Below are 113,172 nucleotides of genomic sequence, written 5' to 3' on the forward strand. Positions count from 1 at the left end.
GGCCGCCGATCTGCTCGGCTGGCTGGCGGGCCGCCGGGACGGCGGCTCCCTGACGGTGAAGGGCGGCGACCTCCCGTCGCTTCCGCCGCTGTAGCACCTGTCCGGCGCGGGTTCCCGCTATAGGCTGACGGTCATGACGTACAGCGGTCGGGTGACGGTCGGCGGCCCAGCCGACGTGCACGAACTCAAGGACCTGATGATCACCAAGGTCGCGGTCGGCCCCATGGACAACAACGCCTATCTGCTGCGTTGCCGGGCCACCGACGAGCAGTTGCTGATCGACGCGGCCAACGACGCGGAGACCCTGCTGGGGACGATCGGTGACGACGGCATCGCGTCCGTCGTCACCACCCACCGGCACGGCGACCACTGGCAGGCGCTCGCCCAGGTCGTCGCGGCCACCGGCGCCCGCACCCACGCGGGCCGGGAGGACGCCGAGGGCATCCCGGTGCCGACGGACGTCCCGGTCGACGACGGCGACACCATCCGCGTGGGCCGGGTGGAACTCACCGCCCGCCATCTGGTCGGGCACACGCCCGGCTCGATCGCCCTCGTCTACGACGACCCCCATGGACACCCGCATGTGTTCACCGGGGACTGCCTGTTCCCGGGCGGTGTGGGCAACACCCACAAGGACCCGAAGGCGTTCGCCAGTCTGATCCATGACGTCGAGACCAAGATCTTCGACGTCCTGCCGGACGAGACATGGGTCTATCCCGGGCACGGCAACGACACCACCCTGGGCGCCGAACGCCCGCATCTGCCGGAGTGGCGCGCACGGGGCTGGTGAACGGGCCTACGCCTCGGCCAGCCCCGGGCCGGCCAGCGCGGCGATCCGCTCCACCGCGAACACATATCCCTGCACCCCGCATCCCGCGATGACCCCGTCGGCACGCAGGGAGACGTAGGAGTGGTGCCGGAAGGACTCGCGCCGGTGGATGTTGGAGATGTGGACCTCCACCACGGGCAGACCGTCACAGGTGTTGAGGGCATCCAGGATCGCCACGGAGGTGTGCGAGTAGGCACCGGGGTTGATGACGATCCCGCAGTGGTTCGACCGCGCCTCGTGGATCCAGTCCACCAACTGGCCCTCGTGGTTGGACTGACGCAGATCCACCGTGCCGTTGTGCGCGGCGGCCGCCTTGGCGCACATCGTCTCCACGTCGGCGAGCGTGTCGGAGCCGTAGATCTCCGGCTGGCGCTGCCCGAGCAGGTTCAGGTTGGGGCCGTTGAGGATCATGATGGGGGCGTTGGCCAGATTGCGGGGCACGGTTCCTCCGGTCCGTCGGGGTGGGGCGGTTCCCGCGGGAACCGCTGCTCGGACCCGGTCTATCACGGGTCCACCACACGGCCGTTCGGCCCCGGCCTCCCGGCAGGGGCCGCCCGAAGACCTGCTTCTTCGGGCGGCCCCACAGCCCCGAGGAGTACGCGGCCCGCCTGGTCACCCTCTACGGCGAACCGGTCCGCCTACGGGTTGATCGCCAGCTCCAGATAGGCCCCGAGCAACACCAGATGCACCCCTCCCTGGAGAGGCGTGGCCCGGCCGGGGACCACGGTCAGCGCGCCCACCACCATGGTCAGGGCGAGCAACACCATATGGGTGTTGCCGAGACCGAGGACGAGCGGGCCGGGGAGCCAGAGGGAGGCCAGCGCGACGGCGGGGATGGTCAGGCCGATGCTGGCCATCGCCGAGCCGAGGGCGAGGTTCATGCTGGTCTGCACCTGGTCGCGGCGCGAGGCGCGCACCGCGGCGATGGTCTCCGGCAGGAGGACCAGCATCGCGATGATCACACCGACGACGGAGTGGCCCAGCCCCGCCGCCTCCACTCCGGACTCGATCGTGGGCGAGACCCCCTTGGCGAGGCCGACCACGCCGATCAGAGCCAGGCCCAGCAGCCCGAGACTGATCAGGGCGGTGCGCGTGGTGGGCGCCTCGGCGTGCTCCTCCTTGACGGAGGCGGCCGTCTCGCCCTGCTTGACGATCGGCAGGAAGTAGTCGCGATGTCTCACCGTCTGGGTCGCGACGAACAAGCCGTAGAGGATCAGCGAGGAGACCGCCGCGAACGTGAGCTGCACGGTGGAGAACTCCGGCCCCGGCTTGCTCGTGGTGAACGTCGGCAGCACGAGGCTGAGGGTCGCCAGCGTCGCGACCGTGGCGAGGGCCGCGCCGGTTCCCTCCGAATTGAAGACCGCCGTGCCGTGGCGCAGTGAGCCCACGAGCAGACTCAGCCCGAGGATGCCGTTGACGGTGATCATCACAGCCGCGAACACGGTGTCCCTGGCGAGGGTCGCACTCTTGTCCCCGCCGTCGAGCATCAGCGTGACGATCAGTGCCACCTCGATGACGGTGACGGCCACCGCGAGGACCAGGGAGCCGAACGGCTCACCGACCCGGTGTGCGACCACCTCGGCATGGTGCACGGCCGCCAGCACGGACCCCGCGAGAACCAGCGTCACCACCACGACGACCCAGCCGGGCAGATCGCGGCCCCAGGTCAGAACCAGCAGAACTACGGCGAACACCGGCACCAGGGTGGTCCACTGCGCCGCCTGCCTGAGCCGAGCGGTCATGGGGTGATCGTCGCAGACGTGAAGGGGCGCCGCACCTCACCGCGGCCCCTCCGCGATCCTGATCGTCTCGGGGTCATCATGGTCACGCATGGCCTCCTCGTACGAGTTGAATTCGGGTCGGCGCGGACGGGCGGCGCCGGGGGCAAAAAAGGAACCGGGAGCAGTGGCCGGCGATGTGCTGACCACTGCTCCCGGTACCGGCGTTCCGGTGTCCGACGGGTCAGGCGTCGATGTCGTCCTTCGCGGTGCTCCCGCCCCCGTCCGCGGTCACCTCGGCCTGCGCCTGCTTGCGGGAGGCCCGGAGGCTGGTGATCGTGGTGACGATCAGGACCGAGCAGATCACGCCCAGCGAGACCGGGATGCTGATCTCGGGGACGTGCACCCCGGACTCGTGCAGTGCGTGCAGCACCAGCTTCACGCCGATGAAGCCGAGGATGATCGACAGGCCGTAGGACAGGTGGACCAGCTTCTTCAGCAGGCCGCCGATGAGGAAGTACAGCTGCCTGAGGCCCATCAGCGCGAACGCGTTCGCAGTGAACACGATGTACGGGTCCTGCGTCAGACCGAAGATCGCGGGGATCGAGTCGAGCGCGAACAGGACGTCCGTGGTGCCGATGGCGAGCATGACGACGAGCATCGGGGTCATGACCCGCTTGCCGTTCTGCTCGATCCACAGCTTGGTGCCGTGGTAGCGGTCCGCCACACCGAAGCGGCGCTCGGCGGCCTTGAGCAGCTTGTTCTCCTCGTACTCCTCGTCGGCCTCCTCGGCCCGGGCCTCCTGGATGAGCTTCCAGGCGGTCCAGATCAGGAAGGCACCGAAGATGTAGAACACCCACGAGAAGCTGGCGATGATCGCGGCGCCGGCGGCGATGAAGATCGCGCGCAGCACCAGGGCGATGAGCACACCGACCAGGAGTACCCGCTGCTGGTACTGCGACGGCACCGCGAACTTCGCCATGATCAGCACGAAGACGAAGAGGTTGTCGACGCTCAGCGACTTCTCGGTGATGTAGCCGGCGAAGAACTCGCCGGCGGGCTGGCCACCGCCGAAGACCAGCAGGCCGAGCCCGAAGAGCGCGGCCAGGACGATCCAGACGACGGTCCAGATCCCGGCTTCCTTGACGGACACGTCATGCGGTTTGCGGCCGATGAAGAAATCGACCGCGATGAGGGCGCACAGGCCCACGATCGTCAGGACCCATAGGGTCACGGAAACATCCACTGCGCCTCCGGCAGATACGTCACAGGGCAAATGTCAGCGTCGTCGCTGCCGGAGGTCTCTTCCACCCGGGCCTCCGGCGCTCGACTGCGCCCGGACGGTCCTTCGGGCCGACGCCCCGGGATCTGGCCTGATCCGTATTGACGGGGTCGCCGCACAGACAGGGAGTACTCCCCTCCGTGCGGTCAAGAGTACCCAATCACCAAGGATTGGTAAAGAGCCAAGTAAAGGAATAGGCAAAGCCTCAGGTCAGAGGCTTTACGATCGCTTGGTCAAAGGGATCGTGCGGTCACCTGTTCCACGCGCGACGGGCCGCCGCGACCTGGGTGAGCACCTGGTGAAGGACCTGGCTGCCCGGCGGCACGAGCGGCGGCTCGTACGTCCACGCGTGTCCGACCCACGGATCGGCCAGATGATCGTCGGGCACGGGCGTCAGTCGCAGCAGCGAACGCCACAGCGGGTCCAGCAGCGGCCCGTAACCCGAGGACTCCTCGCGGTCGGCGACCATCATCAGATGGACCCCGACGGACGGGCCCTCGTCGGCGAGATAGCGCAACTGGTTCACGGCCCGGTCGTCGAAGCCGTGCGGGAAGTCGTTGACGATCAGCAGCTGCTGGGAGGTGTCGAAGCCGGGCGGCAACGCGTCCGGGGCGCCTCCGCGCAGCGCCATCTGCACCAGGTCGACCCGCTGGGTGAGTCTGCCCAGCACGTCCGTCACCCCCGCGGCGCCCTGGGCGGGCGGGGCCGCCAGGACACCGGTCTGTGTCAGCGGTGCCAGTGCCTGCGCACCGGATCCGGCGGGGTCGATGACATGCACGGTGAACTCGCCCGCCGGGTAGACGGCGAGCAGCCGGGCCGCGTGCGCCACCGCCGTCTCCATGGCGAGACGCCTCATGTCGTGGGAGTCGGTGAACGACCCGTCGATGGAGTCGGCCCGCCCGCTGTCGATCCACAGTCCGCGCTCCAGCGGCAGCCGGAGCAGCATCGGAATGCGGATCGGGTCGGCCTCGGGCAGCCGGAGGTCGCCCAGGCGCAGCGCCATGGGGATCTCCATCGGCACCCGGTAGGCGTGCCAGGCGGGGTTGTCCCAGCGGGCGAAGGCCGGGGGCAGCGCGGGCTCGACGACCTCGGCCTCGGCGACGAGTTGGGCGAGGTCCCGATCGAGGACTTCCCGTGCCTGGGCGACGAGCAGGCCGTGGCGGGCCCGGGCGGCCTCGCGCACGGCGTCGCCCTGGCCTCCGATGCGGCTGCGCGGGTCGGACAGGGCCTGCTCCAGCTCCTTGTCCATCCGTGACTCGGCGAAGTCGACGGCGCTGCGGTAGGCGGCGGTCGTGCGGGCCAGGTCCTCGAACATGCCCCAGACCTGGTTGTACAGCCGCTCCTCCATGGACCAGCCGGTCGCGTCTCCCGCGACGGGCTGCGCGGGCTGTCCGGGCTGCGCCGCCGGCGCGGTGGGCGGGGGCGGCGGCGGGGCGGAGTTCTGCCGGCCGGGGTGGCTGTAGTTGATCGGGCCGCCGGTGGTCGCCGACGGGTCCGCGGCACCGGTCCCGCCGTACGCCGGCTGCGGCCCGGTCTGTCCCGGCCCGCCGGCCGGCTGCCCGCCGTACGACGGCGGTACGGGGCCGGGGGCGCCCTGTGGTGCGGCACCGCCCTGGTCGGGGCCGACCGCGGGGGCGGCCGCCTGACGGGAGCGGTCGCCGTCGGCCGGACGGGGCGGTGGCGCCTGCACGGAGCGGGCGAGGCCCCGCACGACCGCCTCGTGGATGCTGCCCGCGAGCTGCGCGGCCTCGGGCAGGCTCTGGTCGGTGAGGAGTTCGGCCAGGCCGCCCGCGTAGCCCTGACCGACGGCGCGCACCTTCCAGGCGCCCTGCCGCCGGTAGAGCTCCAGCGCGACGACGGCCGACTCGGCCTCCAGGCCGGTGATGGTGTAACTGGCGACCTCGCTGCCGTCGAGGCCGGTGACGGCGACGAAGGGGGCCGCCACGGCGCCGAACCGGGCGGGCCCCGGGCCGCCGCCCGGGGCGGGCAGGGCGAGCAGCACACTGACGCGGTGGACCGCGTCCGTCATGGCGTCCAGGTCCACCGCGAGACGGTGGTCGGCGGCCGCCTGCCGCGACACCTCCAGACCGGGCTGGGTGGGTGCGCCCGGGTGGGCCACCCACTCCACTCCGTGGATCCGGCCGTTCTCGTCGCCGAGCGCGGCCACGGCCACGACCGGCGTGCCGGCCGAGATCCGGATCTCCAGACGGGACTGGGAGAGCGGGTGGTTCTGTCCCCGCACCAGCTCGGCCGTCATCGCCTTCGTCCCCCTGCGTCGCGTGTGATGTGTCGTGTGCCGCCGACCGGCCCGCCGAGGAGCCGGTTCGCCTTCGGTGCCTAGAGGACCGGCAGGATCGCCGGCATCAGGTCCTGGAAGGTGCGGCCGTTGGCCGGGTTGCCGAGGGCCGTCATCGTCCAGCCCGCACCGGTGCGGTGCACCTTCGCCATGATCTGGGCCGTGTAGGCCCCACCGCCGGCCAGCGTGTAGCGGGCGAGCTCCTGGCCGTTGGTCTCGTCGACGAGGCGGCAGAACGCGTTCTGCACCTCCTGGAACGTCTGGCCCGTGAAGGAGTTCACGGTGAAGACGATCTGGTCGATGTGGACCGGGACGCGCGACAGGTCGACGAGGATGGCCTCGTCGTCGCCGCCCTGGCCGACACCGCCGACGAGGTTGTCGCCGGTGTGGCGCACGGAGCCGTCGTCGCTCACCAGGTGGCGGAAGAAGACGACGTCGACCGGCTGCTTGTCCGCGAACAGGACGGCGGAGGCGTCCAGGTCGATCTCCCGGGTGCGCGAGCCGAACAGGCCGCGACGGGGAGCCGCCTGCCAGCCGAGACCCATGCGCACCGCGGTCAGGCTGCCTCCGTCGTTCTTCTGCAGACTGATGGCCTGACCCTTGGTCATGTTGACGGTCACGCGCTGATTCCCCTCTCGAACTGTCCCCTGTTGCCGCGCATCGCGGTTGACCAGAACCCTACGCAGGGGCACTGACAGTGACGTACCCAGGTCCGCACTTTGTGTCGTTCTTGCAACACACCGTGCGGCCGTCAGGACAGTCCCGCCTCCTGCATCTGCCGCAGCTCCTTCTTCATCTCCGACACCTCGTCACGCAGCCGTGCCGCGATCTCGAACTGGAGATCGGCTGCGGCGGCCCGCATCCGCGCGGTGAGCTCCTCGATCTGCTCGGTGAGTTCGGCGGCGGGGCGGTCGGTCGGCACGGTCTCGGCGGCCTTGCCCCGGGCGCCCTTGGCGGCGCTCTTCGCGCCCTTGGCCGCCTTGGCGCCGAGGGAGGGCACGGGTGCCTTGGTACCGCCGCCGTCCTTCTTGGCCTGGCGGTAGCCCGAGCCGAGCAGCTGCTCGGTGTCGATGTCCTCGCGGGCGATCTGGGCGACGATGTCGTTGATCTTCTTGCGCAGGGGCTGGGGGTCGATGCCGTTCGCCTGGTTGTACGCGACCTGCTTCTCCCGGCGGCGGTTGGTCTCGTCGATGGCCTTCTCCATCGCCGGGGTGATCTTGTCCGCGTACATGTGGACCTGACCGGAGACGTTGCGCGCCGCGCGGCCGATGGTCTGGATCAGGGAGGTGCCCGAGCGCAGGAAGCCCTCCTTGTCGGCGTCGAGGATGGCCACCAGGGACACCTCGGGCAGGTCCAGGCCCTCACGCAGCAGGTTGATGCCGACGAGGACGTCGAACTCGCCGCTGCGCAGCTCCCGCAGCAGCTCCACCCGGCGCAGGGTGTCGACGTCGCTGTGCAGATAGCGCACCTGGATGCCGAGTTCCAGGAAGTAGTCGGTGAGGTCCTCGGCCATCTTCTTGGTGAGCGTGGTGACCAGGACGCGTTCGTCCTTCTCCACGCGGGTGCGGATCTCGTGCACCAGGTCGTCGATCTGGCCCTCGGTGGGCTTGACCACGACCTCGGGGTCGACGAGGCCGGTGGGGCGGATGATCTGCTCGACGACGCCGTCCGAGCGGGAGAGCTCGTACTGGCCGGGGGTGGCCGACAGATAGACGGTCTGGCCGACGCGCTCCTGGAACTCCTCCCACTTCAGCGGGCGGTTGTCCAGGGCGGAGGGGAGCCGGAAGCCGTGGTCGACGAGGGTGCGCTTGCGGGAGGCGTCGCCCTCGTACATGGCGCCGATCTGCGGGACGGTGACGTGGGACTCGTCGATGACGAGGAGGAAGTCGTCCGGGAAGTAGTCCAGCAGGGTGTTCGGCGGGGAGCCGGGCGAGCGGCCGTCGAAGTGCATCGAGTAGTTCTCCACGCCGGAGCAGGAGCCGATCTGGCGGAGCATCTCGATGTCGTACGTGGTCCGCATGCGCAGGCGCTGGGCCTCCAGCAGCTTGCCCTGCTTCTCCAGCTCGGTCAGGCGCTCGCCGAGCTCCTTCTCGATGTCGTTGACCGCGCGCTCCAGGCGCTCGGGGCCCGCGACGTAGTGGGAGGCGGGGAAGACGTACAGCTGCTGGTCGTCGCTGATGATCTCGCCGGTGAGCGGGTGGAGCGTGGACAGCGCCTCGATCTCGTCGCCGAACATCTCGATCCGGACGGCGAGCTCCTCGTAGACCGGGAAGATCTCGATGGTGTCGCCCCGGACCCGGAAGGTGCCGCGGGTGAACGCCATGTCGTTGCGCGTGTACTGGATGTCCACGAAGCGGCGCAGCAGCTCGTCCCGGTCGAACTCGTCGCCGACGCGGAGGGGGACCATGCGGTCCACGTACTCCTGCGGCGTGCCCAGGCCGTAGATGCAGGAGACGGAGGCGACCACGACGACGTCACGGCGGGTGAGGAGCGAGTTGGTCGCGGAGTGGCGCAGCCGCTCGACCTCCTCGTTGATCGAGGAGTCCTTCTCGATGTAGGTGTCCGACTGCGGGACGTACGCCTCGGGCTGGTAGTAGTCGTAGTACGAGACGAAGTACTCGACCGCGTTGTTCGGCAGCAGCTCGCGGAACTCGTTGGCCAGCTGGGCGGCCAGCGTCTTGTTCGGCGCCATGACCAGGGTGGGCCGCTGGAGCTTCTCGATCATCCACGCGGTGGTGGCGGACTTGCCGGTACCGGTCGCGCCGAGCAGGACGACGTCCTTCTCACCTGCTTCGATGCGCCGGGCGAGGTCGGCGATGGCCGTCGGCTGGTCGCCGTTGGGCTGGTAGGGGCTGACGACCTCGAAGGGCGCCACCGTGCGTTCGATCTGGGAAACGGGCCGCATGCCATCCACCGTACGACCCCCCACTGACAACCGGTCCTGATCAGCGGCGCTGCGGGGTCCGGGAGCGGTGTTCCACGGGGCCGCGGGCCCGCAGCCGTGGGCGGGCCGGGGAGTGGTGGGCCGCGGAGTGGGCGGGGACTCCGGGCCGGTGGTCGGCGGGGGGCGCGGCGGTTCCGCCCGCGACGATCAGCGGGTCGAAGATCACCACGATGCCCGCCAGGACGAGGAAGGCGAGGGGGCCGACCATCATCGGTCCGAGCAGGTCGGCCGCCGGCTCCCCGGCGCCGGGCTCGGCCGTGCCGTGGACGTGTACGTCGAGGGCGGCCATGCCGGTGTAGTGCATCCCGGTGACCGCGAGCCCCATGACGAGACTGGCGCCCACGCTCCACAGGAAGCCCCTCGCCCGGCCGGCCGCCCACAGGGCGGCGCTGGCGGCGGCCATGGCTATGGCCACGGACGCGGCGACGGTGAGGACGTTGTACTCCAGGCGCCCGTCGAGGCTCATTCCGGCCATGCCGAGATAGTGCATCGAGGCGATGCCGAGGCCGGTGACGGTACCGCCGGTGAACAGGGCCGGCCCGGTGGCGCCCTTGTAGCCGACTATGTAGATCCCCATGCCCACCATGAGGACGGCGACGGCCAGACTCGCGAACGTGGTCAGCCGGTCGTAGTGGATCGGCGTCCCCTCGATGGCGAAGCCCATCATCGCGACGAAGTGCATCGTCCATATGCCGGAGCCGATGGCCACGGAGCCCAGGGCGAGCCAGCCGGGGCGCCAGGAGCGGGAGGCCCGCATGGCTCTGGTGGTGCAGCGCAGGCCCAGGGCACCGCCGAGACAGGCCATGAGGAAGGCCACCAGCGGTGTGACCAGGCCGTAGCTGAATCCGTCGACCGTGCCCTGCATGCGCGGCTGCCCTTCCCGCCCTGTGCGTCCCACAACGTCCCGAAATACGCCCCCTCCCAGGGTCGCGACAGCGGCCCGGGTTGACGCAGAGAGTATGACCCCACCGGAATGGTCGAACGACTTTTCCGGCAAAGAAACACGTCCTTGCCCCAGGTGTGTGGCACCAGTGTGCGGAGTTCGGGCAACTCCGTTCAATCTGTGGCCATCCTGCACCCGTCTCGCGTTGACCGTCTGCTGTCACAGTGGTGCTGAATGTGATCGTCCGACGCGAGGAGTACGCATGCACGCACGCGCTGTCGCCGCATCGACCACCGCGCTCCTGGGAACCGCCGCCCTCCTGCTCCCGCTCTCCCCCGCGCGGGCCGCCGCCCAGGACTCCGCGCGGCCCCTGGTGATAGCCCACCGGGGCGCGTCCGCGTACGCGCCCGAGAACACCCTGGCGGCCGTCGACAAGGCGGCGGAGCTCGGCGTCGACTGGGTGGAGAACGACGTCCAGCGGACCAAGGACGGTGAGCTCGTCGTCCTGCACGACGACAGCCTCCAGCGCACCACGGACGTCGAGGAGCTCTTCCCCGACCGGGCTCCGTGGAAGGTGAAGGACTTCACCGCCGCGGAGATCGCCCGGCTGGACGCGGGCAGCTGGTTCGACCCCGCGTACGCGGGCGCGCGCGTGCCGACGCTGGAGCAGTATGTGCACCGCGTCGAGCGGCACGGCCAGAAGCTGCTGCTGGAGATCAAGAACCCTCAGCTGTATCCCGGCATCGAGGGCGAGATCATCAAGGTGCTGGGCAACGAGGGCTGGCTGGACCGCCGGCATGTGCGGCACCGGCTGGTCGTGCAGAGCTTCAGCGCGGACAGCGTGCGGACGGTCCACGATCTGAGGCCCGCGGTGAAGACCGGTTTCCTCGGGACGCCGCCGGTGGCGGACCTGCCCGCGTACGCGGCCTTCACCGATCAGATAAACCCGTCCTACGGCTCCCTCTCCTCCGGCTATGTCACGGCGGTGCACGCCTTCAAGGGGCCGCACGGCAAGCCGCTGGAGGTGTGCACCTGGACCGTGAACGACGCGGCCGCCGCCCGGCGGGTCGCCGGGTTCGGGGTGGACGGGATCATCACCAACACACCCGACGTGGTGCGGGACGCGGTGGGCGGCTGAGGCGTCCGTCCCGGCATTGTCAGTGGCCGGTCGTACGGTGGGGCGCATGGACAGCCATGGGCAGTACGAGCAGCGGGTCGTGTGGGCCGTCGTCGGCACCGGTATCGGCCCGCTGCTGCTGGCCGCGACCCACGAGGGCCTGGTCAACGTCGTCTTCCACGCCACGGACGAGGTGCGCGACAGCGCGCTGGAGCGGCTGGCGTCCCGGCTGGGCGCCGAGCCGGTCGAGGAGCCCGCCTCGCCACTGCTGGCGGAGGCGATACGTCAGGTCGAGGCGTACTTCGCGGGCGAGCGGCAGGACTTCGAGCTGCCGCTGGACTGGTCGCTGATCTCGGGCTTCAACCGCGAGGTGCTGCGGGAGCTGGCCTCCGGTGTGCCGTTCGGCTCGGTCGTCGGGTACGGCGATCTGGCCGGCCGGGTCGGCCAGCCCGGTGCCGCCCAGGCGGTGGGCATGGCGATGGGCGCCAATCCGCTGCCGGTCGTCGTACCGTGCCACCGGGTCGTGGAGAGCGACGGCGGCATCGGCGGCTTCGGCGGCGGCATCGAGACCAAACGCCGCCTACTGGCCCTGGAGGGCATACTCCCGGAACCCCTCTTCTAACCCACCCCGCCCGACTGCGGGCAGTCGCGCCTGCCCCTCCGCCCAGCTGCGGGCAGTCGTGCCGCTGGGGCGGCACGGGTGGGCGCAGGCGGCACCCCGCCAGCGCCGGGCAGCGCGACCCACCCCCGCCCGGCACCAGCACAGGTGGCACGGGGCCGCCGGTCAGTCGTAGTGCCGCGCCTCGAAAACATTGCCGTCCGGATCACGGAAATAGAAGCTGCGCTGCGCCAGCCCCCGCGCCCCGAACGAGTCGCGCGAGACCGCCGACACCGGCACGGCACTCTCCTCCAGACGCGCACGCAGAGCATCGAACTCCCCGGCCGGCAGCGACAGACACACGTGGTTGACGGGATGCCCCGAACTCTCCGCCGCACCGGGAACCATGCCCATCCGTTCCGCCTTGGCCCGCGGCATCAGATCGAGGATCGTCTCCTCGTTGACCCGTACCGAGGGGAAGGGCGCCTCACCGACGGAGTAATCGGTGAGCCTGACGGGCTCCAGGCCGACGGCCTTCTCGTAGAAACCGGCGGCGGCGATGGGGTCGCTCACCCACAGGACGATGTGGTCGAGGCGCGTCGTGTTGTCCGTCATGACTCCCAGCCTCCGTGACGTCGATGACGGCACGCAAGGGGTTTGGCCCGGTGCGCGGGCCGCCAGAGATGAGGGAGAACCGGCAGACAGGAGGCAGTCGCGTGGTGCTCATGGTGTCCGAAGAAGTACGCGAGGCGATCGCCGCGGGGCGGCCGGTGGTGGCCCTGGAGTCCACGATCATCGCCCACGGGCTGCCCCGGCCGCGCAATCTCCAGGTGGCGCTGGAACTGGAGGCGGTCGTACGGCAGGAGGGCGCGGTGCCGGCGACGATCGCCGTGCTGGACGGGCGGCCCCGGGTCGGCCTGGACAAGGAGCAGCTGGAGCGGGTGGCCAACGAGGACGGCATCCGCAAGCTGGGCCATCGTGATCTGCCGCTCGCGGTGGCCGCCGGGGCGAGCGGGGCGACCACGGTGTCGGCCACCGCCCTGCTGGCGGCGCTCTCGGGCGTACGGGTGTTCGCCACCGGAGGGCTCGGCGGGGTGCACCGGGAGTGGACGGTGACCCAGGACGAGTCCGCCGACCTCGGTCTGCTGGCGCGGACGCGGATCACCGTGGTGTGTGCGGGGGTGAAGTCGATCCTCGACGTGCCGGCGACCCTCCAGCGGCTGGAGACGCTGGGGGTGGCGGTCGCCGGGTACGGCACGGATCACTTCCCCGGCTTCTATCTGTCGGACTCGGGGCATCCCGTGGACTGGAGGCTGGACACCCCGGGGCAGGTCGCGCGGGTCATGCGGGCGCAGGACGCGCTCGGCGGGCCGGAGTCGGCGCTGATCGTGGCCAACCCGGTCGCCGAGGCCGAGCAGTTGGATCCCGGGCTGCACGCGCGGGTGCTCCGTGAGGCGCTGCACGCGTGCGAGGCGGAGGGAGTCACCGGTCAGGCCGTCACGCCCTTCCTGCTGGACTACCTGGTCCGCCACACCGACGGCGCCTCCCTCGCCGCGAACCTGGCGGCGGTCCGGGGCAACGTTCGCCTGGCGGCGCGCGTCGCGGCGGCCTGGGCCGTCGGGGAGTGACGGGAACCGTGCGCGGCGGGGCGCTGCTGGTCGTCGGTGACGTGATCACGGACGTGGTCGCCCGGCACCGGGGGCCGCTCGCCCCGGGGACGGACACGGTGGCGGCGATCCGGACGGTGCCGGGCGGCGCGGGTGCCAATGTGGCCTGCTGGGCGGCGCGCCGGGGCGGTGCGGAGGTGCGGCTCCTCGGCCGGGTGGGCGCGGACGCGGCGGCCTGGCACGAGCGGGAGCTGACCGCGTGCGGGGTCCGTCCGCTGCTGGTCGTGGACGGACAGGCGCCGACCGGGACGGTGATCTGCCTGGTCGACGAGGGCGCGGCGGCCGAGCGGACCTTCCTCACCGACAGCGGCGCGTCGCTGCGGCTCGAACCGGGTGACTGGTCGGACGCGTTGCTGGACGGGGTGGCGCGGCTGCATCTGTCGGGATACCTGCTGTTCGCCGAACCGAGCCGGGCCTTCGTCGCGGTGGCGTCGAAGGCGGCGCGGGCCCGTGGAGTGCCGGTCAGTCTGGATCCGGCGTCGGCGGGTTTCCTCGTGGAGCTGGGCGTCGACCGGTTCCTGTCGCTGGTCGGCGGCGTGGACGTGCTGCTGCCCAGCCGTGACGAGGCGTGCCTGCTCACGGGGGTGTCCGATGCGACGGAGGCCGCAGCGCGGCTGAGCCGGCACGTCCCGCTGGTGGTGGCCAAGCAGGGCGCCGAGGGCGCGTTGCTCGCGCGGTCCGGGGAGGTGTACGCCCGGGTACCGGCCGTGCCGGCGACGCCCCGGGACACCACGGGCGCCGGTGACGCCTTCACGGGTGCCTTTCTCGCGGCCCTGCTCGCGGGTGCCGGACCGGAGCAGGCGGCTGCGGAGGGCTGCCGGGCGGGCGCGCAGGCGGTGGAGCGGACCGGGGGCCGACCGCCCGCCCTCGCCTGACGGACGGGCGCCACAAGGGGCGAACTCCTGTTGTCCACAAGCGGGAACAAAGCGGAATGGGCCGTTTCCACAGGCCCGCACACGGTTCGCGCAGGACTGGCAGACTGACCGGCCAAGGCGCGGGAAGCAGCACGGCGCGGGGGAACCACGCGAGGAGAGCCGGATGTCCATGGCAGGGAATCTACGGAAGGTCACGAGTCTCGGCAGGGTAGGCGGGCTGCGCCGGGTGGCCCGGCTGGCCCGGCGGCGGCCCCGCGTGGATCTGAGTCACCCGGCCCGGTCCCCACTGGGCTCCTCGGTGGTCAACTGCGTGACGTACCGGGACGGTCACCGCACGGCCGGGCGCGGTGACCTGGTGGACGCGGTGCGGCAGGTGCGCAAGAGCGGGGAGGGTTTCGTCTGGCTCGGTCTGCACGAGCCGACCAACCAGGAGTTCGCCGGCATCGCCGAGCTGTTCGACCTGCACCCGCTGGCGGTCGAGGACGCCGTCGAGGCCCACCAGCGGCCCAAGCTGGAGCGGTACGGGGAGACGCTGTTCGCCGTGTTCAAAACGGTCTGCTACGTCGAGCACGAGGAGCTCACCTCGAACAGCGAGGTGGTGGACACCGGCGAGATCATGGTGTTCCTGGGCGAGGACTTCGTGATCACCGTCCGGCACGGACGGCACGGCTCGCTGGGGCCGCTGCGCGAGGGTCTGGAGGCCGATCCCGAGCAGCTCGCCAAGGGCCCGTCCACGGTGCTGCACGCCATCGCGGACCATGTGGTCGACGACTATCTGACCGTCATCGACTCGGTCCAGGAGGACATGGACCAGGTCGAGACTGCCGTGTTCGCGGAGCACGGCGAACGGGTCGATCCCGGCCGCATCTACCAGCTCAAGCGCGAACTCCTTGAGCTCAAGCGGGCGGTGGTGCCGCTCGGCCGGCCGCTGGAGGAGCTCGCCACCCGCCCGATACGGGTGGTCGCCCCGGAGACGCAGGCGTACTTCCGTGACGTCTCCGACCATCTGCTGCGGGCGAAGGAGCAGATAGCGGCATTCGACGAGCTGCTGAACTCCATTCTCCAGGCGCACCTGGCGCAGGTGACGGTGGCGCAGAACGAGGACATGCGCAAGATCACCGCGTGGGCGGCGATCATCGCGGTGCCGACGATGGTCTGCGGGATGTACGGCATGAACTTCGACCACATGCCGGAGCTGCACTGGCGGTACGGCTACGGCATGGTGATCGGAGTGATATCGGTGGCGTGTCTGCTGCTGTACCGGGCGTTCCGGCGCAGCCGCTGGCTCTGAGACCGCCTCGGGGGACGGGTCAGCCGGCCGGCGTCCTGGCGTAGACGTTCTCGGCCCAGGTGGCGATCTGTTGCTCCGTCAGGTGACGGGCGAGATCGGCCTCGCTGATCATGCCGACGAGTCGCTTGTCCTCGATGACGGGCAGCCGGCGGATGCGGTGGGTCTGCATCTCACGGAGGACGTCACTGACGTCGGCGTCCGCCTCGATCCAGCGCGGAGTGCCCTTGGCCATGTCGCCCGCGGTGACCCGTGCGGGGTCGTGGCCCATGGCGACACAGCCGACGACGATGTCGCGGTCGGTGAGGATGCCGCACAGCCGCTCGTTCTCGTCGCTGATGGGCAGCGCGCCGACGTTCAGTTCGCGCATCAACTGGGCGGCTCGGTCGAGGGTTTCGTGGGCGGGGATCCACTGGGCGCCGCGGTGCATGATGTCTCCGGCGGTGGTCATGAGGTACCTCCCAATGCCGGACGGCCGGCGCGGCGCGGGGGCGCGCCGCAGAGTCCCGGCGCCCTTCATTCTCGCCGTACCGCACGCGGACGGCACCCGGAGGGCGGCTCCCGCCGCGCCCCCGCCGGTGTCAGCCGCGCCAGGCCGGATGACGGGGATCGTCGGCCCGTACCAGGACGTCGGCCGTATCCGCCGGATCGGTCTCCTGCTCGTAGCGCTCGAAGGCGGGGAGGGTCCAGTGCTCGGCCTGGGGGGTGCGGCGTCGCAGGGCGCCCGGGGAGAGGAGGACGTGGACGCTCAGATCGAAGGGGAACCAGTGCCGAAGGAGGAGGGGACCGTGCAGCAACAGCACGCCACCGGGCGGGAGTCGGACGTAGGGGCTGCGGGTGGCGCGGTCGGTGACCGGGTCCCACAGGTCGGGCAGGACGCGTCCGTTCCCGCCGGGTTCGAGGGGGCCGAACACCTCGCGCCAGAGGGCCCCGGTGTCGTACCAGCCGCCGTAGTAGGACTCCACGTCCCGGTGGCCGTACTCGAGCCGGACCGAGGCGGGGCGCAGAAATCCCTCGGTGCCCACGACCAGGGAGGGACGGCCGCGTATCCGCAGCGCCTCGGCGACCCGCTCGGCGAGGTCTCCCGGACGGGCGGCCGGCGCTCCGTCGAGGGCGACCCGCGGCCAGGGACCGCCGTCGGCCGTCCGGAGCTCCAGCAGGCGCTCGGCGAGGAGGTCGCCGAGCCGGTCCCAGGTGATCGCTTCAAGTCGCACACGGCCATGATGCGCCGGTTCCGCCCGGGGGAAGGAATCACCCATGGCACCCCACGCGACTCCGCCCCCGTTCCCGGGGCTCGTGGTCCATCAGCCGCTCCGAGGACGGCACTGTGCCGGTTGCCGTCGGGGCCCGCTCCCCCTGGTCGTCATGGAGAACGGTGTGCCGCGCTGTCTCGACTGCGCCGATCTGGGCCACCTGGTCTTCCTGCCGCGCGGCGACACGGCGCTCACGCGCAGGTCGCGGGAGGAGAGCGGGCTGTCGGCGGTCGTGGTGCGGTTCGACCGGCGCAGGGGCCGGTACGAGCGGCGGGGCGTCCTGGTCGAGGAGGAGGCGCTGGCCCGGGCCGAGCGGCGCTGCCTGGCGGACGCGGAGGCACGCCGGCGGCGCCGGGCACGGGACGCACGGCGGCGGGCGGCGGAGGACGTGCGGTTCGCGGACGCGTTCGCGGCGGAGATACGGCGGCTGTTCCCCGGCTGCCCCGCCGAGCGCGCCCGGGCCGTCGCCACGCACGCCTCGGTGCGGGGCAGCGGGCGGGTGGGCCGGAGCGCGGCGGGGCGGGCACTGTCGGAGACCGCGGTGACCTCGGCGGTCGTGGCGTCCGTGCGGCATCTGGACACGCCGTACGACCGGCTGCTGATGAGCGGGGTGCCGCGCCCCGAGGCGCGGCGGCGGATCGCGCCCGCGGTGGAGACGGTGCTCAGGGGGTGGTCGGGGGCGGGACTGGGTTCCACCGGGTGATGGACGCTCGCGCATGCGCCCGCGCTCCTCGGGCATGGCCGGGCACGCCCGGGGTCGATGTACTTGTGGTGACGGTGCCGGACGGGGCTTTCCCGGCCGGCGGACGGGGGTGACGACATGATCGACGGGCCGTACTTCGTGCTGGTGGTGCTGGGCGTGCTCGGGACCGGGCTGACGGCCGGGGTCTTCCTCGCCTTCTCGACGTTCGTGATGAGAGGGCTCGCCGACCTGCCGCCGGCGCAGGGCGTGGCCGCGATGCAGGCGGTCAACGTGGCGGCGGTGCGTCCGGCCTTCATGCTGCTGTTCCTGGGCTCGACACTGCTGTGCGCGGTGATCACGGTGGTGACGTTCCTGCTGTGGCCGGACGAGGGGACGGCCGAGCTGCTGGTGGGCGGTGCGCTGTACCTGGTGGGGTCGTTCGGGCTGACCGCGGTGGCGAACATACCGCGCAACGAGGAACTGGCCCGGCTCGAACCGGGCGGTGCGGAGGCGGCGGCGTACTGGCCGGTGTATGTGCGCGAGTGGACGACGTGGAACCACGTCCGAGCGCTCGCCTCGGCCGGAGCGGCGGTGGCGTACCTCCTGGCCCTGGTCTGACGGGCCGAGAAAGCGCTGTCCGGCGCTCTGCGGGTGTGGGTGAGCGGACGTATCGTTGCCGGAGGAGTGCCGCCCGACGACGCACGGCCTGTCCCCCGCGCACGCAAGGAAGACGGCCATGGCCGATCCCAAGGGTTTCCTGACCACGCCCCGCCAGGAGTGGCCGCGCAGGCCCGTCGAGGAACGGGTCCGCGACTGGAACGAGGTCTACGTCCCAGGGGCGCTGCTGCCCATCGTCAGTCCGCAGGCGGACCGCTGCATGGACTGCGGTGTGCCCTTCTGCCACGAGGCCTGCCCGCTGGGCAATCTCATCCCCGAGTGGAACGACCTGGTCTCGCGGGAGGACTGGCGGGCGGCGGCGGAGCGGCTGCACGCGACCAACAACTTCCCCGAGTTCACCGGCCGGTTGTGCCCGGCGCCGTGCGAGGCGGGCTGTGTGCTGGCCATCAACCAGCCGGCGGTCACCATCAAGAACGTCGAGTGTGCCATCGCCGACCGGGCCTGGGAGGAGGGCTTCGCCCCGCCGGCGCCACCGGACCGGCTCTCCGGCCGGACGGTCGCGGTCATCGGCTCGGGCCCCACGGGACTGGCCGCCGCGCAGCAGTTGACCCGGGCGGGTCACACGGTCGCCGTGTACGAGCGGGACGACCGGATCGGCGGGCTGATGCGGTACGGCATCCCCGAGTTCAAGATGGAGAAGCACCATCTGGAGCGGCGGGTGGAGCAGATGCGGGCCGAGGGGACGAAGTTCCGTACGTCCACGACGGTCGGGCGGGACGTGGACGCGGCGGAGCTGCGGGCGCGTTACGACGCGGTGGTGATCGCCACGGGGGCGACGGCGTGGCGGGAGCTCCCCGTTCCGGGACGCGAACTCGGCGGAATCCACCAGGCGATGGAGTACCTGCCGCTGGCCAACCGGGTGTGCGAGGGGGATCTGGAGTCGTCGCCGTTGTCGGCCGCGGGCCGGCATGTCGTCATCGTCGGCGGCGGTGACACGGGTGCCGACTGTCTGGGGACGGCGGTACGGGAGGGGGCGGCGTCCGTCACCCAGCTCGACATCTACGGCCGGCCGGGGGCCGAGCGCGACGAGGACGCCGAGCCGTGGCCGACGTATCCGAAGCTGTACCGGCTGTCGGCGGCCCACGAGGAGGCCCGGGATCTGGGGACGGCTCCGGCGGCGGACGCGGACGCTCGGCTGTTCGCGGCGTCGACGCTGCGGTTCGACGGGGACGCGGAGGGGAGGGTGCGGGAGCTGCGTCTGGTCGAGGTGGACGCGGGGCGGCGGGCTGTGCCGGGGACCGAGCGGGCACTGCCGGCGGATCTGGTGCTGCTCGCGCTCGGGTTCTCCGGGCCGGGTCAGGAGGACGGGCTGCTCGGCCAGTTGGGGGTGGGGCTGGAGCCTCGCGGGACGATCGCCCGGGATGCCGGCTTCGCCACGAATGTGCCGGGGGTGTTCGCGGCGGGGGATGCCGCGCGGGGGCAGTCGTTGATCGTGTGGGCGATCGCGGAGGGGCGGGCGGTGGCGGCGGCGGTCGATCGGTATCTGACGGGGGCGCCGAGTCGGCTGCCGGCGCCGATTGGGCCGTATGACCGGCCCATGACGGCGTGATCCCTGCGGGTGCCTGCTGCGGGCCCGGGGGTGTTTTCGCGACGCCTTGTTGGTTGGTGCCCGGCGTTGGTGTGGGGCGGGGGGTGTTCGCGCTACCCGGCGCTTGCGGGGCGCCGTCGCGCCCACCCGTGCCGCCCCAGCGGCACGACTGCCCGCGGAGAGCGGAGAGCGAGAGCGGAGACGGACGGCGGCCCGGCGTGTGGGGACACGGCGGGCCGCCGGTTGCCGGAGTGGTGCCGGAACACAGGACCCCGGGAGGTCCCACCACTCCGGCGGGGGTTACGGCTTGCGGGCCACCGCGCCGTAGCCCGGGATCACGCCGTCGTCCTGGCCCGGCACCGGATCGCCGAGCTCCGGGTGCCACTGCTGGGGCACCTGGACGCCGGGGTCGACCAGTTCCAGCCCGTCGAAGAAGCGGGCGAACTCCTCTCGGGAGCGCAGGGCCAGCGTGACACCCGCGGCCTTGAGCTTGTCCGTCGCGGCCTTCGAGTCCTCGGGAGTGAAGTCGGACGTCGCGTGGGTGACGACCAGGTGGCTCCCGGACGGCAGCGCGTCCACCAGCCGCCCGACCAGCTCGTGCGCCCCGTCCTCGTCGGAGACGAAGTGCAGCAGCGCGATGAGCGACAGCGCGACCGGCTCGCCGAAGTCGAGGATCTTCCGCGCACCCTCCAGGATGACGTCCGGTTCCCGCACGTCGGCCTGGAGGTACTCGGTCACCCCCTCGTCCGTGCCCCGCAGCAGCGCCGCCGCGTGGGCCAGCACGATGGGGTCGTTGTCGCAGTACACGACACGGGCGTCGGGCGCGATCCCCTGCGCCACCTGGTGCAGATTGGGCTCGGTGGGGATGCCGGTCCCGATGTCGAGGAACTGGCGTATCCCCTGGCCCGCGAGCCACCGGGTGGCCCGCTGCATGAACGCGCGGTTCACCCGCGCCATCACCGGGACCCGCGGATCGAGGGCCAGCATCTGCCGGCCCATGGCCTCGTCGACCGGGTAGTTGTCCTTGCCTCCGAGGTACCAGTCGTACATCCGCGCGGGGTGCGGCCTGCTCGTGTCGATCTCGGGGTGCTGCCCGGTCATGACGGACTCCATAAGTCTCTGCAACTGTTAGTGATCAAGTTCAGTGCCAAGCCAGAAGGGATGAAGCAAACAAGTCGAAGCGGACAACAGAGGCAACAGACCTCAGGACAGAAGGAAATCCGCCTCTCCCGCCTTGGCCCCCTCGATGAAGGCCGTCATCTCGGCGGAGGTGTAGATCAACGCGGGCCCGTCCGGGTCGGTGGACTGACGCACCGCGATCCGTCCGTCGTCGAGCTTCATCGCCTCCAGGCAGTTCCCTCCGTTGCCGCCGCTCCACGGCTTGTGCCAGCCCTCGCTGCCCAGCTCCCGCGCGGGCATGCCGTTGTAGATCCGCCCGGTGTGGACCCGCCGCTGGGGCAGGGGCTTCAGGGCATTCATGAGTTCCATTCACAGCTCCTTGCGGAGATCCCGGAGGATCTCCTTCGTGCGATGTGCCGTAGCGGCCTGCGCCGCCATGCGGTCCATGACCTCGAGGTGGGTCGCCACCTCGGCACGCGCGTCCAGATAGACCGCGCCGGTCAGGTACTCGCTGTAGACCATGTCCGGCAGTTCGGGCATGGCGAATCGGAACAGCACGAACGGCCCGTACGTGCCGGGGTGCGGCCCGCCGTCGAACGTCGCGATCTGCAGGGTCACGTTGGGCAGCTTCGTGGCCTCGAGCAACTTGTCGATCTGTCCACGCATCACCTCCGGGCCGCCGACCCGGCGGCGGAGCGCTGTCTCGTCCATGACGACCCACATGCGGGGCGCGTCCTCACGGGTGAGCAGTTCCTGCCGTTGCATGCGCAGATCGACGTGGCGCTCGATGTCCTCGGGCCGGGTCTGCCCTATGGCACCGGAGCGCAGTACGCCGCGCGCGTAGTCCTCGGTCTGGAGCAGCCCGGGGACGAAGTGGGGTTCGTAGCTGCGGATGAGGGAGGCCGCGCCCTCCAGGCTGACGTACATGGAGAACCAGCCGGGCAGGATGTCGTGGAAGCGCTGCCACCATCCGGGGCGGTTGGCGTCCTCCGCCAGCTGGACGAAGGCGTCGGCCTCCTCGTCGGAGACGCCGTACGCCTTCAGCAGCATCTGGAGGTACGGGATCTTGAGCGCGACCTCGGCCATCTCCATGCGGCGGACGGTGGCGGGTGCGACGCGGAGTATGCGGGCCGCTTCCTCACGCTTGAGCCCCGCGCGTTCCCGCAGGTCCAGCAGGCGCCGGCCGAGGACGACCTGTCCGACCGTCGGCGCGGACCGGGGTTCGCTCACACTCCACCTCCCTCGAACAAATCCTGACAGCCCGGCGGCGCCATTCGAAGATCTTTTCGAAGACTCTTCATGTCCGAACGTGTATTCGAACAAATCTTCGGCGATCCCAACTGGCGCCGCGCGAGGTGCTGTTGCGAGCAGTGTGCCACGACCATCCAGACCGTCACACCGCACTCTGCATTTTTCAGAGTGACACTTGCCAAGTTGTTCACGGCGGGGCGATAGTGGCAAGCGTGATTCCGTCCGCGCCCTTAGGAACAGACGCCGCCGCAGGCTCCATCGGCCTCGGCGCCGCCTCGGCATCCGCCCCTTCGGGGGCCGCTGTCGAGCGCCGGTTCCGTTTCGAACTGGCCGCTCATCCGGGTTCCCCCGCTCAGGCAAGACGCCTGACGAGGGCACGGTTGACCGGCTGGTCGGTGTGCGAGGACACCTGCGACACGGCGGCCCTGGTCGTCTCCGAACTGGTCACCAACGCCATCGTGCACACCGCGAGCAGCCACATAGTCTGCGAGCTGCACGACGGTGGCGATCTGGTGCGCATAGCCGTGCGCGACGAGGGTTGCGCGCCCGGCCAGCCGCGGGCGAACACCCGGCAGCAGCCGGAGGAGGAGCACGGGAGGGGACTGCTCCTCGTCGACGCCCTGTGTCACTCGTGGGGCGCCCACGAGAACGGCCCCGGACTAATGGTCTGGGCGGATCTCCCCCGCACGGCGGATCTCCCCGGCACCACGCCCCCCGTGCACACCACCGCGGAACCCACCGGCGATCCCACCGACGACCTGGGCTGGGGCGCCCGCCCGAAGCCCGGCCCGACCGGCACCCCGGCCGACGACGACACCGACGAGGCCGAGCAGTCGCACCGGCCCACGGCGCCCTCGTCGCAGCACCCGGCGCCCCCGTCACAGCGCCTCCCGCTCCCCCCGAACCAGCGCGCCCCCCGCACAGCCTGGGGCCGGGCGTGACAGCCACCCCCGGCGCCCGTGTGCTGAGCCTGGACTCGCTGGTCCGGATCCAACGCGGCCGGCGCGCCCCCGGCACCCCCCGGCGGCTGCCCGTCCCCGACGGCATGACCGCGCCCATGGGCTGCGACGCGGTGGCGGTACCCGCCCGCTTCGGCCCGCTGGTGCTGCCCCGGCTGCCCCGCGTGGGCTGTGTCTACGCCGATGACGCGCACTGGTGGTGGCTGGTCCCGTCCGACTCCGACTACGCCCTGGAGTGGCCCGCCCCCGCGCGGTACGCCGCCGGCGCGGTCCTCCCCGACCTCCCGGACGCCTCCGGCGCCCCGGACCTCCCCGGGCTGATCCACCGCCCCGACGGCACGCTCCCCTATACGCCGCCGATACCGCTCTATCTGGCGCTGTGCCGCCTGACCGGCACCACCCCGACCTGGTCCCGTCCGGTCATCGCGTAGCCGACGGGCCGCCACGGCGTCATGCTGGGTCTGTTTCCCCCGTCGCCCGACGGGAGGCCCACGGCGAGGGCCGTGCCGCGAGGAGGACGCATGGGCAGGGTGGTCTGCGACATCACGATCTCGGCCGACGGGTACTCGGCCGGGCACCACCAGACCGAGGAACGCCCGTTCGGCGACGACGGCGGCGACGGCTCGGGTGACGCGCTGCACGCCTGGATGTTCGAGACGCCCGACGAGAACCGTGCCGAGATCGACCGGATGGCCGCCGCCCGGGCCTTCGTCATGGGGCGCAACATGTTCGGCCCCGTCCGCGGCCCGTGGGACCGCCAGTGGAACGGCTGGTGGGGCGACGAGCCGCCGTTCCACGCCCCGGTCTATGTGCTCACCCACCACGCCCGCGCCCCGCAGCCGATGGACGGCGGCACCACGTACTACTTCGTCACCGACGGAATCGAGTCGGCGCTGGCCCAGGCACGCGCGGCGGCGGGCGACGGCGACGTCGCGGTCCAGGGCGGGGCGAACACGATCAACCAGTACCTCACCGCCGGCCTGATCGACGAGCTGCGGCTGCACATCGTGCCGTTCACGCTCGGGTCCGGCACGCGACTGTTCGAGGGCGTTCCGCCGCTGAGGTTCGAGCAGGTGACGTCGCGGGCGGCCGGTCTGGTCACGCATGTGACCTACCGCGTGGTCTCCTGATCCGGACGGGACCCGGAGGTCATCAGGGCGGAACCGGGAGGGTCACGCCGTCGCGTCACCCCCGCCGCCGTCCCCGCGGACGATCACCAGGAACGTGTCGGTCGCGAGGTCCATGACAACCTCGGCGGGCAGGCCCTCCAGGCGTCGCGCGTGCGCGAACTCCTCCGCCGGCCAGGAACCGCGCGGTCCACCTGCGGGAAAGCGTTCGAGCACCGTTCGCCCGTTCACCCTGCCACCTCCATGCTGCGTTGTACTCGTAGAGTTAAACGCCAACCATGGGGCGAACGCCCTGTCCGGTGACGGTACTGAGACGTAGTTGACATCCGTTCACCGCCAAGTGTGAGCGGGCTCTCAGCTTTCCGGAGTAATCCGTCACCTTCCGTATTTAGTTGTCGCACTAATCGTATTGGCCCTGACGACGGACCCTCTCGTATTCCTGGATCCGCCGTCCGTGGCTCCGGTCGACGAGCGCGGGCAGCCGCTCCTCCAGTTCGCGCACCACTTCGGGCACGTCGATGGTGAGCAGTTCCCGGTCGCGCATGAGGATCCGGCCGTCGACGATCGTCGTGCGGACGTCGGCGGCGCGGGCGCTGTGCACCAGGGTCGCGGCGAGGTCGTGCACGGGCTGGGTGTGCGGGCCGGTGAGGTCGACGAGGACGATGTCGGCCCGCCGCCCGGGAGCGATGGTGCCGACGCTGTCGCCGAGGCCGACGGCGCGGGCGCTCTGCACGGTGGCGTGGTGCAGGGCCTGGCGGGAGGTCAGCAGGCGGGGGTCGCCCTCCGTCGACTTCTGGATCAGGGAGGTGAGTGCCATCGACTCCCACACGTCGAGGGAGTTGTTGGAGGCCGCGCCGTCCGTGGCGAGTCCGACCGGGACGCCGATGTCGCGCAGGGCGCGGACGGGTGTGGTGTCGGGCCAGGCGAACTTGAGGTAGCCGCGGGGCGCGGTGGCCACGGCGGTACGGCCGCCGGCGCGCTCCAGCAGTGGCAGATCGCTCTCGACGATGCCGGTGCCGTGGGCGATGAGGACGTCCGTGTCGAGGATGCCGGTGCGGTCCAGGATCCCGATGGGGGTGACGCCGTGCCGGGCGAGGGCGGCCTCGGTCTGGTCGCGGTTCTCGGCGGCGTGCAGGTGCACGGGCAGCCCGTGCTCGTGGGCCAGCCGCGCGGTGGCGGTGAGGTCGGCGTCGTCGACGGTGTAGGGGGCGTGCGGGGCGAGGGCGGTGGTAATGCGGCCGTCGGCGGATCCCCGGTGCCGCAGCGCGAACTCCAGCGACCGCTCCCGCCCCTCGGGCCCCTGCGAGGAGAAGAACGCCTCCCCGAGCAGCGCCCGCATCCCGCACTCGGCGACCACGGCGGCGACCGCGTCCATGGCGAAGTAGTGGTCGGCGAAGCAGGTGACCCCGCCCCGGATCATCTCGGCGCAGGCGAGCCGTGCCCCCAGTTCGACGTCCCGTGCGGTGAGGTTGGACTCGACCGGCCAGATGACGTCGTTGAACCACTCCTCGATCGGCAGGTCCTCGGCGAGGCCGCGCAGGGCGACCATCGGGGCGTGCGTGTGGCAGTTGATCAGGCCGGGCAGGGCGACCTGGCCCCGGGCGTCGATCCGCTCGGCGGCCGCCCGCCCCGCGACCGCCTCCGCGCTGGTCACCTCGGCGACGGCACCGTCGCGTACGACGATGGCCGCGTCCCGGGTGAACCCGATCCGTTCCCGGTCGTCGTGCGTGAGGACGGTGCATCCGGTGATCACGATGTCGGCGGGGCTCTCCGTGGCAGCGGGCGTCATCCCGTCAACGTACGACGTGTTCGCGGGCCGGGTTGAGCCGAACCGCGATATCCCCGCGCGCCCTCACCCGGTCCGCGAGTTCGGCCAGCCGCTGGAGGTGCCGCGGGTCGGGGCGGCCGGTGTCGTCGAGGTGGACGGCGCAGGCGGTGGTGGTGTCGACGAGGAGTTCGAGGGTGGCGGCGACGTCGTCGGTGCCGTCGGCGTGCCGGGCGAGCGGCGGGAGCTCCGCGGAGGCGAGGGCGATGGCGGCGCGGGCCTCGCCGAGGGTGCGGTAGGCCTCGCGGCGCAGCGCCCAGCGGGTCTCGCGGTCGGCGGACCCGCCGAGCACGTGGTCGAGGTAGGCCTGGGCGGCGCCGCCCGCTTCGGCGAGCCGGGCACGGATGGCGTCACCGCGTTGTCCGGGCAGCGGGAGGTGCCCGGCGATCAGGACGACGGCGCAGGCCAGCAGGGTCTCGGCGATCCGGCCGACGGAGGCCTGGGGTTCGCCGCCGGCCATCACCAGGGCGAGCACGAGCACGGTGACGACGGCGGTCTGCGCGGCGAAGTGCCGGGTGGCGACGGGGATCAGCGCACCGCTGACGGCGACCAGTGCGACGAGTCCTTCCGGACGGGGCAGTACGGCCGCGAACCCGGCGAACAGGAGCGCCCCGAGCACGGTTCCGGCGGCCCGGGACAGCACCCGGGAGGCGAGCGGCCCGAGGTCGGGCTTGACGAGGAAGACGGCCGTGGCGGGCAGCCAGTACCAGTGGGTGTGCGCCCCGTACCAGTGGGTGTGGTGCAGGGCCTGGGCGAGGGCGGCGCTCGCCCCGAAGCAGAGGGCGACCCGCATCCCGTACTCCCGGCCCCGCGCGCCGAGGAGGGTGCGCAGCCGGGCGGCGCGGGACCGCCTGCGGGCGTGCAGGTCGCCGCCGTCGGCCCGGTCGAAGGCCTCGGCGGCCCGCAGCAGCGCGTCGTCGAGGGCGCGCAGCGCGGGAACGGTCCGGGAGGGGGCGGGCAGCGGTCCGGTGGGGGTGGCGCCGCGTACGGCGGCGGCGAGACGCCGGGGCCCTTCGGAGGCACGGGCGGGTACCGCCTCCCCCGCCCAGGCCAGCGCGGTCGCGGCCTCCGCGAGCGGCAGGGCGGCGGCGTACTGGGCGTGCAGCCGGCGCTCGGCCGAGGAGGAGGCGTAGCGCCGCAGCCGGGGCCCGGCGAGGGCGTCCTGTGCCTGGTCCAGGGCGGCGGTGAGCGCGGCCCGTCGTACGGTGGCCGTCTTCGAGCCGGTGGCGTCGAGCAGCGCGGCGACGGCGTCGTACACCCCGGCGACGGCGTCCCGCTCCCCGTCGAACCGGAAGTCCCCGGCGAGCGATCCGGGCGTGGGCAGCGCGAGCCGCATCAGGAGCAGCCATCCGGCACCGGCGAGGAAGCCGAGCGCCCGCTGCCAGCCCGGCTCGGGCAGCGGCATCCCGGCCCCGACGGCGGCCCCGACCAGCAGCTGCGTGCCCACGGAGGATCCCACGGGCCCCAGCGCGCTGACGGCGCCGGCGACCAGACCGAGCCCGGTCAGCAGCAGGGTGAGCGGTACGGCCGGGAGGTGGTCACCGGCGTACGTCCCGACGACCAGCCCGGCCGCCCCCGCGAGCGCGGGCCCGCCGATCCGCCCGACGGAGGCACGCCTGCTGCCGGGTCGGTCGTTGATCCCCGCGAACATGGCACCGATCGCGGCGACGACACCGAGCGTGGGCCGCCCGGCGAGGACGGCCGCGAGCAGCAGCGGCCCGCCGCCCAGCGCACCCCGCACGACGGCGCTCCACGGCACCGGTCCGCGCTGGGCGCGCAGGGCATGGGCCAGCCACGGGGGTACGGCGGGGGCGGGGCGGGTCACAGGGCTCCAGTCGTCGCGTCGGGGCGGGCGTGCTCGCGGGCGACGGTGACCGGGCGAAAGGAAGGTGCCTCTCACGGTAATCGGTCTCGTGGGAGAGAAGCGAACGTCCGTGTTTCCGGTGGATGAAACCGGTGCCGTGCCGCCCCGCCCCGCCGGCCCCCGGCAGAACCGTCCGGGAGTTCCGGCGGCAACCTTTCCGGCGGCCGTGACGACCACCGGTCGGAAACGCGCGTTCTCCGAACCACGTAAGGACTCATCCGTGGCATCCCCCTCCCATCGCCGCCCCCGGGGCAAGCGGCGCGGCGTCCTGGTCCCGGCCGTCGCCGTGGCCGCCGCCGGGCTTCTCACCGCGCTGGTCGTCGTCCTCACGCCCGGCGACGGGTCCGACGCCGGACGGAACACGGCCGCGGCGGCGTCGGCCACCGGCGCCGACGTCCGGACGGGCGTCCCGCCCACGGCCACCGGGCGGACGCCGACGGCGAGGCCGTCCACGGCGTCGCCGACCGCCCCCGAGCCCTCCCCGACGACCGCCTCGGCCCGCCCGTCGCGCGAGAGCACCACCTCCGCCCCGCGCCCGGCCTCCGGCGGGGCACCGTCGGCCGGGCGGATCCGGCCCGGAGTGACCTACAGCGGAGTCGCCACCCACTACGACGCCGGGGACGGCGACGGCGCCTGTCTGTACGGTCCGAGCCCCGACGTCATGATCGCGGCGATGAACACCACCGACTACGAGACGTCGAAGGCGTGCGGCGCGTACGTCCTCGTCCGCGCGGCCGACGGTGCCTCCGTGACGGTCCGCATCACCAACGAGTGCCCCTCGCCCTGCGCGCCGGGCCAGCTCGATCTGAGCAAGGAGGCCTTCGCCGAGCTGGCCGGACTGTCCGCCGGGCGGATCCCCATCACCTGGAGCCTGCTCAGTCCCGACACGTCCGGCACCGTCTCGGTCCGCTACAAGACCGGATCCAGCAGTCACTGGTGCGGCGTCCAGGCCATCGGCCACCGCAACCCGCTGGCCCGGTTGGAGGTCCGCACCGGATCCCGATGGCGTGCGCTGACCCGGACCGAGTACAACTACTTCCTCTCCCCCGACGGCACCGGGTGCGGCGGCGCCCTCCGGCTGACCGACATCTATGGGGAGCGGCTCACCGTCGACGGCATCGCCGTACGGCCGGACGTCGTCCAGCCGACGCGCGTCCAGTTCGCCCGGCACTGACCGCCGTCAGCGCGCCACCGCCGCGAACAGCGCCTCGGCCTCGGTGACGGCGGCGGTGAGCGACTCCGGCGTGGCGCGTGTTCCGGCGATGATGTCGTCCACGCCCCGGAGGCCCGCGCGGTGCAGCAGCCCCTTCTCGTTGGTCACCCACTCCCCGCGGGCCGCCAGCACCGCGTGCGCGGTGCAGGTCGCGGCCACGGCCACGGCGCCGGCGACCTGGGTGAGGGCCCCCTTGGGGGCGTGGCCGGCCTTCGCGTAGGCGAGGGTGGCGGCGGCGACGCCGGACCAGCGGGGCGGGGCGCTCTCGCGGAGCGCCGGCGGGTAGGTGTCCGGGCGGGGGACCTCGCCCCGGAGTGCCCGGTTGACGGCGAGTTCGGCGACGATCAGGTAGGTCGGGATGCCGGCCAGGTGGAACATCAGCGGCTCGACGCGGAAGCGGCCCGCTTCCGCCTCCGCCAGTTCGTGCTCGGCGCTGTCGAGGTCGCGGTAGTGGACGTCGACCCGGCGCCCGTCGATGGTCAGCCACGCGCCGCCGTTGAAGACGCCGCCGCCCCAGCCGCCGATCTCGGAGACCTCGCCCTCCCAGCCGACCGCGCGCAGGTCGTCCGGGTCGAAGGAACCCCGGTAGTGAATCGCCAGGTCCCAGTCGCTGTCGGGCCGGTGCGTGCCCTGGGCGCGCGAGCCGCCGAGGGTGACGGCCCGGACACCGGGGAGGGCGGCGAGGCGGTCGGCCGTACGGTCGAGGAAGTCCTGGTCCGAGAGGGCGGACGGCACGGCGAACTCCTGGTGGTCGACGGTGGGCGGGGGCCATCGGGCAGGGTACGGAGCCGGCCGGGGAGGGTCGAGCGAAATATGGATGCGGTGGCTCGCCGTGTCGCGCAGGATCGGGACGTCGTACCCCTCCCCCGTGGAGCCCCCTCCCGTAGATCGGAGTCCGTGTGATCCGCCGCGTCACCGTCCCCAGTCTCTTCCCTCCGCCCACCTACTCCCACGCCTCCGTCGTCGAGGCGGGCACCAGGCTGGCGTTTCTCGCCGGGTCGGTTCCGCTGGACGCCGACGGGAAGCTGGTCGGCGAGGGGGACCCGGTGCGCCAGGCCCGGCAGGTGATCGCCAACCTGGAGGAACAACTGCGGGCGGTGGGCAGCGACTTGGGTCACGTCGTCGCGACGGACGTGTACGTCGTGAGTGGCGAGCCTCCGGTGCTCTCCGCCGTGTGGGACGTGGTCGAGGCGTCCGGGCTGAGCACGGGCCCTCACTCGTCGACCCTGATCGGTGTGGCCTGTCTGGGATACGCGGGGCAGCTCGTGGAGATCACGGCGACGGCGGTCGTACCGGACGCCGGGGACGCGTGATGACGGGCGACCGGGCGGTGAGTCTGCGCCGGGCCCTGCCCTCCGACGCCGAGGCCGCGGCCGATGTCTGGCTGCGGTCGTTCGCCGCCGCGCTGCCGGGCGTGGTCCGGCCCCGGTCCGACGACGAGGTCCGGGACTACTTCCGGCACGTGCTCGTCCCCGTGCGTGAGACCTGGGTGGCGGAAGCGGCGGGCGGAGGCCTGGTCGGTGTGATGGCGTTGGAGGGCGAGGAGCTGGAACAGCTGTATCTCGCCCCCGAGTGGCGCGGTCACGGGATCGGTGACCGGTTCGTCGCCCTGGCCAAGGAACGCAGCCCCGCGGGGCTCTCCCTGTGGACCTTCCAGGTCAACGCTCCCGCGCACCGCTTCTACGAGCGGCACGGCTTCACGGCCGTGCGGTGGACGGACGGCAGCGGGAACGAGGAGCGGGAGCCGGACGTCCGGTACGTGTGGCGGCCGTAGGTTCTGTGTGGCGGCCGTAGTGGCGGCCGGGCTACGGGTGGAGTACGACCTTGGTGTAGCCCTCGATCCGCTTGTCGAACTTGTCGTAGGCCGACGCCGCCTGGTCCAGGGGCAGTTCGTGGGAGACCACGAAGCTGGGCTTGGCCCTGCCCTCGATGATCATGTCGCGCAGCTGCCGGTTGTAGCGCTTCACGTTGCACTGCCCCGTCCCCACACGCAGGCCCTTCTCGAAGAGCTTGCCGATCGCGACGAGGAGCATGCCCTGCTTGGCCTGCTCGTCCGGGCCTCCGGGGTCGGAGGGGACGTAGAGACCGGGCACGCCGAGCGCTCCGGTGGCCCGGACCGTGCTGACGAGCGAGTTCAGGACCGTCGCCGGCTCCTCGCGGTCCGTGCCGCCCTTCGTCGCCTGGTAGCCGACGGCGTCGACGCCCTTGTCCGTGCCGACACCCTCGGTCTGCTCCTTGATCTGCTCGGCCGGGTCGCCCTCGGCGAAGTTGATCGGGATCGCGCCGATCTCCTCGGCCTTCTGGAGCCGCTCGGCCACCCGGTCCACGGAGAACACCTTCTTCGCGCCCCGCAGCAGGGCCGAGTAGGCGGCCATGAGGCCGACCGGCCCCGCGCCGTACACGGCGACGCTCTCGCCGGGGCGGACCTGGGCGAGTTCACAGCCGTGGTAGCCGGTGGGGAAGATGTCGGCGAGCAGGATGAAGTCGGTCTCGTGCTCCTGTCCCGGCGGCAGTTTCAGGCAGTTGAAGTCGGCGTAGGGGACACGCAGGTATTCCGCCTGGCCGCCCTTCCAGGGACCCATGGCGACATAGCCGTAGGCGCCGCCCGGAAAACCGGGATTGACGGTCAGACAGTAACCGGTGAATCCCTCGGCGCAGTTGCGGCAGAATCCGCAGGCGACGTTGAAGGGCATGACCACGCGGTCGCCCTTCTTCAGCGAGGTGACGCCCTGGCCGACCTCCTCGATGATTCCCATGTTCTCGTGACCGAAGACGATGCCGGGCTCGGCCGCGGTGCGCCCCTCGTACATATGCAGATCGGAGCCGCATATCGCGGTGGAACTGATCCGCACGATCACATCGTTCGGGTGCTGGATGTCGGGCTTCTCGACGTCTTCGACCGCGACACTGAACGGTCCCTTGTACACGACGGCCTTCATGACTGCGACCTCCGCTCGACGGCGCGACTTCGGGTGACTCATCTCTCATGGTTCCGCGCTCTCACTGGACGGGCAAACCGGTAATCTCCGGACCCAGGGGGCAAACCTGTCCGGTGTCGAACCGAGAGCGAGAAGAGGCGGGAAATGGCAGCACAGAGACTGGGCACTCTGCTGGTCCCGGTGCCGGGGCTTTCCGGCACCGTTTACCCGCCGGGAACGACCGTCACGGTCCGTGGTCGAGGCTCCTCCGTCGACGCCTTCGTCAACGGTGACTGGCTCGCCCTGTCGTGGTGGGAGTTCTCCGACGGTCTTCGCGAGGACATCGCCGACCGCTGAGGTACGGAGGTCCGAGGGCGGCTCAGGTGACCTTGACCCAGTCCAGGGTGCGTTCCACGGCACGCTTCCAGTCCTGGTAGCCGCCCTGGCGCCGCTCCTCGCTCCATTCCGGGTTCCAGCGCTTCGACTCCTGCCAGTGGGAGCGCAGCTCGTCGGTGTCGCGCCAGAAGCCGACGGCGAGCCCGGCGGCGTAGGCGGCGCCCAGCGCGGTGGTCTCGGCGACCACCGGACGGCTGACCGGGACGCCCAGCACATCGGCCTGGATCTGCATGCACAGATCGTTCGCGGTCACACCGCCGTCGACCTTGAGCACGTCCAGGTGCACACCCGAGTCCTGCTCCATGGCCTCGACCACGTCTCGGCTCTGGTAGCAGATGGCCTCCAGCGTGGCCCGTGCGATGTGGGCGCCGGTGTTGTAGCGGGCCAGCCCGACCATGGCGCCCCGCGCGTCGGAGCGCCAGTACGGGGCGAAGAGGCCGGAGAAGGCGGGGACGAAGTACATCCCGCCGTTGTCGTCCACCTGGCGGGCCAGCTGCTCGCTGTCCGGGGCGCTGCCGATGATCTTCAGCTGGTCGCGCAGCCACTGCACGGCCGCGCCGGTGACGGCGATCGACCCCTCCAGCGCGTACACCGCGGGGCCGCCGGCGAACTGGTAGGCCACCGTCGTCAGCAGCCCGTGCCGCGAACGCACCAGCTCCGTCCCGGTGTTGAGCACCAGGAAGTTGCCGGTGCCATAGGTGTTCTTGGCCTCGCCCGGGGAGAAGCAGACCTGGCCGACGGTCGCCGCGTGCTGGTCGCCGAGCACGCCGGTGATCGGGACGGCGGCGCTCAGCGGCCGGGACGTGCGGGCCGTCCCGTACGCCTCGGGGTCGGACGAGGGGTGGATGGACGGCAGCATCGCGCGGGGGATGCCGAAGATGTCCAGCAGCTCGTCGTCCCAGTCGAGGGTCTCCAGGTTCATCAACATGGTGCGGCTGGCGTTGGTCACATCGGTGGCGTGCACCCCGCCGTTGGGCCCGCCGGTGAGGTTCCACAGCACCCAGGCGTCCGTGTTGCCGAACAGGGCGTGGCCCGCCTCCGCGGCCGCCCGCAGTCCGTCCACGTTCTCCATCAGCCACTTGATCTTGCCGCCGGAGAAGTAGGTGGCCGGCGGCAGACCGGCCTTGTGGCGGATGACGTCGCCGTGGCCGTCGCGTTCGAGGGCGGCGGCGATGCTGTCGGTGCGGGTGTCCTGCCACACGATGGCGTTGTAGTACGGGCGCCCGGTGCGCGGGTCCCAGACCACCGTCGTCTCACGCTGGTTGGTGATGCCGATGGCCCGCAGGTCGGTGGCGGTCAGTCCGCCGTCCCGGAGGGCGTTCTGGATCACGGTGTTGGTGCGCTCCCAGATCTCCACCGGGTCGTGCTCCACCCAGCCCGAACGCGGCAGGATCTGCTGGTGTTCGAGCTGGTGCCTGGCCACTTCGTTCCCGGAGTGGTCGAAGATCATGAAGCGCGTGCTGGTGGTTCCCTGGTCCACGGCGCCGACGAATTCGGGCATCGTTGCCACCTCCTGTGTTACGAGGGTTCTTCGGTGGCCGGGCCCTGTTCGGCCTCCCTGGCCCTGGCCTTGAGCACGGGGCTGATGAGCAGGTCGTACACAAGGACCCCGAGGACCGCGCCGATGAGCGGGCCGACGATGGGAATCCACCAGTATCCGCTGAACCATCCGAACGACCCCGGCAGGGCGATCGATCCCCAGCCCTCGAAGAACGTGAACAGCCGGGGGCCGAAGTCTCGCGCGGGATTGATCGCGTATCCGGCGTTGGTGCCGAAGGTCAGGCCGATGACGACGACCACCAGGCCGATGATGAACGGGTGGAGATTCGACATCGGAGCGACGTTCCGGGTGTCGATGAGCGCGCAGATCAGCAGGAGCAGAATTCCGGTTCCGACGATCTGGTCGAGCAGCGGGCCCCACCAGGAATCCCCGAAGTATTCGGCGGGGAACGTGGCGAAGATGGAGTAGGTCGCCAGCGATTCGTCGCGCGGAAGACCGGCCTGGGCGTTGGACGCGTCGATGGCCCATCGGTAGCAGGCGTAGACGAGTGCGGCGCCGGCGAATGCGCCCACGACCTGGGCCAGCCAGTAGGGCAGCACCTTCCGCCAGGGGAAGTCCCCTCGTACGGCGAAGGCCAGGGTCACGGCGGGATTGATATGGGCGCCGCTGACACCGCCGGCCACATAGACGCCGAACACCACGGCGAGGCCCCAGCCCCACGCGATGATGAGCCAGTTGGCGGGCCCGAATTCCACGACCTGCCGGCCCGAGCCGGGAAGTCCGACCACGGCCACGGCCACCGATCCGATGCCGAGCAGAAGCAGGACGAACGTCCCCAGGAATTCGGCGAGCATCTCTCCGCCGACGCCTTCTCGATATCCACGTCGACGTGGAGCTGCAATGCGTTCAGCCATCGGCTCTCCTCGGCAGGAATGGCGCGGCCCTCCCCTTATCGGAAGCGTAGGTGGGGGGTTGGGATCATGCCTGTCGAGGAACGGAATTCCCTCCCATGGAGCAAGGCGGGACGGCGTTCAGCCGCGGCGGCGCGCGTACCGGTCCGTCGCCGCCACCAGTGCGTCGTCGCCGATGTCGCCCGCGTCGTGGCCGGAATCGTCCACGATCGTCAACTCGCTGTCCGGCCAGGCATGGTGGAGGCGCCACACGATGCCGAGGAGGTTGCCGAAGTCGAGGCTGCCCTGGACGAGGGTGCCGGGGATGCCCTCGAGGAGATGGGCGTCGCGGAGGACGACTCCCTCGTCGTTGTCCTCGCCGCCGCCGAGGAAGTGGTCGTTGCCCCAGTAGTGGGTGACGGTACGGGCGAAGCCCATGCGGAACACCGGGTCCTGGAAGCGCGCGACCGAGCCCGGGGGCGCGGGGATCGTCGCCGTCTCCCAGTCGGTCCAGTCCTTCGCGGCGCGTTCCCGGACCTCCGGGTCGGGTGACTCCAGCAGCCTGTTGTACGCGGCGGCGAGGTTGCCGTCGCGCTCGTCGGCGGGCAGTCCGGCGAGGAACCGCTCGTGGGCCTCGGGGAAGACGGTGCCCAAGCCGCGGGTGAGGAGGCCGACTTCGCGGTTGGAGCCGGTGGCCACGCCGGTCAGCACCAGTTCGGAGACCACCCCGGGGTGGGTCTGCGCGTACCGCAGGCCGAGCACCGATCCCCAGGACACGCCCCACACCAGCCACCGCTCGATGCCGAGGTGGGTGCGGAGCCGCTCCAGGTCGTCCATGAGGTGGGCGGTCGTGTTGACGCTCATGTCGGTGGCGTGGTCGCTCGCGGGGGGTGTGGAGCGTCCGGCGCCGCGCTGGTCGAGCAGCACGATGCGGTAGGCGGCGGGGTCGAAGTAGCGGCGGAGGTTGGGGCCGGCACTGGAGCCCGGCCCGCCGTGCAGCACCACCGCGGGCTTGCCCCGTGGGTTGCCGCTGGTCTCCCAGTACACGCGGTTGCCGTCACCGACGTCGAGCATGCCGTGGTCGTACGGTTCGATCTCCGGATATCTGCCCATCGCGACAACCTAGTGGTGCCGGCGGGGGCGGATCATCTCATTTCCGCGTGGGCAGCCCCGCCGCGTCGGCCGCCGTGCGCAGCACGTCCCGGAGCATCTCGGGGGTGAGGCGGCCGGTGAAGGTGTTGCGCTGGCTGACGTGGAAACAGCCGAAGAGATGGAGGCCGGGCCCGTCCGGCGCGTCCAGCGTGACATGGGCGCCGTGGGCGAAGGCGGGGCGGGGCCGGGGCACGGTCCAGCCGGCCTCGGCGAACGCGGGCAGCGCGGCCTGCCAGCCGAAGGCCCCCAGCACCAGCGCGGCCCGCACCGTCGGCCGCAGCAGCCGCAGCTCCCGCACCAGCCAGGGCCGGCACGCGTCCCGCTCCCCTGGGGTGGGCTTGTTGGCGGGCGGGGCGCAGTGCACGGGCGCGGTGACGCGTACGCCGTACAGCTCCAGGCCGTCCCCGGTGCGCACGGAGGTCGGCTGTGAGGCGAGTCCCACGTCGTACAACGCCCCGTACAGCACGTCTCCGGAACGGTCGCCGGTGAACATCCGCCCCGTACGGTTCCCGCCGTGCGCGGCCGGTGCCAGCCCGACGATCAGCAGCCGGGCGTCCGACGGCCCGAAACCCGGCACCGGCCTCCCCCAGTACGTCCAGTCCGCGAACGCGGCCCGCTTGGTCCTGGCGACCTCTTCCCGCCACTCGACCAGCCGGGGGCAGGCGCGGCAGCCGGCGATGCGCCGGTCGAGCAGGTTGAGGCCACGGGGGTCCATGGCTCCACGGTAGGTGTTCGGGGCGGCGGAAAACCCCGCACCACCGGCCGGGCCCGGGAGTTAAGGTCGGGACCATGGCTTCTGAGAGTGCCGAGGACCCGAAGGTCGCCGCCGCCGTGGCCGCCGCCGAGGCGGCCGGGCCGCAGAGTGGTGAGTCCGTGCGCGTCGACAGCTGGATCTGGTCGGTGCGGCTGGTCAAGACGCGGTCGCTCGGCGCCGCCGCCTGCAAGGGCGGGCATGTCCGGGTGAACGGCGAGCGTGTGAAGCCCTCGCACTCCGTGCGCGTCGGTGACGAGGTGCGGCTGCGGGCCGAGACGCGGGAGCGAATCGTCGTCGTCAAGCGGCTGATCCGCAAGCGGGTCGGCGCCCCGGTGGCCGTCCAGTGCTACATCGACAACTCCCCGCCGCCCCCGCCCCGCGAGGCCGTCGCCCCGGCCGGCATCCGCGACCGAGGCACGGGCCGCCCGACGAAACGCGACCGCCGCGACATGGAACGGCTGCGCGGGCTGGGAGCGCCGGGCGCCTTCGGACCGCCGGTAGGGCCGGGCGGACTCGGCGCACCGGGGGGACCGGGTGGCTCGGGCGGCCGGGGGCGCGCCGGTGACCTGGACGCCGGGCCCGGCGGAACCGGCGGGCGTGGTGGGTCCGGCGGGCGCAAGGGCCGTGGCAAGGGCTCCGGTGGTGCGGCCCGTCCATGAGTGCTGCGGCCCGTCCATGAGCGGACGGTGTCCCCGCGCACCGCGGGAGGCGACCCGTACGGCGACGTCCGCTCGTCCGCGGCGGCCCCGCGTGCTCAGGCCCCGGCCACCGGGACCGCCCTCACCCACACCCTGTCCGGTGTCAGGTACCGGTCCACTCCCAGGCCCGCCTCCCCCAGGGCCTCCTCGAACTGTTCCCTGGTCAGCGGGCGGGAACGGAACGTCTGGGTCCAGGTCGCGTCCGGGAACACGTACTCCGCGTGAACCGAGTCGACGCCGTCGCCGACCGGCTCCGTCGACACGATCCGCACGGTGAAGCCGGCCGGGTCCACCCGCTCGCGCGGCACATTGCTGTGGTAGTCCTCGCCCTCCCGCTGGATCAGCACGCACCCGCCTCGCGCCAGATGCCGTACACAGGTGCGCAGCATCCCGCGCCGCACCTCCTCGTCCCCCGTGTGCACCAGGAAGGAGGCGAGGAGCACCACGTCGAACGTCTCGGCCAGGTCGAGCCGCTCTATCGCCGCGCGTATCGTCCGCGCCCCGCGCACCCGCTCCAGCATCTCGGCGGACTCGTCGACCGCCGTGACGTCGAAGCCGCGCTCCAGCAGCGCGTGCGTCATCCGTCCGACGCCGCTGCCCAGCTCCAGGACCCGCGCCCCCGCCGGTACCGCGGCGGCGATGATGTCCGGCTCGTCCCCGACGGGCAGCCGCGAGTACAGCTCCACCGCGCAGCCGTCCGGGGTGATCGCCCCGGGACCCGTCCCCTCGTACCCCTCACGCATTTTCAGCTCCATGCCCATCCAACGGACCGCCTCCGCACGCCCGTTCCCCACCGGCCGAGCTTCACCCGACCGAGTGACGCGAGGTCCTCGTACGGGGAACCCGGGAGGCAAGCGACCCGCGCGGACGGAAGTGGTGATCGTGATGCGTACGGGCAGTGAACCGACGACCGCGCGCAGTGCTCTGCGGATGCGGTTCTGGCTGAGCGTGTGGGGCGTGTTCTGGTCGGTGTCCGCGACGGTGGCGTTCGCGCTCGCGGGTCACCCCGGCTGGGCGCTCGCCTGCGGGCTGCTGTGGCTGCTGATCACGGTCGACCTGGTCGTCGTGCTCCGGCACATCCGCCAGGGGCCGCACTACCAGCCGGGGCCCGGCGTCCCGCCGTACCAGCCGCCGAGGAACCCGCCGTAGCGCGGCCGGCGGTCAGCCGTCGAAGCGCGCGGCCTTCAGGTACTCCGGGTTCGGGTCCAGCGCCGCCGCCAGCCGGAAGTGGCGCTTGGCCGGGTGGGGACGGCCCTGCCGCTGGTAGGTGCGGGCGAGCGCGAAGTGGGCGAACGCGTTGTCCGGCTCGCGCTCCAGGACGAGGGAGAACTCCAGCTCGGCGGGGCGCAGCTGCGCCGCCGCGAAGAACGCCCGCGCGCGCAGCAGCCGCGCGGCCGTGTTCTCCGGGTGGACGTCGATGACGCCGTCGAGGAGTTTCACCGCGCCCCGCGGGTCCCGGGAGGCAAGCAGGTGCTCGGCGGCGCGGAAGTCGATGACATGCGTTTCCGGCGTACGTCCGGTCGAACCGCTGGTCTCGGGCACGGCGGAATCCTTCCCTCACTGAACGGGTTCAACGCCCCGTCCGGCGCCCTCTATTCCGGAGGGGACTGCCGGGACGCCCGGTGCGCGAGCTCCGACCACACGTCCTTGACCCGCTGCTCCAGCTCGGCGAGCGGCACGTCGTTGTCGATGACGATGTCCGCGATCTCCCGGCGCTGTTCGCGGGTGGCCTGGGCGGCCATCCGCGCACGTGCGTCCTCCGCTGTCATGCCGCGCCGCCCCACGAGCCGGTCGAGCTGGGTCTCCGGGCTCGCGTCGACGACGATCACGAGGTCGTAGAGGGGTGCGAGGCCGTTCTCCGTGAGGAGGGGGACGTCGTGGACGACCACCGCGTCCTCGGCGGCGGCCTGCTCCAGCTCGCGGGAGCGGGCACCCACCAGGGGGTGGACGATCGAGTTGAGGACGGCCAGCTTCTCCGGGTCGGCGAAGACGATGGAGCCCAGCTTGGGCCGGTCGAGGGCGCCGTCCGCGGTGAGGACCTCCTCGCCGAAGGCGTCCACGACCGCCGCCAGGCCGGGCGTACCCGGCTCGACGACCTCGCGCGCGATGCGGTCCGCGTCGATCAGTACGGCCCCGCACTCCACGAGCAGCCGCGACACCTCGCTCTTGCCGGCACCGATACCACCGGTCAGGCCCACTGTCAGCATGGACAGCAGCCTATAGGGGGTGCCGTTTGGATCTTGCCGGGGTCGCGTCGGCTGACAAGGCGCCGCCACCTGGAGCCGGCCTGATCCAAACGACACCCCCTAGGGGTGTCCACGGCTCCCGGTCCGGAGGGCGTCAGTTGTCGCCCTCCCGCTCCGCCAGGAAGCGCTCGAACTCGCGGCCGATCTCGTCCGCCGACGGGATCTCCACCGGCTCGGCGAGCATGTTGCCCCGGGTCTCCGCGCCCGCGGCGGCGTCGTACTGGTGCTCGAGGCCCTGGACGAGGGCGGTGAGTTCCTCGTCGCCCTCCTGGATCTGGCGGTCGATCTCCGTCTGGGTGCGGTGGGCGTCGGTGCGCAGGGCGTGCGCGACGCCGGGCAGCACCAGTCCCGTCGCGGCCGTGATGGCCTCCAGGGCGGTCAGTGCCGCGTCCGGGTACGGGGAGCGGGCGATGTAGTGCGGCACGTGCGTCGCGACGCCCAGGACGTCGTGCCCGGCCTGCATGAGCCGGTACTCGACGAGCGCCTCGGCGCTGCCCGGCACCTGTGCCTCGTCGAAGGCGCTGCTGGTCACCGGGACGAGGTCGGTGCGGTTGCCGTGCGGGGTGATGCCGACGGGGCGGGTGTGCGGGACGCCCATCGGGATGCCGTGGAAGTTCACCGACAGGCGCACGCCGAGGCGCTCCACGATCTGCCGCACGGCGGCGGCGAAGCGCTCCCACTCCACGTCCGGCTCGGGCCCGGAGAGCAGCAGGAAGGGCGCTCCCGTGGCGTCCTGGACGAGGCGCACCTCGATGGCGGGCACGTCGTAGTCGCTCCACCGGTCGCGGGTGAAGGTGAGCAGCGGGCGGCGGGCGCGGTAGTCGACGAGCCGGTCGTGGTCGAACCGGGCGACGACCTGGTGGGGCAGCGAGTCGAGCAGCCGGTCGACGATCTGGTCCCCGGTCTCCCCCGCGTCGATGTATCCGTCGAAGTGGTAGAGCATGACAAGTCCGGCCGACTCCTGGGCCAGCGCCATGTCGACGACGCTCAGCCCCTTCGGCTCCCAGGCGTACAAACCCTGCGGATCAAGCACAGTGACCGCTCCTCCTCGTGTTCGTACAACACAACGTGGCACGCGGCACCGACATTCCCCGCCCGGACCAACGCCCCCGTGACAGGAGGGCGCACCTTCTCACCCGGGGCGCCGGCAACTCCCCAGGGGCGCGGGGAACTGCGCGCCGAGCCCCCACCGGCCCGCAGGCGACCCACAACCCCTCAGGGGCGCGGGGAACCGCGCAAGACCCCCACCGCCCCGCAGCCGCCCCACAACCCCGGAGGGGGACAGCACTGAGGGGCCGCACCTCAAAAGGTACGGCCCCTCAGTCAACGGCTAAGCGTCAGCGCAGAGCGTCAGCTCTGCCCACCCGCCAGCTTCTCCCGCAGAGCGGCCAGCGCCTCGTCCGAGGCCAGCGCGCCGGACTGGTCGCCACCCTCGGAGGAGTACGAACCGCCACCGGACGCGGCCGGAGCGGCGGCCTCGCCACCCTCGGCAGCGGCCTGGGCGTCCGCCTCGCGGGACTTGATGACCTGCGCCTGGTGCTGCTCGAAGCGCTGCTGCGCCTCGGCGTACTGGCGCTCCCACTCCTCGCGCTGCTTCTCGTAGCCCTCGAGCCAGTCGTTGGTCTCGGGGTCGAAGCCCTCGGGGTAGATGTAGTTGCCCTGGTCGTCGTAGGACGCGGCCATGCCGTACAGGGTCGGGTCGAACTCGACCGCCGACGGGTCGGCACCGAAGGACTCGTTGGCCTGCTTCAGCGAGAGGCTGATGCGACGGCGCTCGAGGTCGATGTCGATGACCTTGACGAAGATCTCGTCGTTGACCTGGACGACCTGCTCCGGGATCTCCACGTGGCGCTCGGCCAGCTCGGAGATGTGGACCAGACCCTCGATGCCCTCGTCCACGCGGACGAACGCACCGAACGGAACCAGCTTCGTGACCTTGCCGGGCACGACCTGGCCGATCTGGTGGGTGCGGGCGAACTGCTGCCACGGGTCTTCCTGGGTCGCCTTCAGCGACAGGGAGACGCGCTCGCGGTCCATGTCCACGTCGAGGACCTCGACGGTGACTTCCTGGCCGACCTCGACAACCTCGGACGGGTGGTCGATGTGCTTCCAGGAGAGCTCGGAGACGTGGACCAGACCGTCGACGCCACCCAGGTCCACGAAGGCACCGAAGTTGACGATCGAGGAGACGACGCCGGAACGGACCTGACCCTTCTGGAGGGTGGTGAGGAACGTCTGGCGGACCTCGGACTGGGTCTGCTCCAGCCAGGCACGGCGGGACAGGACCACGTTGTTGCGGTTCTTGTCCAGCTCGATGATCTTCGCCTCGAGCTCCTTGCCCACGTAGGGCTGGAGGTCGCGGACACGGCGCATCTCGACCAGGGAGGCCGGGAGGAAGCCGCGGAGGCCGATGTCGAGGATGAGACCACCCTTGACGACCTCGATGACGGTACCGGTAACGATGCCGTCCTCTTCCTTGATCTTCTCGATGGTGCCCCAGGCACGCTCGTACTGGGCGCGCTTCTTCGAGAGGATCAGGCGGCCTTCCTTGTCCTCCTTCTGGAGGACCAGGGCCTCGATCTCGTCGCCGACGGCGACGACCTCGTTCGGGTCGACGTCGTGCTTGATCGAGAGCTCGCGGCTCGGGATGACACCTTCGGTCTTGTAACCGATGTCGAGCAGGACCTCGTCCCGGTCGACCTTCACGATGACGCCGTCGACGATGTCGCCGTCGTTGAAGTACTTGATCGTCTCGTCGATCGCTGCGAGGAATGCTTCCTCGTTACCGATGTCGTTGACCGCTACCTGCGGGGTGGTGGCGGTGGTCTCGGTGCTGCTCGTCATGTGGGAAAGGGCTCCGGTACGGACATTGAAGTCGTAGGTACTGCTACGCCGGAGCCCGTTTCGCTCTGCAGAAGCCGGACAGCCAAGGAAGCGCCTCACCAGAAACTGGTGATGGCGCCTCGAGAACCGAGGGGACATACAACAGATGCGAGCGCAGCCTGCTACGTCTGAGGTGCGCAGGCCCGCAGCGCAACTTGTAGCATACGGGGGCAGCCGGGCAGGGTCAATGCGCGAAGCCGCCCACCCGGGGCGGATCGCCGCATAACCGGCACAACTGCCGTCCCCCGAGGCCACGCAGGGGCCTTGAGACCCCTTCGGCGACACGCCGGGGACCGGCTGGTTGGACGGAAGAGTACGACGAGGGAGCCCATCATCCAAGAGCCCGAAGCGCCCGAACCGGAGGCGACCCGGCGGCAGGCCGGTGTCACGGAGAGCTCCCGCGCCAACCGGGGCTGGTGGGACCGCAACGCGGACGAGTACCAGATCGAGCACGGCACGTTCCTCGGCGACGACCGCTTCGTGTGGGGGCCCGAGGGACTGGACGAGGTGGAGGCGGAGCTGCTCGGCCCGCCGGAGGAGCTGAAGGGGCGGGACGTCCTGGAGCTGGGCGCCGGCGCGGCGCAGTGCTCGCGCTGGCTGGCCGCGCAGGGAGCCCGTCCGGTGGCGCTGGACATCTCGCACCGGCAGTTGCAGCACGCGCTGCGGATCGGCGGGCCGTTCCCGCTGGTGTGCGCGGACGCGGGCGCGCTGCCCTTCGCGGACGGGTCCTTCGACCTGGCCTGCTCGGCGTACGGGGCGCTGCCCTTCGTGGCCGACCCGCGGCTGGTGCTGCGCGAGGTGCGGCGGGTGCTGCGGCCCGGCGGGCGGCTGGTGTTCTCGGTGACGCATCCGATCCGCTGGGCGTTCCCGGACGAGCCGGGCCCGGAGGGGCTGAGCGTGTCCGCGTCGTACTTCGACCGCACGCCCTACGTCGAGCAGGACGAGGAGGGCCGCGCGGTGTACGTGGAGCACCACAGGACGCTCGGCGACCGGGTGCGGGACGTCGTCGCCTCCGGTTTCCGGCTGGTGGACCTGGTGGAGCCGGAGTGGCCGGCCTGGAACACCTCCGAGTGGGGCGGCTGGTCCCCGCTGCGCGGGAATCTGATCCCGGGGACGGCGGTCTTCGTGTGCGTACGGGACTGAGTGCGTGATCCGTCACGACGCGCTGGACGCCCTTCCCGTACGCGATGCCCTGCCCGGGCTGGCCGACGCGCTCGACGCGCACGGCACCGCGGTGCTGGTCGCGCCGCCCGGAACCGGTAAGACGACCCTCGTGCCGCTGGCGCTGGCCGGGCTGCTCGGGGACGGGCCCGCGCGGCGCGTGGTGGTCGCCGAGCCGCGGCGGATCGCGGCCCGCGCGGCGGCACGGCGGATGGCGTGGCTGCTCGGCGAGCGGGTCGGCGGGTCCGTCGGCTTCACCGTGCGCGGGGAGCGGTCGGTCGGGCGGCACACGCGCGTGGAGGTCGTCACGACCGGTGTGCTCCTTCATCGGTTGCAGCGCGACCAGGAGCTGGCCGGGGTGGACGTGGTGGTGCTCGACGAGTGCCACGAGCGGCATCTGGACGCGGACACGGCGGCGGCGTTCCTGTGGGACGTGCGCGAGACGCTGCGCCCGGAGCTGCGGCTGGTGGCCGCGTCGGCGACGACGGACGCGGAGGGCTGGGCGCGGCTGCTGGGGGACGCGCCGGTGGTCGAGGCGCGCGGTGCCGCGTTCCCGGTGGAGGTGGTGTGGGCGCCGCCCGCGCGCCCGGTACGGCCGCCGCACGGGATGCGGGTCGATCCGGCGCTGCTGACGCATGTGGCGTCGGTGGTGCGGCGGGCGCTGGCCGACCGCGACGGCGACGTGCTGGCGTTCCTGCCCGGGGTCGGCGAGATCGCCCGGGTGGCCGGGCAGCTCGGGGACCTCGGGGGTGTCGACGTGCTCCAGGTGCACGGGCGGGCGCCGGCGGCCGTGCAGGACGCGGTGCTGTCCGTCGGGGAGCGGCGGCGGGTGGTGCTGGCGACCTCGGTCGCGGAGTCGTCGCTGACGGTTCCCGGAGTGCGGGTGGTCGTGGACTCGGGGCTCGCTCGGGAGCCGCGTGTGGACCACGCGCGGGGGCTGAGCGCGCTGGCGACGGTACGGGCCTCCCGCGCGGCGGGGCGGCAGCGGGCGGGGCGGGCCGGGCGCGAGGCGCCGGGTGCGGTGTACCGCTGCTGGGCGGAGGCGGAGGACGCGCGGCTGCCGCGGTTCCCGTCCCCCGAGATCAAGGTGGCGGACCTGACGGCGTTCGCGCTCCAGGCGGCCTGCTGGGGCGATCCGGACGCCTCAGGTCTGGCCCTCCTGGACCCCCCGCCGGGCGGCGCGATGTCCGCGGCCCGGGCCGTGCTGACGGCGATCGGTGCGGTGGGACCCGACGGGCGTGCCACTGAGCGGGGGGCGCGGCTGGCGCGGCTGGGCCTGCACCCCCGGCTGGGCCGCGCCCTGACGGACGCGGCGCCGGTGGTGGGCCCGGACCTCGCCGCCGAGGTGGTCGCCCTGCTCTCGGAGGAGCCTCCGCGCGACTACGGCGACGACCTCGCCGGTGCGCTGCGCGCCGCCCGGCGCGGCGGCGACGCGTACGCCACCCGCTGGCGCGCGGAGGCCCGCCGCCTCCACCGCCTGACGCCCGAGCCAGCCGACGGCACCGCGCGGGGCACCGCGCCAACGCCGACGGCCGGGTCCGGCGCCGGGGCCGGGCCCGGGGCACCGCTCACCGCGCGGGACGCCGGGGCGGCGTCGGTGGGTGGCTCCGACACCGAGGCCGTGTCCAGGACACCGCTCAGCGCGTCGGGACCCGACGACACGGCGGAGGGCGGCTTCCCGGCACCAGGGCGGGGCTCGAGCGCCGCGGCCGGTGAGCGCGCCCTCGGCCGCGTGGCACGAGGCGCCTCTGCCACGCCGGGCAGCGACGGGGAGGACGGTCGGGTCGGGCTCGTCGTGGCGCTTGCCTTTCCGGAGCGGGTGGCTCGCGTGGAGGGGGGTTCTTGTCTGATGGTGGGCGGGACCCGGGCCGAGGTGGCGGCGGGGTCCGGGTTGCGCGGGGCGGAGTGGGTCGCCGTCGCCGTGGCCGACCGGCCGTTGGGGCGGGGGCACGCGCGCGTGCTGCTCGGGGCCGCTGTCGACGAGGGGATCGCACGGTCCGCGGCGGGTGCGCTGCTGGAGCACCGTGAGGAGGTGTCGTGGGCCGACGGGGACGTCGTCGCGCGGCGCGTCAAACGGCTCGGGGCGGTGGAGCTGGCCGTGCGGCCGCACACCGGCGCCGACCCCGCGCGGATACGGGCCGCGCTCCTCGACGGGCTGCGGCAGGAGGGGTTCGGGCTGCTGCGCTGGCCGGCCGGGGCGGTCGTGCTGCGGCAGCGGCTGGCGTTCCTGCACGGCCGGCTCGGTGAGCCGTGGCCCGATGTCTCGGACGAGGCGCTGCACGCCCGCGTGGAGGAGTGGCTGGAGCCGGAGCTGAGCCGTGCCCGGCGGCGGGCCGATCTCTCGCGGATCGACGCCGAGCAGGCGCTCGGGCGGCTGCTGCCCTGGGCCTCCGGAGAGGCCGCGCGGCTCGACGAGCTGGCTCCCGAGCGGTTCACCGTGCCCAGTGGGTCCGGAATCCGGATCGACTACTCCGACCCGGAGCAGCCGGTGCTGGCAGTGAAGCTCCAGGAGATGTTCGGGCTCCAGGAGTCACCGCGGGTGGCCGGGGTGCCCCTGCTGGTGCATCTGCTGTCCCCGGCCGGGCGGCCCGCCGCCGTGACCGCCGACCTCGCCTCCTTCTGGCGGGACGGCTACCGGGGCGTACGGGCCGAACTGCGCGGCCGCTACCCCAAGCACCCCTGGCCGGAGGATCCGGCCACCGCCGAGCCGACCCGGCACACCAACGCGCGGCTCAGGCGGTGATCCGTTCCTTCCGGTTCCGTCAGGCGGTGGGGCTCGCCGACGGGCTGGTGGACGGGGCCGGGGACTCCGTCGTGGCCGCCGCCACGGTCAGTTCGACCGTGAGGGTCGCGCCGCCCGCGGTGGTGATGCGGAGCAGGAACGTGCCGGCGGTGTCGTCCGCGTACAGCTGCGGCAGCTTCAGCAGACCGTTCGCGTCCGTCTTCAGGCCGCTCAGGGTGCGGACGGCCTTGCCGTCGGCGTCCTTGAAGTAGGGACCCTTGTCGTTCGCTGTCGAGTCGTCGGCGGACGTGACGAGCGTCGCGGTGGCGGCGACCTTGTCGGCGACCGCGCCGTCGTACGTGGCCTTCACCTCGACCGCGTCCGCGAACTCGCCGCCCGGGGTGCAGGTCAGCGCCGTGTTGCTGGTGCGGACGAGGGTGTCGGCGGCGCGCTCGGTGACGGTCGCCTTGTAGGCGACGCCCTTGACCGAGCGGCCGACCACGGTGGCCTGGACGGCGACGGGGCCGGTCTTCTCGCCCGCCTTCAGCGCGGGGGCCACGGCGACGCCCGAGCTGTTGGTGACGACGGTGGCCACGCTCTCGCCGCCGGTGAAGGTGGTGTCGGTGTCGCCGATGACGGTGAACCGGATCCGCACCTTGGCCACCGCCTTGCCGGCGTCCGTCTCCGCGCGGGCGCTGATCCGCTCGGTGAACGTGTCGCCCGCCATCGCCGTGAGCTGCCCGGTGCCGGCGTCCTCGAGGTGGTGCACCGTGTCGGTGGGCGTGGGCGTGGGGGTGGGCGTCGGGGTGGGTGTGGTGCTGGGCGGCGGGGTGGTGCTGGGCGGCGGGGTGCTCGGGCGGCCGTCGGACGGCGGCTTGGGGCTCGAACTGGAGCCGGACGGCCTGTTGCCCCCGGTGCCGGCCGTCGGCGAGCCGCCCGGCCGCGTCGGGGAGACACGGTCGTCGCTGCGGTCCACCGGCAGCGTGCCGGTGCCGTCCGGGATCTCGTGGGTGCCCTTGCGGTAGTACTCCAGCCACGACAGGACGGTGTTCAGATAGTCCGTCGAGTGGTTGTAGCTGAGGATCGCCTTGTTCAGGTCGCGCTGGTCGGACAGGTCCCAGCCGAAACGGCACAGGTAGTGGCCGGCGGCGAGGGCGGCGTCGTAGATGTTGTTGGGGTCGTCGCGGCCGTCGCCGTTGCCGTCGCGGCCCGCCCACTCCCAGGTGGAGGGGATGAACTGCATGGGGCCGACGGCCTGGTCGTAGGTGCTGTTGCCGTCGTAGGCACCGTTGTCGGTGTCCTTGATGAGGGCGAAGCCGTTGCCGTCGAGCTGGGGGCCGAGGATGGGCGAGACGGTGGTGCCGTCGGCGGTGACGCGTCCGCCGCGGGCCTGGCCCGACTCCACCTTGCCGATGGCGGCGAGGAGTTGCCAGGGCAGGTTGCAGCCGGGCTTCTTCTCGCGGAGCGTGGCCTCGGCCTTCTTGTAGGCGTCGAGGACGGTCGCGGGGATGCCGGCCTCCGCCGCGCCGGGCGTGTCCGTGCCGGTGCTCGCGGACGGGGAGGGGTTGGGGCTGTTGAGCGGCGGCAGGTCCGTGTAGTAGGGCGAGTTGCCGGTCGCGCCGGTGCCCTCGGGAGTCCCGTCGGGTGACGGTGTGGCGTCGGTGGCGGACTGTCTGCCCTGGCCGTCGACCGTCACGCCCGGAGCCTGGGACGCGGAAAGGGCCGCGACGGCCGCCGCTGCCACGGCGGTGGTTGCCGCTCCCTTGCGCAGCCTCCTGCCGAAATGCGCCGCCATAGAGTGAACCCCTCCCGTGGACGCCGTGGCGTCCGTCAGCCCTGTGTTGTGTTCGCCCTGTTGTGACGATCTCCCCGCCCCGCTGGTTGCCCTCTCGCGGACGTCCGGCAGGACGACGCTCGCGACCCTACGACAACTTCCTTTGCTCGGACACCCGTTCATGCCCGATATTCACCGCTTCGCCACGTTCGCTCGTCCCGCATACTGGGGTCTGATGATCACCAGGGCCTGTCGGCCCGGCCAATCGCTGCCATGAGGAGCCGAGTTGCCGTTCACGCTGAGCCATGCGGCGGCAGTGCTGCCCGCCGTGCGCACGGACGGGAGCGGGCGGGGTTCCCTGGTTCCCGCCGCGCTGGTCGCGGGGAGCTTCGCTCCCGACATGACGTATTACGCGGCGAGTGTCCTGTCGGGGGCGATGGAGTTCGGTGACGTCACCCACGCGTTCCCGGGTGTGTTCACGGTCGATGTGCTCATCGCCTGGGCGCTGGTGGGGCTGTGGCTGCTGCTGCGGGAACCGTTGGTGGCGCTGCTGCCCCGGGCCCGGCAGGGACGGGTCGCGGCGCTCCTGCGGTGCGGTGCGCCGCGGGCACGCGTGCGGCCGTCGCTGGTGGCGCGCTGGTACGTCTCCGCCGTGCTGGGCGCGTTGACGCATGTGGTCTGGGACGCGTTCACGCATCTCGACCGGTGGGGGATGCGGGTGTTTCCCGTGCTGGGCGAGAAGGTGGCGGGGTCGCCTCTGTACTGGTACCTCCAGTACGGCGGTTCGGCGGTGGCGGCGGTCGTGATCGCGATGTTCGTCGCGCGTGCACTGCGGCGGACGCCGGCCGGCGCGGGGCTGCCCTCAGGGGTGCCGTTGCTGTCCGGCGGGGACCGGTGGTGGGCCGTCGCGCTGCTTGGCGGGTGCGCGGTGGTGGGGGCGGTGCAGCGGGCCTCGCGGTGGTGGGACTACTGGGGCTCGACCGCGAAGCCCTGGGAACTGATTCCGTCCGTGTGCTTCGGCGCGGGTGCGGGGCTCGCGCTCGCGCTGCCGTTGTACGCGGTGGCCGTCAGGGTGTGGCGTCCGGCCACGGAGGGCCCGGTGGGCGACGGTACGCGGCGGCCGAGCCGTACGGCCGCACGCTGAGGGTGTCGCCGGCCGCGACGAACACGGTGACGGTGCGGACGGGGCGGGGCCGGGGCAGCAGGGTGAGTACGAGGGTGAGGTAGGCGCGGGTCAGTTCGGCCCACAGACGCCAGGGCGGCTGCTCGCCCCGGTGCGGTGCGGGGGTGGGGGTGCGTTCGGTTCCCCACCGGCCGTCGGTGATGCGTCGGCCGAGGTCCACGGTGGCGTTCCGCAGGGCGGTCGCGAGGGTGGCGGGGGTGCGGGCGGTACTTGCGGCGGCCGCGAAAACCGGAACCGGCGGAAACGCCTCGAGGGTGGGTCCGTCGGCGTCGGCCCGCGGGGATGCCGCGCTGCGGTGAAGCATGCGTATACCCATGCATGGCATGTTGTCCGGCCGACCGGACGGCGGCGCTTCTGCGGGGGCCACGCGAGTGAAGGTTCCCTCCGGGGGTGGGCCGGTGAGTTTGCGCCAGCCGCGCGTCTGGGCGGGGCCTGCCCCGGAAGGCCCTGACCGGCGGTCGGCCGCGCCGCTGTGCCCCCGCCGGGGGTTCGGGCCGGCTCGGCACCGCCGGGATGCGCCGTCGCGGCGGCGCGCCGTTGCGGCGGAAAGTTGTGCGGCTAGCCCGCCGCACAGCACGGGACCCTCTCCCCCGGGAGCAGCGGCTCGCCGGCGCGGCGGGGACATGGCGGCGGGCCCGGCCGTACAGGGGCAGACGCTCCCCCGGAGCTACCGCCCGGCAACCGGACGCCACGCGGCGACCCGCCGGGGTTCGGGCCGGCTCGGCACCGCCGGGATGCGCCGTCGCGGCGGCGCGCCGCTGCGGCGGAAATTGTGCGGCTAGCCGGCCGCACAGCACGGGACCCTCTCCCCGGGAGCAGCGGCTCGCCGGCGCGGCGGGGACAGGGCGGCGGGCCCGGCCGCGCAGGGGCAGGACGCTCCCCGGAGCTACCGCCCGGCAACCGGACGCCACGCGGCGACCCGCCGGGGTTCGGGCCGGCTCCGCACCGCCGGGATGCGCCGTTGCGGCGGAAATTGTGCGGCTAGCCGGCCGCACAGCGGCGGGACCCTCCCCCGGGAGCAGCGGCGCGGCGGGGACAGGGCCGCGGGCCTCAGCCGAACAGCGACGGGACCCCTCCCCCGGGAGCAGGGCGCGGCGGGCCCCGGCCGTGCAGGGCCGGGCGCCGGCAGCCGGGTGGGGCGAGGAGCACGTGGTTCCTCGCCCCGGTGCTTGGGTCAGTGGGCTGCTGACTCCCAGTCGGGGCCCGCGCCCACCGAGACGCCCAGGGGGACTCGCAGCTGGACCGCGTTCGCCATTTCCTGGCGGACCAGGTCCTCCACCCGGGAGCGCTCGCCGGGGGCCAGCTCCAGGACGATTTCGTCGTGGACCTGGAGGAGCATGCGGGAGTTCAGGTCCGCCTCGCGCAGGGCGCGGTCCACGTTCAGCATGGCGATCTTGACGATGTCCGCCGCCGTGCCCTGGATCGGCGCGTTCAGCGCCATGCGCTCCGCCGCCTCGCGACGCTGGCGGTTGTCGCTGTTGAGGTCGGGGAGATAGCGGCGGCGGCCGAACAGCGTCGCCGTGTAGCCCGTCGCCCGCGCTTCGGCGACGACCCGCTGCAAGTAGTCCCGGACGCCGCCGAACCGCTCGAAGTACGCGTCCATCAGGGCGCGGGCCTCCGCCGCCTCGATGTTCAGCTGCTGGGAGAGGCCGAAGGCCGACAGCCCGTACGCCAGGCCGTACGACATCGCCTTGATCTTGCGGCGCATCTCCGCGTCCACCGCGGACTGCTCGACCGAGAACACCTGCGCGGCCGCCGTGGTGTGCAGGTCCTCGCCCGAGGTGAACGCCTCGATGAGGCCGGCGTCCTCGGAGAGGTGCGCCATCACGCGCAGTTCGATCTGGCTGTAGTCGGCGGTGAGGAGGGACTCGAAGCCTTCCCCGACCACGAAGCCGCGGCGGATCGCGCGGCCCTCGTCCGTACGGACCGGGATGTTCTGGAGGTTGGGGTCCGTCGAGGAGAGACGGCCCGTCGCGGCGACCGTCTGGTTGAACGTGGTGTGGATGCGGCCGTCCGCGGCGATCGTCTTGATCAGGCCCTCGACGGTGACACGCAGCTTCGCCTGCTCACGGTGGCGGAGCATGATCACCGGCAGTTCGTTGTCGGTCTGGGTGGCGAGCCAGGCCAGGGCGTCGGCGTCCGTGGTGTAGCCGGTCTTCGTCTTCTTGGTCTTCGGCAGCGCCAGCTCCCCGAAGAGGACCTCCTGGAGCTGCTTGGGCGAGCCCAGGTTGAACTCGTGCCCCGCCGCCGCGTGCGCCTCCTTCACCGCCTGCTGCACGGCGCCCGCGAACATCTGCTCCATGGCCTGGAGGTGCTCCCGGTCCGCCGCGATGCCGTGCCGCTCCATGCGGGCGAGCAGCGCGGAGGTGGGCAGCTCCATGTCGCGGAGCAGGTCCGCCGCGCCCACGTCCGCCAGCCGGCCCTCGAAGGCCTCACCGAGATCGAGGATGGCGCGGGCCTGCACCATCAGCGCCTCGGCCTCCGCGCCGTCGTCCGCGCCGAAGGCCAGCTGGCCGTCGGGGGCGGCGGCGGGGGCCAGCTCGCGGTGCAGATACTCCAGGGACAGCGCGTCCAGGTCGAAGGAGCGGCGGCCCGGCTTCACCAGGTACGCGGCGAGCGCGGTGTCCATGGTGACGCCCTCGACGCTCCAGCCGTGCTCGGCGAAGACCCGCATCGCGCCCTTGGCGTTGTGGAACACCTTGGGGCGGTCCGCGTCGGCGAGCCAGTCGGCGAACGCCCGCTCGTCGGTCTCGTCCAGCTCGGACGGGTCGAACCAGGCGGCCGGGCCCGTGGACGTCGCCAGCGCGATCTCGGCGACCGAGCCGCTGCCGAGCGCCCAGGTGTCGACGGTGGCGACGCCGAGGGGGCCGGTGCCGTGCTCGCCGAGCCAGGGGGCGAGCTCGCCGGCGCCCAGCACGGTGCCGTCCAGCTCCACGCCGTCCGCGACCACGGGGGTGGCCTCGGCCTCCTCCGCGCCCGGGTCGACGGCGAACAGCCGCTCGCGCAGCGACGGGTTCCGGATCTCCAGGGTGTCCAGGATCACCGCCACGGCCTTGCGGTCGTAGGCGGTCCGCTCCAGGTCGGGGACGCCCTTGGTCAGCTCGACCCGGCGCTCCAGCTCGGTGAGGCGGCGGTTGAGCTTGACGGACTCCAGGTGGTCGCGCAGGTTCTGCCCGGCCTTGCCCTTGACCTCGTCGACGCGCTCGACCAGCTCGGCGAAGGAACCGAACTGGTTGATCCACTTCGCGGCGGTCTTCTCGCCGACGCCGGGGATGCCGGGCAGGTTGTCCGACGGGTCGCCGCGCAGCGCCGCGAAGTCGGGGTACTGGGCGGGCGTCAGTCCGTACTTCTCGAAGACCTTCTCCGGGGTGAAGCGGGTCAGCTCGGAGACGCCCTTGGTCGGGTACAGCACCGTGGTGTGCTCGGAGACCAGCTGGAAGGAGTCCCGGTCACCGGTGACGATCAGCACCTCGAAGCCCTCGGCCTCGGCCTGGGTGGCGAGGGTGGCGATGATGTCGTCCGCCTCGAAGCCCTCGACGGCGAAGCGCTCGGCGTTCATGGCGTCGAGGAGCTCGCCGATCAGCTCGACCTGGCCCTTGAACTCGTCGGGGGTCTTGGAGCGGTTCGCCTTGTACTCGGTGAACTCCTCCGAGCGCCACGTCTTGCGGGAGACGTCGAAGGCGACGGCGAAGTGTGTGGGTGCCTCGTCACGCAGGGTGTTGGCCAGCATCGACGCGAAGCCGTAGATCGCGTTCGTCGGCTGGCCCGTCGCGGTGGTGAAGTTCTCCGCGGGCAGCGCGAAGAACGCGCGGTATGCGAGCGAGTGCCCGTCCATGAGCATCAGTCGGGGGCGGGGGTCGCCGGGGGGCTGGGGGTCGGTCTTCTTCGATGCTGTCTCTGCCACGTGTCCGATCCTGCCACGTGGCACTGACAGTCGGTCCCGTCGGCGGACGGTGGGATGGATTCGCCCCCGCCGCCCCTTCCCGTCCCGTCCCCGGGGCTGCGCCCCGGACCCCCGTCGGCCCTGCGGGCCTCGTCCCTGAACGCCGCACCGGCTGAGTGCGCGGGCCTCGTCCCTGAACGCCGGACCGGCTGAGTGCGCGGGCCTCGTCCCTAAACGCCGGGCGGGCCGAATGCGCGGGCCTTGTGAGCGGGTGCCGGAGGGGAGGGGGGGGCGTGGCAGGATCGGAGATCTACCTCACACGTGTGCGTGAACAGGAGTGCGCGATGGCAACGAAGCCGCCCAAGGGTGATCCGGTTCAGGACGCGCCGCAGGTCGCCGGGCCGAAGCGCGCGGCCGCCGGGCTTCCCGCGATCGGCCACACCCTGCGGATGGCCCAGCAGCAGATGGGCGTGAGGCGCACCGCGCTGACGCTGCTCAGCGTCAACCAGAAGGACGGCTTCGACTGCCCGGGCTGCGCCTGGCCGGAGCCGGAGCACCGGCACAAGGCGGAGTTCTGCGAGAACGGCGCGAAGGCCGTGGCCGAGGAGGCCACCCTGCGCCGGGTCACGCCGGAGTTCTTCGCCGCGCACCCGGTCACGGACCTGGCCGGCCGCAGCGGCTACTGGCTGGGGCAGCAGGGCCGGCTGACGCATCCCATGTACCTCCCCGAGGGCGGCGAGCACTACGAGCCGGTCACCTGGGAGCGGGCCTTCGACATCGTCGCGGAGGAGATCGCCGCCCTCGGCTCCCCGGACGAGGCCGTCTTCTACACCTCCGGGCGCACCAGCAACGAGGCCGCCTTCCTCTACCAGCTGTTCGCGCGGCAGCTCGGCACCAACAACCTGCCCGACTGCTCCAACATGTGCCACGAGTCCTCCGGCTCGGCCCTGTCGGAGACGATCGGCGTCGGCAAGGGCAGCGTCCTGCTGGAGGACCTCCACAAGGCCGACCTGATCATCGTCGCGGGACAGAACCCCGGCACCAACCACCCGCGCATGCTGTCGGCGCTGGAGAAGGCCAAGGAGAACGGCGCGCGGATCGTCAGCGTCAACCCGCTGCCCGAGGCGGGCCTGGAGCGCTTCAAGAACCCGCAGACCGCGAAGGGGCTCACCGCCGGCGCCGCCCTGACCGACCTGTTCCTCCAGATCCGCATCGGCGGCGACCAGGCCCTGTTCCGCCTCCTCAACAAGCTGATCCTGGACACGCCCGGCGCGGTCGACGAGGAGTTCGTGCGGGAACACACCCACGGCTACGAGGAGTTCGCGGAGGCCGCGCGGGCCGCCGACTGGGACGGGACGCTCACCGCGACCGGGCTCACGCGCGGGGACATCGAGCGGTGTCTGCGGATGGTCCTGGAGTCGAAGCGGGTCATCGTGTGCTGGGCGATGGGTCTCACCCAGCACAAGCACTCCGTGCCCATGATCCGCGAGGTCGTCAACTTCCTTCTGCTGCGCGGCAACATCGGCCGCCCGGGTGCGGGCGTCTGCCCGGTGCGCGGCCACTCGAACGTGCAGGGCGACCGCACCATGGGCATCTTCGAGCGGCCGGCTCCGGCGTTCCTGGACGCCCTGGAGAAGGAGTTCGGTTTCGAGCCGCCGCGCGAGCACGGCTACGACGTCGTACGGGCCATCCGCGCGCTGCGCGACGGAAAGGCGAAGGTCTTCTTCGCCATGGGCGGCAACTTCGTCTCCGCCTCCCCCGACACGGAGGTCACCGAGGCGGCGATGCGCCGGGCCCGGCTGACGGTGCACGTGTCGACCAAGCTGAACCGCTCGCACGCCGTCACCGGCGCGCGTGCCCTGATCCTGCCGACCCTGGGCCGGACAGAACGCGATCTCCAGGGCGGCGGCGAGCAGTTCGTGACCGTCGAGGACTCCATGGGCATGGTGCACGCCTCCCGTGGCCGGCTGGAGCCCGCGAGCGCCCACCTGCTGTCCGAGCCGGCCATCGTGTGCCGGCTGGCCCGCCGCGTTCTCGGCGAGAGCAGCACGGTGCCGTGGGAGGAGTTCGAGAAGGACTACGCGACGATCCGCGACCGCATCGCGCGGGTGATCCCCGGCTTCGAGGACTTCAACGCGCGCGTGGCCCGCCCGGGAGGTTTCGCGCTCCCCCACGCCCCGCGCGACGAACGCCGTTTCCCCACCGCCACCGGCAAGGCCAACTTCACCGCCGCGCCGGTGGAGTACCCCGAGTTGCCGAAGGGCCGGCTGCTGCTCCAGACGCTGCGCTCGCACGACCAGTACAACACCACGATCTACGGGCTCGACGACCGCTACCGGGGGATCAGGAACGGCCGGCGGGTGGTGCTGGTGAACCCGGAGGACGCACGGGAGCTGGCACTCGTGGACGGGGCTTACGTCGATCTGGTCGGCGAGTGGAAGGACGGCGTGGAGCGCAGGGCGCCCGGCTTCCGTGTCGTGCACTATCCGACGGCGCGCGGGTGTGCGGCGGCGTACTACCCGGAGACCAACGTGCTGGTGCCGCTGGACGCCACCGCGGACACCAGCAACACCCCGGCCAGCAAGTCCGTCGTGGTGCGTCTGGAACAATCGGCGACCGACTGAGCGTTCGCTCAGCAGACAGCCGTACCGACGCACGACGAATGGAGCCGGGCCCATGGGAGAGCAGCAGCAGGTGAAGTTCCCGCAGGAGGTCATCGACGAGTACGCCGCGCTCGGTGTGGACCTTCCGGCGCTGTTCTCCGCGGGTCACCTGGGCACGCGCATGGGCGTGCAGATCCTGGAGGCCTCGGCGGAGCGGGTCGTGGGGACGATGCCGGTGGAGGGCAACACCCAGCCGTACGGGCTGCTGCACGGCGGCGCCTCCGCCGTGCTGGCGGAGACGCTGGGGTCGGTGGGGTCGATGCTGCACGGCGGCAGCTCCAAGATCGCGGTCGGTGTCGACCTCAACTGCACGCATCACCGCGGTGTCCGCTCCGGTCTGGTCACCGGGGTCGCCACGCCGGTGCACCGGGGTCGGTCCACGGCGACGTACGAGATCGTCATCGCCGACGAGGCGGACAAGCGGGTGTGCACCGCGCGGCTGACCTGCCTGCTGCGGGACCTGAAGCCCGGCGACGGCGAACAGGCCGCGGGCTGACGGCTGTTGGGGCGCGGGGTGCCACGGTGCACCCCGCGCTCCTTCGCCATTGCCTCCTGGCCACCGGCGCCCTAGCGTTCGGGACATGCGACGGGGAGGCACCTCTCGGGCGCGGGCGGGGGCGTGGGCCGCGCCCTTCGCGGCCGTGCTGCTGGCGGGCTTGACGGTGACCGGCTGCGGCGCGACGGATTCCGGCCACGCGGGCCGGACCCCCTCGGCCGGAGCGAACGGCGGGGGCACGGCCTCGCCGTCACCGCGGGTGACGTCCGACGAGGACCTGTGCGCGCGGCTCGTCGGCCACTGGTCGCGCGAGGTGCTGGACGGTCGCGCCTATGGCGACTACCAGTCCATGGGACTGTCCGGCGGGCAGTACGACATCCTCCGCGAGGTGGTCGATTCCGCCCGTGCGGCCCAGCGCCAAGGGAGGGCGGATCTCGGTCAGTTGATCGACCGTGAGGCGCGCGAGGGGTGCGTCGAGTGGTATCGCGCCGGCGGGCCGGGCAAGGGGCCCTGGCGGTGAGCGGGGTCGGTCCGGTGGAGCCGGGCGAGGGCACGCACGTCAGCACGGTCCCGTTGGCGCCCCGGCCTCAACGCGGAACGTTGGCAGGGCACTTCGAGCGGCACCGCAGGGCCACGCTCGGCGCACTCCTCACCTCGGCCGTCCTCGCGGGCAGCGGCTATCTCTACGTCACCCGGCCCCGCCCCGAACCGCCTCCGCCGACGCCGTTCCCGAGCCAGGTGACCGCGGTCGAATACCTGAATCCGCAGGCCACAAGCACCGGAACCGAGCCGCGGGTCTTTTCCTTCGACGTGGAGGTGATCGTGGAATCCGGCCCTCCGGTTACCGTCACCCGGATTTCCCAGCCGTACCCCGGCCTGTCCGTGACATCCAGCCCGCACACTCCTTTCCGGACAAAAGCAGGATCTCCCCGCAAGATCACTATCGCCATGCGGGTGGCGGAATGCGGAAAAGTGCCACGGAACGTCGGACTCCCTTTCCTGGACGTAACTTTGCGTAATACGCGCGCAATCCAGATGCACAGCTTCATCCTGGGGTCCCAGTACGCACAGGACCTCTCCCACGCCCTGCAAGTAGCTTGCGGCAACGACCTGGGGTAATCACCAAAACACCCGAGACACCTGAACCGACCTCGCCGGGTCCTGCGGTTTCTCAGCATCCGGACAGGGCAAAACGGCGAGAATTCCGCCGTTCCCCCCACTCAGTACCGCTCTGCAATACGTCGTGTCATAACAAGAGCGTCACAGCCTTGGCCAGAGTCTCCTCCGCATTCCCCACCCCCGCTTAGAGTCACGGCCAGTCACCGCGCCGCCCGATTCACACGTCGGCCCAGCGCTCGACTCGGCCGTTCCACCGGGAAGCGGCTGTCAGGGGAAAGGACTGGATCGTGCGTCAACGTTCGCTCATCGCCATCACCGCCGCTCTGGCGGCGGGAGCACTCACCCTCACCGCCTGCGGCTCACGCGACGAGGACGGCGGCGGCAGCTCGGACTCCGGCAACGGTGGCACCACCGTCGTCATCGGCGTCGACGCGCCGCTGACCGGTGACCTGTCCGCGCTGGGCCTCGGCATCAAGAACTCCGTGGACCTCGCGGCGAAGACCGCCAACAAGGAGAAGTACGTCGAGGGCGTCACCTTCAAGATCGAAGCCCTCGACGACCAGGGCCAGGCCTCCGTCGGTCAGCAGAACGCCACCAAGCTCGTCGCCAACGACGACGTCCTCGGCGTCGTCGGCCCGCTGAACTCCTCCGTCGGCGAGTCCATGCAGAAGGTCTTCGACACGGCCAAGCTGGTCGAGGTCTCCCCCGCCAACACCAACCCCGCCCTCACCCAGGGCGTGAACTGGCAGAAGGAGAAGGTCCGGCCGTACAAGTCGTACTTCCGCACCGCGACCACGGACGCCATCCAGGGCCCGTTCGCCGCGCAGTACGTCTACAACGACGCCAAGAAGAAGAAGGTCTTCGTCATCGACGACAAGAAGACCTACGGTGCCGGCCTGGCCGCCACCTTCACCGAGGAGTTCAAGAAGCTCGGCGGCCAGGTCGTCGGCACCGAGCACATCAACCCCGAGAGCAAGGACTTCAGCGCGGTCGCCACCAAGGTCAAGAACTCGGGCGCCGACGTCGTCTACTACGGCGGCGAGTACCCGCAGGCCGGCCCGCTGAGCAAGCAGATCAAGGAAGCCGGAGCCAAGATCCCGCTGGTCGGCGGCGACGGCATCTACAGCGCCGACTTCATCAAGCTGTCGGGTGCCGCGGGTACCGGCGACCTCGCCACCTCCGTCGGCGCGCCCGTCGAGGAGCTCCCCTCCGCCAAGGAGTTCGTCGCCAACTACAAGAACGCCGGGTACAAGGAGGCCTACGAGGCCTACGGCGGCTACTCCTACGACTCGGCGTGGGCGATCATCGAGGCCGTCAAGAAGGTCATCGAGGACAACGACGGCAAGCTCCCCGACGACGCCCGCTCCAAGGTCGTCGACGCCATGCAGAACGTCTCCTTCGACGGAGTGACCGGCAAGGTCTCCTTCGACGAGTTCGGTGACGCCACCAACAAGCAGCTCACCGTGTACACGGTCGAGAACGGCGAGTGGGGCACCGTCAAGTCCGGCACCTTCACCGGCTGATCACCGCCCGCACCACTCCCACGAGCCGCGCGGGGCGCTGTTCCACTGGCGCCCCGCGCGGACTCGCATCCGGCCCCATCCGTCGAACATTCCGAAAGTCTCGGAGGACATGCGGTGAACGAACTGCCGCAGCAGCTGGTCAACGGCCTGCTACTGGGATCCATGTACGGCCTGGTCGCCATCGGCTACACAATGGTCTACGGCATTGTCCAGCTCATCAACTTCGCCCACGGCGAGATCTTCATGGTCGGCGCCTTCGGCGCCATCACGGTGCATCTGTACCTCTTGCCCGACGGCACCTCCATCTGGGTGGCGCTGCCCCTGATGCTGATCGGCGCCGTGATCGTCTCGGTGCTGGTCGCCATCGGAGCGGAACGGTTCGCCTACCGCCCCCTGCGCGGCGCGCCCCGCCTGGCCCCGCTCATCACCGCCATCGGACTCTCCCTCGCGCTTCAGCAGGCCGTCTGGGCCTTCTACCCCGAGGCGAAGTCCAAGCTGGCCTTCCCCCAGATCGAAGGCGGCCCGTTCAGCATCGGCAGCGCCACGATCCAGACCGGTGACATCTTCCTCCTCGTCGCCGCCCCCATCAGCATGGGCTTCCTCGCCTACTTCGTGATGCGCACCCGCACCGGGCGTGGCATGCAGGCCACCGCGCAGGACCCGGACACCGCGAAGCTGATGGGCGTCAACACCGACCGCATCATCGTGATCGCCTTCGCCCTCGGCGCGGTCTTCGCCGCCGTGGGAGGCGTCGCCAGCGGTCTCAAGTACGGCCAGATCGACTTCAAGATGGGCTTCATCCTCGGCCTCAAGGCCTTCACCGCGGCGGTCCTCGGCGGCATCGGCAACATCTACGGCGCCATGATCGGCGGTGTGGTCCTCGGCGTCGTCGAGACCCTGGCCACCGCCTACATCGCCGACATCCCCGGCCTGGACAAGTTCGGCAGCCAGTCCTGGGCCGAGGTCTGGGCCTTCATCCTCCTCATCCTCGTGCTGCTGTTCAGGCCACAGGGCCTGCTCGGCGAACGCGTTGCGGACAGGGCGTGACACCGATGACCACACAGACCACCGCCTCCACCCCCGCGGCCACCCCCGCCGCGAAGACGCCCACCGGCCTCATCGGCATCCCCCCGCACATCGGCCGCGCCCTCGCCACCGGCGGCAGCGCCCTCGCCGTCGTCTCCACCTTCCTCGCCTGGACCTGGACCGCCGCGTTCCCCGGCAACCTCACCGTCTACGGCTACCCCGGCGGTCTCCAGGTCCTCGTCCTCGTGGGCGGCGCGCTCGCCACGCTCTTCGGACTCGCCTCCTACGGCGTCAAGGGACTGGGCTGGCTCGCCCCGGCCGGCGCCGACGCGGCCGTCAAGTACGCCGTACTCGGCACCTTCGCCACCGCCTGGTACACCGTCCTCGCGATCAGCTTCGACCTCGGCGGCCTCGTCAACCTCGAGCCCGGCGGCTACATCGTCGCCGCCGCCACCCTGATCGCCCTCCTCGGTGCCCTCGCCCTCCCCTTCGAACGGCCCGAGCCCGACCCGTTCGACCCGGATGACACCGGCTGGGAGCGGTTCAAGCACAACGCCGGCCACAACATGGCCGTCCTGCGGGCGGCCTTCGCCTCCGGCAGCCCGCGCCCCGTGCGCACCCTGCCGTCCTACGTCGAGATCCTGATCATCGTAGGCATCCTCGCCCTCGCCCTGGTGGTCTTCACCTACGGCATCGGCACCGAGTACGACGAACTCTTCGTCGGCTTCCTGATCACCGCCGGCTTCGGCTTCAGCGCGCTCAACCGCTCCGGTCTGATCGCCCACGCCTCGCAGATCACCGCACGGCACCAGAACATCACCGTCTGCGGCGCCTTCATCGCGGCGGCCTGCTTCCCGTTCACCCAGACCGACGACCAGTACGCCACCCTCGGCGTCTACATCCTCATCTTCGCCACCGTCGCCCTGGGTCTGAACATCGTCGTCGGCCTCGCCGGCCTGCTCGACCTCGGTTACGTCGCCTTCCTCGGCGTCGGCGCCTACGCGGCAGCCCTCGTCTCCGGCTCCCCCAGCTCGCCGTTCGGCGTCCACTTCCCCTTCTGGGCCGCCGTGCTCGTCGGAGCCGTGGCCTCCCTGGTCTTCGGTGTGCTGATCGGCGCCCCGACGCTGCGACTGCGCGGCGACTACCTCGCCATCGTCACCCTCGGCTTCGGTGAGATCTTCCGCATCGCGGTCAACAACACCGACGGCACCTCGGGTCCGGACATCACCAACGGCTCCAACGGCATCGCGTCCATCCCGGACCTGAAGATCCTCGGCTTCGACCTCGGGGTCCAGCACGACATCGCCGGCTTCACCATCGGCCGGTTCGCCAACTACTTCTTCCTGATGCTGCTCATCACGGCCGTCGTCGTGCTCGTCTTCCGGCGCAGCGGCGACTCCCGCATCGGCCGCGCCTGGGTCGCCATCCGCGAGGACGAGACCGCGGCGCTCGCCATGGGCATCAACGGCTTCCGGGTCAAGCTCATCGCCTTCGCCGTCGGCGCGACCCTCGCCGGTCTCGCCGGAACCGTCCAGGCGCACGTCACCTACACCGTGACCCCGGAGCAGTACCTGTTCGCCGGCACCACCCCGCCCAACTCCGCCTTCCTGCTCGCCGCGGTCGTCCTCGGCGGCATGGGCACCATCGCCGGACCCCTCATCGGAGCCGCGCTGCTCTTCCTGATCCCCAACAAGCTCCAGTTCCTGGGCGACTTCCAGCTCCTCGCCTTCGGTATCGCGCTCGTCCTGCTGATGCGCTTCCGGCCCGAGGGCCTCATCCCCAACCGGCGGCGCCAACTGGAGTTCCACGAAGAGGCCGAAGCGCCCACAGTCCTGAGCAAGACAGGGGCCTGACCACCATGACCACCGACACCACCACCAAGGACACCGCACCGGGCGCGCCCGCCCCCGGCACCACCGTCCTCGACGCACGCGGCGTCACCATGCGCTTCGGCGGTCTCACCGCCGTCCGCGACGTCGACCTCACCGTCAGCAGCGGCGAGATCGTCGGCCTCATCGGCCCCAACGGCGCCGGCAAGACCACCTTCTTCAACTGCCTCACCGGCCTCTACATCCCCACCGAGGGCGAGGTCCGCTACCGGGGCAAGGTCCTGCCGCCCAAGTCCTTCAAGGTCACGGCCGCAGGCATCGCCCGGACGTTCCAGAACATCCGGCTCTTCGCCAACATGACCGTCCTGGAGAACGTCCTCGTCGGCCGCCACACGCGGACCAAGGAGGGCTTCTGGTCGGCCGTCCTGCGCGGCCCCGGCTTCCACAAGGCCGAGGCGGCCTCCCGCGAACGCGCCATGGAGCTCCTGGAGTTCGTCGGCCTCGACGCCAAGGCCGACCACCTCGCGCGCAACCTCCCCTACGGCGAGCAGCGCAAGCTCGAGATCGCCCGCGCCCTCGCCAGCGAGCCCGGGCTGCTGCTCCTCGACGAGCCCACCGCCGGCATGAACCCCCAGGAGACCCGGGCGGCCGAGGAGCTCATCTTCGCCATCCGCGACCAGGGCATCGCCGTCCTCGTGATCGAGCACGACATGCGGTTCATCTTCAACCTCTGCGACCGCGTCGCCGTCCTCGTCCAGGGCCAGAAGCTCGTCGAGGGGGACCCGGCCACCGTCCAGGGCGACGAGCGCGTCATCGCCGCCTACATCGGTGAACCCATGGAGAACGACCCCGGCGCCGCCGAGGCCGCCGAAGTCGAGGCCGCCGAAGCGGCGGCCGAGGCCACCACGGACGCCGCGCCCGGCAAGGAGAACGACCGATGACCGCACTCCTCGAAGTCGAGGACCTCAAAGTCGCCTACGGCAAGATCCAGGCCGTCAAGGGCATCTCCTTCAGCGTCGACGCCGGCGAAGTGGTCACCCTCATCGGCACCAACGGCGCCGGCAAGACCACCACGCTGCGCACGCTCTCCGGGCTGCTCAAGCCCGTCGGCGGCCAGATCAAGTTCAACGGCAAGTCGCTCAAGAAGATCCCCGCCCACAAGATCGTCTCCCTCGGGCTCGCCCACTCCCCCGAGGGGCGGCACATCTTCCCCCGCATGACCATCGAGGACAACCTCCGCCTCGGTGCCTTCCTCCGCAGCGACAGGGCGGGCATCGAGCAGGACATCCAGCGCGCCTACGACCTCTTCCCCATCCTCGGGGAACGCCGCAAGCAGGCCGCGGGAACCCTCTCCGGCGGAGAGCAGCAGATGCTCGCCATGGGCAGGGCCCTGATGTCCCGGCCCAAGCTCCTCATGCTCGACGAGCCCTCCATGGGTCTCTCGCCGATCATGATGCAGAAGATCATGGCGACCATCTCCGAGCTGAAGTCCCAGGGCACCACCATCCTGCTCGTCGAGCAGAACGCCCAGGCCGCCCTCTCCCTGGCGGACCACGGTCACGTCATGGAGGTCGGCAACATCGTCCTCTCCGGCAGCGGACAGGACCTCCTCCACGACGAGTCGGTCCGCAAGGCCTACCTCGGCGAGGACTGAGCACACGACGAGGCCCGCGCCCCCTGTACGGGGGACGCGGGCCTCTCGCGTGTCGTCGGCCGGAATCTAGCCCTTCGACGCCTTCTTCTCCTCGGCGTCGTCGATGACCGCCTGCGCCACCTGCTGCATCGACATCCGCCGGTCCATCGACGTCTTCTGGATCCACCGGAACGCCGCCGGCTCCGTCAGCCCGTACTGGGTCTGGAGCACCGACTTGGCCCGGTCCACCAGCTTCCGCGTCTCCAGCCGCAGGCTGAGGTCCTTGACCTCGCGCTCCAGCTCCTTCAGCTCGGTGAACCGCGACACGGCCATCTCGATCGCGGGCACGACGTCGCTCTTGCTGAACGGCTTCACCAGATAGGCCATCGCGCCGGCGTCCCGGGCCCGCTCCACCAGGTCGCGCTGCGAGAACGCGGTGAGCATCAGCACCGGGGCGATGCTCTCCTCGGCGATCTTCTCCGCCGCGGAGATGCCGTCCAGCTTCGGCATCTTCACATCGAGGATCACCAGGTCGGGCCGGTGCTCCCGGGCCAGCTCCACGGCCTGCTCGCCGTCGCCGGCCTCACCGACGACGGAGTACCCCTCCTCCTCCAGCATCTCTTTGAGATCGAGCCGGATCAGGGCCTCGTCCTCGGCGATCACGACGCGCGTGGTCATCGGAGGCACGTGCGACTTGTCGTCGTCGGGCACGTCTACAGGCTGGGGCGACTCGGGGGCGCTCACGTGGGCTCCTTGGTGCGGGGCAGACCGGTACTGCTGACAAGAGCGTACCCAGCTGCGGTAAGGTGGGGGCACGGCGGGTGACCGTCGACCTTCGTTTTGCAGGGCGCCCCGGTAGCCCAGCGGTAGAGGCAATGGTCTCAAACACCATCCAGCGTCGGTTCGAATCCGACCCGGGGTACTTTTCCTTTATATCCAAGGTCACCATTTGAGCGCGGATGTCCACCGTTCCGGTGAACATCCGCTTTTGTCGTGCGTGGCGGCGCGCACGCGCCGGCCGGGTCACTTGGGGCTGTCGTCCTCCCCGATGTGGTGGACGCGGACCAGGTTCGTCGAGCCGGAGACCCCCGGCGGGGAGCCCGCCGTGATGACCACCGTGTCGCCCTTCTCGCAGCGGGCGTACTTCAGGAGCAGCTCGTCGACCTGGTCGACCATCGCGTCCGTGGAGTCCACCCGCGGGCCGAGGAAGGTCTCCACCCCCCAGGACACGCTCAGTTGCGAGCGGGTGGCCGGGTCGGGGGTGAAGGCGAGCAGCGGGATCGGGGACCGGTAGCGGGAGAGACGGCGCGCGGTGTCGCCGGACTGGGTGAAGGCGACGAGGAACTTCGCGCCGAGGAAGTCGCCCATCTCCGCCGCCGCGCGGGCCACCGCGCCGCCCTGGGTGCGGGGCTTGTTGCGTTCGGTGAGGGGCGGCAGGCCCTTGGCGAGGATGTCCTCCTCGGCGGCCGCGACGATCCGGGCCATGGTGCGCACGGTTTCGATCGCGTGCTTGCCGACGCTGGTCTCGCCGGAGAGCATCACGGCGTCGGTGCCGTCGATGACGGCGTTGGCGACGTCGGACGCCTCCGCGCGGGTGGGGCGGGCGTTGTCGATCATCGAGTCGAGCATCTGGGTGGCGACGATGACCGGCTTGGCGTTGCGCTTGGCGAGCTTGATGGCGCGCTTCTGGACGATCGGCACCTGTTCGAGGGGCATCTCCACGCCGAGGTCGCCGCGGGCGACCATGATGCCGTCGAAGGCGGCGACGATGTCGTCGATGTTCTCGACGGCCTGCGGCTTCTCGACCTTGGCGATGACGGGGAGGCGGCGGCCCTCCTCGTCCATGATGCGGTGGACGTCCTTGATGTCGCGCCCGCTGCGGACGAAGGACAGGGCGATGACGTCGAAGCCGGTGCGCAGCGCCCAGCGCAGGTCGTCCTCGTCCTTCTTGGAGAGCGCGGGGACGGAGACGGCGACGCCGGGGAGGTTGAGGCCCTTGTGGTCGGAGACCATGCCGCCCTCGACCACGGTGGTGTGGACGCGGGGGCCGTCGACGGCGGTGACCTCGAGGGTGACCTTGCCGTCGTCCACGAGGATGCGCTCGCCGGTGGTGACGTCGGTGGCGAGGCCGGCGTAGGTGGTGCCGCAGATGGTGCGGTCGCCTTCGGTGCCCTCTTCGACCGTGATGGTGAAGGTGTCCCCGCGTTCAAGGAGTACGGGACCCTCGGTGAAGCGGCCGAGACGGATTTTCGGGCCTTGAAGGTCGGCGAGGAGACCGACGCTGCGGCCGGTTTCGTCGGCGGCCTTGCGCACCCGCTGGTAGCGCTCCTCGTGCTCGGCGTGGCCGCCGTGGCTGAGGTTGAATCGGGCGACGTCCATTCCCGCGTCGACCAGTGCCTTGATCTGGTCGTACGTGTCGGTGGCGGGGCCCAGTGTGCAGACGATTTTCGCTCGGCGCATAGGTCGAGCCTAGGGCTTACCGGCCGGTAGCGACTTGGCTGCGCATGACGACTCAACGGCCGGTGGATGAAGGGTTATTGACAAGTGTTGAATTGTGCGCCGGGCCGCTCCGATGAGCATCTCCGGCGCGGCTTCCCGGCTGACGCGGCCGCCGGACACCGGATCGCAACCTGACGGGTCTGGTCCGCGTCGACGTGTTCAGGTCAGAATCATCGGGCGAATCTACGCGCGTTGTTCGTCGTTGTCCGAGGAGAGCCTGACATGCCGTTGAACCGCCGGAAGTTTCTGAAGAGATCCGCCGTCACGGGGGCGGGGGTGGCGCTGGCGGGTGCGGCGGCGGCTCCCGCCGCCGAGGCGGCCGGGGCGGGCCGGGGGAGGAAGCCGGTGAAGCGGTACGCGCTGACCGTGATGGGGACGACCGATCTGCACGGACACGTCTTCAACTGGGACTACTTCAAGGACGCGGAGTACGCGGACGCGACCGGCAACGCGCAGGGCCTGGCCCGGGTGTCGACGCTGGTGGACCAGGTCCGCGAGGAGAAGGGTCGGCACAACACACTGCTGCTGGACGCGGGCGACACCATCCAGGGCACCCCGCTGACGTACTACTTCGCCAAGGTGGACCCGATCACCGCCGAGGGCGGTCCTGTGCATCCGATGGCGCAGGCGATGAACGCCATCGGGTACGACGCGGTGGCGCTCGGAAACCACGAGTTCAACTACGGGATCGAGACGCTGCGCAAGTTCGAGGAGCAGTGCGACTTCCCGCTGCTCGGTGCGAACGCCCTGGACGCGAAGACCCTGAAGCCCGCCTTCCCGCCGTACTTCATCAAGACGTTCCGGGTGAAGGGCGCCCCGCCGGTGAAGGTGGCGGTGCTGGGGCTGACGAACCCCGGTATCGCGATCTGGGACAAGGCGTACGTGCAGGGGAAGCTGACGTTCCCGGGTCTCGAGGAGCAGGCGGCGAAGTGGGTGCCGAAGCTGCGGTCGATGGGCGCGGACGTGGTCGTGGTGTCGGCGCACTCGGGCTCGTCGGGGACGTCGTCGTACGGTGACCAGCTGCCGTACGTGGAGAACGCGGCGGCGAACGTGGCGCGGCAGGTGCCGGGGATCGACGCGATCCTGGTCGGGCACGCCCACCAGGAGATCGCGGAGCTGCGGGTCGTCAACGACGAGACCGGCAAGGAGGTCGTCCTGTCGGAGCCGCTGTGCTACGCGGAGCGGCTGACGCTGTTCGACTTCGAGCTGGTCTTCGAGCGGGGCCGCTGGCAGGTGGAGTCGGTGAAGGCGTCGCTGCGGAACGCGGCCACGGTGGAGGACGACCCGAGGATCACCCGGCTGCTGGGCGACGAGCACGCGCTGGTCGTGAAGTACGTCAATCAGGTGGTGGGGTCGGCCACCGAGACGCTGACGACGGTGGAGGCGCGCTACAAGGACGCCCCGATCATCGACCTGATCAGCAAGGTCCAGGAGGACGTGGTCAAGGCGGCCCTGGCCGGCACCGAGTACGCGTCGCTGCCGGTGCTTTCGCAGGCGTCGCCGTTCTCGCGGACCTCGGAGATCCCGGCCGGCGAGGTGACGATCCGGGACCTGTCGAGCCTGTACGTGTACGACAACACGCTGGTGGCGAAGCTGATGACGGGCGCGCAGGTCCGGGCGTACCTGGAGTACTCGGCGGAGTACTTCGTGCGGACGGACGCCGGTGCGCCGGTGGACGTCGAGAAGCTGACCAACGCGAACGGCCGTCCGGACTACAACTACGACTATGTGTCGGGGCTCCGGTACGACATCGACATCGCGCGGCCGGCCGGGTCGAGGATCACGAACGTCACGTTCGGCGGTGCCCCGCTCGACGACGCCCAGCAGTTCGTGTTCGCGGTGAACAACTACCGGGCGAACGGCGGCGGCGCGTTCCCGCACGTGGCGTCGGCGAAGGAGCTGTGGTCGGAGTCCACGGAGATCCGGACCCGGATCGCGGAGTGGGCGACGGCCAAGGGCGTGCTGGACCCGAAGGACTTCGCGTCCGTGGACTGGAGGCTGACGCGGGACGGCACGCCGGTGTTCTGATCGTCCGCCTTCCGCACGGGTGAATCAGGTCCCGTCCGCCAGTGGGGTGAGCCGTGTGGCTCCCCGGGCGGGCGGGACCTGTCGTGTCCCGGGGTGCAGGCCGAAGGTGGTGAAGGCGGTGCGGGCGGGGAGGGGGTAGGCCGGGCCGCCGGTGAGGTGGTTGAGGATCGTGGCGCTGCGCCAGGCGGCGAGTCCGAGGTCGGGTGCTCCGACGCCGTGGGAGTGGCGTTCGGCGTTCTGCACATAGACGCTGCCGGCGCCCCGGACGTCCAGTTCGAGACGGAAGTGCGCGTCGACGCGGGGCCGGCCGGCGCGGTCGCGGCGCAGATACGGGTCGAGGGGGGCGAGCAGGTCGTCGAGGGTTCGCTCGCGGTGGCCGGTGGCGAGGACGACGGCGTCGGTGGTGAGACGGGTCCGGGTGTGCTGCCGGGTGTGTTCGAGGTGGAGTTCGATCCGGTCGGGGGTGGGACGGTTCGCGGCGCGGACGTGGACGGCGGGGGTGAGGACGGTGTCGGGCCAGCCGCCGTGCAGGGTGCGCCGGTAGAGCTCGTCGTGGACGGCGGCGAGGGTGGTGGCGTCGATGGCCTTGTGGAGCTGCCACTGCGCGGGGACGAGCCGGTCGCGGACGGGTTCGGGCAGGGCGTGGAAGTAGCGGGTGTGGTCGGGGGTGAAGTGTTCGAGGCCCAGCTTGGAGTACTCCATCGGGGCGAAGGCCTCGGTGCGGCCGATCCAGTGGAGGCGTTCCCGGCCGGCGGGCCGGTGGCGCAGCAGGTCGAGGAAGACCTCCGCGCCGGACTGTCCGAGGCCGACGACGGTGATGTGGCCCGCGGCGAGCAGGGTGTCCCGGTGGGTGAGGTAGTCGTCGGCGTGGATCACGGGGAGGCCGGGCGTCTCGGCGAGGGGCCGCAGCGGCTCGGGCACCCAGGGCTCGGTGCCGACGCCGAGGACGAGGTGACGGGCGTGGACGCGGCCCGTGGACCCGGTTCGTCCGTCCGATGCGAGGCGGGTGAAGCCGACCTCGAACAGGGCGCGTTCGTCGTTCCAGCGGACGGTGTCGACTCGGTGTCCGAAGTGGAGCGCGGGGAGGTGCTCGGCGACCCAGCGGCAGTACGCCTCGTACTCGGTGCGGCGGATGTGGAAGGACTCGGCGAAGTAGAACGGGTAGAGGCGTTCGCGGGCTCTGAGGTGGTTGAGGAAGGTCCAGGGGCTGGTGGGGTCGGCGAGGGTGACGAGGTCGGCGAGGAAGGGCACCTGGACGGTGGCGTCATCGAGCAGCAGACCGGGGTGCCAGGTGAAGTGGGGGCACCGGTCGTAGAAGGCGGCGCGGAGTCCGGGGAGGGGGTGGGCGAGGGCGGCGAGGGAGAGGTTGAAGGGGCCGATGCCGATGCCGACGAGGTCGCGGGGCGGGGTGTTCATGGACTGTCCTCCGGGGCGCGGTGCGCGGGAGGGTCCAGCTTGGACGGAGAAGGTCGGGTGCGCCCGAAAAGCCCGGTGAACACCCCTCGAAGGGGGTAAGTCCCGCTTCGAGGGGTGTGGTGGTGGGGTCCGGGTTACGCCCGCTGCACGCGCAGTGCGCGGCCCAGGTCGTCGAGCTGGTCGACGAGCTTGCGGCGCAGGGCCGGGATCGGGTCCGCCTTGCGCAGGCACTTCTCGCCGAGCTTCAGGGCCTCGTCGTCGACGGCGTGGACGGGGAAGGCCCAGCGTCCGGCGGCCTCGGCGATGGCGGGGCCCCGGCGGGCGGCGACGGCGACGGCGTCCTTGTAGTAGCGGGACACGTACGGCCGTACGAGATCGGCCTGTTCGGGCTGCCAGAAGCCCTGTGCGGTGGCGGTGAACAGGTAGTTGGACAGGTCGTCCGAGCCGAACATGGCCTCCCAGGCGCGGGCCTTGGCGTCCTCGTCGGGCAGGGCGGCACCGCACCGGGCGGCGCCCTCCCGGCCGGTGGCGCTCGGATCGCGTTCGAGTTCGGCGGCGATGGCGGCCTCGTCGGTGGCGCCGAGCACGGCGAGCCGGGCGAGGACCCGCCAGCGCAGCTCGGGGTCGAGTTCGGGCCCGCCGGGGACGGTGCCGTCGGCGAGCCAGGCGGCGATGGTGTCCGGGTGGGCGGCCACGTCGATGAACTGGCGTACGGCGATGAGGCGCAGACCGGGGTTGTCGCCGTCCTCGGTGCGGCGGATGAGGTCCCGGCACAGGGCGGTGAGGGTGCTGAGCGCGGCCGGCCGCCGGTCGGGGGTGAGATAGCGGTCGGCGATGTGGGCGGAGGCGAAGGCGAGGACGCCCTGGACGAGGGCGAGGTCCGTCTCGTGCGGGAGGTGGGCGCGGGCGATGTCCAGGAAGTCGGTGGCGGGCAGGTCGCCGTCGCGGACGGCGTCCCGGAGCGCGTTCCACACCACCGCGCGGGTGAGGGGGTCGGGCAGCCCGGAGAGCCGGGCGCGCAGGGTGTCCAGGGACTCCGCGTCGAAGCGGATCTTGGCGTAGGTGAGGTCGCCGTCGTTGAGGACGACGAGGGCGGGGCGGGGGCCGCCGGGGCTGAAGGCGACGTTCCGGTCGGCGGGGAGGTCCGCCTCGAAGCGGTTGCGCAGGACGAGCCGGCCGGCGTCGTGGAGGTCGTGGTCGTAGACGCCGATGGTGATGCGGTGCGGGCGCTTGTTGCCGGCCGGGACGAGGGTGCCGGCGTGCTTCATGCCGGGGCGGTCCTTGTCGGGGTCGGGCGCCGGCCAGGTCCCGGGGTCTCCCAGGTGCCCGATGTCCAGGTGCCAGTAGACGTTGTCGCCGTTCCTCGGTTCCGGGACGAGGGTGTCGACGCCGGTGGTGCGCAGCCAGGCGTCGGCCCAGGCGTGGACGTCGCGTTCGGTGGCGGCGGCGAGGGAGTCGATGAAGTCGGCGAGGCCGGCGTTGCCGAACCGGTGGCGCTGGAAGTGGATGTTGATGCCGGCGAGGAAGTCCTTCTCGCCGAGCCAGGCGACGAGCTGGCGCAGGGCGGAGGCGCCCTTGGCGTAGGAGATGCCGTCGAAGTTGAGCAGCGCTGAGGCGGTGTCCGCGACGTTCTCGGGAGCCACGGGGTGGGTGGAGGGCCGCTGGTCGGCGTCGTAGCCCCAGGGCTTGCGGGTGACACCGAAGTCGGTCCAGGTGTCGGTGAAACGGGTCGCCTCGGTGAGGGTCTGGTAGCCCATGTACTCGGCGAAGGACTCGTTGAGCCAGATGTCGTCCCACCACGTGAGGGTGACCAGGTCGCCGAACCACATGTGGGCCATCTCGTGGGCGATGACCATCGCGCGGGTCTGGCGCTCGGTGTCGGTGACGGCGGAGCGGTAGACGAACTCGTCCCGGAAGGTGACCAGTCCGGGGTTCTCCATGGCGCCCGCGTTGAACTCGGGGACGAAGGCCTGGTCGTAGGAGTCGAAGGGGTACGGCTCCTCGAACTTCTCGTGGTAGCGGTCGAAGCAGGCGCGGGTGATGTCGAGGAGTTCGTCGGCGTCGGCGTCGAGGTGCGGGGCGAGCGAGCGGCGGCAGTGGATGCCGAAGGGCAGTCCGCGGTGCTCGGTGCGCACGGAGTGCCAGGGCCCGGCGGCCACGGCCAGCAGGTACGTGGAGATCCGCGGGGTGGACGCGGCCTTCCACACCCCGTCGCCGGTGTGCTCGGTGACGCCGTTGGCGAGGACGGTCCACTTCTCGGGGGCCGTGACGGTCAGGTCGAAGACGGCCTTGAGGTCGGGCTGGTCGAAGGCGGCGAAGACGCGCTGCACGTCGTCCAGGAACAGCTGGGTGTAGACGTAGGTCTCGCCGTCGGTGGGGTCGGTGAAGCGGTGCATGCCCTCACCGGTGCGGGAGTAGCGCATGCGCGCGTCGACGCGCAGTTCGTGCTCGCCGGCGGTGAGGTTCTTCAGCGGCAGCCGGTTGCCGTCGAGGGTGTCGGCGTCCAGGGGCTGTCCGTCGAGGGTGACGGAGCGCAGCTCGGCGGGCTTGATCTCGACGAAGGTGTCCGCGTCCGCGCGGGCGCCGAACCTGATCAGGGTGCGGGAGTCGAAGGTCTCGTCCCCGGTGGTCAGATCGAGTTCGATCGTGTAGCGGTGGACGTCGAGGAGCTGTGCTCGGTTCTGCGCTTCGTCGCGCGTCAGTACGGACATGCAGGCCATGCTGCCCGATGCGGTTGCCGGGGCACAGGGGCGGATCGGGTACGCACCCTATGTCCGGTCTCTTTCGAGCTCCCCGGTGTGCGCCCCGGCGGCCTCTCCGGGCGGCACATGCGCGTGCGGGTGGGGCAGGGCGGGATGTGCGGGGGTGCCGGTGCGCTCGTCGAGCCGGGCGCGCAGGGCACGGACCTCGCGTTCCAGGGCGAGGTGCCGCTGGTGCGCGTCGTAGAGGTGGCGGATCTTGGTGCGCAGCGCCCACGGGTCGACCGGCTTGGTGACCAGATCGGCTACGCCGAGGGCGTACGCGGCGGCGCCGAGCCGGCCGTCGCGGGCGAAACCGGTGAGCAGGACGACGGGGATGTGCTGGGTCTGCTCCAGGCGCCGCATGTAGCGCACGACGTCCAGGCCGCCGGTGCCGGGCAGGTGGACGTCGAGGAGCAGCAGGCCGACGTTTCCGCGCAGCAGCTCCTTGAGGGCCTCGTCGCCACTGGTGGCCCGGCCCAGCAGGTGGCCCAGCGGGGCCAGGGCGCTCTCCAGGGCGTACAGGGTGTCCTCGTGGTCGTCGACGATGAGGATGCGGGCGTTCGGCGGCATGCGCGCGTCCCTCCTCGCAAGGGACCGGATGGCTGTCCGGGTGCTGACGGGTGGTGCTCGTCAGCTGACAAGGAGTGCACAGCGCAGCATGCCCCGCGCGGACCGCTCTGTCACTCCCCGGGGGACGAGGTTGTGGCCCGGTTCGCTGAGGGCGTGGAGCCGTTGAGGGTGTCCTCGGCGATGCGCTCGTGGTGGCGGATCACCTCGGCGATGATGAAGTTCAGGAACTTCTCCGCGAAGGCCGGGTCGAGTTTGGCGTTCTCGGCGAGGGCGCGCAGCCGGGCGATCTGGCGGGCCTCACGCCCCGGGTCGGCGGGCGGCAACTGGTGCTCGGCCTTCAGGCGGCCGACCTGCTGGGTGCACTTGAACCGTTCGGCGAGCATGTGGACGACGGCCGCGTCGATGTTGTCGATGCTGTCGCGCAGCCGGGCGAGCTCCTGACCGACGGCGGGGTCGGCGTCACCGGTGGCGGTGTTGCTGGTGGTCATGGGTGGTCAGCCTACGGGGCGGCCGCCGGGGCGGGCCCGTACAGTGGAAGGGGGTTCAGGGCGTCCGGGGGTGTGGCGGCGTGGCGAACGGCGGACCGGTGGAGCACGGCTATCCGCATCTGGAGACGGTGCGGGCGGCCGTCACCGCGCTGTACAGGCGTCTGTCCTACGACACGATCCGCACGTTCTCGGTGAGTGTGCCGCCCGTCGACGTGGCGTTCTGCGACACGGACGATCTTCATCTGGGGGCGCAGCGGGTGGCCCGCGAGCTGGTGCGGCACTACCGGCTGCCGGACGCCCGGCTGATCGTCGGGTTCCGTGAGATGACGCATGCGGCGAACGTGGAACTGGCGGCCGGGCCCGAGTACTTCGTCGAGCTGAACGACCGGTTCCGGACCCATCGGCGGGACATCGGGGCGGCCTTGGCGCACGAGGTGGCGCATGTGTATCTGCACCGGCTGGACCTGTCGTTCCCGGGCACGCGGGAGAACGAGATCCTCACGGACACGACGGCGACGTACCTCGGGGCGGGGTGGCTGCTGCTGGACGCGTTCCGGGAGGACGGGGCGTCGTCGCAGAAGCTGGGGTACCTGACGCCGGAGGAGTTCGGGTACGTGCTGGCGAAGCGGTCGCTGGCGTTCGGGGAGGATCCGTCGGTGTGGTTCACCAGCGCGCAGGCGTACACGGCGTACACGAAGGGTCTGGCGGTGGCCCGCCGGGACGCGGAGCAGCCGCCGCTGGTCGCCGCCGGGTGGGCCGGTCGGCGGCGGTACGCGCGGGAGCGGCGCCATGCGGAGGATCACCGCGTGGCCGCGGGGATTCCGGCCCGGCCGGAGGTTCCGTACCGCTTCACTCCGGCCGAGCATGGCTCCCTGCGGGTGTCGTTTCCCTGTCCTACGTGTCATCAGCGGATTCGGGTGCCGGTGCGGGTCCGCGCGCGGTGCGCACTGTGCCGGACGGTGTTGGAATGTGACACCTAGCGGTGTCGTCGCTCCGGTTCGGGTGCGGGTGCGTGGGGGTTGATCGCGCAGTTCCCCGCGCCCCCATGGGGGCGCTACACCTCGCGCATGATTCCTTGCACCCGCGCTGCCGCCAGCCATTTGGGGAATTCGGCTACCAGGCGGTCGTAAAGTTCCGCGTCCGAGATCTTCGTGGGGTTCTCGCCCGCGTGGAAGAAGCCCGCGTTGTCGACGGGGCGCTTGGTGGGGACGGCCAGGTCGTCGAGTTTGCGGAGGTAGTCGAACTGCTTGCTGTGGGGGTCGCCGAAGCCGATGAACTGCCAGAAGAGCGGGAGTCGGGCGGCCTTGCAGAGGTACTTCTCCGCGGCGAGCTTGTTGATGGGGCCGCCGTCGGTCTGGAAGATCACCAGGGCGGGGTGGGTGGAGCCGCTGTCCAGGTAGTGGTCGATGACCGCGTCCATCGCCAGGTGGTAGCTGGTCTTGCCCATGTGGCCGAGGCCGGAAACGATCCGTTCGACGCGGCCCCGGTGGTCGGCGAGGGCGATGTCGGTGACGGCGTCGACGTCGGTGGAGAAGAAGACGACCGGGACGGTGCCGTCGTCGTCGAGGTGGGCAGACAGGCCCAGCACCCGGTCGGCGAGCGCCTGCACACTGCCGTCCTTGTAGTACGGCTTCATCGAGCCGGAGTAGTCGACCACGAGGTAGACCGCGGCCCGCAGGCCGTCGAGCCCGTGCTTGGTCAGTGACACTCCGGCGGTCTTGTAGAGGTTCACCAGCGCGGGCGCGGTCTCCTCGATCTTGCGCAGACTGATCGCGGCCATACGACTCCCCCTGGATCACCGGAACTGGCCCCGAGAGTACGGCACGTCACCCCGCCCGTCGCCCGACTCCCCGAGGTTCGATATTTTGTTCGCCGCCGTCCCCACCGGCTCACTTCCGTCCCGTCCCTCCCGAGGAGCCGGCCCGTGGATTCCGAGTCCACCGTCACCACGTGCTACCGCCACCCCAAGGTGGAGTGCCACGTCCGCTGCACGCGCTGTGAGCGGTACATCTGTCCGGACTGCATGCGGGAGGCGGCCGTCGGGCACCAGTGCCCCGAATGTGTGCGGGAGGGCGCGCGGTCGATGCGGCAGGCCCGCACCGTGGTGGGCGGGCGGGTGTCGGCGGTGCCCGTCGTGACGTATGTGCTGATCGTCGTCAATGTGCTGGTCTATCTGGCCGAGTTGGCGCGGCCGGAGATCGTGGACCGGTTCGCGATGGTGGGCGCGGGGCTGCTCGGGCCGGACGGCGAGCACTATCTGTGGGTCGACCCGTACCCCGCCGGCTTCAGCCCGGAGGGCGTGGTGGACGGGGAGTGGTACCGGCTGCTGACCGGCGCGTTCCTGCATCTGCCGCCCACCGAGGGGACGTTCGGGATCTTCCACGTCCTGATGAACATGGTGGCGCTGTGGAACCTGGGCCGGCTCGTCGAACCGATGCTGGGCCGGGTGCACTATCTCGCCCTGTATCTGCTGTCGGCGCTCGGCGGTTCGGTGCTGGTGCTGCTGATCTCGCCCGAGGACGCCGTCGTCGGCGCGTCCGGCGCGGTCTTCGGCGTGGGGGCCGCCTACTACGTCATGGCCCGACGGATCGGCGTGGACATGGGCCAGGTCAACCGGTTCATGGCCGGGCTGCTGCTGTGGCTGGTGATCTCCGCCGTCGTGACGTCCTGGGAGGGACACCTCGGCGGGCTCCTCGCGGGCGGCGCGGTCGCGCTGGTCTTCGCGTACGTGCCCCGGGGTGAGCGGCGGGTGCTGATCCAGGCGGCGGCGTGCGTGGCGCTGGCGGTGGTGCTGGCGGTGGCCGCGGTGGCCAAGGTGTCCGAACTGACAGGCGGAGGTATCCCCCAGTGAAACGTGCCGGTGTGCTGCTCCTCGCGGCCGCTCCCGTGATCGCCACGGGGCTGTACTTCGTGATGCCGACGGACTCCGCCGACGCCCCGGCGGCGGCGCCTCCCGCGGTCACCGCCCAGTCGGCCCGGGAGGACGCCAAGGACCGGGCCGAGGAGGAGCGGGCGGAGGACGACGCGGTCATCGCCGGCCTGCCGCCGGGGCTGGCGGCGCCCGCGAAGAAGGAGCTGGCCCAGCAACTGGTGGCGAGCGCCGAGCACTCGACCACGGACTGGCGCACCACCTACGGCGCCATCGAGGACGAGGGCGACGGCTGCGGCTACACGGCGGGCATCATCGGCTTCTGCACCGGCACCCACGATCTGCTGATGCTGGTCGAGCGCTACACCGAGGAGCACCCCGACAACGGACTGGCGTCCTTCCTGCCCGCCCTGCGGGAGGTCGACGGCTCGGACTCCCACGAGGGCCTGGACCCCGGTTTCCCGGCCGCCTGGGAGGCGGAGGCGAAGGTGCCCGCCTTCCGCGCGGCGCAGGAGACGGAGCGCGACCGCCTCTACTTCGACCCGGCCGTGCGGCTCGCCAAGCTGGACGGCCTCGGCACGCTGGGCCAGTTCGTGTACTTCGACGCGATGGTCTTCCACGGCCCCGACACCGACGCGGACGGCTTCTACGCGCTGCGCGAGCGCACGCTGAAGCAGGCGAAGACGCCCGCCGCGGGCGGGTCCGAGAAGACGTACCTCGACGCCTTCCTCGACATCCGCCGCGAGGCCATGCTGACCCGGTACCCGGAGCACGACGCCTCGCGCGTCGACACGGCCCAGCGCCGGTTCCTGCGGGCCGGGAACCTGGGCCTGGAGACCCCGCTGGTGTGGGAGATGTACGGGGACCACTACCGGCTGCCCTGAACACGCGGAGGCGCCTGCCCTGTCGTCCGGTCGGGGACTGGCGGGCAGGCGCCACCTGTTGTTCCGTACGCCTTTGTACGGGACGTGTGTGAGGGACCCTCAGGTCACCTGGGTCAGACCGCCAGCGCGCGGTCCGTCGGGCGGATCGGGGCGGGCAGCTCGCTCGCTCCGGTCAGGAAGCGGTCGCAGCCGCGGGCGGCCGAGCGGCCCTCGGCGATCGCCCACACGATCAGCGACTGACCGCGGCCGGCGTCACCGGCGACGAACACACCGGGCACGTTGGTCTGGAAGTCGGCGTCGCGGGCGATGTTACCGCGTTCGTCGAGGTCCAGGCCGAACTGGTCGACCAGGCCGTTGTCCCGGTCGGTGCCGGTGAAGCCCATGGCGAGGGTGACCAGCTGGGCCGGGATCTTGCGCTCGGTGCCCGCCTTCGGGGTCAGCTTGCCCTCGATGAACTCCACCTCGGTGAGGTGCAGCCACTGGACGTTGCCGTCCTCGTCGCCCTCGAAGTGGGTGGTGGAGACGGAGTAGACCCGCTCACCGCCCTCCTCGTGGGCGGACGTGACCTTGTAGAGCATCGGGAACGTCGGCCACGGCTGGGCGACCGGGTTCCGCTCCTCGTTCGGGCGGGGCATGATCTCCAGCTGCGTCACGGAGGCCGCGCCCTGGCGGTGGGCGGTGCCCACGCAGTCGGCGCCGGTGTCGCCGCCGCCGATCACCACGACGTGCTTGCCCTCGGCCGAGATCGGCGGGGCGACGTAGTCGCCCTCCTGCACCTTGTTGGCCAGCGGCAGGTACTCCATGGCCTGGTGGATGCCCTTGAGCTCGCGGCCCGGCACCGGCAGGTCGCGCGCGGTCGTCGCGCCGACGGCGAGGACCACGGCGTCGTACCGCTTGCGCAGCGCCGTCGCCGGCATGTCACGGCCGATCTCCACGCCGGTGCGGAACTTGGTGCCCTCCGCGCGCATCTGCTCGATACGGCGGTTGATGTGCCGCTTCTCCATCTTGAACTCGGGGATGCCGTAGCGCAGGAGGCCGCCGATGCGGTCCGCGCGCTCGTACACCGCGACCGTGTGGCCGGCCCGGGTCAGCTGCTGGGCGGCGGCCAGGCCCGCGGGGCCCGAGCCGACGACCGCGACGGTCTTGCCGGACAGCCGCTCGGGGATCTGCGGGGCGACGTCACCGGTCTCCCACGCCTTGTCGATGATCGAGACCTCGACGTTCTTGATGGTGACGGGCGGCTGGTTGATGCCGAGCACACACGCCGACTCGCACGGAGCGGGGCACAGACGGCCCGTGAACTCCGGGAAGTTGTTGGTGGCGTGCAGCCGCTCGGACGCGGCGCCCCAGTCCTCGCGGTAGGCGTAGTCGTTCCACTCGGGGATGAGGTTCCCCAGCGGACAGCCGTTGTGGCAGAACGGGATGCCGCAGTCCATGCACCGGCTGGCCTGCTTGCTGATGATGGGCAGCAGGGAGCCGGGGACGTAGACCTCGTTCCAGTCCTTCTTGCGCTCCTCGACCGGACGGGACCTGGCGACCTCGCGGCCGTGGTTCAGAAAGCCCTTCGGGTCAGCCATTGATCGCCGCCTCCATCATCTTCTCGGTGATCTCGGTCTCGGACAGACCGGCTCGCTCGGCGGCGTCCTTGGCGGCGAGCACTGCCTTGTACGTGCTGGGGATGATCTTGCTGAAGCGCTCCACGGCCGTGTCCCACTCGGCCAGCAGCTTCTCGGCGACGGTGGAGCCCGTCTCCTCCTGGTGCCGGCGGACCACGTCGTGCAGCCACTGCTTGTCGGCGTCGTCCAGCGCCTCCACGGCGCCCAGGTTGCCGGCGTTGACGTTGTCCCGGTCCAGGTCGATGACGTAGGCGATGCCGCCGGACATGCCGGCCGCGAAGTTGCGCCCGGTCTCGCCGAGGACCACCGCGTGACCGCCGGTCATGTACTCGCAGCCGTGGTCGCCCACGCCCTCGGAGACGACCAGCGCGCCGGAGTTGCGGACACAGAACCGCTCGCCGGTCCTGCCGCGCAGGAACATCTCGCCGCCGGTGGCGCCGTACGCGAGGGTGTTGCCCGCGATGACGCTGTACTCGGCGAGGTGGTCGGCCGCGCGGTCCGGGCGGACGACGATCCGGCCGCCGGACAGGCCCTTGCCGACGTAGTCGTTGGCGTCGCCCTCCAGGCGCAGCGTGACACCACGCGGGACGAAGGCGCCGAAGGACTGGCCGGCGGAGCCGGTGAAGGTGATGTCGATGGTGTCGTCGGGCAGGCCCGCACCGCCGAACTTCTTGGTCACCTCGTGGCCGAGCATGGTGCCGACCGTGCGGTTGATGTTGCGGATGGCGACCTGGGCGCGCACCGGCTGGGCGTCCTCGGCGCCGGCGGCGGAGAGCGCGTCGGCGGCGAGCTTGATCAGCTCGTTGTCGAGGGCCTTCTCCAGGCCGTGGTCCTGGGCGACGACCTGGTGGCGGACGGCGCCGTCCGGCAGGTCGGGCACGTGGAACAGCGGCTCCAGCTCCAGGCCCTGCGCCTTCCAGTGGTCGACCGCGCGGGTCACGTCGAGCACCTCGGCGTGGCCGACGGCCTCCTCGATGGAGCGGAAGCCCAGCTCGGCGAGGAGCTCGCGGACCTCCTGGGCGATGAACTGGAAGAAGTTCACCACGTACTCGGCCTTGCCGGAGTACCGGTCGCGGAGCACCGGGTTCTGGGTGGCGATGCCGACCGGGCAGGTGTCCAGGTGGCAGACGCGCATCATGACGCAGCCGGAGACGACCAGCGGGGCGGTGGCGAAGCCGAACTCCTCGGCGCCGAGCAGCGCGGCGATGACCACGTCACGGCCGGTCTTGAGCTGGCCGTCGGTCTGCACGACGATCCGGTCGCGCAGGCCGTTGAGCAGCAGGGTCTGCTGGGTCTCGGCGAGGCCGAGCTCCCAGGGGCCGCCCGCGTGCTTCAGCGAGGTGAGCGGGGAGGCGCCCGTGCCGCCGTCGTGGCCGGAGATCAGCACGACGTCCGCGTGGGCCTTGGACACACCCGCGGCGACGGTGCCGACGCCGACCTCGGAGACCAGCTTGACGTGAATGCGCGCCTGGGGGTTGGCGTTCTTCAGGTCGTGGATCAGCTGGGCGAGGTCCTCGATGGAGTAGATGTCGTGGTGCGGCGGCGGGGAGATGAGGCCCACGCCCGGCGTCGAGTGACGCGTCTTCGCGACCCACGGGTAGACCTTGTGGCCGGGCAGCTGGCCGCCCTCGCCGGGCTTGGCGCCCTGGGCCATCTTGATCTGGATGTCGTCGGAGTTGACCAGGTACTCGGACGTCACACCGAAGCGGCCGGATGCGACCTGCTTGATGGACGACCGGCGGGCCGGGTCGTACAGCCGCTCCGGGTCCTCGCCGCCCTCACCGGTGTTGGACTTGCCGCCCAGCTGGTTCATGGCGATGGCGAGGGTCTCGTGCGCCTCCTGGGAGATGGAGCCGTACGACATGGCGCCGGTGGAGAACCGCTTGACGATCTCGGAGACCGGCTCGACCTCGTCGATCGGGATCGGTCCCCGGCCGGACTTGAAGCCGAAGAGCCCGCGGAGCGTCATCAGCCGCTCGGACTGCTCGTTCACGCGCTCGGTGTACTTCTTGAAGATCTCGTACTTGCCGGAGCGCGTGGAGTGCTGGAGGCGGAAGACCGTCTCGGGGTCGAACAGGTGCGGCTCGCCCTCGCGGCGCCACTGGTACTCGCCGCCGATGTCGAGCGCGCGGTGCGCGGGCGCGATGCCGCTGGCCGGGTACGCCTTGGCGTGACGGGCGGCGACCTCCTGGGCGACGACGTCGATGCCGACGCCGCCGATCTTGGTGGCGGTGCCGTTGAAGTACTTCTCCACGAAGGACTCGTTGAGGCCGACGGCCTCGAAGACCTGGGCGCCTCGGTAGGAGGCGACCGTGGAGATGCCCATCTTGGACATGACCTTCAGGACGCCCTTGCCGAGGGCGTAGATGAGGTTGCGGATGGCCTTCTCGGGCTCGATGCCCGGCAGGAAGGTTCCGGCACGGACCAGGTCCTCGACGGACTCCATCGCCAGGTACGGGTTGACGGCGGCGGCGCCGTAGCCGATGAGCAGGGCGACGTGGTGGACCTCGCGGACGTCACCGGCCTCGACCAGCAGGCCCACCTGGGTGCGCTGCTTGGTGCGGATGAGGTGGTGGTGGACGGCGGCGGTGAGCAGCAGCGACGGGATCGGCGCGTGCTCGGCGTCGGAGTGCCGGTCCGACAGGACGATCAGGCGGGCGCCGTTCTCTATGGCGGCGTCGGCCTCAGCGCAGATGTCCTCGATGCGGGCGGCGAGCGCGTCGCCGCCGCCGGACACCCGGTACAGGCCGGAGAGGGTCGCGGCCTTGAAGCCGGGCATGTCGCCGTCGGCGTTGATGTGGATGAGCTTGGCCAGCTCGTCGTTGTCGATCACCGGGAAGGGCAGGACGACGCTGCGGCAGGAGGCCGCGGTCGGCGCCAGCAGGTTGCCCGACGGGCCCAGCGGGGAGCGCAGGGAGGTGACCAGTTCCTCGCGGATCGCGTCCAGCGGCGGGTTGGTGACCTGTGCGAACAGCTGGGTGAAGTAGTCGAAGAGCAGGCGCGGGCGCTCGCTCAGGGCGGCGATCGGCGAGTCGGTGCCCATCGAGCCGATCGGTTCGGCGCCGGTCTTGGCCATCGGCGCGAGGAGGACGCGGAGCTCCTCCTCGGTGTAGCCGAAGGTCTGCTGGCGGCGGGTGACCGAGGCGTGGGTGTGCACGATGTGCTCGCGCTCGGGCAGGTCGGGCAGCTCGATCTCGCCGGCCTCGAGCCACTCCGCGTAGGGGTGCTCGGCGGCGAGCTGGGCCTTGATCTCGTCGTCCTCGATGATGCGGTGCTCGGCGGTGTCCACGAGGAACATGCGGCCGGGCTGGAGGCGGCCCTTGCGGACGACCTTCGCGGGGTCGATGTCGAGGACGCCGACCTCGGAGCCGAGGACGACCAGGCCGTCGTCGGTGACCCAGTAGCGGCCGGGGCGCAGACCGTTGCGGTCGAGCACGGCGCCGACCTGGGTGCCGTCGGTGAAGGTGACGCAGGCGGGGCCGTCCCAGGGCTCCATCATCGTGGAGTGGTACTGGTAGAAGGCGCGCCGGGCCGGGTCCATGGAGTCGTGGTTCTCCCACGCCTCCGGGATCATCATCAGCACGGAGTGCGGCAGCGAGCGGCCGCCCAGGTGCAGCAGTTCGAGGACCTCGTCGAAGGAGGCGGAGTCCGAGGCGTCGGGCGTGCAGACCGGGAAGATCCGCTCGATGGCCTTCTCGTCGGAGCCGAACAGGTCGGAGACGAGCTGGGACTCGCGGGCGCGCATCCAGTTGCGGTTGCCCTTGACGGTGTTGATCTCACCGTTGTGGGCGACGAAGCGGTACGGGTGCGCGAGCGGCCACGACGGGAAGGTGTTCGTGGAGAACCGGGAGTGCACGAGCGCGATGGCGGAGCCGAAGCGGCGGTCGGACAGGTCCGGGAAGAAGGGCTCGAGCTGGCCGGTGGTCAGCATGCCCTTGTAGACGATGGTCCGCGCGGACAGCGACGGGAAGTAGACGCCGGCCTCGCGCTCGGCGCGCTTGCGCAGGACGAACGCCCTGCGGTCGAGGTCGATGCCCTTGGTGTCGCCGGCCGTGACGAAGATCTGGCGGAAGACCGGCATCGTCGAGCGGGCGGTGGCGCCGAGCAGTTCGGGCGCGACGGGCACCTCGCGCCAGCCGAGGACGGTCAGGTCCTCGTCGGCGGCGATCCGCTCGATCCGGGCGGCGGCCTCGTCGGTGCCGTCCTCCGGCAGGAAGGCGATACCGACGGCGTAGCCGCCCGCCTCGGGCAGTTCGAATCCGGCCACCTCGCGGAAGAAGGTGTCGGGGACCTGGGAGAGGATTCCGGCGCCGTCGCCGGAGTCCGGCTCGGAGCCGGTGGCACCGCGGTGTTCGAGGTTGCGCAGGACCGTGAGGGCCTGCTCGACCAGGGTGTGGGACGCCTCGCCGGTGAGGGTGGCGACGAAGCCGACGCCGCAGGCGTCGTGCTCGTTGCGGGGGTCGTACATACCCTGCGCAGCAGGGCGAGCATCCATGAACGACCAGTTCAGGCGGTCGTTCGTGGAATGCTGGGACGGCTGGCGCGGCGTACGCATCGGCTCTCCCGTCGTCGTCATGTGGCATGTGCAGGTGCCGAGGGACGACGTTGGCCCTCTGCGTGGTGCGAAATTTCGTGCAGGTTACATGATGGAGCGGTTCTCGGGAACCGGGATAATCCGTTCCAGCATGCGGACATCGCACGGGTCGCGGTGGGGTTCCGCGCCTGTCGATGGAAGCCATGGGGGACCGGGCCGGACAGATCGATGTCCGTCGGTCCGCTGGCGGGAAAAGGCCCCTTCGCCTGCCCCGCGGGCACGCCGTCGGCCTCTTTGCCCACAGCGCTTACGGCTCATGCCCAGTGGTCATGCAGTCGAAACCAGCAAGTAACGACTACTTATACGGCCCAACGCATAAGTGCGAGGGCTTATCCTACGGCCGTTCCGAACAGTGTGCCCAGGGCGTATGTCACACCGGCCGCCGCGCCACCGAGCGCGAGCTGCCGCAGGCCGCTGTACCACCAGGTGCGCGCCGTCACCTTGGCCACCACCGCGCCGCACAGGAAGAGGCCGAGCAGCGCCAGCAGCACGGCCGGCCACAGACTGCTCGCGCCCAGCAGATAGGGCAGTACGGGCAGCAGGGCGCCGAGCGCGAAGGAGCCGAAGCTGGACACGGCGGCGACGGTGGGCGAGGGCAGGTCGCCCGGGTCGATGCCGAGTTCCTCGCGGGCGTGGATCTCCAGCGCCTGCTCGGGGTCCCTGGAGAGCTGCCGGGCGACCTCGCGGGCCAGGCCGGGCTCGACCCCGCGGGCCTGGTAGAGCGCGGCGAGTTCGGCCTCCTCGTCCTTCGGGTGCTTGCGCAGCTCACGCCGCTCAACGTCGAGCTCGGCCTCGACCAGCTCGCGCTGGGAGGCGACGGAGGTGTACTCGCCGGCCGCCATGGAGAAGGCGCCGGCGGCCAGGCCGGCGAGGCCGCTGAGCACGATGGTCTGCTGGCTGACCGCACCGCCGGCGACGCCCGTCATCAGGGCGAGGTTGGAGACCAGTCCGTCCATCGCGCCGAACACGGCGGGGCGCAGCCAGCCGCCGTTCACATCCCGGTGCGTGTGGTTGTCGCGGTGCGCCTCGTGGAGCGCCGCCTCGGTCTCGATGATGGCCATGCGTGGTCCCCCAGATGGTCTTCGGGGTGCCACCCCGAACGCTTCTTTGGACAAGTTCTACTTCTCGACAACACTCAAGATACGCCTCCGCATTCCCTCCCGCCAGCAAGGAAAGGCTGGGCTAACCTGCGGCTTTGCAGCTTTCGCTCGTTTGTGTAGAAGGACGCACAGATGTCGACCGGGTGACGCTGGGGGCCCTGAGGCTGCGCCGGACACCGCACCGGGGGAGAGTTCCGCAAAGGGCTCCGCGCCCTTCGGAAGGGCTCCGCGCCTTTCGGGGCGCACCTGAGAGGAGAGCCGCGTATGGCATCGACCGCCTGCATCCCCTCGGCCCCGGCGCCCGGGGACGCCCTCGGGCTCCGCGAGCGGGCGCGCGGCGCGCTGCTCGGCCTGGCCGTGGGCGACGCGCTGGGGGCCCCGGCCGAGAACATGAAGCCCTCCGAGATCCGCGCCCGTTGGGGTCGCATCACGGGATACGTGGCGGAGCACCCGGCGGGCACGGACGACACCGAGTACGCGATCTTCTCCGGCCTGCTGCTGGCCCGGCACGGCTCCGCGCTCACCCCGGCGCATGTCGAGGCGGCCTGGCACGAACTGATCGCCGACCGCGCGGAGGGGCCCTTCCGGGGCGCCGGGTTCAGCGAGCGCGGCACGCTGGAGAACCTGCGCCGGGGGCTGGCGGCGCCCATCTCCGCCCAGCACCGGCACGCGTGGAGCGACGGGCTGGCGATGCGGGCGGCGCCCCACGGGGTGTTCGCGGCGGGCCGTCCGGACGAGGCGGCCCGGCTGGCGGCGATCGACGGCTCGGTCAGCCACGACGGCGAGGGCATCCACGGCGGCCGGGCGGTCGCGGCGGGCGTCGCCGCGGCGATGGCCGGGGCGCCGGTGGTCGCGGTGGTCGCCTCCGCGCTGGCGGTGGTGCCGGACGACTCCTGGACCGCCCGCTCGCTGCGCCGCGCCGTGACCGCGGCCCACCTGGGCGAACGCGCGGTCCGCGCGGCGGTGGTGATCGGCGGCTACCCGTGGACCGACCTGGCCCCCGAGGCGGTCGCCCTCGCCTTCGGCGCGTACGCGGCGGCCGACGGCGACTTCGAACAGGCGGTGCTGACGGCCGTCAACATGGGCCGCGACGCCGACACCACGGCGGCGGTCGCGGGCGCGCTGGCGGGTGCGACCCGGGGCGCCTCGGCGATCCCGGCGGCCTGGTCGGCCGCCATCACCCCGGCCCGCGGCACCTGCCTCCCCGCCATGGCGGGCCACCACGTCCTGGACATCGCGGCCCTCCTGACCCCGGAGACCCCCACATGACCTCACTGACAACGACCCCCGCAGCCGCCGGAACCGCAGCCGCCGACGGCGAGGACCCCCCACAGGGGCCACCCGCACCCGACGACGAAAGCCGCACGCGCGGTGCGGGTGGGAACGAATCCCCGGCCGAAGGCGAAGCCGAGGCCGCGGAACCGCCCCCACAGGCGAAAATCGAGGGGCTGCTCCTCGGCCTCGCCGCAGGCGACGCCGCCGGCTGGCCCGCCGCCCGCCACAGAGCCGCCCGCATGCCCGAGTGGACCAGACGCCTCACCCGCGAACTGGACACCTTCGCCGAGCAGAACGCCACCACCACCCTCCCCGTCCCGATCGCCCTCAACCAGCCCCCCGAACCCCTCCGCCTGGGCCCCTCCGACGACGCCGAGTGGGCCGCCTTCGCCGCCGAGGCGGTCCTGCGGGCCGGCGACGACACCGCCCTCGGCGACCTCAGCCGAGAGCGCCGTACCCGCGCCGCCATCGACCTGACCTGGAACTCCGTAGCCGCCGAGGTCGCCGCCGCCACCGAGCGCGCACCCGAGACGGAGTCCGCCGTACTCCCCCTCCGTGCCCGCATCTCCGTCCGCGCGGGCCTGGGCAACCTCGCCACCGGTCTGCGCCCGCCCGCCACCGGCCACGACAACCCGCACTACTTCGACGACGCGGCCTGCGTACGCGCCTGCGTCCTGGCCGTCGCCCACCCCGGCGATCCCCGGGCCGCCGCCGACCTCGCCGAGTTCGACGCCCGCTACACCCAGGACGGGGACGGTGTGCACGGCGCCCGCGCCATGGCCGCCGCCGTCGCGCTCGCGCTGACCGGGGCGGACCCGCACGCCTGCGTGGCCGCCGCGTGCGCCGAGCTCCCCGAGGACACCGAGATCGGCCGCAACGCCCGGCACGCCCTCAAGCTCGCGGCGGACGCCGACAGCGCCTTCGCCCTCGTACCGCCGCTGGAGCACCAGATCGTCGACCACGTCTACAGCTACGGCGTCGCCGCCGCCGAGACCGTCCCCGTCGCCCTGGCCCTCACCACCGCCGCCCGGGGCCGGATCGCGGAGGCGGTCCCCGCGGCCGCCTGTCTGTCGCGGGTCGCGGACTCCGCCCCGGCGCTCGTCGGCGCCCTCACCGGCGCACTGGGCGGCGGCTCCGCGATCCCGGAGACCTGGAGGGAGAGCTGCCGCACCCTCTCCGGCTGCGTACTCCCCCGGCTCACCGGCACGGACCTGGTGGAACTCGCCGGACTCCTGGAAGCCGCACAACCCGCCCCACCGGGAGGATGATTCGGGCATGACGCGTAAAGAGTCGGAAACCGAGCGAACCCGGGACCGGGGTCTGCCCCTGGACGAACGGATCAGCGGCGCCCTCGTGGGAGCCGCCGTCGGCGACGCCCTCGGCGGACCGGTCGAGGGGTACTCCCCCGAGCAGATCGTCGAACGCCACGGCGGGCGCGTGCACGGCGTCGTCGGCCCCTGGAACGGCGCCGAGTGGCGCACCGCCCGTCCCATCGCCCCGTACCACAAGGGCGACGGCCACGTCACGGACGACACCCTGATGACGCACGCGCTGGTGCGGGTGTACGCGCGGGTCCGCGACCACCTCGACGCCTACGCCGTCGCCGACCACCTGGTCCCGGACCTGATGACCAATCCGCGCTGGATCCCGGAGCTGGAGGCGGAGGCGATCCCGCTGCAACGGATCTTCCTCGCCGAGAAATGGCTCGTGGCCCGCCTGCACTACGGCCATGTGGACCCGCGCGAGGCCGGCGTCGGCAACATCGTCAACTGCGGCGCCGCGATGTACATGGCCCCGGTGGGACTCGTCAACGCCGCCCACCCGGCCGCCGCCTACGCCGAGGCACTGGATGTCGCGGGCGCGCACCAGTCGTCGTACGGCAGGGAGGCGGCCGGAGTCTTCGCCGCGGCCGTGGCGGCGGCGTGCGCGCCCGGCGCCACGGCGGACTCGGTCGTCACCGCGTGCCTGTCCCTCGCGAAGGACGGCACGCGGACGGCGATCGAGCGGGTCTGCGAGGAGGCCGCGCGGCACACGGACTTCGAGTCGGCGCTGCGCCCGCTGCGGGAGGCGGTGACCCCGTACGACACGGTCGGCCCGGACTACCGCGCCCCCTCCCTGGGCGCGCGGCGCCCGTCCCGGCTGCACGCCATCGAGGAACTCCCGGTCGCGCTGGGCATGCTGGTGGTGGCCGGCGGCGACTTCCGGCACGCGGTGCTGGGCGCGGTGAACTACGGCCGGGACTGCGACTCCATCGCCACGATGGCCGGCGCGGTGGCCGGTGCGCTCGGCTCACCGGTCCCCCACGACTGGGCCAAGACCGTGTCGGAGGCCAGCCGCCTGGACCTGTGGGAACCGGCGGTCACGCTGACCGGGGTGACCCGCGAGATCTTCGAGCGGGACGTACGCCGCCGCCGCGCCCACGAGCGGGCATTCGCGGAGCTGGGAGGCTCTGGATGCTCCGACTGACCTGGGTCCAGCCGGAGGACCTGATCGGCCACGAACTGCGCCAGGCCGCCCAGGACGGCCGGGAGCCCTCGAGAATCGCCGCCCGCTGGCGCGCGGCGGGCGGTCCCGAGGCCCCCCTCACCGCGGGCGCCTCCCCCCGCCCCGCATCCCCCTACCTCCGCCTCCTGGCCACCGACCTCCTGGACGAACTGGCCGACCTCCCCAGCACCCTCTCCGACGACGAACCAACCGACCTCCCCACCATCAAATCCCTATGCCCCAACTGGCCTGCTCAGTCTGCGGGCAGCCACGCGCCGCAGTCTGCGGGCAGTCGTGCCGCTGGGGCGGCACGGGTGGGCGGTGGGGGTACCTCCCGCTCGAGCGAAGCCGAGAGTGGGGGAGGCACTCCGCAAGCGCCGGGCAGCGCGACCCACCCCCGCCCAGCACCACACCCCCCGCACCTGGAAGCCGCCTGGCTCGGCAGAGCAGCCGGCTGCCTCCTGGGCAAACCGGTGGAGAAACTCCCCCTCACCGCTATCCGCCAACTCGCCCAAGCCACCAACAACTGGCCCCTGAACACCTACTTCACCGCCCACGGCGTCCCAGAGGACCTCCTCACCCAACACCCCTGGAACCGCCGCTCCGCGCCAACCTCCCTCGCCGAGAACATCGACGGCATGCCCGAGGACGACGACCTCAACTACCCCCTCCTCGCCCTCCTCGTCCTCCAACGCCACGGCCGAGCCTTCACCCCCACCGACGTCGCCCGCGTCTGGCTGGACGAACTCCCCGCCGGCCGCACCTTCACCGCCGAACGCATCGCGTACCGCAACCTCCTCAGCGGCCTGGAACCCCCGCTCACCGCCCGCCACCACAACCCCTTCCGCGAATGGATCGGCGCCCTGATCCGTGCGGACGTGCACGGCTGGACCAACCCCGGCGACCCGGCCGCCGCCGCCGAACAGGCCCACCGCGACGCCACCCTCACCCACACCGCCAACGGCGTCTACGCGGCGATGTTCACGGCGGCCGTCATCGCCACCGCCGCCACCGGCGACCACGACGTCCACGCCTGTCTGCGCATGGGCCTCACCGTCGTCCCGCCCCGCTCCCGCCTCGCCCGAGCCGTCCACCGAGCCATGCGACTCGCGCACGAGCACACCGACTTCGACACGGTCGTCGACGTCCTGCACGACACCTACGCCGCCACCCACCACTGGGTGCACGCCGTCCCCAACACCGCCCTGATCGCCGCCGCCCTCACCCACGCCGACGGCGACTTCACCGGCTCCATCTGCCGTGCGGTGTCCGGCGGCTGGGACACCGACTCCAACGGCGCGACGGCCGGCAGCATCGCCGCTCTTCTCGCCGGTTCGCCCCGCGCGCTTCCCGAACGCTGGACGGCCCCGCTGAAGAACCGGCTGGCCACCTCCGTCGGCGACTTCCACGGCACCGGCTTCGACACCCTGGCCCGACTGACCCACCTGGAGGCCACCCGCCCATGACCAGGCCCACCCCCGCCGATCCCCCGCTGACCGGCCTGCGCGTCCTGGACCTCGCCACCCTCTTCGCCGGACCCCTCGCCGCGACCCTGCTCGGCGACTTCGGCGCGGAGGTCGTCAAGGTCGAGCATCCGAGGAAACCGGACCCCTCCCGTGGCCACGGACCGTCGAAGGACGGCATCGGCCTGTGGTGGAAGATGCTCGGCCGCAACAAGCGCACCATCACCCTCGACCTGTCCAAGCCCGGCGGCCGGACCACCCTGCTGCGCCTGGCCGGGTCCACCGACGTGATCATCGAGAACTTCCGCCCCGGCACCCTGGAGAAGTGGGACCTGGGCTGGCCCGAACTGTCCGCCGCGAACCCCCGGCTGATCCTGGTCCGGGTCACCGGCTTCGGCCAGTTCGGCCCGTACGCGCACCGGCCGGGCTTCGGCACCCTCGCGGAGGCGATGAGCGGCTTCGCCGCGATCACCGGCGAACCGGACGCGCCGCCGACGCTGCCGCCGTTCGGCCTGGCGGACTCGATCGCGGGCATGGCCACGGCGTACGCGGTGATGGCCGCGCTCGCCGGGCGGGACCGCACCGGGGAGGGCCAGGTGGTCGACATGGCCCTGATCGAGCCGATCCTGACCGCCCTCGGCCCCCAGCCGACCTGGTACGACCAGCTGGGCCACGTCCAGCCGCGCACCGGCAACCGCTCCCAGAACAACGCGCCCCGGGGCACCTACCTCACCGCCGACGGCACCTGGGTCGCCGTCTCCACCTCGGCCCAGTCGATCGCCGAGCGCGTGATGCACCTGGTGGGCAGGCCGGAGCTGATCGACGAGCCCTGGTTCGCCACCGGCGAGGACCGGGCCCGGCACGCGGACGTCCTGGACGAGGCGGTCGGTGGCTGGATCGCCCGGCACACCCGCGCCGACGTACTGGCCGCCTTCGAGAAGGCGGAGGCGGCCGTCGCCCCGATCCAGGACGTACGGGACGTCATGGCGGACCCGCAGTACCAGGCCCTGGACACGATCACCACGGTCGACGATCCGGAGCTGGGCCCCCTGCGCATGCAGAACGTCCTGTTCCGGCTCTCCGGCACCCCGGGCGCGATCCGCTGGGCGGGCCGCCCGCACGGCGCGGACACCGAGGAGGTCCTGACCGGACTGGGCCTCACCCCGGACGAACTCGCTGAGTTGCGCGCGGAGGGCGCCCTGTGACGGGGTTCCCGCTGACCTGGCTGTACGCCCCCGGCGACCGTCCCCCGGTGGTGGCGAAGGCGCTCACCTCCGGCGCCGACGTGGTGGTGATCGACCTGGAGGACGCGGTCGCCCCCGACCGCAAGGCCTACGCCCGGTCTGCCACCGCCGAGCTGCTGCGCGAGCCCCAGCCGGTCCCGGTCCACGTCCGGGTCAACGCCCTGTCCGGGCCCTGGGCCCGCGCCGACCTCGCGGCCGTCGCCCCGGCCCCCGGCCTGTCCGGCCTGCGCCTGCCCAAGGTGTCGTCCCCGTCCGAGGTCGTGCGCGTCGCACGCCGGACGGTGTCCGCCAAGGGGGACACACTGCCTCTGTACGCCCTCCTGGAGACGGCCCTCGGCATCGAGCGCGCCCACGCCGTGGCCACCGCCCACCCGTCCCTGCGCGGTATCGCGATCGGCGAGGCGGACCTACGGGCCGACCTGGGCGTACGCGACGACTCGGGCCTCGACTGGTCCCGTTCCCGGGTGGTCGTCGCCGCGCGGGCGGCGGGCCTGGCCCCGCCCACCCAGTCCGTCCACCCCGACACCCGGGACCTGGACGGCCTCATGGCCTCCTGCGTACGGGGCCGAGCCCTGGGCTTCCTCGGACGTGCCGCGATCCACCCGCGCCAGCTCCCGGTCATCGAGCGCGCGTACCTCCCCACGGAGCAGGAGATCGAAAAGGCGGAAACCATCATCAAGGCAGCGGCCTCCGACCAGGGCGCCCAGGCCCTCCCGGACGGCACCTTCATCGACACAGCGGTAGTAACAGCAGCCCACCGCACCCTGACCCTGGCCAACAGAACCTGAGGCCCGCCCGCCGCGCTCTCCGCGGGCAGTCGTGCCGCTGGGGCGGCACGGGTGGGCGCGACGGCACCCCGCAAACGCCGGGCAGCGCGACCCACCCCCGCCCCACACACACCGAGGGCGCCCGGAGAACCCGGACGCCCTCGGCGCAGTACAACAGCCGGTCAGCCCTTCTTCGCCGACCCGGCCCCATCCTTGGAGTCAGAGGAGTCCTCGGCCTCACGGGAGTCCTTGGAGTCAGAGGAGTCCGAGGAGTCCGACTCCACGGAAGACTCACCCTCGGCCTCCACAGCGGCGTCGGAGCCCCCCGGCTCAACAACATCCTCCCGCCCCGGCCGCTTCCGCAGAGACAGCACGATGTACAGCACCGCCAGCAGGAACACCACGACCGACGTCCAGTTGTTCAGCCGCAGCCCGAGGATGTGATGCGCCTCGTCGACCCGCATGTACTCGATCCAGAACCGCCCGACGCAGTACGCGGCGACGTACAGCGCGAACGCCCGCCCGTGCCCGAGCTTGAACCTGCGGTCCGCCCAGATCACCAGCAGCGCCACACCGATGCACCACAGCGACTCGTACAGGAACGTCGGGTGGTACGTGCCCGGGACCCGCCCGTCGGAGGAGGACGTGATCTCCACCGCCCACGGCAGATCCGTGGACCGCCCGTACAGCTCCTGGTTGAACCAGTTGCCCCAGCGTCCGATCGCCTGGGCGAAGGCGATGCCCGGCGCGATGGCGTCGGCGTAGGCGGGCAGCGGGATGCCCCGGCGCCGGCAGCCGATCCACGCGCCGAGCGCGCCGAAGGCGATCGCGCCCCAGATACCGAGGCCGCCCTCCCAGATCTTGAAGGCGTCCACCCAGTCACGGCCCTCGCTGAAATACAGCTGGTAGTCCGTGATCACGTGGTAGAGCCGGCCGCCGATCAGGCCGAAGGGCACGGCCCAGACAGCGATGTCGGCCACCGTGCCGGCCCGCCCGCCCCGGGCGATCCAGCGCTTGTTGCCGAGCCAGACGGCAACGAAGACGCCGATGATGATGCAGAACGCGTAGCCGCGCAGCGGAACGGGGCCGAGGTACAGCACCCCGCTCGACGGGCTGGGAATGTAGGCAAGTTCCATGGCAAGGTCGACGCTACCGTGCCGGACCGGCCGCACGGCAGGCGGACCGGCTACGGCTCCATAACAGGACCGTCCGATGGTCTTCCCGGGGCGTCACTGTCCCTTGTTGGCCTCCTCGACCATCTGCTTGAACTTCTCGGGTGTCATCGAGCGGTCCTCGTAGATGTTCCTGCCCTCGAACACGACCGTCGGCGTGCCGCTGAAGCCGCCCTTCTGGAAGGCCTCGTGCGACTTGGCGACCCAGCTGTTGTGCGTGCCGTCCTCGACGCAGGAACGGAAGGCGGGGGTGTCGAGTCCGTCGACCTTGCCGGCCAGCTCGATCAGCTTGTCGTTGTCGGCGAAGGCGTCGTCGCTCTCCATCGGCTGGTTCGTGAACAGCACGTCGTGGTAGGCGGCGAACTTCCCGGCGTCCTGGGCGCAGGCCGCGGCGTTGGCCGCGTTGCGGGACCCCGTACCGCCCAGGCCGTTGTCGATCAGTGTGACCAGGTGGTACTCCACCTTGAGCTGCCCGGCGTCGGTCAGCTCGTGGATGGTCGGGCTGTAGGCCTGCTCGAAGGACTTGCAGGCCGGGCAGCGGAAGTCCTCCCACACCGTGAGCGTCGCCTTGGCGCTCGGTTTCCCGACCGGGATGGCGGTGCCGTCCTTGCCGAGGGCGCCCGAGGGCGCCACGACCGGGCCCGCCGAGTCGCTCTCGTCGTCCCCGCCGGAGTTGGCGGCGACGACTCCGATCACCGCCGCGAGCCCCAGGACACAGACCACGCTCGCACCCACGATGAGGGCGCGGCGGCGCTTCTCCGCCGCCTTCTGCTTCTCGCGCTCGACCGCCATCCGCTCCCGGGCGGTGCGCTTTCCGTCTCGGTTCTTCTCGCTCACACCCCGCAGAACGAACCGGGGAGGCGCACAGCGCCTCCCCGGTCCCAGGACCACCCGTACGAGGGATCCGTATGACTACCTGCGGATTTCCCGGTCGGTTACGCCTGTCGGCGTATGCCCCTGGCCAGGTCTCCGGCGAGCGCGCGGACGGCCTCGATGCCGGCGGTGTGGTCGGGGGCGTCCAGCATCCGCTTGACGAAGGCCGAGCCGACGATCACACCGTCGGCGAAGCCGGCCACCTCGGCGGCCTGGGCGGCGTTGGAGACGCCGAGGCCGACGCAGACCGGGAGGTCGGTGGTGGCGCGGGTGCGGCGCACCAGGTCCTCCGCCTGCGCGCCGACCGACTCACGGGTGCCGGTGACGCCCATGAGGGAGGCGGCGTACACGAAGCCGCTGCCCGCCGCCGTGATCTCGGCGAGCCGCGCGTCCCTGCTGCTGGGCGCGACCACGAAGACCGTGGCGAGGCCGTGCTTCTCGGCGTGCTCCCGCCACAGCGCCGACTCCTGGACCGGCAGGTCGGGCAGGATGCAGCCGGCGCCGCCCGCCTCGGCGAGCTCGGCGGTGAACCGCTCGACGCCGTAGCGGTCGATGGGGTTCCAGTAGGTCATGACGAGGATCGGCTTGCCGGTGGCCGCGTGCGCCTCGCGGACGGTGCGCATCACGTCGGCGATCTTCACGCCGCCGCGCAGGGCGATGTCGTCGGCGGTCTGGATGACCGGGCCGTCGAGGACGGGGTCGCTGTGCGGCAGGCCCACCTCCACGACGTCGGCGCCGCCCTCCAGGGCGGCCTTGACCGCCTCGATGCCGCCGTCCACGGTCGGGAACCCGGCCGGGAGGTAGGCGATGAGGGCGGAGCGGCCCTCGGCCTTCGCCGCGGCGAGGGTGTCGTTCAGCAGTCGCACGTTCCCGCTCACTTGGCGTCCCCCTCGATCTCGGCGGTGGTGCCGGCCTCGTCGGCGGCGACCTCGGCGTCGGTGTCGTACAGCCCGAAGTAGCGGGCGGCGGTGTCCATGTCCTTGTCACCGCGGCCGGACAGGTTGACGACGATCAGCCCGTCCGGGCCCAGCTCCTTGCCGACCTCCAGGGCGCCGGCCAGCGCGTGGGCGCTCTCGATGGCCGGGATGATGCCCTCGGTGCGCGACAGCAGGCGCAGGGCCTGCATGGCGGCGTCGTCGGTGACCGCGCGGTACTCGCCGCGGCCGGAGTCCTTGAGGTAGGAGTGCTCGGGTCCGATGCCCGGGTAGTCCAGGCCGGCCGAGATGGAGTACGGCTCGGTGATCTGGCCCTCGTCGTCCTGGAGGACGTACGACCGCGAGCCGTGCAGGATGCCGGGCTCGCCCGCGCTCAGGGTGGCCGCGTGCTCGCCGGTCTCGATGCCGTGCCCGGCGGGCTCGCAGCCGATGAGGCGTACGTCCGGGTCCGGGATGAAGGCGTGGAACAGGCCGATGGCGTTGGAGCCGCCGCCGACGCAGGCGATGGCGGCGTCGGGAAGGCGTCCGGCGCGCTCCAGGAGCTGACGGCGGGCCTCGACGCCGATGACTCGGTGGAAGTCGCGCACCATCGCCGGGAAGGGGTGGGGGCCGGCGACCGTGCCGAACAGGTAGTGCGTGTGGTCGACGTTGGCGACCCAGTCGCGGAACGCCTCGTTGATGGCGTCCTTCAGGGTGCGGCTGCCGGACTTCACGGCGATGACCTCGGCGCCGAGCATGCGCATCCGGGCGACGTTGAGGGCCTGGCGCTGCGTGTCGATCTCGCCCATGTAGATCGTGCAGTCGAGGCCGAAGAGGGCGCAGGCGGTGGCGGTGGCCACGCCGTGCTGGCCGGCGCCGGTCTCGGCGATGACGCGGGTCTTGCCCATGCGCTTGGTGAGCAGGGCCTGGCCCAGCACGTTGTTGATCTTGTGCGAGCCGGTGTGGTTCAGGTCCTCGCGCTTGAGGAAGATCCTTGCTCCGCCGGCGTGCTCGGCGAAACGGGGGACTTCGGTGAGCGCGCTCGGGCGGCCGGTGTAGTTGACCAGGAGGTCGTCGAGTTCCCGGGCGAACTCGGGGTCGTGCTTGGCCTTGTCGTACTCGACGGCGACCTGGTCGACGGCCGCGACGAGGGCCTCGGGGATGAACTTGCCCCCGAACGCGCCGAAATAGCCCTCGGCGGTGGGGACTTGACCCTCCGGGTCGGGGATGAAGAAGTTACTGGGCATGCGTGAACCTCACGGTGAGTGTGTGTTGGGCACGTTTCGCCGTGGGGGCGGGGGTTTGTCCGGCCGCTGCGGGCCGTCGGTGGCTTGTCGCGCAGTTCCCCGCGCCCCTATGGGGCGCGCTGCCATCGCCGCCCGTTTACTTGTCCCGGCTCGTCCCCGATGACGTAGCGGACCCTGCGGCCGTGGACCCGGCGGGCGGGGGCACGGCAGCCTCGGGGCCGGCAGCCGCGCGCGAGGCGGGCGTACGGGTCCCGGGCCGGGGTCAGCGAAAGGGTCATCGGGGCCAGCCTACCGGTGGATCAGCCGCGGCCGTGGCGGAGTGCCGGGTGTTCGCCGGCCGCCACCAGGTCGGAGACCGCCGTCTTCGGGTCCTTGCCGGTGACCAGGGACTCGCCCACCAGGACGGCGTCGGCGCCGGCGTTGGCGTAGGCGATGAGGTCGTGCGGGCCGCGGACGCCGGACTCGGCGACCTTGACGATGTCGGCGGGGATCTCCGGGGCGACCCGCTCGAACGTGCCGCGGTCGACCTCCAGCGTCTTCAGGTTGCGCGCGTTGACTCCGATGACCTTGGCGCCCGCGTCCACCGCGCGCTCGACCTCGTCCTCGTCGTGCACCTCGACGAGCGGGGTGAGGCCGATGGACACGGCGCGCTCGATCAGCGACTCCAGGGCCGGCTGGTCGAGGGCGGCGACGATCAGCAGCGCGAGGTCGGCGCCGTACGCGCGGGCCTCCCAGAGCTGGTACGCGGTGACGATGAAGTCCTTGCGCAGCACGGGGATGTCGACGCGCGCGCGGACGGCCTCCAGGTCGGCCAGCGAGCCGCCGAAGCGGCGCTGTTCCGTGAGGACGGAGATGACGGCGGCGCCGCCCGCCTCGTAGTCGGCGGCGAGTCCGGCCGGGTCGGCGATCGCGGCCAGCGCGCCCTTGGAGGGGCTGGAGCGCTTGACCTCGCAGATCACCTTGACGCCGTCGCCGCGCAGGGCGGCCACGCCGTCCTTGGCCGCGGGAGCCTTCGCCGCGCGCTCCTTGAGCTCGTCGAGGCTGACGCGCGCCTGCCGCTCCGCGAGGTCGGCACGGACTCCGTCGATGATCTCGTCGAGCACACTCACGCGAGCGGCCCCCTTCCTGACGGTCGGTCTTCGATGGTCACTGCGATGGTATCCGCAGCAGGGCGTATGCCTCGCATCCAGGTTGACGCGGTCCCACTACCTGGACATTCACATGTTGATCAAGGATGCAACCAGCCACCGAACGGCAGGTTCCGGACAACCGTGAAGACCAGCAGCAACCCTCCCAGGGACCACACGAGCGCGGGCGGCGGGTCCACCCGCAGCGGCCTGCCGCGCGCCGCGCGCACCACCCAGACGGTCCACAGCACGGCGAAGGCGGCGTAGCCGAGGACGGCGGGCGCGTTGGCCTGGAGGGCGGTGAGGAGGTCGCCGTGGACGACGGCGTGCGCGCTGCGCAGTCCGCCGCAGCCGGGGCAGTACAGGCCGGTGAGGCGCAGCAGCGGGCAGGCGGGGTAGTGGCCGGGCTCGTTGGGGTCGACGGTGCCGACGTAGGCGAAGGCCCCGGCGACGGCGACGAGCAGCCCGGCGGGGACGGCCAGCCGGGCCGCCCTGCCCGGGGTGACGCTGGGTCCGGTGGCGTTCACGTGGTGCATTGTGCCCCGGACGCGGCTCAGGGGCGGTTCCGGCACCGTTCCTTCGTGCCGGGCCCGCCCCTGTGCGATGTGCTCCGCCGTGCTCAGCCCTCGGCGCGGGCCGGCACGACGGGGTTGCTCTTCGGCTGTCCGAGGCCCATCGAGCGCATGATGGCCCCGACGATGCCGCCGACGATGACGAGGCCCAGGCCGGCCCAGAAGCCCGCGGGCTGGTCCATCACCATGAACGCGCCCGAGACGCAGAAACCGATGAAGGCGATGATGACACCGGTCCAGGCGGCCGGGGTGTGACCGTGGCTGCTGCCCGCCATTGCTTGCTCCTCGTTGCTGTGTACGTGTCTGAGCAGACGCTCACCCATCATTGTCCCGCACGCACGCCCGGACAGTGACCGGGGGTACACACCCCGGGCCGCGCGACACCCCCGCCCGGGCGCGCCGCGCCGAGCCACCCCACACCGCCCGCCTCGCGCCCCACGCCCGACAACACCCTGCCGGGGTCGAGCCACCCCACACCGCCCGCCTCGCGGGCAGTCGTGCCGCTGGGGCGGCACGACTGCCCGCAGTCGGTCGGGGGGTTACGCGCCGGTGGGGTCCTCGCCTCGGTCCAGGGCCTTCCAGAGGTCTTCGGGGCGGTCGGGGTCGACACGGGCGGGGCCGCGGCGCGTACGCGGGGCGCCGTTTCGTTCGTAGCGCCCGGACATCGCCGGCCACAGCCGGCCGTACCGCAGCGCCAGCAGACCGGCCAGCAGCAACAGCACACCGCCCACGAGGGCCACGTACGGCCAGGCCGTATGGCTGAGCGCGCCCACCGTCGCGGACGTGTCCCCGGACACCTCCGCAGCCTTCTCGTCCAGCGCCGCGCTGTCCGACGCCCCGAGCGCCGCCGCCGCGACGGTCCCGGCCCCCGACAGCGCGAGCAGCGCCGCGACGGCCAGCCGCCCGGCCCTGCGCACCGCGAACACCGCGACCAGTGCCGCCAGCCCCACCACGGCCAGCGCGGCGGGCACGCCCGTGACGTCACTCCCCTTGGCGGTCAGCGGAAACGTGCCGCCCGCGACCGAGGCGGTGCCCGCCGACCACTGCTGCCGGGTGGCGAGCAGGGCCACGGCCGCGCCCAGGGCGCCGCTCAGCAGGGCGACGGCGAGGCTGATGCGGCCGGTGCGGGCGGAGCCGGCGGCCTCGGAACGGGGGCTGGGTACAGCAGTCACGCCCTCCACTATCGCCTGAACCCCGGGCGAACCGACACCCGGGGTTCACCTCGGGCGCCTCTCAGGCCGTGGACAGCCGGTTCGCGGTGTGCACCGCGCGCAGCACCGCCGCCGCCTTGTTGCGGCACTCGGTGTCCTCCGCGACCGGGTCGGAGTCGGCCACGATGCCCGCTCCGGCCTGGACGTACGCGGTGCCGTCCCGCAGCAGCGCCGTACGGATCGCGATCGCCGTGTCGGAGTCGCCCGCGAAGTCGAGGTAGCCCACGCAGCCGCCGTACAGGCCGCGCCGGGACGGTTCGAGTTCGTCGATGATCCGGAGCGCCCGGGGCTTGGGCGCGCCGGAGAGCGTGCCGGCCGGGAAGCAGGCGGTGAGCACGTCGAACGCGGTGCGGCCGGCGGTGACCCGGCCGGTGACCGTCGAGACGATGTGCATGACGTGCGAGTACCGCTCGACGGACATGAAGTCGACGACCTCGACGGAGCCGGGTTCGCAGACGCGCCCGAGGTCGTTGCGTCCCAGATCGACGAGCATGAGGTGCTCCGCGCGCTCCTTGGGGTCGGCGAGCAGTTCGTCGGCGAGGGCCTGGTCCTCCTGGGGGGTGGCGCCGCGGTGCCGGGTGCCGGCGATGGGGTGGAGCATGGCCTGCCCGTCGTCGACCTTCACCAGGGCCTCGGGGGACGAGCCGACGACGTCGAAGCCGTCGAAGCGGAACAGGTACATGTAGGGCGACGGGTTGGTGGCCCGCAGCACCCGGTAGACGTCGAGGGCGCTGGCCGTGCACGGCGTCTCGAACCGCTGGGAGGGGACCACCTGGAAGGCCTCCCCCGCGCGGATGCGCTCCTTGATGTCCTCCACGGCCCGCTGGAAGTCGGGGCCGCCCCACAGCGCGGTGTGGTCGGGCAGCTCGGAGGGCGGCAGCACGGCGGGCGGCTGGGCCACCGCGCGGGTGAGGTCGGCCTCCATGGCGTCGAGGCGGGCCACGGCGTCGGCGTACGCCTCGTCGACGCCGGTCTCCAGGTCGTTGTGGTTGATCGCGTTGGCGATCAGCCGGACGGAGCCCTCCCAGTGGTCCATGACGGCGAGGTCGCTGGTGAGCAGCATGGTCAGCTCGGGCAGCTTGAGGTCGTCGCGCTCGCCGGGGCCGACCTTCTCCAGGCGGCGCACGATGTCGTAGCCGAGGTAGCCGACCATGCCGCCGGTGAAGGGCGGCAGGCCCAGGTCGTGGGCGAGGTCGCGCGGGGTGTGCAGGGTCTCCAGGGTGGCGCGCAGCGCGGCGAGCGGGTCGCCGTCGACGGGCACGCCGACGGGCGGGGCTCCCTCCCAGTGCGCCTGCCCGGCGCGCTCGGTGAGGGTGGCGGCGCTGCGGACGCCGACGAAGGAGTAGCGGGACCAGGAGCGTCCGTTCTCGGCGGACTCCAGCAGGAAGGTGCCGGGGCGCTCGCCGGCCAGCTTGCGGTAGAGCGCGACGGGGGTGTCGCCGTCGGCGAGCAGCTTGCGGGTGACCGGGATGACCCGGCGGTCGGTGGCGAGCTTGCGGAACGTCTCGAGGTCCATGGCGGCAGACCTTACTGATCCGAGGCGGGGGCGTCCGCCACCGCCAGCACGTCGGCGTCGAAGCAGGTGCGGGCCCCGGTGTGGCAGGCGGCGCCGACCTGGTCGACCTTGACGAGCACGGTGTCCGCGTCGCAGTCGAGGGCGACGGACTTGACCCACTGGAAGTGGCCGGAGGTGTCCCCCTTGACCCAGTATTCCTGGCGGCTGCGCGACCAGTAGGTGCAGCGGCCGGTGGTCAGCGTGCGATGCAGCGCCTCGTCGTCCATCCAGCCCAGCATCAGCACCTCTCCGGTGTCGTACTGCTGGGCGATGGCGGGCAGGAGGCCGTCGGCGCTGCGCTTGAGCCGCGCGGCGATCTCCGGGTCGAGGCGGCTGGGCCGGGACGTGCTGGTCATGCGAACCATTGTGCCGCGCGGGGACGTCGTGCCCGCGCGGACGTCCACTGGGCGGACGTCCCGGCCGGCCGTAGGCTGGCTGGCATGTCGACCCATGCCAAGCGTGAACGACTTCTCCTGGCCGATCTCCTGGAGACCGCGGGCCCGGAGGCCCCGACCCTCTGCGAGGGCTGGACGACCCGGGATCTCGCCGCCCATGTGGTGGTGCGCGAGCGCCGCCCCGACGCCGCCGGCGGCATGCTGGTCAAGCAGCTGGCGGCGCGTCTGGAGCGGGTGATGGCTGAGTTCACCGCCAAGCCGTACGAGGAGCTGATCCAGCTGATCCGGACGGGTCCGCCGCGCTTCTCACCCTTTTCGCTCAAGCAGGTCGACGAGTTGTCGAACATCGTCGAGTTCTACGTCCACACGGAGGACGTGCGCCGTGCCCAGCCCGACTGGACGCCGCGTGAGCTCGACCCGGTCTTCCAGGACGCCCTGTGGTCGCGGCTGGAGCGTTCCGCCCGGCTGATGGGGCGCGGTGTGCCGACCGGTCTGGTGCTGCGCCGTCCGGACGGCCAGACGGCCGTGGCGCACCGGGGGACCCCGGTGGTCACGGTGACCGGCGAGCCGTCCGAGCTGGTGCTGTTCGCCTACGGCCGGCAGAGCGCCGCCAAGGTGGAGCTGGACGGCGACGAGAACGCGATCGCGAAGCTGCGCGAGACCAAACAGCTCGGCATCTGATCCGCACCCGAAAGGCGCAGTCCGTGATCAAAGTGGCCATGACCAGCGTGTACGTCGACGACGTGGCGAAGGCGCACGCCTTCTACACCGATGTCCTCGGCTTCGAGACCCGTACCCACATGGATCTGGGCGGCGGGACGCTGTTCGTCACCGTGGGCGCGAAGGACGGCGCCCAGCGGGACCTGGAGCTCCTGCTGGAGCCGGGCCAGGGTCCCATCGCGGAGCCGTACCGCAGGGCGGTGCGGGAGGCGGGCCTGCCGTCCATCGTGTTCTCCGTGGACGACCTCCGCGCGGAGTACGAGCGCCTGCGCGGGGAGGGCGTCCACTTCGTCCAGGACCCGCGGGAGCAGGGTCAGGTGATCGCCGCCGTCCTGGACGACACGGTCGGCAACCTCATCCAGCTGGCCCAGCCGACGGGCTAGGCACTCCCCGGCGTCATCGCACGGGGTGGCCGGCTCCGCGCAGGGTGTCCTTGACCTGGCCGATGCGCAGGTCGCCGAAGTGGAAGACGGAGGCGGCCAGGACGGCGTCCGCGCCCGCGGTCACCGCGGGCGGGAAGTCGCCGAGCTTTCCGGCGCCGCCGGAGGCGATCACCGGGACGGTGACGTGCTTGCGGACGGCGGCGATCATCTCCAGGTCGTAGCCGTCCTTGGTGCCGTCGGCGTCCATGGAGTTCAGCAGGATCTCGCCGGCGCCCAGTTCGGCGGCCCGGTGCGCCCACTCGACGGCGTCGATGCCGGTGCCGCGGCGGCCGCCGTGCGTGGTGACCTCGAAGGAACCGGACTCGGTGCGCCGGGCGTCCACGGACAGCACCAGGACCTGCCGGCCGAAGCGCTCCGCGATCTCCCGGATCAGCTCCGGGCGGGCGATCGCGGCCGTGTTCACGCCCACCTTGTCGGCGCCGGCCCGCAGCAGCCGGTCGACGTCCTCGGGGGTGCGGACGCCGCCGCCGACGGTCAGCGGTATGAACACCTGCTCGGCGGTGCGGCGCACCACGTCGTACGTCGTCTCGCGGTTGCCCGACGAGGCGGTGATGTCCAGGAACGTCAGCTCGTCGGCGCCCTCGGCGTCGTACACCTTGGCCATCTCGACGGGGTCGCCCGCGTCGCGCAGGTTCTGGAAGTTGACGCCCTTGACCACCCGGCCGTTGTCCACGTCCAGGCAGGGGATGACTCGGACCGCCAGGGTCATGAATTCACGGCTCCTCTGAATGCTTCCAGTTCCACTGAGACCAGTACGCGCGAGTCCACGAAGCCCTCGACCACCAGCACCGTGGTGACCGGGCGCACCGAGTCGAACAGCTCCTTGTGGGCGCGTCCGGCCGCGTCGACGTCCCGCACATGGGCGAGGTGGATACGCGTGCGGATCACGGACTCGATGCCGAGCCCGAACTCGCCGATCGCCTCCAGCGCGCTGGTGAAGGCCACCTTGGCCTGCTCGTACGGGTCGCCCTCCCCGTACAGCACCTCGCCCCGGAAGGCGGTCGTGCCCGCCACCAGGACGCGGTCACCCGCCGCCACGGCACGTGCGAAGCCGAAGGACTCCTCCCAGGGGTTTCCGCTCTGCACGCGCCGTACGGCATCGGATGTCATGAGGACACAGCCTCCAGGGCCTCTTCCAGCGTGAACGCCTTGGCGTACAGGGCCTTCCCGACGATGGAGCCCTCGACACCGAGCGGCACGAGCTCCGCGATGGCGCGCAGGTCGTCCAACGAGGACACTCCGCCGGAGGCGACCACCGGGCGGTCGGTGGCGGCGCAGACGTTCTTCAGCAGCTCCAGGTTGGGCCCCTGGAGGGTGCCGTCCTTGGCGATGTCGGTGACGACGTAGCGGGCGCAGCCCTCCTTGTTGAGGCGCTCCAGCGTCTCGTAGAGGTCGCCGCCGTCGCGGGTCCAGCCGCGGCCGCGCAGCGTGGTGCCGCGGACGTCGAGACCGACGGCGATCCGGTCGCCGTGCTCGGCGATGACCCTGGCCACCCATTCGGGGGTCTCCAGGGCGGCGGTGCCGAGGTTGACGCGGGTGCAGCCGGTGGCGAGGGCGGCGGCGAGGGTGGCGTCGTCGCGGATGCCGCCGGACAGCTCGACCTTGATGTCCATCGCGCCGGTGACCTCGGCGATCAGCGCGCGGTTGTCGCCGGTGCCGAACGCGGCGTCCAGGTCGACCAGGTGCAGCCACTCGGCGCCCGAGCGCTGCCAGGCGAGGGCGGCCTCCAGGGGGGAGCCGTACGACGTTTCCGTCCCGGACTCGCCGTGCACCAGGCGGACGGCCTGGCCGTCGCGGACGTCGACGGCGGGGAGGAGTTCGAGCTTGGCCATGTCTCTACAGGGTTCCGATCCAGTTGGTGAGGAGCTGGGCACCGGCGTCGCCGGACTTCTCGGGGTGGAACTGGGTGGCCCACAGGGCGCCGTTCTCCACCGCCGCGACGAAGGGCTCGCCGTGGGTGGACCAGGTGACGAGCGGGGCGCGCATCGCCGGGTTCGTCGTCTCCAGTGTCCAGTCGTGGACGGCGTAGGAGTGCACGAAGTAGAAGCGGGCGTCCGCGTCGAGGCCGGCGAACAGCTCGGAGCCGGCCGGGGCGTCCACGGTGTTCCAGCCCATGTGGGGCACGATGTCGGCCTGGAGCGGCTCGACCGAGCCGGGCCACTCGTCGAGGCCCTCGGTCTCGACGCCGTGCTCGATGCCCCGCGCGAAGAGGATCTGCATGCCGACGCAGATGCCCATCACCGGGCGGCCGCCGGAGAGCCGGCGGTCGACGATCCAGTCGCCGCGGGCCTCCTTCAGGCCCTTCATGCAGGCGGCGAAGGCGCCGACGCCGGGCACCAGCAGCCCGTCGGCGTTCATCGCGCGGTCGAAGTCACGGGTGATCTCGACGTCGGCTCCCGCGCGGGCGAGGGCGCGCTCGGCGGAACGGACGTTGCCGAAGCCGTAGTCGAAGACCACGACCTTCTTGGTGGTGCTCAAACGCTCACACCTCCAGCCTCAGGATGCCGGCGCCGAGACACATCACGGCGCCGATCGACAGCAGCACGATGAGGCTCGTGGGCATCTTCTGCTTGACGAAGGAGATGATCCCGCCGACGAAGAACAGGCCGACGACGATCAGGACGGTGGACAGTCCGTTCATGGCTTACAGCGCGCCCTTCGTGGAGGGCAGGATGCCGGCCGCGCGGGGGTCCCGCTCGGACGCGTAGCGCAGGGCGCGGGCGAGGGCCTTGAACTGGCACTCCACGATGTGGTGCGCGTTGCGCCCGTAGGGCACGTGGACGTGCAGCGCGATCTGGGCCTGGGCGACGAAGGACTCCAGGATGTGCCGGGTCATCGTGGTGTCGTACTCGCCGATCATCGGCGCCATCTTCTCGGGCTCGGTGTGCACGAGGTAGGGGCGGCCGGACAGGTCGACGGTGACCTGGGCGAGGGACTCGTCCAGCGGGACCGTGCAGTTGCCGAAGCGGTAGATGCCCACCTTGTCGCCGAGCGCCTGCTTGAAGGCGGCGCCGAGCGCGAGGGCGGTGTCCTCGATGGTGTGGTGGGAGTCGATGTGCAGGTCGCCCTCGGTCTTCACGGTCAGGTCGAACAGACCGTGCCGGCCGAGCTGGTCGAGCATGTGGTCGTAGAAGCCGACCCCGGTGGAGATCTCCGTCTTCCCGGTGCCGTCGAGGTCGATCTCGACGAGGACGGACGTCTCCTTGGTGGTGCGTTCCACGCGTCCTACGCGGGTCATGCGCTCTGCTCCTGTTCCTTCTTGAGGTCACGCGCCGCGTCGAGGAACGCGTCGTTCTCGGCCGGGGTGCCCGCGGTGACCCGCAGCCATCCCGGTACGCCGTTGTCCCGGACCAGGACGCCCCGGTCGAGGATCTTCCGCCAGGTGGCGTGGGAGTCCTCGAACCTGCCGAACTGGACGAAGTTCGCGTCGGACTCGGTCACCTCGTAGCCGAGGGCGCGCAGTTCGGTGACGAGCCGGTCGCGCTCGGTCTTGAGCTGCTCGACGTAGCCGAGCAGCGTGTCGGTGTGCTCCAGGGCGGCCAGCGCGGTCGCCTGGGTGATCGCGGAGAGGTGGTACGGCAGCCGGACCAGCTGGACGGCGTCGACGACCGCCGGGTGCGCGGCGAGGTAGCCGAGGCGCAGGCCCGCCGCGCCGAACGCCTTCGACATGGTGCGGGAGACGACGAGGTTCGGGCGTCCGTCGAGCAGCCGGAGCAGCGAGTCGCCGTGGCTGAACTCGATGTACGCCTCGTCGACGACCACCATCGACGGCTTGGCCGCCTGGGCGGCCTCGTACAGCGCGAGGACCGTCTCCGGGGGGACCGCGTTGCCGGTGGGGTTGTTGGGCGTGGTGATGAAGACGACGTCGGGCCGGTGCTCCGCGATCGCCTTCTCCGCGGCGGCGAGGTCGATCGTGAAGTCCTCGTTGCGCGGCCCGGAGATCCAGCCGGTGCCGGTGCCGCGCGAGATGAGGCCGTGCATCGAGTACGACGGTTCGAAGCCGATCGCGGTGCGGCCGGGGCCTCCGAAGGTCTGGAGCAGTTGCTGGATGACCTCGTTGGAGCCGTTGGCAGCCCACACGTTCTCGAGGGCGACCGGGTGTCCGGTCGTCTTCGTCAGGTATTCGGCCAGCCTGGTGCGCAACTCGACGGCGTCCCGGTCGGGGTAGCGGTTGAGGTGGCGGGCGGCCTCGCGGACCCGCTCGGTGATCCGCTCGACCAGCGGCTCGGGCAGCGGGTAGGGGTTCTCGTTGGTGTTCAGCCGTACGGGGACGTCCAACTGGGGCGCGCCGTAGGGGGACTTGCCGCGCAGCTCGTCCCGTACGGGGAGATCGTCGATGCCGGTCACTTGCTCTCGGGTACCTTCCAGCCGAACCTCGCCTTGATCGCCGCGCCGTGCGCGGGCAGGTCCTCCGCCTCCGCCAGCGTGACCACGTGGTGCGCGACCTCGGCCAGCGCGTCCTCGGTGTAGTCGACGATGTGGATGCCGCGCAGGAAGGACTGGACGGACAGGCCCGAGGAGTGGCAGGCGCAGCCGCCGGTGGGCAGGACGTGGTTGGAGCCGGCCGCGTAGTCGCCGAGCGATACCGGGGACCAGGGGCCGACGAAGATCGCGCCGGCGTTGCGCACCCGGCCGGCGACCGCGGCGGCGTCGGCGGTCTGGATCTCCAGGTGCTCGGCGCCGTAGGCGTCGACGACGCGCAGGCCCTCGTCGAGGCCGTCGACCAGGACGACGGCGGACTGCCGGCCCGCGAGGGCCGGGACGATCCGGTCGTCGATGTGCTTGGTGGCCTTGACCTGCGGCTCCAGTTCCTTCACCACCGCGTCCGCGAGGTCGGCGGAGTCGGTGACCAGGACGGCGGCGGCCAGCGGGTCGTGCTCGGCCTGGCTGATCAGGTCGGAGGCCACGTGCACCGGGTCGGCGGTGGAGTCCGCGAGGATCGCGATCTCGGTGGGGCCGGCCTCGGCGTCGATGCCGATGCGGCCGGTGAAGTAGCGCTTGGCGGCGGCGACCCAGATGTTGCCGGGGCCGGTGACCATGGTGGCGGGCGGGCAGGACTCGGTGCCGTACGCGAACATCGCGACGGCGGTGGCACCGCCGGCCGCGTAGACCTCGTCGACGCCGAGCAGGGCGCAGGCGGCGAGGATCGTCGGGTGCGGCAGCCCGCCGAACTCGGCCTGGGCCGGGGAGGCGAGCGCGACGGACGGGACGCCGGCCTCCTGGGCGGGCACGGCGTTCATGATCACGGAGGACGGGTAGACGGACCGGCCGCCGGGCGCGTACAGGCCCACGCGGTCGACCGGGACCCACTTCTCGGTGACCGTGCCGCCGGGCACGACCTGGGTGGTGTGGGTGGTGCGGCGCTGCTCGCGGTGGACGAGCCGGGCGCGGCGGATGGACTCCTCCAGGGCCGCGCGCACGGCCGGGTCGAGCTCCTCCAGGGCGCGCGTGAGGGCGGCCGCCGGGACCCGTACCTGGTCGAGCCGGACGCCGTCGAACTTCTCGGCGAAGTCGATCAGCGCCGCGTCGCCCCGATGATGCACGTCCTCGCAGATGGGCCGCACCTTCTCCAGGGCGGCCGCGACGTCGAAGTCGGCTCGGGGCAGCAGGTCGCGCAGGGCGGCACCCTCGGGGAGGGCTTCGCCGCGCAGATCGATTCGGGAGATCACGGGGTCAATTCTCTCAGACCCGCGCGGTGAGCCGTCCGCCTGTTCCAATGGCTGATACGCGCCGTCCGTGGTAACGGTCCGCGCACATATCCGAGATCCTCTTCACTTTCCGTGTTCAACCTGTCACCGCACCGGGCATGAACGGTTGTACGAAGGGACGAACCAGCGAGTATGTGAGGAGGAGGGGAGTTCCGTGACCGAGGGGGTGGGACCGGGCGGCGGAGAGCCGCCGGAGGACCTGACCGCCACGGAGGCCGGGATGTGGCAGGCCTTCCGCAACGGCACCGTGTACGACCTGAGCAGCGGGGACACGGTCGTCGACGATCCGCACGGAGGGCATCCGTGGGGTCCCGAGCGGACGGTCCGGGCCCGGGTCGTGTGCTGGCTGCTGCTGGACGGCCCGCCCGCCCTGGCCGGCCGGGTCTCGTCGCTGAAGCTGGTCGGCGTGCGGATCAGCGGCGTGCTGGACCTCGCGGGCGGCACCGTGGTGCCGTACCTGGAGATGCGCGCCTGCCGCTTCGAGCGGGACGTGCTGCTGCCGGAGGCCCGCTTCACGACCGTGCGGATGGTGGACTGCTCGATACCGCGGCTGGAGGCGGCGCGGCTGCACACCGAGGGCGATCTGCATCTGCCGCGCTGCCGGTTCCTGGGCGGCATACGGCTCACCGACGCCCGGATCGGTACGGATCTGCTGCTCAACCAGGCGATCGTGCACCGGGACCGCAGCGGCCGCTCGATAGCCGCGGACGGCATGAACGTCGGGCAGGACCTCCAGGCGGAGATGCTGGAGTCGCACGGTGAGCTGAGTCTGCGCGGCGCGACGATAGGCGTCTCGCTGAGCCTGCGCGGCGCCCGGCTGGTCAACCCGTACACCCGGCTCGCGCTGAACGCGCCGCAGCTGACCGTGGAGCGCTCGCTGTACCTGACCCCGGCGGGGGTCGGCGCCCAGGCGCGCAGTGGGATGACACCGGCGCGCGGGACGCGGATCCAGCGGTTCGAGTGCGAGGGCGGGGTGCGTCTTGACGACGGGCGCTTCGGGGACGCGGTCGACTTCGAGGGCGCCGGGTTCACGTTCACCGACGACCAGGAGCTGTCGCTGCGCCGGGTGCAGACGCCGGAGCTGCGCTTCCTCGGGGAGCGGCCGGCGCGCGGCCGGGTGGTGCTGTCGGGCGCGAGGGTGGTGAACCTGATGGACAGGGCCGACAGCTGGCCGGGCCCCGGCCGGCTGCACATGGGCGGCTTCACCTACGAGAACCTGGTGCCGCGCGGGCCGTTCCCGCTGGCGCTGCGGCTGCGCTGGGTGGACGCGGCGAGCGCCGAGTACAACCCGGAGCCGTACGAGCGGCTGGCGGCCGTGCTGCGGGAGGGCGGGGAGGACGAGGACGCCCGTGAGGTGCTGCTCGCCAAGCAGCGCCGCCGCCGCGAGAGCCTGCCGTTCGCGGCCAAGCTGTGGGGTTACGCGCAGGACTGGACGGTCGCCTACGGATACCGTCCGGGTCGGGCCGCGGTGTGGATGGCGGTGCTGTGGGCCGCCGGTTCGGTGGCCTTCGCCCGTGCCGATCATCCGCCCCTCAAGAGCGGTGAGCATCCGGCGTGGAACCCGGCGCTGTTCGCGCTGGACCTGCTGCTGCCGGTGATCGACCTGGGCCAGGTGGGCTTCTGGCAACTGCGCGGCGGCTGGCAGTGGCTGTCGGCCGCGTTCATCCTGCTGGGCTGGATCCTGGCGACGACGGTGGCGGCGGGGGCGACGCGGACGCTGCGTCGTACGTAGACGCCGTGCCGTATGTGGTGATCACGTGTGTGACCCGTGAGACCACTGAGGCCGGAGGGTCGACACAAGGTGAGATTCCCTCCGCTTTTTGCCGGGCCTTGACCCGACGACGTACAACCTTCCACGACTTCCGTGTGGCCTCTGGCGCCGCTGTGACCTGCGGACTTTCAATGGTCGACACCATGGCTCTGCTGCACGGGTTCACCCGTACATCCCGGGTGCGAGAGAAGACGACGGGCGTCGCGACCCCCGTCGTCGCGGTGCTGCCCTCCGACGACGAGGTGCTCCTCGACGCACCCGACGATCTGATGGGCCCGGCGCTGGTCGGGGCCGCCGGCGGTGATCCCGCGCCCGTCGTCGCGCTGCTCGCCGCCACCCGGCGCACCGGCGCCTGGGAGCAGCGCGACCGGTATGTGCGGCGGCTGGCCGCCTTCGCGCGCTCGCGGCCGGAGTGGCTGGACACCTGGCGCGCCCGCGACCCGGGCGACCCCGACGGGCTGCTGGTTGACGCCCAGCGGGCGGTGGACCGCGCCTGGGACTCACCGGCCCGGGTCGAGCTGCTGCGCGAGGTGACCCCGCTGATCACGGCCGCCGCGCGCGCGGACGGCCGGGACCCGGTGCCGTGGCGGCTCGCCCTGGACCACGCCCGCGGTGCCCGCGCCGGCCACCCGTACTTCGAGGAGCTGTGGGCGGCGGCGGTCCGGCGCGCCCCGCACCATCACGGGTGCCATGTGGCGGCCCTGCGCTATCTGGCGTCGTCGTGGCACGGGTCGCACCGCGAGTGCTTCGACTTCGCGGACCGGGCCGCGCAGGACGCGCCGGAGGACTCGCTGACGCAGGCGCTGCCGCTGCGGGCCGCGTTCGGCTATCTCACCGACCCGTGCGGACCCGAGGTGCCGCGCGAGCGGCTGGAAGCGGCGGCCGACCGTGCCGTCGCCCTCTCCGCGCGGCTGCCGGAGGGCCAGCCCTGGCCGGCGGAGCCGCGCAACCTGCTGACCTACGTCCTCGTCCGCCTGGAGCGCTGGCGGGACGCCCTCGAGCAGCTGCGGCTGACCGGCCCGTACGCCACGTCCTTCCCCTGGGACCGGGAGGCGGACGATCCGCTCGGCCGGTTCCTGGAGGTGCGTCAGCTGGTGCGTGCGGCGGTCGCGTCCGGTGCCCCCGCGCCGGGGTCCGACCGACCGAGGAGTGAGCAGGGCGGACGACTCCGCTTCGGCGACCATTAGGCTTTTGGCTCGTGACGACCGTCCGGCTCCCGCTCTTCCCCCTGAACACGGTGCTGTTCCCGGGGCTCGTGCTCCCGCTCAACGTCTTCGAGGAGCGCTATCGCGCCATGATGCGCGAGCTGCTGAAGACCCCCGAGGACGAGCCGCGCCGGTTCGCCGTCGTGGCGATCCGCGACGGGCACGAGGTGGCGCCGAGCGCGCCCGGCATGCCCGATCCGACGGCCGTGCCCGAACGGGGCCCGGCCGCGGGCTTCGGCGCCGACCCGCTGCGCGCCTTCCACAAGGTGGCCTGTGTGGCCGACGCGGCGACGATCCGGGAACGGGCCGACGGCACCTTCGAGGTGCTGGCGACCGGTACGACCCGGGTGCGGCTGCTGTCCGTGGACGCCTCCGGGCCGTATCTGACGGCCGAGGCGGAGCCGTTGGAGGAGGATCCCGGTGACGAGGCCGGGGCGCTCGCCGAGGGGGTGCTGCGGTCCTTCCGCCAGTACCAGAAGCGGCTGGCGGGGGCGCGGGAGCGGTCGCTGGCGACCGGCGCGGACCTGCCGGACGAGCCGGGTGTCGTCTCGTACCTGGTCGCCGCCGCGATGATGCTGGACACGCCGACGAAGCAGCGGCTGCTCCAGGCGCCGGACACCGCGTCCCGGCTCCGGGACGAGCTCAAACTGCTTCGCGCGGAGACGGCCATCATCCGTAGTCTGCCGTCGTTGCCGGCCGCGGAGCTGACGCGCGGTCCGACGAGTCTCAACTGACGTGCGATCTGTGTGGGGTAGGTACGGGCCGGGATGGCGAAGAAGTCCAAGAAGCAGCAGCAGTCGGGAGGCACTCCCGCGACGGTGGCGCTGACCGCGGCCGGGGTGCCGTTCACGGTGCACTCCTACGACCACGACCCGTCCCACCCGTCCTACGGCGAGGAGGCGGCCGAGGCGATGGGCGTCTCCCCGGAACGGGTCTTCAAGACGCTGGTGGCGGACATCGACGGGGCGCTGACGGTGGCGGTGGTCCCGGTGGCCGGGCAACTGGACCTGAAGGCCCTCGCGTCGGCGGTGGGCGGCAAGCGGGCCGCGATGGCCGACCCGGCGCTGGCGGAACGCACCACGGGGTACGTCCGGGGCGGCATCTCGCCCCTCGGGCAGCGCAAGAGGCTCCCTACGGTCCTGGACGAGTCGGCCGACCTGCACGAGACGATCTGCGTCTCGGCCGGGCGCCGCGGGCTGGAGGTCGAACTGTCCCCCACCGACCTGGCCGCCCTCACCTCCGCAACCCTGGCCCCAATCGGCCGCCCCGCCTGACGCCCACGGTTGGTGGGTGAGTCGGTGCCGCGTCTTCCGCTCTCCGCGGGCAGTCGTGCCGCTGGGGCGGCACGGGTGGGCGCGACGGCACCCCGCCAGCGCCGGGCCGCGCGAACACCCCCCGGCCCACACCCACGCCGGGGCACGGCACCGGGCCGCGAGACCGACCCCCGGGCCCACACCCACGCGGAGCACCGGGCAGCGCGCCCCGCCCAACAACGAGTGCCGGGAACCGGCGGCCTACGCCCCGTGGGACACGTACGGCTCCGTCGGCGGAAACTGCTCCGGATCCCGCGGCCCGAACAACGCCGTCAACCCCAGATGCACGATCAACGCCGCGAACGGCCAAGCCAACAGCGCCCCCTTCGCCCCCAGCTTCAACGGCGCGTCAAACGTGACCCCCTTGCCCACACTCCTCGCCTGGGCGACGACATCCTGCGCGGGCCCGAGCCACACCCCCAGCCGCCACGCCAGCACCGACCCGAGCAGCCCCCCGACCGCCAGCCCCACCACCAGCGGCACACCCCCACGGCGCCGGAGCAGGAACACGACCAGCGCGCTCACCACCCCGAAGCCGATCGCGAGCAGCGAGAACGTCCCGTCCACCCCGATGCTCTGCTCGCCCTCGGAGTCCTTGAGGTAGACGACCCAGTTGTCGCCGGCCGCGTCACCGACCAGCGGCACCCGCGGCGCCAGCCACCACCACAGCAGCCCGAGCAGCACCCCGCCGAGCGCCACCGCCACCGCGGTCACGGCGCCCTCCCGCATCTCCGTCTTCATCCCGGGGCCGTCCTGTTCGTACCACCAGCCGTGCTGCGGATACTCGGTGTGGCCGGACTTCCCCGCGTGGGCCGCCTGGCCGTCGGACGGCGGCTGCCACGCGTCCCGCGCGGAATGGTCGTGCGGAGGCGGTGGTGGTGTCAGAGGTGCGCTCACCCTGCCATCGTGCCAGGCCCGGCTGTGCGGCGCGTCACCGGACGGCTGCCCTGCGGTACGCCCAGGTCGCCACCGCCAGGGAGATCACGCCGACCATCCCGCACACGGCGAGGTCGGCGAGCACATGGGCCCAGTCGGGGTGCGGTCCGAAGGTCCGGGCCAGGGCCTCGACGCCGTACGTCGACGGCAGCAGGTCCCGGGCGAGACGCACCGCCTCCGGCATCCGCTCGGCCGGCAGCACGCCCAGCAGCAGCGCCGCCGACATGCCGAGCTGGCCGAGCAGCGTGGCCATCTCGGCCCGTGGCGCGAGCAGGCCCAGCGCGGCACCCAGTCCGGCGAGCGCGGCCCCGGCGAGCGGGATCACGGCGGCCAGCACCCACAGATGCGCCAGCGGCAGCCCGAACAGCACGCATCCGAAGACGGCGGTCACCACGGTCCCCGGCACGGTGAACGACGCGTACGCGCCCGCCGCGCCCAGCACCACCGCGGCCGGCGGCACCGGCAGCGTCGCGTAGTGGTCGAGCCCTCCGCTGGCCCGCAACTGGCCGAAGTACTGGGCGAGCAG

108 protein-coding genes and 1 tRNA gene (2 of these 109 cut by a window edge) are annotated in these 113,172 nt (G+C 71.8%); 48 read left to right on the top strand and 61 right to left on the bottom strand.

The annotated features are described in order from the left end of the window. A protein-coding gene (locus ACZ470_RS22850; protein WP_468429828.1) for a maleylpyruvate isomerase family mycothiol-dependent enzyme crosses the window boundary here: on the top strand, positions 1–94 show its 3' portion. The gene continues 596 nt to the left of window position 1, outside the view; the window shows 94 of its 690 coding nt (coding positions 597–690); its start codon lies beyond the left edge, outside the window; its stop codon occupies positions 92–94. Between the two features lie 39 nt (positions 95–133). Then, positions 134–790: an MBL fold metallo-hydrolase gene (locus ACZ470_RS22855; RefSeq protein WP_468429830.1), complete on the top strand. Its 657-nt coding sequence runs from the start codon at positions 134–136 to the stop codon at positions 788–790. A 6-nt stretch (positions 791–796) separates the two neighbouring features. Here ACZ470_RS22855 and aroQ read toward each other — a convergent pair whose 3' ends face one another. The 7 genes from aroQ to ACZ470_RS22890 all read right to left on the bottom strand — a co-directional run bounded on the left by aroQ (position 797) and on the right by ACZ470_RS22890 (position 9,934). Then, positions 797–1,270, bottom strand: a complete 474-nt coding sequence (gene aroQ / locus ACZ470_RS22860; protein ID WP_468429832.1) for a type II 3-dehydroquinate dehydratase — start codon at positions 1,268–1,270, stop codon at positions 797–799. A gap of 197 nt (positions 1,271–1,467) precedes the next feature. Then, positions 1,468–2,571: a calcium:cation antiporter gene (locus ACZ470_RS22865; RefSeq protein ID WP_468429834.1), complete on the bottom strand. Its 1,104-nt coding sequence runs from the start codon at positions 2,569–2,571 to the stop codon at positions 1,468–1,470. Between the two features lie 220 nt (positions 2,572–2,791). Continuing rightward, positions 2,792–3,793, bottom strand: a complete 1,002-nt coding sequence (locus ACZ470_RS22870; protein ID WP_468429836.1) for a TerC/Alx family metal homeostasis membrane protein — start codon at positions 3,791–3,793, stop codon at positions 2,792–2,794. A 286-nt stretch (positions 3,794–4,079) separates the two neighbouring features. Then, positions 4,080–6,086, bottom strand: a complete 2,007-nt coding sequence (locus ACZ470_RS22875; protein ID WP_468429838.1) for a TerD family protein — start codon at positions 6,084–6,086, stop codon at positions 4,080–4,082. A gap of 80 nt (positions 6,087–6,166) precedes the next feature. Further along, on the bottom strand, positions 6,167–6,745 hold the full coding sequence (locus ACZ470_RS22880) for a TerD family protein (RefSeq protein WP_189555259.1): 579 nt from the start codon (positions 6,743–6,745) through the stop codon (positions 6,167–6,169). Between the two features lie 131 nt (positions 6,746–6,876). Then, entirely contained in the window at positions 6,877–9,030 is a 2,154-nt protein-coding gene (uvrB, locus tag ACZ470_RS22885) for an excinuclease ABC subunit UvrB (RefSeq protein WP_468429840.1), read from the bottom strand. Positions 9,031–9,070: 40 nt separating this feature from the next. Beyond that, positions 9,071–9,934: an MHYT domain-containing protein gene (locus tag ACZ470_RS22890; protein WP_468429842.1), complete on the bottom strand. Its 864-nt coding sequence runs from the start codon at positions 9,932–9,934 to the stop codon at positions 9,071–9,073. 280 nt (positions 9,935–10,214) lie between these two features. Here ACZ470_RS22890 and ACZ470_RS22895 point away from each other — a divergent pair, with 280 nt between their 5' ends. Together ACZ470_RS22895 and ACZ470_RS22900 are read left to right on the top strand one after the other, a co-directional pair. Continuing rightward, a complete protein-coding gene (locus ACZ470_RS22895) occupies positions 10,215–11,090 on the top strand; it encodes a glycerophosphodiester phosphodiesterase (RefSeq protein WP_468429844.1) in 876 nt (291 codons plus the stop codon). 46 nt (positions 11,091–11,136) lie between these two features. Next, on the top strand, positions 11,137–11,691 hold the full coding sequence (locus tag ACZ470_RS22900) for a methylated-DNA--[protein]-cysteine S-methyltransferase (protein ID WP_468429846.1): 555 nt from the start codon (positions 11,137–11,139) through the stop codon (positions 11,689–11,691). A gap of 162 nt (positions 11,692–11,853) precedes the next feature. Here ACZ470_RS22900 and ACZ470_RS22905 read toward each other — a convergent pair whose 3' ends face one another. Further along, complete coding sequence (locus ACZ470_RS22905) at positions 11,854–12,282, bottom strand: VOC family protein (RefSeq protein ID WP_468429848.1); 429 nt, start codon at positions 12,280–12,282, stop codon at positions 11,854–11,856. Between the two features lie 101 nt (positions 12,283–12,383). Here ACZ470_RS22905 and ACZ470_RS22910 point away from each other — a divergent pair, with 101 nt between their 5' ends. The 3 genes from ACZ470_RS22910 (at position 12,384) to ACZ470_RS22920 (ending at position 15,500) form a co-directional block, all read left to right on the top strand. Beyond that, positions 12,384–13,295 (top strand): pseudouridine-5'-phosphate glycosidase, encoded by a 912-nt coding sequence (locus ACZ470_RS22910; RefSeq protein WP_468429850.1) that lies wholly within the window; start codon positions 12,384–12,386, stop codon positions 13,293–13,295. Next, entirely contained in the window at positions 13,277–14,209 is a 933-nt protein-coding gene (locus ACZ470_RS22915; RefSeq protein ID WP_468430231.1) for a carbohydrate kinase family protein, read from the top strand. Before ACZ470_RS22910 ends, ACZ470_RS22915 begins: the two co-directional genes overlap by 19 nt. Before the next feature lie 163 nt (positions 14,210–14,372). Beyond that, on the top strand, positions 14,373–15,500 hold the full coding sequence (locus ACZ470_RS22920; RefSeq protein WP_468429852.1) for a magnesium and cobalt transport protein CorA: 1,128 nt from the start codon (positions 14,373–14,375) through the stop codon (positions 15,498–15,500). Between the two features lie 19 nt (positions 15,501–15,519). Here ACZ470_RS22920 and ACZ470_RS22925 read toward each other — a convergent pair whose 3' ends face one another. Beyond that, the gene (locus tag ACZ470_RS22925; protein WP_468429853.1) at positions 15,520–15,948 is read right to left on the bottom strand and encodes a CBS domain-containing protein; all 429 of its coding nucleotides are present in this window, start codon (positions 15,946–15,948) and stop codon (positions 15,520–15,522) included. A gap of 130 nt (positions 15,949–16,078) precedes the next feature. Further along, on the bottom strand, positions 16,079–16,711 hold the full coding sequence (locus tag ACZ470_RS22930; protein ID WP_468429855.1) for a nucleoside/nucleotide kinase family protein: 633 nt from the start codon (positions 16,709–16,711) through the stop codon (positions 16,079–16,081). Positions 16,712–16,754: 43 nt separating this feature from the next. On the opposite strand from ACZ470_RS22930, the gene ACZ470_RS22935 reads away from it, so the two are divergent. The 3 genes from ACZ470_RS22935 to ACZ470_RS22945 all read left to right on the top strand — a co-directional run bounded on the left by ACZ470_RS22935 (position 16,755) and on the right by ACZ470_RS22945 (position 19,659). Continuing rightward, entirely contained in the window at positions 16,755–17,453 is a 699-nt protein-coding gene (locus ACZ470_RS22935) for a DUF2293 domain-containing protein (protein WP_468429857.1), read from the top strand. Positions 17,454–17,570: 117 nt separating this feature from the next. Further along, positions 17,571–18,050, top strand: coding sequence for an anthrone oxygenase family protein (locus ACZ470_RS22940; RefSeq protein ID WP_468429859.1), 480 nt, complete (start codon positions 17,571–17,573; stop codon positions 18,048–18,050). A 118-nt stretch (positions 18,051–18,168) separates the two neighbouring features. After that, positions 18,169–19,659 (top strand): glutamate synthase subunit beta, encoded by a 1,491-nt coding sequence (locus ACZ470_RS22945; protein ID WP_468429861.1) that lies wholly within the window; start codon positions 18,169–18,171, stop codon positions 19,657–19,659. Between the two features lie 279 nt (positions 19,660–19,938). Here the strand turns inward: ACZ470_RS22945 and ACZ470_RS22950 are convergent, their stop codons facing one another. From ACZ470_RS22950 to ACZ470_RS22960, 3 genes are all read right to left on the bottom strand, one after another. Then, positions 19,939–20,739, bottom strand: coding sequence for an SAM-dependent methyltransferase (locus ACZ470_RS22950; protein ID WP_468429863.1), 801 nt, complete (start codon positions 20,737–20,739; stop codon positions 19,939–19,941). Between the two features lie 102 nt (positions 20,740–20,841). After that, entirely contained in the window at positions 20,842–21,117 is a 276-nt protein-coding gene (locus ACZ470_RS22955) for a DUF397 domain-containing protein (protein WP_468430233.1), read from the bottom strand. Between the two features lie 9 nt (positions 21,118–21,126). After that, a complete protein-coding gene (locus ACZ470_RS22960) occupies positions 21,127–21,987 on the bottom strand; it encodes a helix-turn-helix domain-containing protein (RefSeq protein WP_468429865.1) in 861 nt (286 codons plus the stop codon). Between the two features lie 224 nt (positions 21,988–22,211). Here ACZ470_RS22960 and ACZ470_RS22965 point away from each other — a divergent pair, with 224 nt between their 5' ends. The 3 genes from ACZ470_RS22965 (at position 22,212) to ACZ470_RS22975 (ending at position 24,097) form a co-directional block, all read left to right on the top strand. Continuing rightward, entirely contained in the window at positions 22,212–22,949 is a 738-nt protein-coding gene (locus ACZ470_RS22965; RefSeq protein ID WP_468429867.1) for an ATP-binding protein, read from the top strand. Then, complete coding sequence (locus ACZ470_RS22970) at positions 22,946–23,398, top strand: hypothetical protein (RefSeq protein WP_468429869.1); 453 nt, start codon at positions 22,946–22,948, stop codon at positions 23,396–23,398. The genes ACZ470_RS22965 and ACZ470_RS22970 overlap by 4 nt, the downstream gene beginning before the upstream one ends. 90 nt (positions 23,399–23,488) lie before the next feature. Then, positions 23,489–24,097, top strand: coding sequence for a dihydrofolate reductase family protein (locus ACZ470_RS22975; protein WP_468429870.1), 609 nt, complete (start codon positions 23,489–23,491; stop codon positions 24,095–24,097). 42 nt (positions 24,098–24,139) lie between these two features. Here ACZ470_RS22975 and ACZ470_RS22980 read toward each other — a convergent pair whose 3' ends face one another. From ACZ470_RS22980 to ACZ470_RS22990, 3 genes are all read right to left on the bottom strand, one after another. Next, positions 24,140–24,325 carry a hypothetical protein gene (locus tag ACZ470_RS22980; RefSeq protein ID WP_468429871.1) on the bottom strand — a complete coding sequence of 62 codons (186 nt, stop codon included), beginning with the start codon at positions 24,323–24,325 and terminating at the stop codon, positions 24,140–24,142. Positions 24,326–24,494: 169 nt separating this feature from the next. After that, positions 24,495–25,883 (bottom strand): amidohydrolase, encoded by a 1,389-nt coding sequence (locus tag ACZ470_RS22985; protein WP_468429872.1) that lies wholly within the window; start codon positions 25,881–25,883, stop codon positions 24,495–24,497. Positions 25,884–25,887: 4 nt separating this feature from the next. Then, positions 25,888–27,744 carry an FUSC family protein gene (locus ACZ470_RS22990; RefSeq protein WP_468429874.1) on the bottom strand — a complete coding sequence of 619 codons (1,857 nt, stop codon included), beginning with the start codon at positions 27,742–27,744 and terminating at the stop codon, positions 25,888–25,890. 259 nt (positions 27,745–28,003) lie between these two features. Here ACZ470_RS22990 and ACZ470_RS22995 point away from each other — a divergent pair, with 259 nt between their 5' ends. Further along, entirely contained in the window at positions 28,004–28,957 is a 954-nt protein-coding gene (locus tag ACZ470_RS22995) for an expansin EXLX1 family cellulose-binding protein (RefSeq protein ID WP_468429875.1), read from the top strand. 6 nt (positions 28,958–28,963) lie between these two features. Here the strand turns inward: ACZ470_RS22995 and ACZ470_RS23000 are convergent, their stop codons facing one another. Then, positions 28,964–29,731 carry a nucleotidyltransferase family protein gene (locus ACZ470_RS23000; RefSeq protein ID WP_468429877.1) on the bottom strand — a complete coding sequence of 256 codons (768 nt, stop codon included), beginning with the start codon at positions 29,729–29,731 and terminating at the stop codon, positions 28,964–28,966. A gap of 164 nt (positions 29,732–29,895) precedes the next feature. On the opposite strand from ACZ470_RS23000, the gene ACZ470_RS23005 reads away from it, so the two are divergent. Both ACZ470_RS23005 and ACZ470_RS23010 read left to right on the top strand, forming a co-directional pair. Continuing rightward, on the top strand, positions 29,896–30,309 hold the full coding sequence (locus ACZ470_RS23005) for a RidA family protein (RefSeq protein ID WP_468429879.1): 414 nt from the start codon (positions 29,896–29,898) through the stop codon (positions 30,307–30,309). Then, positions 30,309–30,770 carry a GNAT family N-acetyltransferase gene (locus ACZ470_RS23010; protein ID WP_468429881.1) on the top strand — a complete coding sequence of 154 codons (462 nt, stop codon included), beginning with the start codon at positions 30,309–30,311 and terminating at the stop codon, positions 30,768–30,770. Before ACZ470_RS23005 ends, ACZ470_RS23010 begins: the two co-directional genes overlap by 1 nt. 31 nt (positions 30,771–30,801) lie before the next feature. Here the strand turns inward: ACZ470_RS23010 and ACZ470_RS23015 are convergent, their stop codons facing one another. Next, a complete protein-coding gene (locus ACZ470_RS23015; protein ID WP_468429883.1) occupies positions 30,802–31,935 on the bottom strand; it encodes a glutathione-independent formaldehyde dehydrogenase in 1,134 nt (377 codons plus the stop codon). 144 nt (positions 31,936–32,079) lie between these two features. Between ACZ470_RS23015 and ACZ470_RS23020 the strand changes: the two genes are divergently transcribed. Continuing rightward, positions 32,080–32,271, top strand: coding sequence for a hypothetical protein (locus ACZ470_RS23020; protein ID WP_468429885.1), 192 nt, complete (start codon positions 32,080–32,082; stop codon positions 32,269–32,271). Between the two features lie 22 nt (positions 32,272–32,293). On the opposite strand, the gene glpK is transcribed toward ACZ470_RS23020, so the two are convergent. The 4 genes from glpK to ACZ470_RS23040 all read right to left on the bottom strand — a co-directional run bounded on the left by glpK (position 32,294) and on the right by ACZ470_RS23040 (position 36,568). Further along, the gene (gene glpK / locus ACZ470_RS23025) at positions 32,294–33,811 is read right to left on the bottom strand and encodes a glycerol kinase GlpK (protein WP_468429887.1); all 1,518 of its coding nucleotides are present in this window, start codon (positions 33,809–33,811) and stop codon (positions 32,294–32,296) included. A gap of 17 nt (positions 33,812–33,828) precedes the next feature. Then, complete coding sequence (locus ACZ470_RS23030; protein WP_468429889.1) at positions 33,829–34,725, bottom strand: MIP/aquaporin family protein; 897 nt, start codon at positions 34,723–34,725, stop codon at positions 33,829–33,831. A 117-nt stretch (positions 34,726–34,842) separates the two neighbouring features. Further along, the gene (gene pip / locus ACZ470_RS23035) at positions 34,843–35,814 is read right to left on the bottom strand and encodes a prolyl aminopeptidase (RefSeq protein ID WP_468429891.1); all 972 of its coding nucleotides are present in this window, start codon (positions 35,812–35,814) and stop codon (positions 34,843–34,845) included. 37 nt (positions 35,815–35,851) lie between these two features. Then, a complete protein-coding gene (locus ACZ470_RS23040; protein ID WP_468429893.1) occupies positions 35,852–36,568 on the bottom strand; it encodes a uracil-DNA glycosylase in 717 nt (238 codons plus the stop codon). A gap of 74 nt (positions 36,569–36,642) precedes the next feature. Here ACZ470_RS23040 and ACZ470_RS23045 point away from each other — a divergent pair, with 74 nt between their 5' ends. Continuing rightward, positions 36,643–37,266, top strand: a complete 624-nt coding sequence (locus tag ACZ470_RS23045) for an RNA-binding S4 domain-containing protein (protein ID WP_468429895.1) — start codon at positions 36,643–36,645, stop codon at positions 37,264–37,266. Positions 37,267–37,361: 95 nt separating this feature from the next. Here ACZ470_RS23045 and ACZ470_RS23050 read toward each other — a convergent pair whose 3' ends face one another. Further along, positions 37,362–38,048 (bottom strand): class I SAM-dependent methyltransferase, encoded by a 687-nt coding sequence (locus ACZ470_RS23050; protein ID WP_468429896.1) that lies wholly within the window; start codon positions 38,046–38,048, stop codon positions 37,362–37,364. A gap of 142 nt (positions 38,049–38,190) precedes the next feature. On the opposite strand from ACZ470_RS23050, the gene ACZ470_RS23055 reads away from it, so the two are divergent. After that, the gene (locus tag ACZ470_RS23055) at positions 38,191–38,454 is read left to right on the top strand and encodes a DUF6343 family protein (protein ID WP_468429898.1); all 264 of its coding nucleotides are present in this window, start codon (positions 38,191–38,193) and stop codon (positions 38,452–38,454) included. 12 nt (positions 38,455–38,466) lie between these two features. Here ACZ470_RS23055 and ACZ470_RS23060 read toward each other — a convergent pair whose 3' ends face one another. The 4 genes from ACZ470_RS23060 to rpsA form a co-directional block, all read right to left on the bottom strand. After that, positions 38,467–38,847 carry a tetratricopeptide repeat protein gene (locus ACZ470_RS23060; protein ID WP_468429900.1) on the bottom strand — a complete coding sequence of 127 codons (381 nt, stop codon included), beginning with the start codon at positions 38,845–38,847 and terminating at the stop codon, positions 38,467–38,469. Between the two features lie 50 nt (positions 38,848–38,897). Continuing rightward, positions 38,898–39,512 (bottom strand): dephospho-CoA kinase, encoded by a 615-nt coding sequence (coaE, locus tag ACZ470_RS23065; protein WP_468429901.1) that lies wholly within the window; start codon positions 39,510–39,512, stop codon positions 38,898–38,900. Between the two features lie 133 nt (positions 39,513–39,645). Beyond that, positions 39,646–40,584 (bottom strand): PAC2 family protein, encoded by a 939-nt coding sequence (locus tag ACZ470_RS23070; RefSeq protein WP_468429903.1) that lies wholly within the window; start codon positions 40,582–40,584, stop codon positions 39,646–39,648. A 317-nt stretch (positions 40,585–40,901) separates the two neighbouring features. Then, positions 40,902–42,395, bottom strand: a complete 1,494-nt coding sequence (gene rpsA, locus ACZ470_RS23075; protein ID WP_361030119.1) for a 30S ribosomal protein S1 — start codon at positions 42,393–42,395, stop codon at positions 40,902–40,904. Positions 42,396–42,731: 336 nt separating this feature from the next. Here rpsA and ACZ470_RS23080 point away from each other — a divergent pair, with 336 nt between their 5' ends. Next, positions 42,732–43,577: a class I SAM-dependent methyltransferase gene (locus ACZ470_RS23080; protein ID WP_468430235.1), complete on the top strand. Its 846-nt coding sequence runs from the start codon at positions 42,732–42,734 to the stop codon at positions 43,575–43,577. 4 nt (positions 43,578–43,581) lie between these two features. After that, positions 43,582–46,338: an ATP-dependent RNA helicase gene (locus tag ACZ470_RS23085; protein ID WP_468429906.1), complete on the top strand. Its 2,757-nt coding sequence runs from the start codon at positions 43,582–43,584 to the stop codon at positions 46,336–46,338. Between the two features lie 19 nt (positions 46,339–46,357). Here the strand turns inward: ACZ470_RS23085 and ACZ470_RS23090 are convergent, their stop codons facing one another. Beyond that, positions 46,358–48,112, bottom strand: coding sequence for a lytic transglycosylase domain-containing protein (locus ACZ470_RS23090; protein WP_468429908.1), 1,755 nt, complete (start codon positions 48,110–48,112; stop codon positions 46,358–46,360). Between the two features lie 265 nt (positions 48,113–48,377). On the opposite strand from ACZ470_RS23090, the gene ACZ470_RS23095 reads away from it, so the two are divergent. Beyond that, a complete protein-coding gene (locus ACZ470_RS23095; protein WP_468429910.1) occupies positions 48,378–49,235 on the top strand; it encodes a DUF4184 family protein in 858 nt (285 codons plus the stop codon). Here ACZ470_RS23095 and ACZ470_RS23100 read toward each other — a convergent pair. Beyond that, on the bottom strand, positions 49,159–49,590 hold the full coding sequence (locus ACZ470_RS23100; RefSeq protein ID WP_468429912.1) for a hypothetical protein: 432 nt from the start codon (positions 49,588–49,590) through the stop codon (positions 49,159–49,161). The genes ACZ470_RS23095 and ACZ470_RS23100 overlap by 77 nt on opposite strands. Before the next feature lie 858 nt (positions 49,591–50,448). Then, positions 50,449–53,178, bottom strand: coding sequence for a DNA polymerase I (gene polA, locus ACZ470_RS23105; RefSeq protein WP_468429913.1), 2,730 nt, complete (start codon positions 53,176–53,178; stop codon positions 50,449–50,451). A 323-nt stretch (positions 53,179–53,501) separates the two neighbouring features. Here polA and ACZ470_RS23110 point away from each other — a divergent pair, with 323 nt between their 5' ends. From ACZ470_RS23110 to ACZ470_RS23150, 9 genes are all read left to right on the top strand, one after another. Then, the gene (locus ACZ470_RS23110; protein WP_468429915.1) at positions 53,502–55,781 is read left to right on the top strand and encodes an FdhF/YdeP family oxidoreductase; all 2,280 of its coding nucleotides are present in this window, start codon (positions 53,502–53,504) and stop codon (positions 55,779–55,781) included. A 52-nt stretch (positions 55,782–55,833) separates the two neighbouring features. Next, positions 55,834–56,316, top strand: coding sequence for a hotdog fold thioesterase (locus ACZ470_RS23115; protein WP_468429917.1), 483 nt, complete (start codon positions 55,834–55,836; stop codon positions 56,314–56,316). An 85-nt stretch (positions 56,317–56,401) separates the two neighbouring features. Next, the gene (locus ACZ470_RS23120; protein WP_468429918.1) at positions 56,402–56,836 is read left to right on the top strand and encodes a hypothetical protein; all 435 of its coding nucleotides are present in this window, start codon (positions 56,402–56,404) and stop codon (positions 56,834–56,836) included. Continuing rightward, positions 56,833–57,435, top strand: a complete 603-nt coding sequence (locus ACZ470_RS23125; RefSeq protein ID WP_468429920.1) for a Tat pathway signal sequence domain protein — start codon at positions 56,833–56,835, stop codon at positions 57,433–57,435. The genes ACZ470_RS23120 and ACZ470_RS23125 overlap by 4 nt, the downstream gene beginning before the upstream one ends. 287 nt (positions 57,436–57,722) lie before the next feature. Further along, the gene (locus ACZ470_RS23130; RefSeq protein WP_468429922.1) at positions 57,723–58,958 is read left to right on the top strand and encodes a branched-chain amino acid ABC transporter substrate-binding protein; all 1,236 of its coding nucleotides are present in this window, start codon (positions 57,723–57,725) and stop codon (positions 58,956–58,958) included. Positions 58,959–59,072: 114 nt separating this feature from the next. After that, complete coding sequence (locus tag ACZ470_RS23135; RefSeq protein ID WP_468429923.1) at positions 59,073–60,005, top strand: branched-chain amino acid ABC transporter permease; 933 nt, start codon at positions 59,073–59,075, stop codon at positions 60,003–60,005. A 5-nt stretch (positions 60,006–60,010) separates the two neighbouring features. Next, on the top strand, positions 60,011–61,837 hold the full coding sequence (locus tag ACZ470_RS23140) for a branched-chain amino acid ABC transporter permease (protein ID WP_468429925.1): 1,827 nt from the start codon (positions 60,011–60,013) through the stop codon (positions 61,835–61,837). A 5-nt stretch (positions 61,838–61,842) separates the two neighbouring features. After that, positions 61,843–62,754, top strand: coding sequence for an ABC transporter ATP-binding protein (locus ACZ470_RS23145; RefSeq protein ID WP_468429927.1), 912 nt, complete (start codon positions 61,843–61,845; stop codon positions 62,752–62,754). Then, a complete protein-coding gene (locus tag ACZ470_RS23150) occupies positions 62,751–63,467 on the top strand; it encodes an ABC transporter ATP-binding protein (RefSeq protein ID WP_468429929.1) in 717 nt (238 codons plus the stop codon). The genes ACZ470_RS23145 and ACZ470_RS23150 overlap by 4 nt, the downstream gene beginning before the upstream one ends. A gap of 66 nt (positions 63,468–63,533) precedes the next feature. Here ACZ470_RS23150 and ACZ470_RS23155 read toward each other — a convergent pair whose 3' ends face one another. Continuing rightward, a complete protein-coding gene (locus ACZ470_RS23155) occupies positions 63,534–64,190 on the bottom strand; it encodes an ANTAR domain-containing response regulator (RefSeq protein WP_468429931.1) in 657 nt (218 codons plus the stop codon). Positions 64,191–64,295: 105 nt separating this feature from the next. Between ACZ470_RS23155 and ACZ470_RS23160 the strand changes: the two genes are divergently transcribed. Continuing rightward, a tRNA-Leu gene (locus tag ACZ470_RS23160) sits at positions 64,296–64,368 on the top strand. Positions 64,369–64,469: 101 nt separating this feature from the next. Here ACZ470_RS23160 and pyk read toward each other — a convergent pair. Continuing rightward, a complete protein-coding gene (gene pyk, locus ACZ470_RS23165; protein ID WP_468429933.1) occupies positions 64,470–65,906 on the bottom strand; it encodes a pyruvate kinase in 1,437 nt (478 codons plus the stop codon). Positions 65,907–66,167: 261 nt separating this feature from the next. Between pyk and ACZ470_RS23170 the strand changes: the two genes are divergently transcribed. After that, on the top strand, positions 66,168–67,973 hold the full coding sequence (locus ACZ470_RS23170; protein ID WP_468429935.1) for a bifunctional metallophosphatase/5'-nucleotidase: 1,806 nt from the start codon (positions 66,168–66,170) through the stop codon (positions 67,971–67,973). A 24-nt stretch (positions 67,974–67,997) separates the two neighbouring features. Here ACZ470_RS23170 and ACZ470_RS23175 read toward each other — a convergent pair whose 3' ends face one another. From ACZ470_RS23175 to ACZ470_RS23190, 4 genes are all read right to left on the bottom strand, one after another. Next, the gene (locus tag ACZ470_RS23175) at positions 67,998–69,389 is read right to left on the bottom strand and encodes a lysine N(6)-hydroxylase/L-ornithine N(5)-oxygenase family protein (protein WP_468429937.1); all 1,392 of its coding nucleotides are present in this window, start codon (positions 69,387–69,389) and stop codon (positions 67,998–68,000) included. Positions 69,390–69,523: 134 nt separating this feature from the next. After that, a complete protein-coding gene (pepN, locus tag ACZ470_RS23180) occupies positions 69,524–72,109 on the bottom strand; it encodes an aminopeptidase N (RefSeq protein ID WP_468429939.1) in 2,586 nt (861 codons plus the stop codon). A 48-nt stretch (positions 72,110–72,157) separates the two neighbouring features. Then, the gene (locus tag ACZ470_RS23185; protein WP_468429941.1) at positions 72,158–72,700 is read right to left on the bottom strand and encodes a response regulator; all 543 of its coding nucleotides are present in this window, start codon (positions 72,698–72,700) and stop codon (positions 72,158–72,160) included. Between the two features lie 110 nt (positions 72,701–72,810). Then, on the bottom strand, positions 72,811–73,188 hold the full coding sequence (locus ACZ470_RS23190; RefSeq protein ID WP_468429943.1) for a chorismate mutase: 378 nt from the start codon (positions 73,186–73,188) through the stop codon (positions 72,811–72,813). 80 nt (positions 73,189–73,268) lie between these two features. On the opposite strand from ACZ470_RS23190, the gene ACZ470_RS23195 reads away from it, so the two are divergent. Further along, positions 73,269–74,168, top strand: a complete 900-nt coding sequence (locus tag ACZ470_RS23195) for a hypothetical protein (protein WP_468429945.1) — start codon at positions 73,269–73,271, stop codon at positions 74,166–74,168. A gap of 74 nt (positions 74,169–74,242) precedes the next feature. Here the strand turns inward: ACZ470_RS23195 and ACZ470_RS23200 are convergent, their stop codons facing one another. Continuing rightward, entirely contained in the window at positions 74,243–74,968 is a 726-nt protein-coding gene (locus ACZ470_RS23200) for a vWA domain-containing protein (RefSeq protein WP_468429947.1), read from the bottom strand. 144 nt (positions 74,969–75,112) lie between these two features. Between ACZ470_RS23200 and ACZ470_RS23205 the strand changes: the two genes are divergently transcribed. Both ACZ470_RS23205 and ACZ470_RS23210 read left to right on the top strand, forming a co-directional pair. Next, positions 75,113–76,039 carry a rhomboid family intramembrane serine protease gene (locus ACZ470_RS23205; protein WP_468429949.1) on the top strand — a complete coding sequence of 309 codons (927 nt, stop codon included), beginning with the start codon at positions 75,113–75,115 and terminating at the stop codon, positions 76,037–76,039. Then, positions 76,036–76,941: a chitosanase gene (locus ACZ470_RS23210; protein WP_468429951.1), complete on the top strand. Its 906-nt coding sequence runs from the start codon at positions 76,036–76,038 to the stop codon at positions 76,939–76,941. The genes ACZ470_RS23205 and ACZ470_RS23210 overlap by 4 nt, the downstream gene beginning before the upstream one ends. A 113-nt stretch (positions 76,942–77,054) precedes the next feature. On the opposite strand, the gene ACZ470_RS23215 is transcribed toward ACZ470_RS23210, so the two are convergent. The 3 genes from ACZ470_RS23215 to ACZ470_RS23225 form a co-directional block, all read right to left on the bottom strand. Continuing rightward, complete coding sequence (locus ACZ470_RS23215; RefSeq protein WP_468429952.1) at positions 77,055–78,518, bottom strand: glutamate synthase subunit beta; 1,464 nt, start codon at positions 78,516–78,518, stop codon at positions 77,055–77,057. Beyond that, a complete protein-coding gene (gltB, locus tag ACZ470_RS23220; RefSeq protein WP_468430237.1) occupies positions 78,511–83,112 on the bottom strand; it encodes a glutamate synthase large subunit in 4,602 nt (1,533 codons plus the stop codon). The genes ACZ470_RS23215 and gltB overlap by 8 nt, the downstream gene beginning before the upstream one ends. 368 nt (positions 83,113–83,480) lie before the next feature. Then, complete coding sequence (locus ACZ470_RS23225) at positions 83,481–84,212, bottom strand: VIT1/CCC1 transporter family protein (RefSeq protein ID WP_468429954.1); 732 nt, start codon at positions 84,210–84,212, stop codon at positions 83,481–83,483. Between the two features lie 303 nt (positions 84,213–84,515). Between ACZ470_RS23225 and ACZ470_RS23230 the strand changes: the two genes are divergently transcribed. From ACZ470_RS23230 to ACZ470_RS23255, 6 genes are read left to right on the top strand one after another with little or no spacing between them, the layout of a single operon-like run. Next, positions 84,516–85,520, top strand: a complete 1,005-nt coding sequence (locus tag ACZ470_RS23230) for an ADP-ribosylglycohydrolase family protein (RefSeq protein WP_468429955.1) — start codon at positions 84,516–84,518, stop codon at positions 85,518–85,520. Then, positions 85,517–86,794 (top strand): ADP-ribosylglycohydrolase family protein, encoded by a 1,278-nt coding sequence (locus ACZ470_RS23235; RefSeq protein ID WP_468429957.1) that lies wholly within the window; start codon positions 85,517–85,519, stop codon positions 86,792–86,794. The genes ACZ470_RS23230 and ACZ470_RS23235 overlap by 4 nt, the downstream gene beginning before the upstream one ends. 7 nt (positions 86,795–86,801) lie before the next feature. Further along, on the top strand, positions 86,802–87,992 hold the full coding sequence (locus ACZ470_RS23240; RefSeq protein WP_468429959.1) for an ADP-ribosylglycohydrolase family protein: 1,191 nt from the start codon (positions 86,802–86,804) through the stop codon (positions 87,990–87,992). After that, complete coding sequence (locus ACZ470_RS23245; protein WP_468429961.1) at positions 87,980–89,476, top strand: ADP-ribosylglycohydrolase family protein; 1,497 nt, start codon at positions 87,980–87,982, stop codon at positions 89,474–89,476. The genes ACZ470_RS23240 and ACZ470_RS23245 overlap by 13 nt, the downstream gene beginning before the upstream one ends. Further along, a complete protein-coding gene (locus ACZ470_RS23250) occupies positions 89,473–90,678 on the top strand; it encodes a CaiB/BaiF CoA transferase family protein (protein WP_468429963.1) in 1,206 nt (401 codons plus the stop codon). Before ACZ470_RS23245 ends, ACZ470_RS23250 begins: the two co-directional genes overlap by 4 nt. Beyond that, positions 90,675–91,505, top strand: a complete 831-nt coding sequence (locus ACZ470_RS23255; RefSeq protein WP_468429965.1) for an HpcH/HpaI aldolase/citrate lyase family protein — start codon at positions 90,675–90,677, stop codon at positions 91,503–91,505. The genes ACZ470_RS23250 and ACZ470_RS23255 overlap by 4 nt, the downstream gene beginning before the upstream one ends. Positions 91,506–91,666: 161 nt before the next feature. On the opposite strand, the gene lgt is transcribed toward ACZ470_RS23255, so the two are convergent. The 11 genes from lgt to hisI all read right to left on the bottom strand — a co-directional run bounded on the left by lgt (position 91,667) and on the right by hisI (position 100,511). Then, the gene (lgt, locus tag ACZ470_RS23260) at positions 91,667–92,620 is read right to left on the bottom strand and encodes a prolipoprotein diacylglyceryl transferase (protein WP_468429966.1); all 954 of its coding nucleotides are present in this window, start codon (positions 92,618–92,620) and stop codon (positions 91,667–91,669) included. A 93-nt stretch (positions 92,621–92,713) separates the two neighbouring features. Next, positions 92,714–93,493: a DsbA family protein gene (locus tag ACZ470_RS23265; protein WP_468429967.1), complete on the bottom strand. Its 780-nt coding sequence runs from the start codon at positions 93,491–93,493 to the stop codon at positions 92,714–92,716. A 98-nt stretch (positions 93,494–93,591) separates the two neighbouring features. Further along, on the bottom strand, positions 93,592–94,407 hold the full coding sequence (gene trpA, locus ACZ470_RS23270) for a tryptophan synthase subunit alpha (RefSeq protein ID WP_468429969.1): 816 nt from the start codon (positions 94,405–94,407) through the stop codon (positions 93,592–93,594). Then, positions 94,404–95,690, bottom strand: coding sequence for a tryptophan synthase subunit beta (trpB, locus tag ACZ470_RS23275; protein WP_468429971.1), 1,287 nt, complete (start codon positions 95,688–95,690; stop codon positions 94,404–94,406). Before trpB ends, trpA begins: the two co-directional genes overlap by 4 nt. Positions 95,691–95,797: 107 nt before the next feature. Continuing rightward, the gene (gene trpM, locus ACZ470_RS23280) at positions 95,798–95,968 is read right to left on the bottom strand and encodes a tryptophan biosynthesis modulator TrpM (protein ID WP_468429973.1); all 171 of its coding nucleotides are present in this window, start codon (positions 95,966–95,968) and stop codon (positions 95,798–95,800) included. 21 nt (positions 95,969–95,989) lie between these two features. Continuing rightward, positions 95,990–96,799 carry an indole-3-glycerol phosphate synthase TrpC gene (gene trpC / locus ACZ470_RS23285; protein ID WP_468429975.1) on the bottom strand — a complete coding sequence of 270 codons (810 nt, stop codon included), beginning with the start codon at positions 96,797–96,799 and terminating at the stop codon, positions 95,990–95,992. Between the two features lie 119 nt (positions 96,800–96,918). Next, the gene (locus ACZ470_RS23290) at positions 96,919–97,353 is read right to left on the bottom strand and encodes a DUF2752 domain-containing protein (protein WP_468430239.1); all 435 of its coding nucleotides are present in this window, start codon (positions 97,351–97,353) and stop codon (positions 96,919–96,921) included. An 83-nt stretch (positions 97,354–97,436) separates the two neighbouring features. Beyond that, positions 97,437–97,664: an HGxxPAAW family protein gene (locus ACZ470_RS23295; RefSeq protein ID WP_468429977.1), complete on the bottom strand. Its 228-nt coding sequence runs from the start codon at positions 97,662–97,664 to the stop codon at positions 97,437–97,439. Positions 97,665–97,928: 264 nt separating this feature from the next. Further along, positions 97,929–98,570, bottom strand: a complete 642-nt coding sequence (locus tag ACZ470_RS23300) for a TIGR02234 family membrane protein (RefSeq protein WP_468429979.1) — start codon at positions 98,568–98,570, stop codon at positions 97,929–97,931. A 52-nt stretch (positions 98,571–98,622) separates the two neighbouring features. Beyond that, positions 98,623–100,116 (bottom strand): anthranilate synthase component I, encoded by a 1,494-nt coding sequence (locus ACZ470_RS23305; protein WP_468429981.1) that lies wholly within the window; start codon positions 100,114–100,116, stop codon positions 98,623–98,625. Positions 100,117–100,127: 11 nt separating this feature from the next. Next, positions 100,128–100,511: a phosphoribosyl-AMP cyclohydrolase gene (gene hisI, locus ACZ470_RS23310; RefSeq protein ID WP_468429983.1), complete on the bottom strand. Its 384-nt coding sequence runs from the start codon at positions 100,509–100,511 to the stop codon at positions 100,128–100,130. An 84-nt stretch (positions 100,512–100,595) separates the two neighbouring features. Between hisI and ACZ470_RS23315 the strand changes: the two genes are divergently transcribed. Both ACZ470_RS23315 and ACZ470_RS23320 read left to right on the top strand, forming a co-directional pair. After that, positions 100,596–101,231 carry a TIGR03085 family metal-binding protein gene (locus tag ACZ470_RS23315; protein ID WP_468429985.1) on the top strand — a complete coding sequence of 212 codons (636 nt, stop codon included), beginning with the start codon at positions 100,596–100,598 and terminating at the stop codon, positions 101,229–101,231. 23 nt (positions 101,232–101,254) lie between these two features. Next, entirely contained in the window at positions 101,255–101,653 is a 399-nt protein-coding gene (locus ACZ470_RS23320) for a VOC family protein (RefSeq protein ID WP_468429986.1), read from the top strand. 13 nt (positions 101,654–101,666) lie between these two features. Here ACZ470_RS23320 and hisF read toward each other — a convergent pair whose 3' ends face one another. From hisF to hisD, 8 genes are read right to left on the bottom strand one after another with little or no spacing between them, the layout of a single operon-like run. Beyond that, positions 101,667–102,422 (bottom strand): imidazole glycerol phosphate synthase subunit HisF, encoded by a 756-nt coding sequence (hisF, locus tag ACZ470_RS23325; protein ID WP_468429988.1) that lies wholly within the window; start codon positions 102,420–102,422, stop codon positions 101,667–101,669. Continuing rightward, positions 102,419–102,823, bottom strand: coding sequence for a Rid family hydrolase (locus ACZ470_RS23330; RefSeq protein ID WP_468429990.1), 405 nt, complete (start codon positions 102,821–102,823; stop codon positions 102,419–102,421). The genes hisF and ACZ470_RS23330 overlap by 4 nt, the downstream gene beginning before the upstream one ends. Then, the gene (gene priA / locus ACZ470_RS23335) at positions 102,820–103,545 is read right to left on the bottom strand and encodes a bifunctional 1-(5-phosphoribosyl)-5-((5-phosphoribosylamino)methylideneamino)imidazole-4-carboxamide isomerase/phosphoribosylanthranilate isomerase PriA (RefSeq protein ID WP_468429991.1); all 726 of its coding nucleotides are present in this window, start codon (positions 103,543–103,545) and stop codon (positions 102,820–102,822) included. Before priA ends, ACZ470_RS23330 begins: the two co-directional genes overlap by 4 nt. Positions 103,546–103,549: 4 nt before the next feature. Continuing rightward, on the bottom strand, positions 103,550–104,191 hold the full coding sequence (gene hisH / locus ACZ470_RS23340) for an imidazole glycerol phosphate synthase subunit HisH (protein ID WP_468429993.1): 642 nt from the start codon (positions 104,189–104,191) through the stop codon (positions 103,550–103,552). Positions 104,192–104,195: 4 nt separating this feature from the next. Then, the gene (locus ACZ470_RS23345) at positions 104,196–104,354 is read right to left on the bottom strand and encodes a hypothetical protein (protein ID WP_468429995.1); all 159 of its coding nucleotides are present in this window, start codon (positions 104,352–104,354) and stop codon (positions 104,196–104,198) included. Between the two features lie 3 nt (positions 104,355–104,357). After that, positions 104,358–104,951, bottom strand: coding sequence for an imidazoleglycerol-phosphate dehydratase HisB (gene hisB, locus ACZ470_RS23350; RefSeq protein WP_142171367.1), 594 nt, complete (start codon positions 104,949–104,951; stop codon positions 104,358–104,360). Next, positions 104,948–106,060, bottom strand: a complete 1,113-nt coding sequence (locus ACZ470_RS23355) for a histidinol-phosphate transaminase (RefSeq protein ID WP_468429997.1) — start codon at positions 106,058–106,060, stop codon at positions 104,948–104,950. Before ACZ470_RS23355 ends, hisB begins: the two co-directional genes overlap by 4 nt. Further along, on the bottom strand, positions 106,057–107,382 hold the full coding sequence (gene hisD / locus ACZ470_RS23360) for a histidinol dehydrogenase (protein WP_468429999.1): 1,326 nt from the start codon (positions 107,380–107,382) through the stop codon (positions 106,057–106,059). Before hisD ends, ACZ470_RS23355 begins: the two co-directional genes overlap by 4 nt. 193 nt (positions 107,383–107,575) lie before the next feature. Here hisD and ACZ470_RS23365 point away from each other — a divergent pair, with 193 nt between their 5' ends. The 4 genes from ACZ470_RS23365 (at position 107,576) to ybaK (ending at position 111,671) form a co-directional block, all read left to right on the top strand. Next, positions 107,576–109,153 carry an oxidoreductase gene (locus ACZ470_RS23365; protein WP_468430001.1) on the top strand — a complete coding sequence of 526 codons (1,578 nt, stop codon included), beginning with the start codon at positions 107,576–107,578 and terminating at the stop codon, positions 109,151–109,153. A gap of 170 nt (positions 109,154–109,323) precedes the next feature. Beyond that, positions 109,324–110,379: a hypothetical protein gene (locus ACZ470_RS23370; RefSeq protein ID WP_468430002.1), complete on the top strand. Its 1,056-nt coding sequence runs from the start codon at positions 109,324–109,326 to the stop codon at positions 110,377–110,379. Between the two features lie 11 nt (positions 110,380–110,390). Continuing rightward, positions 110,391–111,131 (top strand): LON peptidase substrate-binding domain-containing protein, encoded by a 741-nt coding sequence (locus tag ACZ470_RS23375; protein WP_468430004.1) that lies wholly within the window; start codon positions 110,391–110,393, stop codon positions 111,129–111,131. Between the two features lie 33 nt (positions 111,132–111,164). Next, positions 111,165–111,671 carry a Cys-tRNA(Pro) deacylase gene (ybaK, locus tag ACZ470_RS23380; protein ID WP_468430006.1) on the top strand — a complete coding sequence of 169 codons (507 nt, stop codon included), beginning with the start codon at positions 111,165–111,167 and terminating at the stop codon, positions 111,669–111,671. A 240-nt stretch (positions 111,672–111,911) separates the two neighbouring features. Here ybaK and ACZ470_RS23385 read toward each other — a convergent pair whose 3' ends face one another. Both ACZ470_RS23385 and ACZ470_RS23390 read right to left on the bottom strand, forming a co-directional pair. Beyond that, entirely contained in the window at positions 111,912–112,607 is a 696-nt protein-coding gene (locus tag ACZ470_RS23385) for an AAA family ATPase (protein WP_468430008.1), read from the bottom strand. A 34-nt stretch (positions 112,608–112,641) separates the two neighbouring features. Further along, a protein-coding gene (locus tag ACZ470_RS23390; RefSeq protein ID WP_468430010.1) for an ABC transporter permease crosses the window boundary here: on the bottom strand, positions 112,642–113,172 show its 3' portion. 291 nt of this gene lie beyond the right edge of the window; 531 of the gene's 822 nt are visible here — the last part of the coding sequence; its start codon lies off the right edge, out of view; it ends in the stop codon at positions 112,642–112,644.

The sequence above is a fragment of the Streptomyces sp. NPDC031111 genome (genome assembly GCF_055570675.1).

Coding starts and splice junctions, on each gene's coding strand:
- ACZ470_RS23305 (WP_468429981.1), bottom strand. CDS start 100,116: ATGGACCTCGAGACGTTCCGCAAGCTCGCCACCGACCGCCGGGTCATC.
- ACZ470_RS22855 (WP_468429830.1), top strand. CDS start 134: ATGACGTACAGCGGTCGGGTGACGGTCGGCGGCCCAGCCGACGTGCAC.
- rpsA (WP_361030119.1), bottom strand. CDS start 42,395: ATGACGAGCAGCACCGAGACCACCGCCACCACCCCGCAGGTAGCGGTC.
- ACZ470_RS23240 (WP_468429959.1), top strand. CDS start 86,802: ATGACGCGTAAAGAGTCGGAAACCGAGCGAACCCGGGACCGGGGTCTG.
- ACZ470_RS23040 (WP_468429893.1), bottom strand. CDS start 36,568: ATGGACCCCCGTGGCCTCAACCTGCTCGACCGGCGCATCGCCGGCTGC.
- ACZ470_RS23290 (WP_468430239.1), bottom strand. CDS start 97,353: ATGCACCACGTGAACGCCACCGGACCCAGCGTCACCCCGGGCAGGGCG.
- ybaK (WP_468430006.1), top strand. CDS start 111,165: ATGGCGAAGAAGTCCAAGAAGCAGCAGCAGTCGGGAGGCACTCCCGCG.
- ACZ470_RS23215 (WP_468429952.1), bottom strand. CDS start 78,518: ATGGCTGACCCGAAGGGCTTTCTGAACCACGGCCGCGAGGTCGCCAGG.
- ACZ470_RS22985 (WP_468429872.1), bottom strand. CDS start 25,883: ATGACGCCCGCTGCCACGGAGAGCCCCGCCGACATCGTGATCACCGGA.
- uvrB (WP_468429840.1), bottom strand. CDS start 9,030: ATGCGGCCCGTTTCCCAGATCGAACGCACGGTGGCGCCCTTCGAGGTC.
- ACZ470_RS23020 (WP_468429885.1), top strand. CDS start 32,080: ATGGCAGCACAGAGACTGGGCACTCTGCTGGTCCCGGTGCCGGGGCTT.
- hisI (WP_468429983.1), bottom strand. CDS start 100,511: ATGACCAGCACGTCCCGGCCCAGCCGCCTCGACCCGGAGATCGCCGCG.
- ACZ470_RS23030 (WP_468429889.1), bottom strand. CDS start 34,725: ATGGCTGAACGCATTGCAGCTCCACGTCGACGTGGATATCGAGAAGGC.
- ACZ470_RS23250 (WP_468429963.1), top strand. CDS start 89,473: ATGACCAGGCCCACCCCCGCCGATCCCCCGCTGACCGGCCTGCGCGTC.
- ACZ470_RS23235 (WP_468429957.1), top strand. CDS start 85,517: ATGACCTCACTGACAACGACCCCCGCAGCCGCCGGAACCGCAGCCGCC.
- trpB (WP_468429971.1), bottom strand. CDS start 95,690: ATGCCCAGTAACTTCTTCATCCCCGACCCGGAGGGTCAAGTCCCCACC.
- ACZ470_RS23190 (WP_468429943.1), bottom strand. CDS start 73,188: ATGACCACCAGCAACACCGCCACCGGTGACGCCGACCCCGCCGTCGGT.
- ACZ470_RS22875 (WP_468429838.1), bottom strand. CDS start 6,086: ATGACGGCCGAGCTGGTGCGGGGACAGAACCACCCGCTCTCCCAGTCC.
- ACZ470_RS22900 (WP_468429846.1), top strand. CDS start 11,137: ATGGACAGCCATGGGCAGTACGAGCAGCGGGTCGTGTGGGCCGTCGTC.
- glpK (WP_468429887.1), bottom strand. CDS start 33,811: ATGCCCGAATTCGTCGGCGCCGTGGACCAGGGAACCACCAGCACGCGC.
- ACZ470_RS23170 (WP_468429935.1), top strand. CDS start 66,168: ATGCCGTTGAACCGCCGGAAGTTTCTGAAGAGATCCGCCGTCACGGGG.
- ACZ470_RS22865 (WP_468429834.1), bottom strand. CDS start 2,571: ATGACCGCTCGGCTCAGGCAGGCGGCGCAGTGGACCACCCTGGTGCCG.
- ACZ470_RS23175 (WP_468429937.1), bottom strand. CDS start 69,389: ATGAACACCCCGCCCCGCGACCTCGTCGGCATCGGCATCGGCCCCTTC.
- hisF (WP_468429988.1), bottom strand. CDS start 102,422: ATGACCCTGGCGGTCCGAGTCATCCCCTGCCTGGACGTGGACAACGGC.
- ACZ470_RS22920 (WP_468429852.1), top strand. CDS start 14,373: ATGTCCATGGCAGGGAATCTACGGAAGGTCACGAGTCTCGGCAGGGTA.
- ACZ470_RS23110 (WP_468429915.1), top strand. CDS start 53,502: ATGGCAACGAAGCCGCCCAAGGGTGATCCGGTTCAGGACGCGCCGCAG.
- ACZ470_RS23315 (WP_468429985.1), top strand. CDS start 100,596: ATGTCGACCCATGCCAAGCGTGAACGACTTCTCCTGGCCGATCTCCTG.
- ACZ470_RS23090 (WP_468429908.1), bottom strand. CDS start 48,112: ATGGCGGCGCATTTCGGCAGGAGGCTGCGCAAGGGAGCGGCAACCACC.
- ACZ470_RS23055 (WP_468429898.1), top strand. CDS start 38,191: ATGCGTACGGGCAGTGAACCGACGACCGCGCGCAGTGCTCTGCGGATG.
- gltB (WP_468430237.1), bottom strand. CDS start 83,112: ATGCGTACGCCGCGCCAGCCGTCCCAGCATTCCACGAACGACCGCCTG.
- ACZ470_RS22935 (WP_468429857.1), top strand. CDS start 16,755: ATGGCACCCCACGCGACTCCGCCCCCGTTCCCGGGGCTCGTGGTCCAT.
- ACZ470_RS22940 (WP_468429859.1), top strand. CDS start 17,571: ATGATCGACGGGCCGTACTTCGTGCTGGTGGTGCTGGGCGTGCTCGGG.
- ACZ470_RS23150 (WP_468429929.1), top strand. CDS start 62,751: ATGACCGCACTCCTCGAAGTCGAGGACCTCAAAGTCGCCTACGGCAAG.
- pyk (WP_468429933.1), bottom strand. CDS start 65,906: ATGCGCCGAGCGAAAATCGTCTGCACACTGGGCCCCGCCACCGACACG.
- ACZ470_RS22955 (WP_468430233.1), bottom strand. CDS start 21,117: ATGAATGCCCTGAAGCCCCTGCCCCAGCGGCGGGTCCACACCGGGCGG.
- pip (WP_468429891.1), bottom strand. CDS start 35,814: ATGGGCAGATATCCGGAGATCGAACCGTACGACCACGGCATGCTCGAC.
- ACZ470_RS23115 (WP_468429917.1), top strand. CDS start 55,834: ATGGGAGAGCAGCAGCAGGTGAAGTTCCCGCAGGAGGTCATCGACGAG.
- ACZ470_RS22895 (WP_468429844.1), top strand. CDS start 10,215: ATGCACGCACGCGCTGTCGCCGCATCGACCACCGCGCTCCTGGGAACC.
- ACZ470_RS23045 (WP_468429895.1), top strand. CDS start 36,643: ATGGCTTCTGAGAGTGCCGAGGACCCGAAGGTCGCCGCCGCCGTGGCC.
- ACZ470_RS23245 (WP_468429961.1), top strand. CDS start 87,980: ATGCTCCGACTGACCTGGGTCCAGCCGGAGGACCTGATCGGCCACGAA.
- coaE (WP_468429901.1), bottom strand. CDS start 39,512: ATGCTGACAGTGGGCCTGACCGGTGGTATCGGTGCCGGCAAGAGCGAG.
- ACZ470_RS23295 (WP_468429977.1), bottom strand. CDS start 97,664: ATGGCGGGCAGCAGCCACGGTCACACCCCGGCCGCCTGGACCGGTGTC.
- ACZ470_RS23100 (WP_468429912.1), bottom strand. CDS start 49,590: ATGGGTATACGCATGCTTCACCGCAGCGCGGCATCCCCGCGGGCCGAC.
- ACZ470_RS23370 (WP_468430002.1), top strand. CDS start 109,324: ATGGTCGACACCATGGCTCTGCTGCACGGGTTCACCCGTACATCCCGG.
- ACZ470_RS23145 (WP_468429927.1), top strand. CDS start 61,843: ATGACCACCGACACCACCACCAAGGACACCGCACCGGGCGCGCCCGCC.
- hisB (WP_142171367.1), bottom strand. CDS start 104,951: ATGACCCGCGTAGGACGCGTGGAACGCACCACCAAGGAGACGTCCGTC.
- priA (WP_468429991.1), bottom strand. CDS start 103,545: ATGGCCAAGCTCGAACTCCTCCCCGCCGTCGACGTCCGCGACGGCCAG.
- ACZ470_RS23345 (WP_468429995.1), bottom strand. CDS start 104,354: ATGAACGGACTGTCCACCGTCCTGATCGTCGTCGGCCTGTTCTTCGTC.
- ACZ470_RS23185 (WP_468429941.1), bottom strand. CDS start 72,700: ATGCCGCCGAACGCCCGCATCCTCATCGTCGACGACCACGAGGACACC.
- ACZ470_RS23140 (WP_468429925.1), top strand. CDS start 60,011: ATGACCACACAGACCACCGCCTCCACCCCCGCGGCCACCCCCGCCGCG.
- ACZ470_RS23120 (WP_468429918.1), top strand. CDS start 56,402: ATGCGACGGGGAGGCACCTCTCGGGCGCGGGCGGGGGCGTGGGCCGCG.
- ACZ470_RS23015 (WP_468429883.1), bottom strand. CDS start 31,935: ATGAAGGCCGTCGTGTACAAGGGACCGTTCAGTGTCGCGGTCGAAGAC.
- lgt (WP_468429966.1), bottom strand. CDS start 92,620: ATGGAACTTGCCTACATTCCCAGCCCGTCGAGCGGGGTGCTGTACCTC.
- ACZ470_RS23230 (WP_468429955.1), top strand. CDS start 84,516: ATGGCATCGACCGCCTGCATCCCCTCGGCCCCGGCGCCCGGGGACGCC.
- ACZ470_RS23050 (WP_468429896.1), bottom strand. CDS start 38,048: ATGCGTGAGGGGTACGAGGGGACGGGTCCCGGGGCGATCACCCCGGAC.
- ACZ470_RS22925 (WP_468429853.1), bottom strand. CDS start 15,948: ATGACCACCGCCGGAGACATCATGCACCGCGGCGCCCAGTGGATCCCC.
- ACZ470_RS22950 (WP_468429863.1), bottom strand. CDS start 20,739: ATGACCGGGCAGCACCCCGAGATCGACACGAGCAGGCCGCACCCCGCG.
- trpM (WP_468429973.1), bottom strand. CDS start 95,968: ATGACCCTTTCGCTGACCCCGGCCCGGGACCCGTACGCCCGCCTCGCG.
- ACZ470_RS22975 (WP_468429870.1), top strand. CDS start 23,489: ATGGGCAGGGTGGTCTGCGACATCACGATCTCGGCCGACGGGTACTCG.
- ACZ470_RS23330 (WP_468429990.1), bottom strand. CDS start 102,823: ATGACATCCGATGCCGTACGGCGCGTGCAGAGCGGAAACCCCTGGGAG.
- ACZ470_RS23225 (WP_468429954.1), bottom strand. CDS start 84,212: ATGGCCATCATCGAGACCGAGGCGGCGCTCCACGAGGCGCACCGCGAC.
- ACZ470_RS23200 (WP_468429947.1), bottom strand. CDS start 74,968: ATGGCCGCGATCAGTCTGCGCAAGATCGAGGAGACCGCGCCCGCGCTG.
- ACZ470_RS22890 (WP_468429842.1), bottom strand. CDS start 9,934: ATGCAGGGCACGGTCGACGGATTCAGCTACGGCCTGGTCACACCGCTG.
- ACZ470_RS22945 (WP_468429861.1), top strand. CDS start 18,169: ATGGCCGATCCCAAGGGTTTCCTGACCACGCCCCGCCAGGAGTGGCCG.
- ACZ470_RS23010 (WP_468429881.1), top strand. CDS start 30,309: ATGACGGGCGACCGGGCGGTGAGTCTGCGCCGGGCCCTGCCCTCCGAC.
- pepN (WP_468429939.1), bottom strand. CDS start 72,109: ATGGCCTGCATGTCCGTACTGACGCGCGACGAAGCGCAGAACCGAGCA.
- ACZ470_RS22905 (WP_468429848.1), bottom strand. CDS start 12,282: ATGACGGACAACACGACGCGCCTCGACCACATCGTCCTGTGGGTGAGC.